Origin of the sequence: Aquimarina sp. BL5 (genome assembly GCF_003443675.1) — a bacterium.
Taxonomy (GTDB): domain Bacteria; phylum Bacteroidota; class Bacteroidia; order Flavobacteriales; family Flavobacteriaceae; genus Aquimarina.
Genome location: NZ_CP031963.1, coordinates 5,023,874 through 5,139,216, shown reverse-complemented (window position 1 = coordinate 5,139,216; position 115,343 = coordinate 5,023,874). Strand labels below are relative to the sequence as shown.

At 33.6% G+C, this 115,343-nt stretch carries 74 protein-coding genes, 1 other RNA gene and 1 pseudogene (2 of these 76 running past the window's edge); 28 read left to right on the top strand and 48 right to left on the bottom strand.

Features of this window, described 5'->3' with window-relative positions:
• Positions 1 to 1,418 carry the 5' portion of a M4 family metallopeptidase gene (locus D1818_RS21505; RefSeq protein ID WP_118461692.1) on the bottom strand. It extends 1,156 nt beyond the left edge of the window, so 1,418 of the gene's 2,574 nt are visible here — the first part of the coding sequence; it begins with the start codon at positions 1,416 to 1,418; its stop codon lies beyond the left edge, outside the window.
• A gap of 341 nt (positions 1,419 to 1,759) precedes the next feature.
• A complete protein-coding gene (locus D1818_RS21500; protein ID WP_240338270.1) occupies positions 1,760 to 2,020 on the bottom strand; it encodes a hypothetical protein in 261 nt (86 codons plus the stop codon).
• 323 nt (positions 2,021 to 2,343) lie between these two features.
• Here D1818_RS21500 and D1818_RS21495 point away from each other — a divergent pair, with 323 nt between their 5' ends.
• The 3 genes from D1818_RS21495 (at position 2,344) to D1818_RS21485 (ending at position 6,809) form a co-directional block, all read left to right on the top strand.
• Positions 2,344 to 4,605 carry a transglycosylase domain-containing protein gene (locus D1818_RS21495; RefSeq protein ID WP_233558588.1) on the top strand — a complete coding sequence of 754 codons (2,262 nt, stop codon included), beginning with the start codon at positions 2,344 to 2,346 and terminating at the stop codon, positions 4,603 to 4,605.
• Positions 4,606 to 4,677: 72 nt separating this feature from the next.
• Positions 4,678 to 5,604, top strand: coding sequence for an expansin EXLX1 family cellulose-binding protein (locus tag D1818_RS21490; protein WP_118461688.1), 927 nt, complete (start codon positions 4,678 to 4,680; stop codon positions 5,602 to 5,604).
• Between the two features lie 143 nt (positions 5,605 to 5,747).
• On the top strand, positions 5,748 to 6,809 hold the full coding sequence (locus D1818_RS21485) for a metallophosphoesterase (RefSeq protein ID WP_162897297.1): 1,062 nt from the start codon (positions 5,748 to 5,750) through the stop codon (positions 6,807 to 6,809).
• Between the two features lie 50 nt (positions 6,810 to 6,859).
• Here D1818_RS21485 and D1818_RS21480 read toward each other — a convergent pair whose 3' ends face one another.
• From D1818_RS21480 to D1818_RS21365, 24 genes and pseudogenes are all read right to left on the bottom strand, one after another.
• Positions 6,860 to 7,423, bottom strand: coding sequence for a phosphatase PAP2 family protein (locus D1818_RS21480; RefSeq protein WP_118461683.1), 564 nt, complete (start codon positions 7,421 to 7,423; stop codon positions 6,860 to 6,862).
• 46 nt (positions 7,424 to 7,469) lie between these two features.
• Entirely contained in the window at positions 7,470 to 7,697 is a 228-nt protein-coding gene (locus D1818_RS21475) for a hypothetical protein (protein ID WP_118461681.1), read from the bottom strand.
• A 119-nt stretch (positions 7,698 to 7,816) separates the two neighbouring features.
• On the bottom strand, positions 7,817 to 8,887 hold the full coding sequence (locus D1818_RS21470) for an OmpA family protein (RefSeq protein ID WP_118461679.1): 1,071 nt from the start codon (positions 8,885 to 8,887) through the stop codon (positions 7,817 to 7,819).
• 142 nt (positions 8,888 to 9,029) lie between these two features.
• Positions 9,030 to 10,421 carry an MATE family efflux transporter gene (locus D1818_RS21465; protein ID WP_118461677.1) on the bottom strand — a complete coding sequence of 464 codons (1,392 nt, stop codon included), beginning with the start codon at positions 10,419 to 10,421 and terminating at the stop codon, positions 9,030 to 9,032.
• A 413-nt stretch (positions 10,422 to 10,834) separates the two neighbouring features.
• Positions 10,835 to 13,006, bottom strand: a complete 2,172-nt coding sequence (locus D1818_RS21460; protein ID WP_120752498.1) for a glycoside hydrolase family 9 protein — start codon at positions 13,004 to 13,006, stop codon at positions 10,835 to 10,837.
• Positions 13,007 to 13,369: 363 nt separating this feature from the next.
• Positions 13,370 to 14,878 carry a carbohydrate-binding protein gene (locus D1818_RS21455; RefSeq protein WP_371682608.1) on the bottom strand — a complete coding sequence of 503 codons (1,509 nt, stop codon included), beginning with the start codon at positions 14,876 to 14,878 and terminating at the stop codon, positions 13,370 to 13,372.
• Between the two features lie 30 nt (positions 14,879 to 14,908).
• Positions 14,909 to 15,535, bottom strand: a pseudogene (locus tag D1818_RS25965) (family 16 glycosylhydrolase); the annotation flags it as partial.
• 324 nt (positions 15,536 to 15,859) lie between these two features.
• Positions 15,860 to 18,835 carry a carbohydrate-binding protein gene (locus D1818_RS21450; protein WP_118461673.1) on the bottom strand — a complete coding sequence of 992 codons (2,976 nt, stop codon included), beginning with the start codon at positions 18,833 to 18,835 and terminating at the stop codon, positions 15,860 to 15,862.
• A gap of 401 nt (positions 18,836 to 19,236) precedes the next feature.
• Positions 19,237 to 22,428, bottom strand: a complete 3,192-nt coding sequence (locus D1818_RS25520) for an RICIN domain-containing protein (protein ID WP_199726287.1) — start codon at positions 22,426 to 22,428, stop codon at positions 19,237 to 19,239.
• Between the two features lie 323 nt (positions 22,429 to 22,751).
• Entirely contained in the window at positions 22,752 to 26,156 is a 3,405-nt protein-coding gene (locus tag D1818_RS21435) for a PKD domain-containing protein (protein ID WP_118461671.1), read from the bottom strand.
• 202 nt (positions 26,157 to 26,358) lie between these two features.
• Complete coding sequence (locus D1818_RS21430) at positions 26,359 to 33,306, bottom strand: PKD domain-containing protein (protein ID WP_118461669.1); 6,948 nt, start codon at positions 33,304 to 33,306, stop codon at positions 26,359 to 26,361.
• 184 nt (positions 33,307 to 33,490) lie between these two features.
• Entirely contained in the window at positions 33,491 to 38,392 is a 4,902-nt protein-coding gene (locus D1818_RS21425; RefSeq protein WP_118461667.1) for a glycosyl hydrolase family 8, read from the bottom strand.
• Between the two features lie 39 nt (positions 38,393 to 38,431).
• Positions 38,432 to 40,816: a cellulase family glycosylhydrolase gene (locus D1818_RS21420; RefSeq protein ID WP_118461665.1), complete on the bottom strand. Its 2,385-nt coding sequence runs from the start codon at positions 40,814 to 40,816 to the stop codon at positions 38,432 to 38,434.
• A gap of 198 nt (positions 40,817 to 41,014) precedes the next feature.
• A complete protein-coding gene (locus tag D1818_RS21415; RefSeq protein ID WP_233558594.1) occupies positions 41,015 to 47,638 on the bottom strand; it encodes a glycoside hydrolase family 48 protein in 6,624 nt (2,207 codons plus the stop codon).
• Positions 47,639 to 48,934: 1,296 nt separating this feature from the next.
• Positions 48,935 to 50,296 (bottom strand): M20/M25/M40 family metallo-hydrolase, encoded by a 1,362-nt coding sequence (locus D1818_RS21410; protein WP_118461662.1) that lies wholly within the window; start codon positions 50,294 to 50,296, stop codon positions 48,935 to 48,937.
• A gap of 72 nt (positions 50,297 to 50,368) precedes the next feature.
• Positions 50,369 to 51,247, bottom strand: coding sequence for a PPK2 family polyphosphate kinase (locus D1818_RS21405; protein ID WP_118461660.1), 879 nt, complete (start codon positions 51,245 to 51,247; stop codon positions 50,369 to 50,371).
• A 233-nt stretch (positions 51,248 to 51,480) separates the two neighbouring features.
• Positions 51,481 to 52,002, bottom strand: coding sequence for a hypothetical protein (locus D1818_RS21400; RefSeq protein WP_118461658.1), 522 nt, complete (start codon positions 52,000 to 52,002; stop codon positions 51,481 to 51,483).
• Between the two features lie 48 nt (positions 52,003 to 52,050).
• On the bottom strand, positions 52,051 to 53,214 hold the full coding sequence (locus D1818_RS21395; protein WP_118461656.1) for a sigma-54 dependent transcriptional regulator: 1,164 nt from the start codon (positions 53,212 to 53,214) through the stop codon (positions 52,051 to 52,053).
• Positions 53,214 to 54,116, bottom strand: coding sequence for a hypothetical protein (locus D1818_RS21390; protein WP_118461654.1), 903 nt, complete (start codon positions 54,114 to 54,116; stop codon positions 53,214 to 53,216). Before D1818_RS21390 ends, D1818_RS21395 begins: the two co-directional genes overlap by 1 nt.
• A gap of 25 nt (positions 54,117 to 54,141) precedes the next feature.
• Positions 54,142 to 55,038: a mechanosensitive ion channel family protein gene (locus tag D1818_RS21385; protein ID WP_118461652.1), complete on the bottom strand. Its 897-nt coding sequence runs from the start codon at positions 55,036 to 55,038 to the stop codon at positions 54,142 to 54,144.
• 1 nt (position 55,039) lies between these two features.
• Entirely contained in the window at positions 55,040 to 56,341 is a 1,302-nt protein-coding gene (locus tag D1818_RS21380; RefSeq protein ID WP_118461650.1) for an ABC transporter permease, read from the bottom strand.
• Complete coding sequence (locus tag D1818_RS21375; protein WP_118461648.1) at positions 56,334 to 57,263, bottom strand: ABC transporter ATP-binding protein; 930 nt, start codon at positions 57,261 to 57,263, stop codon at positions 56,334 to 56,336. The genes D1818_RS21380 and D1818_RS21375 overlap by 8 nt, the downstream gene beginning before the upstream one ends.
• Positions 57,264 to 57,604: 341 nt before the next feature.
• On the bottom strand, positions 57,605 to 58,726 hold the full coding sequence (gene dnaJ / locus D1818_RS21370; protein ID WP_118461645.1) for a molecular chaperone DnaJ: 1,122 nt from the start codon (positions 58,724 to 58,726) through the stop codon (positions 57,605 to 57,607).
• 10 nt (positions 58,727 to 58,736) lie between these two features.
• Positions 58,737 to 59,279, bottom strand: coding sequence for a nucleotide exchange factor GrpE (locus D1818_RS21365; RefSeq protein WP_118461643.1), 543 nt, complete (start codon positions 59,277 to 59,279; stop codon positions 58,737 to 58,739).
• 162 nt (positions 59,280 to 59,441) lie between these two features.
• On the opposite strand from D1818_RS21365, the gene D1818_RS21360 reads away from it, so the two are divergent.
• Complete coding sequence (locus D1818_RS21360; protein ID WP_118461641.1) at positions 59,442 to 60,113, top strand: YceI family protein; 672 nt, start codon at positions 59,442 to 59,444, stop codon at positions 60,111 to 60,113.
• Positions 60,114 to 60,191: 78 nt separating this feature from the next.
• Here D1818_RS21360 and D1818_RS21355 read toward each other — a convergent pair whose 3' ends face one another.
• From D1818_RS21355 to D1818_RS21345, 3 genes are all read right to left on the bottom strand, one after another.
• On the bottom strand, positions 60,192 to 61,094 hold the full coding sequence (locus tag D1818_RS21355) for a TIGR01777 family oxidoreductase (RefSeq protein WP_118461639.1): 903 nt from the start codon (positions 61,092 to 61,094) through the stop codon (positions 60,192 to 60,194).
• Positions 61,095 to 61,201: 107 nt separating this feature from the next.
• Positions 61,202 to 61,888 carry a tRNA (5-methylaminomethyl-2-thiouridine)(34)-methyltransferase MnmD gene (gene mnmD, locus D1818_RS21350; protein WP_118461637.1) on the bottom strand — a complete coding sequence of 229 codons (687 nt, stop codon included), beginning with the start codon at positions 61,886 to 61,888 and terminating at the stop codon, positions 61,202 to 61,204.
• Positions 61,888 to 62,394, bottom strand: a complete 507-nt coding sequence (locus D1818_RS21345) for a DUF4920 domain-containing protein (protein WP_118461635.1) — start codon at positions 62,392 to 62,394, stop codon at positions 61,888 to 61,890. The genes mnmD and D1818_RS21345 overlap by 1 nt, the downstream gene beginning before the upstream one ends.
• A gap of 183 nt (positions 62,395 to 62,577) precedes the next feature.
• Between D1818_RS21345 and D1818_RS21340 the strand changes: the two genes are divergently transcribed.
• Entirely contained in the window at positions 62,578 to 63,645 is a 1,068-nt protein-coding gene (locus D1818_RS21340) for a branched-chain amino acid aminotransferase (RefSeq protein ID WP_118461633.1), read from the top strand.
• Between the two features lie 77 nt (positions 63,646 to 63,722).
• Here D1818_RS21340 and D1818_RS21335 read toward each other — a convergent pair whose 3' ends face one another.
• Positions 63,723 to 64,109, bottom strand: coding sequence for a nucleoside triphosphate pyrophosphohydrolase family protein (locus tag D1818_RS21335; protein WP_118461631.1), 387 nt, complete (start codon positions 64,107 to 64,109; stop codon positions 63,723 to 63,725).
• A gap of 44 nt (positions 64,110 to 64,153) precedes the next feature.
• Between D1818_RS21335 and D1818_RS25770 the strand changes: the two genes are divergently transcribed.
• Both D1818_RS25770 and D1818_RS25515 read left to right on the top strand, forming a co-directional pair.
• Complete coding sequence (locus D1818_RS25770) at positions 64,154 to 64,345, top strand: hypothetical protein (protein WP_118461629.1); 192 nt, start codon at positions 64,154 to 64,156, stop codon at positions 64,343 to 64,345.
• Positions 64,346 to 64,538: 193 nt separating this feature from the next.
• Positions 64,539 to 64,784 (top strand): hypothetical protein, encoded by a 246-nt coding sequence (locus D1818_RS25515; protein WP_120752536.1) that lies wholly within the window; start codon positions 64,539 to 64,541, stop codon positions 64,782 to 64,784.
• Positions 64,785 to 64,911: 127 nt separating this feature from the next.
• On the opposite strand, the gene D1818_RS21325 is transcribed toward D1818_RS25515, so the two are convergent.
• Entirely contained in the window at positions 64,912 to 65,745 is an 834-nt protein-coding gene (locus tag D1818_RS21325) for a caspase family protein (RefSeq protein ID WP_118461627.1), read from the bottom strand.
• 119 nt (positions 65,746 to 65,864) lie between these two features.
• Here D1818_RS21325 and D1818_RS21320 point away from each other — a divergent pair, with 119 nt between their 5' ends.
• The 3 genes from D1818_RS21320 to D1818_RS21310 are packed head-to-tail and all read left to right on the top strand — an operon-like array spanning position 65,865 to position 69,069.
• Entirely contained in the window at positions 65,865 to 66,527 is a 663-nt protein-coding gene (locus D1818_RS21320) for a hypothetical protein (protein WP_118461625.1), read from the top strand.
• Positions 66,527 to 68,446: a sensor histidine kinase gene (locus D1818_RS21315; RefSeq protein ID WP_118461623.1), complete on the top strand. Its 1,920-nt coding sequence runs from the start codon at positions 66,527 to 66,529 to the stop codon at positions 68,444 to 68,446. Before D1818_RS21320 ends, D1818_RS21315 begins: the two co-directional genes overlap by 1 nt.
• Positions 68,443 to 69,069 (top strand): response regulator transcription factor, encoded by a 627-nt coding sequence (locus D1818_RS21310; RefSeq protein WP_118461621.1) that lies wholly within the window; start codon positions 68,443 to 68,445, stop codon positions 69,067 to 69,069. The genes D1818_RS21315 and D1818_RS21310 overlap by 4 nt, the downstream gene beginning before the upstream one ends.
• Positions 69,070 to 69,079: 10 nt before the next feature.
• Here the strand turns inward: D1818_RS21310 and D1818_RS21305 are convergent, their stop codons facing one another.
• Together D1818_RS21305 and D1818_RS21300 are read right to left on the bottom strand one after the other, a co-directional pair.
• Positions 69,080 to 71,341, bottom strand: coding sequence for a HAMP domain-containing sensor histidine kinase (locus tag D1818_RS21305; RefSeq protein WP_118461619.1), 2,262 nt, complete (start codon positions 71,339 to 71,341; stop codon positions 69,080 to 69,082).
• A 184-nt stretch (positions 71,342 to 71,525) separates the two neighbouring features.
• A complete protein-coding gene (locus D1818_RS21300; protein ID WP_118461617.1) occupies positions 71,526 to 73,577 on the bottom strand; it encodes a dihydrofolate reductase in 2,052 nt (683 codons plus the stop codon).
• Between the two features lie 185 nt (positions 73,578 to 73,762).
• Here D1818_RS21300 and D1818_RS21295 point away from each other — a divergent pair, with 185 nt between their 5' ends.
• The 4 genes from D1818_RS21295 (at position 73,763) to D1818_RS21280 (ending at position 77,172) form a co-directional block, all read left to right on the top strand.
• The gene (locus D1818_RS21295; protein ID WP_118461615.1) at positions 73,763 to 74,797 is read left to right on the top strand and encodes a GyrI-like domain-containing protein; all 1,035 of its coding nucleotides are present in this window, start codon (positions 73,763 to 73,765) and stop codon (positions 74,795 to 74,797) included.
• Positions 74,798 to 74,843: 46 nt separating this feature from the next.
• Positions 74,844 to 75,209: a fluoride efflux transporter CrcB gene (gene crcB / locus D1818_RS21290; protein ID WP_118461613.1), complete on the top strand. Its 366-nt coding sequence runs from the start codon at positions 74,844 to 74,846 to the stop codon at positions 75,207 to 75,209.
• 170 nt (positions 75,210 to 75,379) lie between these two features.
• Complete coding sequence (locus D1818_RS21285; protein WP_118461611.1) at positions 75,380 to 75,718, top strand: P-II family nitrogen regulator; 339 nt, start codon at positions 75,380 to 75,382, stop codon at positions 75,716 to 75,718.
• Positions 75,719 to 76,041: 323 nt separating this feature from the next.
• Positions 76,042 to 77,172, top strand: coding sequence for a porin (locus D1818_RS21280; protein ID WP_118463993.1), 1,131 nt, complete (start codon positions 76,042 to 76,044; stop codon positions 77,170 to 77,172).
• Between the two features lie 72 nt (positions 77,173 to 77,244).
• Here D1818_RS21280 and D1818_RS21275 read toward each other — a convergent pair whose 3' ends face one another.
• Positions 77,245 to 77,859, bottom strand: coding sequence for a DUF1684 domain-containing protein (locus tag D1818_RS21275; protein ID WP_118461609.1), 615 nt, complete (start codon positions 77,857 to 77,859; stop codon positions 77,245 to 77,247).
• A gap of 126 nt (positions 77,860 to 77,985) precedes the next feature.
• Between D1818_RS21275 and D1818_RS21270 the strand changes: the two genes are divergently transcribed.
• Positions 77,986 to 79,215 (top strand): MFS transporter, encoded by a 1,230-nt coding sequence (locus D1818_RS21270; protein WP_118461606.1) that lies wholly within the window; start codon positions 77,986 to 77,988, stop codon positions 79,213 to 79,215.
• Between the two features lie 11 nt (positions 79,216 to 79,226).
• Entirely contained in the window at positions 79,227 to 79,967 is a 741-nt protein-coding gene (locus D1818_RS21265) for a DJ-1/PfpI family protein (RefSeq protein ID WP_118461604.1), read from the top strand.
• A gap of 954 nt (positions 79,968 to 80,921) precedes the next feature.
• On the opposite strand, the gene D1818_RS21260 is transcribed toward D1818_RS21265, so the two are convergent.
• From D1818_RS21260 to D1818_RS21240, 5 genes are all read right to left on the bottom strand, one after another.
• The gene (locus tag D1818_RS21260) at positions 80,922 to 82,343 is read right to left on the bottom strand and encodes a hypothetical protein (protein WP_162897295.1); all 1,422 of its coding nucleotides are present in this window, start codon (positions 82,341 to 82,343) and stop codon (positions 80,922 to 80,924) included.
• An 81-nt stretch (positions 82,344 to 82,424) separates the two neighbouring features.
• Positions 82,425 to 83,243, bottom strand: coding sequence for a mechanosensitive ion channel family protein (locus D1818_RS21255; RefSeq protein WP_118461600.1), 819 nt, complete (start codon positions 83,241 to 83,243; stop codon positions 82,425 to 82,427).
• 213 nt (positions 83,244 to 83,456) lie between these two features.
• Entirely contained in the window at positions 83,457 to 85,055 is a 1,599-nt protein-coding gene (locus D1818_RS21250) for a sodium:alanine symporter family protein (protein ID WP_118461598.1), read from the bottom strand.
• Between the two features lie 104 nt (positions 85,056 to 85,159).
• Positions 85,160 to 86,305, bottom strand: coding sequence for a hypothetical protein (locus D1818_RS21245; protein WP_118461596.1), 1,146 nt, complete (start codon positions 86,303 to 86,305; stop codon positions 85,160 to 85,162).
• A gap of 50 nt (positions 86,306 to 86,355) precedes the next feature.
• The gene (locus tag D1818_RS21240) at positions 86,356 to 86,796 is read right to left on the bottom strand and encodes an Lrp/AsnC family transcriptional regulator (RefSeq protein WP_370449430.1); all 441 of its coding nucleotides are present in this window, start codon (positions 86,794 to 86,796) and stop codon (positions 86,356 to 86,358) included.
• Between the two features lie 111 nt (positions 86,797 to 86,907).
• Here D1818_RS21240 and D1818_RS21235 point away from each other — a divergent pair, with 111 nt between their 5' ends.
• Positions 86,908 to 87,291: a hypothetical protein gene (locus tag D1818_RS21235; protein WP_118461592.1), complete on the top strand. Its 384-nt coding sequence runs from the start codon at positions 86,908 to 86,910 to the stop codon at positions 87,289 to 87,291.
• 132 nt (positions 87,292 to 87,423) lie between these two features.
• Here D1818_RS21235 and D1818_RS21230 read toward each other — a convergent pair whose 3' ends face one another.
• The 3 genes from D1818_RS21230 to D1818_RS21220 form a co-directional block, all read right to left on the bottom strand.
• A complete protein-coding gene (locus D1818_RS21230; protein WP_118461589.1) occupies positions 87,424 to 88,623 on the bottom strand; it encodes a hypothetical protein in 1,200 nt (399 codons plus the stop codon).
• 84 nt (positions 88,624 to 88,707) lie between these two features.
• Complete coding sequence (locus tag D1818_RS21225) at positions 88,708 to 90,036, bottom strand: amidohydrolase family protein (protein WP_118461587.1); 1,329 nt, start codon at positions 90,034 to 90,036, stop codon at positions 88,708 to 88,710.
• A gap of 111 nt (positions 90,037 to 90,147) precedes the next feature.
• A complete protein-coding gene (locus D1818_RS21220; protein WP_118461585.1) occupies positions 90,148 to 93,582 on the bottom strand; it encodes a methylmalonyl-CoA mutase family protein in 3,435 nt (1,144 codons plus the stop codon).
• 273 nt (positions 93,583 to 93,855) lie between these two features.
• On the opposite strand from D1818_RS21220, the gene D1818_RS21215 reads away from it, so the two are divergent.
• The 6 genes from D1818_RS21215 (at position 93,856) to D1818_RS25960 (ending at position 103,383) form a co-directional block, all read left to right on the top strand.
• A complete protein-coding gene (locus D1818_RS21215; RefSeq protein ID WP_118461583.1) occupies positions 93,856 to 96,468 on the top strand; it encodes a zinc-dependent metalloprotease in 2,613 nt (870 codons plus the stop codon).
• A gap of 207 nt (positions 96,469 to 96,675) precedes the next feature.
• Entirely contained in the window at positions 96,676 to 97,530 is an 855-nt protein-coding gene (gene purU / locus D1818_RS21210) for a formyltetrahydrofolate deformylase (RefSeq protein ID WP_118461581.1), read from the top strand.
• A gap of 111 nt (positions 97,531 to 97,641) precedes the next feature.
• Positions 97,642 to 98,361 carry a DUF4197 domain-containing protein gene (locus D1818_RS21205; RefSeq protein ID WP_118461579.1) on the top strand — a complete coding sequence of 240 codons (720 nt, stop codon included), beginning with the start codon at positions 97,642 to 97,644 and terminating at the stop codon, positions 98,359 to 98,361.
• Between the two features lie 276 nt (positions 98,362 to 98,637).
• Complete coding sequence (locus D1818_RS21200) at positions 98,638 to 101,652, top strand: TonB-dependent receptor (protein WP_118461577.1); 3,015 nt, start codon at positions 98,638 to 98,640, stop codon at positions 101,650 to 101,652.
• Positions 101,653 to 101,698: 46 nt separating this feature from the next.
• On the top strand, positions 101,699 to 103,063 hold the full coding sequence (locus D1818_RS21195) for a RagB/SusD family nutrient uptake outer membrane protein (RefSeq protein ID WP_118461575.1): 1,365 nt from the start codon (positions 101,699 to 101,701) through the stop codon (positions 103,061 to 103,063).
• Positions 103,064 to 103,209: 146 nt separating this feature from the next.
• Complete coding sequence (locus D1818_RS25960; protein WP_118461573.1) at positions 103,210 to 103,383, top strand: Lacal_2735 family protein; 174 nt, start codon at positions 103,210 to 103,212, stop codon at positions 103,381 to 103,383.
• Positions 103,384 to 103,389: 6 nt separating this feature from the next.
• Here D1818_RS25960 and D1818_RS21185 read toward each other — a convergent pair whose 3' ends face one another.
• The 4 genes from D1818_RS21185 to D1818_RS21170 form a co-directional block, all read right to left on the bottom strand.
• Positions 103,390 to 104,175, bottom strand: coding sequence for an alpha/beta fold hydrolase (locus D1818_RS21185; RefSeq protein WP_118461571.1), 786 nt, complete (start codon positions 104,173 to 104,175; stop codon positions 103,390 to 103,392).
• 87 nt (positions 104,176 to 104,262) lie between these two features.
• A complete protein-coding gene (locus D1818_RS21180) occupies positions 104,263 to 105,045 on the bottom strand; it encodes an ABC transporter substrate-binding protein (protein WP_118461569.1) in 783 nt (260 codons plus the stop codon).
• A gap of 351 nt (positions 105,046 to 105,396) precedes the next feature.
• Positions 105,397 to 106,218 carry an orotidine-5'-phosphate decarboxylase gene (gene pyrF, locus D1818_RS21175; protein WP_118461566.1) on the bottom strand — a complete coding sequence of 274 codons (822 nt, stop codon included), beginning with the start codon at positions 106,216 to 106,218 and terminating at the stop codon, positions 105,397 to 105,399.
• Between the two features lie 28 nt (positions 106,219 to 106,246).
• Positions 106,247 to 107,452 (bottom strand): NAD(P)-dependent oxidoreductase, encoded by a 1,206-nt coding sequence (locus D1818_RS21170; RefSeq protein ID WP_118463990.1) that lies wholly within the window; start codon positions 107,450 to 107,452, stop codon positions 106,247 to 106,249.
• Positions 107,453 to 107,603: 151 nt separating this feature from the next.
• Here D1818_RS21170 and ssrA point away from each other — a divergent pair.
• Positions 107,604 to 108,001, top strand: a transfer-messenger RNA (tmRNA) gene (ssrA, locus tag D1818_RS21165).
• A 272-nt stretch (positions 108,002 to 108,273) separates the two neighbouring features.
• Here ssrA and D1818_RS21160 read toward each other — a convergent pair.
• The gene (locus D1818_RS21160; RefSeq protein ID WP_162897294.1) at positions 108,274 to 109,191 is read right to left on the bottom strand and encodes a LamG-like jellyroll fold domain-containing protein; all 918 of its coding nucleotides are present in this window, start codon (positions 109,189 to 109,191) and stop codon (positions 108,274 to 108,276) included.
• A gap of 286 nt (positions 109,192 to 109,477) precedes the next feature.
• On the bottom strand, positions 109,478 to 109,834 hold the full coding sequence (locus tag D1818_RS21155; RefSeq protein WP_118461562.1) for a T9SS type A sorting domain-containing protein: 357 nt from the start codon (positions 109,832 to 109,834) through the stop codon (positions 109,478 to 109,480).
• Positions 109,835 to 110,588: 754 nt separating this feature from the next.
• On the opposite strand from D1818_RS21155, the gene D1818_RS21150 reads away from it, so the two are divergent.
• The 4 genes from D1818_RS21150 to D1818_RS21135 all read left to right on the top strand — a co-directional run.
• Positions 110,589 to 111,248 (top strand): response regulator transcription factor, encoded by a 660-nt coding sequence (locus tag D1818_RS21150; RefSeq protein WP_118461560.1) that lies wholly within the window; start codon positions 110,589 to 110,591, stop codon positions 111,246 to 111,248.
• 145 nt (positions 111,249 to 111,393) lie between these two features.
• On the top strand, positions 111,394 to 113,817 hold the full coding sequence (locus D1818_RS21145; RefSeq protein ID WP_118461558.1) for a peptidoglycan DD-metalloendopeptidase family protein: 2,424 nt from the start codon (positions 111,394 to 111,396) through the stop codon (positions 113,815 to 113,817).
• 126 nt (positions 113,818 to 113,943) lie between these two features.
• Entirely contained in the window at positions 113,944 to 114,819 is an 876-nt protein-coding gene (locus tag D1818_RS21140) for a PD40 domain-containing protein (protein WP_118463987.1), read from the top strand.
• Positions 114,820 to 114,823: 4 nt separating this feature from the next.
• Positions 114,824 to 115,343, top strand: partial view of an N-acetylmuramoyl-L-alanine amidase gene (locus D1818_RS21135; RefSeq protein ID WP_118461556.1) — the 5' portion only. Its footprint extends 1,289 nt past the window's final position; only the first 520 of its 1,809 coding nucleotides appear in the window; it begins with the start codon at positions 114,824 to 114,826; its stop codon lies off the right edge, out of view.

Below are 115,343 nucleotides of genomic sequence, written 5' to 3'. Positions count from 1 at the left end.
GCTCTCCAAAATATATGCGCAGCTTTTGTTAATCCAATAGCGTTAATTGTCTGTCCATTAAATGTACCTCCATCAACTAACAATGCATACATATGATTAGGGATACCAGAATTGATATGAACACCTCCACTATCTGCCGTACCACATAAATAATTGGAATCAATTACTTTTCCAGGGTCACCTTCACAATTAGGATTCCACATATCTCTAATCGCTCCTCCAAAAGCAGAAGCATCCTCTCCCATCATCCATCTTAGTGAAGTATCACAACCTGTACGAAGTGAAACATCTTCTCCTTCGTCTTGGTAGTCATTTAACAAATCAATAGTTTCTCCCCAGATATCAGAAAACGATTCATTAATCGCACCAGATTCATATGCATAAATTAGATTACTAGTATATTCTGTATACGCGTGTCCCCACTCATGCGCTACTACATCATCTGCTGCAGTACCTGTACAATAATTAGCTGACACTCCATTCCAATTTGCATTAGGACAACTTATATTCGGATTATTATTAATAGTTATCATCTGTGCATCTTGTCCATCATAAGAAAGATACCCAAAAGCATTTTTAAAAAAATTATAGGTATGTTCTGCTGCTGCTAATTCAGTTTGTTGCCACTGATCTAATATGCCAGGAAAAGCATCTCCCTCTTGCCAAACAAGATTGCTAGTATTTTCTTCATACAACACTCTATCAAGAGCATGTGCCATTCCGGTTATTTGTTCAACTATTTCACCTGTATGTGCATTTATAAAAACATACTCTCTTACATCATTATCATTTCTTACTTCTATATGATATACCAGATAAAGTGCTCCAGTATCCCCTTTGATCAAACCTTTTTGATAGATATAAAGTGTATTTTTATTTACTTTTAATTCTGCTCCCGATTTATTTAAACCTTGACTTCTTATAGCAGAAAGTGCAATTGAATTTGATTCGGATATACTTAAAGTGGGAGTTGTATTCAATTTAATATTAGGTACAACTTTTCCATTTATTGAAGTAATATTTTTATTTAAGTCAAAATGAAATCTTAACTCTCCTCCGTAAACAGGAATTCCATTATATTGTTGTTTTAAGATCACGTGGTCTAATCCATAATTATCTTTCTTCGTTTTCTCTATAACCAATGAATTTTCTACGGATTTAATATTATAAAGAGATTTAAAATCTTCCAAAAAATTTATTGTCTTCTGCTCAAGGGTTGCTCCCTTTACTTGCATAGTTTTCTCTGTAGGAAATCTTACAAATTCTGTTAATCCAGAATTCTCGTTAATGGTTAAGACGGCATTAGCTTGCTGTTTCAATTTTGCAATTGATTTTTGGGTGTTCTGTGCATTTACTAATACGGCACTAAATACCAAAACCATTGACAAAATAGTTTTTAAAGTAATTTTAAATTTCATATTTCGCTTGTTATAGTTGAGTTTAATTATATAAAGAAGTTAATTAACATACTCTATAAACAGGTAAAAATAGATAAACCCTAAAAACAATTTCGCAAACCTTCTTTTACTTAATGATTTTTGTTCCATTTCTATATGTGTGATGTCCTAAAGAGGCCTAAAGATTTTGGCAAAACTCTATTTAGAAAAGCATTACATGCTTATCCGCTTACATACAGTTATTAGTGAACAGAAGTACTGATTGATAGTGTATTAAAAAATACTATCATAAATAAAGTTAGAAGATAATTTTACGACATTTAGAAATGTACTCAGGCACATTTTTAAAACAGAAAAAGCTGTTAATCATCCAAATCTGCGTCTTCCGCTACTTGCTCATTTGTAACAGCAACTGGAACATCAGTATCTGAGGTATTATCATCATAATCTTGCATCACACCGGCAAGACGTTCACTTATTTTTACTAAGTAAATAGTATCCTCGGTTTTTACCTCTACTGCCTCAATACTGTCATTATGATGATTTTTAAAATAAATAATATCCCGATCTGAGTAGCCATCAGGAAATTTTTCTACTAATAGATTCAAAATATCTTTGTTCAATTTTTTGTAGTCAACAATTACTCTTTTCATAGTGCGGAGATTTAGTTGGTTACTTCACTAATAAATAGTAAAAAAGATTTTATTATATGTTATTTTATACAATACACTTTGAAGCCAATTTCTATGGTATGCCTCAAATAATTTTCTTTGATATTACGATACATTATTAACTACTACAATTTAAAATAAAAAAATCAAACTTTTAAGAAATAAACTTTAAAAAAAGTAATCGTTTTTCTGATACGCTATGAACATAAAAATTAAAAGTAAATTCTCAAATCATATCATAGCTATCCACTCAATAATCGGCCATTTTTTACGTTATGAGTAGTCATATAACTATGATGCATCAATTATTACAAAAAAGATGGATTAAGGGGCCATTAATCGCCTTCGGAAGCTTTTTTTTAGTTTTCATTATTTTTTATGGAAGTATTTATTTTGGTTTTTGGGGAAAAATTCCAAGCGAGAATGAATTAAGTTCTCTAAAGCAAGCTGAAGCAACCCAAGTGCTAGATAAAAATAGTCGTCTAATTGGCAAATACTTCGTTTACGACAGACAGCCTATAGTTTATGAAGATCTTCCGAAACACCTAATCGATGCCTTGATTGCCACAGAAGACGTACGTTTTTATGAACACGATGGTGTAGATAATGTAAGTTTGTTAAGAGTATTTTTTAAAACCATTTTATTTAGAGATAAATCTTCGGGAGGCGGAAGTACAATTACACTTCAGTTAGTAAAAAACATTTTTGGAAGAAAAGATTATGGAATTTTTAGTATTGTAGTTAATAAACTTAAAGAATCTATTATAGCCAAACGTATTGAAGATATATATAGCAAAGAAGAGGTTCTTACTCAATACTTCAACACTGTTCCATTTCCAGACAATACATATGGAATCGAGAGCGCTTCACAAAAGTTTTTTCGTAAATCTACTAAAGAACTGACATTATCAGAAGCCTGTACATTAATTGGTAGTTTAAAGGCTAATCATAGTTACAATCCCAGGCTTTTTCCAGAGCGTAGCCAGTTAAGAAGAGATGTTGTTTTGCAACAAATGACAAAATATAAATACATCACTCAAGATGTTGCAAATCGCATAATGAATCAAAACATTGTTCTGGATTATCAATATTTTAATCATGATCTTGGGTTAGCTCCTTACTTTAGAGAAGAAGTAAAAAAAGAACTTCATGAGATCTTAAAAAAATATAAAAAAGCGGATAGCAGCGCGTATGACATATACAAAGACGGATTAATCGTTCATACTACCTTAGATTATAAAATGCAATCATTGGCAGAAGAAGTAATGAAAGGTCATTTACAAAGTCTACAAAAAACATATGAAAAAGAGTATGGTAAAAAAGCTCCTTGGAACACAAATATAAATCTGATCGATAATACACTGAAACAATTACCGGTTTATCAAAAATATAAAGAACAAGGTCTTAGCCAAAAACAGATTATAGATTCTTTTTCGGTCAAAAGAGAGATGGAGCTATTCGAATGGGAAGGAAATATTACTAGAAAAGTCTCTACCAGAGATAGTTTACAACATTATCTAAAGTTCCTGAATGCTGGAATGATTGCTATTGACCCATCTAATGGAGCAGTTAGAGCATACTTGGGAGGTATTGATTATAGATATTTTAAATATGATCACGTATCCCAAAGTAAAAGACAAGTAGGTTCTACTTTTAAACCATTTGTATACACGGCTGCTATCGAAAACGGTATGAAACCTTGTACTTATTTTCCATTAAAAGAAGTTACTTATACCAACCTAAAAGATTGGACACCAAAAAACGGATCTGAAGAAAAAGATCCTTATCTAAATTACAACCTGGAAGCTGCTTTAAGTAATTCCGTAAATACAATTGCAGTAAAAGTTATAGGTGAAGTAGGTGTTACTAAGGTGCTTGATCAGATAAAAAAAATGGGGATCACAGAAGAACTTCCTGAGGAACCCTCGATAGCATTGGGAACAGCCGGGATCAAAATAAAAGAATTGGCAGGTGCTTATGCAAGTTATGTAAACAATTCTAAAGGAGTCCAACCTTTTTATATTAGTAGAATAGAAGATAAACAAGGTAATCTTATAGCTTCGTTCGAACCAAAAATTATTGAAGAACCCGCTTTTAGTGATTATACTAGACAGGTATTGTTAGAAATGATGAAATCCACAGTCGATAAAGGTACTGCAACTAGATTAAGAACCACCTATGGCCTTAAAAATGAGATCGCAGGAAAAACCGGTACTACCCAAGATAATAAAGACGGCTGGTTTGTGGGAATTACACCAAAACTCGTTACAGTAACTTGGGTTGGTAACGATAATTATGCTATTGGATTTAAAACCACAGCTCAGGGGCAAGGCGCTAATTCTGCCTTACCTATTTTTGGCAAGCTCTATCAAAAGATGAATGAAGACCCGAATTTTGATTCTTTTACTAAAAGTAGTTTTGAGAAAACTTCTGATAACGTTTTAGAGGATTTGGATTGTCAACCAGAAAAACGCGATAATTTCTTAAAAAGACTTTTCAGCAAAAAGAAAAAAAAGAAGAAATTTAAAAATAAGTAAAACTTAAAAAATGGAGTTAAGGACATTCTACTTAAGTCATTTTAAATATTAATAAAACCTGACTACATAAAAATGAAATCATACACCTACATCTTCTGCTTTTTATTAACTATTTATTTTACAAACACTTATGCACAAGAGTGTAATAATTCTGTACATACTGGCGAAGGTACATTTTATGATGGTGTAGCAGGAGGTACTTTTGGCAATTGTTCTTTACCAGTAGCAACAGGTGATTATATGCATTGTGCTTTAAACAATTTTGATTACGATGGCAGCAATGCTTGTGGGGCTTGTATCGAGGTAACTGGAGCAAAAGGAAGTGTTATTCTCAATGTAGTAGATCGTTGTCCAGAGTGTGCTTCTGGTGATGTAGATATGACAATGGAAGCTTTTGAAATGATTGCTGATGTTATCGATGGTAGAGTACCAATTTCGTGGAAGTTTGTACCCTGTGAAACAATATCTAATAATGAAACTATAAAAATTAATTTTAAAGAAGGATCTAGTGAATTCTGGACGGCTATCCAATTTAGAGAAATCAACCACGCAGTCTCTAAAATGGAATATCAACTACCCGATAACACTTGGAAAAACACAAACAGAGAGCTATTTAATTTTTTTATAGAAACTTCTGGAATTGCATCACCAATGAATCTAAGAGTAACTTCAATCTTAGGAGAAGAGCTAATTTTTGAAAACATCGTATTAAATCTAAACGAAGATTTTGATACTGGACTTCAATTCTCTACTCCTTCAGAATGTCAAGAAATACTTTCTATAGACAATATACCTCTTCCTACTAACATACTTTACCCCAATCCAACCTCCGAAATATTATATATTAAAAATAACTCTGCAAAATGGATTCTTAGTGATAGCGAAGGAAAAATCATAGATCAAGGAACTACAGATACTGTAGATATGTCTGCATTAAATCCTGGTATCTATTTTATAATTCAAAAAAATAGACAAACAGAAAAAATTATCAAACGATAATTTTTTCAAAAAAGTAATTTTAAAAAAAATCTCATTATCTTCTTCTCCATAAATTTCGAACCACGTATCTGTAAAGTATGAACAAACAAGGTTTTAAGATATTAAAATCATTTACCAAAATCATATTATTTGTCCTATGTCTAATGGATAATAATAATGTTTTTGCTCAGACTCTAGAAGAAGAGCTTGTTTACCAAGAAATAAATGATTGCCCTTATATTTTTTATAAAGGTGATAGTGTAGAAGTAAAATGGATTGTTAGGGGGAAACTAAATATGGAAACCTTTTCTAATACTAATTTTAAAAAACTAGAAGTTAAAACCTGTGAGGAATTCAAATCAAAATATGTAGAGATTAAGCCATCAATCATCATTGATGATGATCAAAAATTTCACTGCGTTCCCAAAATAGCTATACTAAGTGATATACATGGGCAACACGATTTATTTATAAATCTAATGAAAGCCAATAAAATCATCAATAAAAAAGGAGAATGGAGTTATGGAAACGGGCATTTTGTAATTGTCGGAGATATTTTTGACAGAGGAGATAAAGTCACGGAAAGTTTATGGTTTGTTTACAATTTAGAAAAGCAAGCAAAAAAAGCTGGTGGAAAAGTACATTTTCTTTTGGGAAATCATGAAGTTATGATTTTACAAGGAAACGATAAATACATACACAATAAGTACAAATGGGTTTCTGAACAAATGGGTGTAACCTATAAAGAATTGTTTGGAAAAGAAACACTTCTTGGTGAGTGGATTAGAACCAAACCCGTAGCAATAGCTATTAATGATATTGCTTTTGTCCATGCTGGGTTCTCCCCTGAATTTACCCAAAAAAAATATGATATTTCTAATGTAAACCAATTATTTCATCATTCTATTATTGATCATGATAAGGAAACAGTATTAAAAAATGATGACTTAAAATTTATGCTAAAAAAAAAGGGGCCTATTTGGTATAGAGGTTATTTTCGAGATAAAGATTTCACTAAAGAAAAGGCTCAAAAAATTTTACATGGAATCGGCATGAAACATATTGTCGTTGGTCATACCTCTATGAAAAGGGTATTATCACATTTTGATGGATTAATATACAGTGTTGATTCAAATTTAAAAAAAGGAGAATATGGAGAAATTTTGATTTGGGAAAATAATAAATTCTATAGAGGTACCTTAGATGGTAAACGAATCGAAATATAATAAACTCTGAATACTATTTAATTTTAAAATAAAAGCAACATACTCTAAAATCAAACATATTTTCTGATCAAAAAAGTATGTAGTTTATATGCTCCAACTCCCAAAAGAATTCCTATAGCCATACCTGTAATGATATCTCCAGGATAATGAACACCTATATAAATCCTACTATAGCTTACGACAACCGACCAAATTACCATCAATGGAAAAATGTATTTCAATCTTTTTTGCAATACTAATCCTGTAAAAAAAGCAATTCCCATTGTTGTAGATGCATGAGCGGAAAAATATCCATGTCGACCACATCGTTCCGCTATAAACCTAGTGAATTCTCCAACACCTTCAATTTGACAAGGTCTAGGACGCATAAACAGTACATTTTTAAACAAATTAGATAATTGATCTGATACCGTGATTAGTGCCGCTACCACAACAAGTGTCATAATGGTTCCTTTTAGTCCAAAATACTTATAAAAGAAATATAATAGAATCAGCACTAAAGGTGCTTGATTAATTTTTTCGGTCATAAATAACCAAAAACCATCCCAGAAGGGTGTTCCCAAATTGTTAAGATATAAAAACAGATCTTTATCTAATTGTATAAGTTCTTCCATAAGTACAAGTAGTTTATATTTCTATTTTTAAGTAAAATAATATCAATTAATCTTCATAACGTTCGATCTCCCGATCATAAAAATCATTTGCCGCCTGAAATAGGCTTTCAGCTTCGTTTTCTAATTCTTTTTCATCGCTTTTATCGAATTCTTCTAACCATTCTACTTCATCATTTTCTAGATTAATGATAAATCGAGGAAACTCAGTATGAATTACAAAAATGGCGTCTGGATAATCTGTATTATCTCCTAATAAGAATTTTGGAAAACTCATATATCATAAATTATGTAAAGCAAAGCTACGAAGTTTACATTCAAAGTAGCAAAAACAAAGAGAGGTAAATTTTAAATTAAAATTTACCTCTCTACTACATTTATCTTATTTCTTACTATTTATTCTATTATAATCTGAACTCTAGCATTAGATCCTAACTCCGTATTATCTATTCCTTCTCCCTCTTTAGGCTCTGTATTACTAATCCCAATATGTTCTATCAGAGTTTCATCAATTCCATTTTCTATCAAATATTCTCTAACAAAACCTGCTCTTGCAGCCGAAAGAATTTCATTTTCAAATTCAATTTCAGAATCATTAGCGTGTCCAACTATCTTGATACTATCAAATTTAAATACCTTAAGATATTGTAAGTAAGAATCCAGTACAGCTTTAATTTCTTCATACACTTCACTTTCGCCTATCAAATATTCAATATCAGAAAAGTCTAAAGCCATATTACAAATATTATCCACATCTACACCTTTCACATCTTGCATTTCTCTTAACTCTACATCATCTATGTAGTAGTATGCATCATTAAAAGATCCACCTTTTAATGATTTTCCATTAGGGTTATCCGAGAAATAACCTAGTGATATATATTTCTCTGTTCCTTTAGCTCTATACACCCCACAAACCTTAGTCCATTCTTTGGTATCGCAAATCATCTCTGATGATTCTATATGTAATTTATATTTAGACGTTTCCGTAAATCTTGGAACTCTGGCTGTAAAATATGATCCAATTGAAGAAGTACAAGAATTACTAACCCTTCCTTCTCCTAGAGATACATACATATGAAAGTAATAGTATTTCCCAGCTTTTAAAGGACTAACTAATTTAGCTACAATAGATTCTTTTGTATTATTGCTAGTCACATACAATCCCACTTTTGATTCTCCTGTTCTAGGCTCTTGTGGACCAAATTGTTTTAAAAAACCTGGAGCTTTATGATCAAATTTCACTTCACTTACTCCTGGGTGATGCGCATCTGGAGTATTTGTCAATGCTTTCCAATCAGCAATAACGCCAAAATTTCGCATTTCATGTTTAAGTTTTTTAACTGCTGCATTTGTGTTTTCAAAACTTGGATTTGGAATTAAATTCTGTGCCAAGGCGTTATCGTTAAGGCCTACAACAAAAATTACAATAAGCAAAAGGTAAAGGTTAGATTTTGGGCTATTCATCTCTTTTCTTTTCGGTTTTAGTTATATTCGAAATATAGTTAAATATTTCTTAATATGAAATATAGTTTGACAAGTAACAAAAACTAGTCCAAAAAAAGAAACGGAGTAAAACTATCTATATTGTAGCTATTAAAAAAGATTATCACAATGATTTTGCATTACCTTTTTTTAGCACCAAATCTTTACTCAAATAATTAAATCTAACGTAAAGTAATATCGCTGATGCTGTTAATCCTGCTAATAACCCAATCCAGATACCTGAACTCTTATATTCTGTATACAAACCTAGATAATAACTAATCGGAAAACCTATAACCCAATATGCAAAAAAAGTGATTACAGTAGGGATTTTTACATCCTGTAAACCTCTAAGTGCTCCAAGAACAACCACTTGTATACCATCAGATATCTGAAACAACGCAGCAATTATTAAAAGTTTAGCTGCAATACCGATTACCTCTGTATTATCCGCAAAATTCTCTACATCTTTAACATCCAAATAAATCTCAGGCAATAGATTATTAAAAATAACAAAACATAATGCAAATACAATTTCGATAAAAAACGTTAGTAAAAAAATTGAAAATGCAATTCTTCTTAATTCTTTATATTGCAACAGTCCTTTTTGATTCCCTACACGAACCATCGCCGCCACACTCAATCCCATAGCAACCATAAAGGTCATTGCCGATAGATTTAACGCTATTTGATTAGCTGCTTGTGGATTTTTACCTAAAATTCCTGAAATCCAAATAGCCGAAGTAAAAATTGCAACTTCAAAAAACATCTGTAATGCAGAAGGGAAACCTAATGTTACTATTTTTTTTAGCATACTACTCTGAAGAACGAAGAATTTAATCTGGGTAACGTACGCTTTTGACTTTTCTTTGTATTTAAGAAAAATCCATAAAAATAATACCATAACTAACCTAGACACTAATGTACCGACTGCAGCACCAACAATACCCATCTCAGGAAAACCGAATTTTCCGAAAATCAATAAATAATTTAAAACTACATTTACAATATTAGCAACCAGAGTTGCGTACATTGGATACCTTGTCATAGATAATCCATCCGAAAACTGTTTAAAAGCCTGAAAAACTATTAAAGGAATTAGGGAGACAGCAACTAAATCCAGGTAAGGAATTGCCAATTCTACAACCTCAACCGGTTGTTTCATTAAATACATTAGTGGTTTTGCGACTAATACTCCAAGGAACAAAATTACTCCTAATGTAGTACATAGAAACAATCCATGTTTAAATGCGGATTTACCCTTATTAAAATTATCCTCTCCGTCTGCCTCTGCTACAAGAGGTGTAATTGCTGTAGAAAATCCAATTCCTAATGACATGGCAATAAACATAAAGCTATTTCCTAAAGATACTGCAGCTAATTCTGCGGTACCCAACTGCCCAACCATAATGTTATCAATTAATCCCACAAAAGTATGTCCTAACATTCCCAGCATAACCGGTGCTGCCAATCTTAGATTATAATTAAATTCTTTTGTGTATTGTTGTAACATTATTTCTTTTTAGAGCTGCCAAAGATAAGGAGATTCCAGATTGTAATATTTAATCATTAACGCAACTTTATAGCACAAGAAAAGGCTGTTCTTATGGACAGCCTTTTCTATAGTTGAGTTCGTTTTACAATTTAGTTAGTTTTACTAAATTCTATCTATCAAAACGCTAAAGTAGTTCGCTAATTAGCCAACTTATGATTTAAAGTTATTATTTGAAGTCTCAAAACTAGAATACGCTACTATTAAAAAAGAATTCGTTTCATAATTTAATATGAAATACAGAATCTACATACAAAATTTTCATATCAAAAATGGTAGCAGAAATATCCTAAAACTTAAAAAAGCTGAACAATGATATCATCGTTCAGCTTTAATTTTTGTTATAGTTTTTATCGATTGTTTGCTACTAGTCTTTGCTATTTCTTTATAAATCTAGAAGTCAAACGCTTCCCTTCTTCCGTAATTACGTTAAGAAAATAAATCCCAGATGCAAAATCAGATGTATTGATAGTTACCCTTCCGGCAATGGTATTTGTTAACGATCTACTATAAATAGTATTACCTAAAATTCCGGAAACTACAATTTTTCCATTTTGCAATACTGAAGTATTCCCAGATAGATTTAATACATCTTCTGATGGATTTGGATATACTACAAGTCCAGATTTATTAAATTCATCTACAGATAACGAAGCTGAAGGTTCAATTCCCCAAACTAATACTCCATCTGCATAAATAGGGACTCTTTCTGATTCAATAAGAGTATTGCTTAAACCATCATAAGAAAAATCATTAAGAGGATCCCAGGCATTTTCCGGGGCATTATTCGGAACAGAAACTCTTACTTGAATCTCTTTCCTATGCTCTCCTTGACCACCAGGAAAAGGCATATTATTTTGATCAATAGCTACTTCAACATAATAAATATTATTCTCAGGATTCCAAGGTTGTAATCCTCCCGTAGCACTTCCATTACCTCTAGCTGTAATTTCATAATCATCAGGAGTATATCCTGCAGCTACTCCTTCAGTAATATCAATAAAATAGCGAGCTGTAAGACTACCAGGTATTCTCGCAGGCCAAGCTGATCTATTATTCAGCCAGATTGCTAATTCGGTAAATCTTCCGGACTCACTATTGATCTTTGTTTCATTTAAAAACTCAACCCCAGCTGTTTCTTCTTGTGGAAAATTGCTTAATTCTGTTCCTCCAAATTCCATTACCATTCTTGCTAATACTCCCTGATAACACGCATTGTAATCACAAGCCACTTCGTTTGCTTGAAAATCAGAACGATTTTCGACAAAAACATCATCAGGGCTTCCTGGTCCACCCATAAGAGCTCCCCACAAAGTATGCCTAGACTCTTCTGGAATACTCTCACTTCTCGTCCAACTAGAATGCTGCCCTCTATGGTGTGGTTTAGTTGGAGGATTTACCCCAAAACCAGTAACCAAACTTCTATTATTAGGGTTATCTCCCAATGCGTATTTAATTTGGTCCACTGCGAAATCATGGTATACTTGCTTATTAGGAGAATCGATATTATCACTATAGATCAAGGCTGTTAAAGCTGCATTCATGGAATGACGTAATGATCCCCATTGAGTTAGGTGCGCTTGACCTCCTGGAGAGTATGTCACTCCATTTCCATTGTCAACCCAAAATTGAAGATGTCTTTCTACGTTATCTATATAGTTTTGTTTACCTGTTATCTGAGCCAATAAAACCATATTCCCATATCTTTTATCATCCCAAACAAAGCTCCATAAATAATCTGGTTCAGAATAATTTGCTTCTGCTTTTTGAAGATATGTATTATCACCTGTTGCCTTATACAGCCATAATGCTCCCCAAGATAATTCATCTTCATATCCACCTGAAGAATATGTCCCTACAGCAGGAATTCCACCTTCTTCTGTATATTTTCCTTTATAAGTTTCACCAAATTCATATAAATCTTTAGCGTGTTGTAATAAGGTAGCGCTATAGGTAGGATCGCTATCTTTAAAAATAATACTAGCGGATGCTAATGCAGCTGCCGTTTCACAAACCACCTCTGTTCCTGGATGACTTGTATCTAATTTGAAAGATTCTCTTTGTCCATATTGAGGATGAACATCTATCATTTCTGCTGGCATCCAAAAACTATGATCCTGTCCTTTTTTAGAAACTTGAGCATAAAATTCGAACTTAGTAGGGTGACATTTAATAAAATAATCAGTTACCCATTTAATGTTTCGCTTAAAGTGTTCCGTCTGATTTACAGCATCATAACCGTCTTTGTATTCTAGAAAACCCCAGTTTAATGCAGTTACAGAAAATGCCATAGGAAAACCAAATTTGATATGATCTCCTGCGTCAAACCATCCTCCGGTTAAATCTAGTCCTACGTCTTGACCATCGTTTACACCTGCATCGTTTCGCCAGTTAATTCTATTCCAATCTGGAAGCTCTCCTGATTGTTGTGCCTCATAAAATAAGATTGATTTTTGTAATGCTTCTCCGTAATTGTGTTGTGCAATAATGTATTGCCCAAAGCATAATGTAAAAAACAATAAAAATAAGTTTTGTTGATTTTTTTTCATTTCAAAAGTGATTTGTGTTTACAATTTGTTAGTTAAATGTTCTTTGTTTGAATAATAGCCTTCAAACGAAAGGTATAAATTGATTATTGTAAAGTTTTTCATTTAATGTTACGTTGTTAAGATAGTGATAAGAACATCCTACTATTTCTTTATAAAAATTCCTACAAATGACCATAATATTTACACAGTAAGCTTATCGTAATTATAGCAATACTAAGTTTATTTCACATGTAGAAGCAAAAAATCAAATACTATCTTTTATCTTCAAATCAAAATATAATTCAAATCTCATTTATTTATTAAATGTAAAGAAAAGGCTGTCTTACTCAGACAGCCTTTTTCAAAGTTGAGTTTGTGGTTGAATTATTGTTTAATCATTTTTTTAGAAGTGATTATTTTATTCGATTTTCCTGCCTCTAAAACATTGATAATATAATATCCTGATGACAGACCACTTACATCTATAGCATTCTGATTCTCTGTTAGGGTAACTTCCTTCATTAATACTCCAGTAACATTAAATACCTTAACGATTTTACCTGTCATATCATTTCCAGAAAAACTAATTGTATTTACAACTGGATTAGGATACAACTTAATATCATTGGCATTCTCTACAATAGCATTAGCTCTATTAGTTGTATATGTAATAACCAACGTAGGCTTAGCAGCAGATCCATTTTCTTTGGATGCAAATGCAAAATCATTCCCTGAAAGTGCATCAATAATTAATGAAAGCCTATTTCCTGAAATTTGTGCTGTTTTCAATGGTATTGTTTTAGCACTACCTATTGGGAAATTAGAGTTTAACGTTCCTAATTGAATCCCTTTTATAGGCTTATTAGAATTAGATAAATTAGTTTCCGTCCAATTATCACTATTTCCTTTATGAACACTAACATTACCGTTTCCTGCATCAGAATACACCGTAAATTTAAAATCCGCTTTTGTTATGGTTCCATTGATTGAAGAAAGATCAAACATTAAATACCCTGAACGTTTGTCTTTTTCAATACGAAGCATATCAGAATTATACCGAGTAGCCCCTTGTAAATATGCATCTTGGATTGGAGATAGCGTAATGGTTTGCTCTACGGACTGAATCCTTGTCGTCACAACCTTATCTATGTTGTATAGATACCCAGAACCTCCTTTAAACGATAATCTAAGAGTTTTCTCTCCGGAAGACAGAGAAACAGTTGTAGAAAATTTCTTATAACTATGCCACTGTCCTGTAACTGGAATATCTATCGAGCCCACAACAGAACCTGATTCCAGAATATCTACTTTACCTCCTACACCATTACTAGAAGCATAAACATCTAAAGTATATTCGCTAGTTGCGTCAACAGTTACAATGTAATCTGTAGAATCTCCATTTTTAACATATCCTAAATTCTTACCAGAGTTCGTTCCTGGAGTATTTTCGATACGAACACTACCTGATTTTGACTCAAAATTTTCAGCTTCAAAAGATCCTGGAATACTAATAGTATCTACAGGTGGAACAGAGTCATCCTTAATAGTAATATTTACTGATTGTGATGTGGTAACTGCACCGTTATTATCTGTAGCCTTAGCCGTTATTACGTAATTACCAGGATTAGCTAGCGATGTAGAGGTTTCATATGGTAAAACCTGTTCGGTAGCTATCAAATTATTATTTACAAAAAATTCTACTTTAGAAATATTACCATCCGCATCGGATGCATCTGCAGTTAGAGAAAAACTTTGACCAACTTCATAACTAGCACCATTTGATGGAGCTGTAATTGCCACTGATGGAGGATTATTTGGATTATTATCGTCAACTAATTTATATGAACGAACCCAATCATAATAAGTAGTACGATTAGCTTGAGAATCATTCATACCATCTTGTCCTGCTTTTGGAGGATTCCAATCATATGTCTCCACTACCATTCGTAAATACATAGGAAGACTAAAGTCTGCAGCTGGAGTAATTTGGAACACAAATTTACCATCTAAATAGAATAATAACTCTTTTTCATTTTTCCACCAAACACCATAAGTATGATATCCTTGATATGCGAATTCACCTATTTCGGCTTTGTTCCCTCTAATACCAGTTGGCGTGCTATTACAACTTGTCCTTCTACTATGTGTATTAGCATTCAGTGTTCTCATGTTTTGGTTGATCCAAGGTTTCCCTCCTGTATTAGCTCCAACATTCTCTGTTACATCGAGTTCTGTTACTCTGGCATCACAACCTGTAAATTCATTTCTTTTATTGATCAACCAAAAAGTAGAAGACATAAAAGTTTTATTCGCTTTCATTCTGGTCTCATAATACCCAAATTTCTGTCTGGTTTTAGATCTTACAAGACCTCCATTATGAGTCCATCCGCCAAAAGCATTAGTTTTTTTAGAAGCTGAGATTTTAAGGTCCCCTCCTCCAACTGACACTGAGGATGTTTCGAATCTAGCAGGTCGTCTTCCTTCCCATTGAGGGTCATTTATAGCCCATTTAGAACTATTAAGAGACGAACCATTAAACTCATCCGACATTATATCTATCTTCTCCCACTTTTTTCCGGCAGGAGGAGTTGGTTGTGCAAAAACACTTATTGTTACAAAACATAACAACAAGGTTAAAAATGGATTTATATTATTTTTCATGATTAAAAACATATTTATTTTATCAATTCGAATAAAATCTAAAGAGTTTTAAGAAGAGAAATAATAACACAATTCTAGAAATGATCATTAATCATTTTCGGATTGTGTTATTATCTCCAAAGTTAATAGCAAACGATATCATTATCCATCGTTTATTATTCTTCTATACCCTAAAATTTCATTACCGATTTGATAATTATTAAAGGGATTTGTTTAACGTTTTAATACTTTCTTAGCAGAAAGAATATTATTCGTTTTACCAGCTTCTAAAATATTGACGATGTAAATTCCTGATGATAAATCACTAATATCAATCGTGTTTTGACTTTCTTGTAGCACTACTTCTTTAACAAGAACCCCAATAGTATTATACATTTTAATAGTCTTACCAGCAGTTTCGCCAGAAATATTAATTATATCAACTACCGGATTTGGATAGAAAGTAATATTATCATTTACATTATCAAGGCTAGCATTTCTATTAGTATCATAAGTAATCACTAATTGAGCTTGTGTAACCGATCCGTTTTCCTTAGATGCAAATGCAAAATCATTACCTGAAAGCGCATCTATAATTAACGAAAGTTTATTACCTGAAATCTGGGCTGTCTTTAATGGTATTGTTTTGGTACTTCCTACTGGGAAATTAGCATTTAATGATCCTAATTGAACACCTTTTCCTGGTTTATTGGAGTTAGATAAATTCGTCTCTGTCCAATTATTACTATTACCTTTACTAACGCTTACATTTCCATTTCCTGCATCAGAATATACCGTAAACTTAAGATCAGCTTGGGTAATAGTTCCATTGATAGAGGAAAGGTCAAACATTAAATATCCTGAACGCTTATTTTGTTCAATACGAAGCATATCAACATTATATCGTGTTGATCCTTGTAAATATGCATCATGTATTGGAGATAAAGTAGCTGTTTGTTCCACAGACTGAATCTTTGTTGCTACAACCTTATCAATATTATATAGGTATCCAGATCCTCCATTAAACGATAATCTAAGTACTTTCTCTCCTGATGATAAAGAAACGGTAGTAGAGTACTTCTTATAACTATGCCATTGTCCTGTTACAGGAATATCTATAGAACCAACAACAGTTCCAGATTCAACGATATCAACTTTTCCTCCTGCACCATTACTCGAAGCATAAACATCAAACGTATACTCACTGCTGGACTCCACGTTTACAGCATAATCAACGAAATCTCCATTTACAATAAACCCTAAGTTTTTACCAGCAGTAGTTCCAGGCGTATTTTCTATACGCACACTACCTGACTTTATCTCAAAGTTTTCTGCTTCAAAAGATCCTGGTATATCAATAGCATCTGTTGGCGGTACTGAATCATCTTTAATTGTGATATTTACAGATTGAGACGTAGTAACAGCTCCATTATTATCAGTTGCTTTGGCTGTTATCGCATAGTTACCTGGATTGGTAATTGTAGTAGAAGTGTCGTAAGGTGCTGCTTGCTCAGTAGCGGTCAAGTTATTATTGATAAAAAATTCAACCTTAGAAACGGTTCCATCAGTATCGGATGCATTTGCTACTAAAGGAATAGTCTGACCAATTTGGAAACTAGCTCCATTCGCAGGAGATGTTATTGAAACTTGTGGTGGTTTGTTTTCATCACCGCAATCTACTAAAACTTCATCAGGACCATTTCCTGTTGGTTTTGTATAACTTTTAGATAACACGAACTTATCGATTTCGAATCCATCTTCTCGCATAGAGAAAGAAATCGTATGAACACCAGCAGAAGGTACATTTATATATATTTTTTCTGCTTCTCCACAATGGTTTGCGTTCGTACGTTGTTTACTCTCCCAGGTCCATTGGTTTTTACCTGCACACCATTGCATTCTAGCTCCTGATGCTGGCCAATTCCCATCGATCCCTACGTGAATTCCATTATCCTCTGATCCGGTAGAATGTGCTCGTACCCAAACAAAGTATTTTCCTGGAGTCGTAAACTTCACCTTATAATTAATAATTGCTACTTGTCCTGGAGTATTACTAAAACTAACTCCATTTACAAGTGGATCACCGTGTGTAACTCTGGTATCCGGCAAAATTTCTAAATACCCTCCACTACTTGCACCAGAAGAATGATCAGGATCAGGATCAGGGCTTGGTGTAGCAGTATTACCATCCTGCGCGTACCACTTTCTATCATTTGTTTTAGATTGGCTATCAAAATGTTCTGCTTCTACTGCTACAACTCCGTTTTGTTCTAAAGCCACACATTGATCAGGATCAGGATTTGATCCTGTTGTGTTAACAACATATCTGTTCCAAAATTTGTCCACACTATCGGCTTTATTGCCAATATTAAATATCCACCAGTTTTCTACACAGTCTGAATAATCAAGTCCCCCATTTTTCATAAATGACCAATCGTAAGGAACTCCATTAGGATACCTAATTGCAATTACTCTTTCTGCTTCGGTCCATAATTGTTTTGCTTTATTATTTGGTGAACTTAATGCCTGATTTAACCATTTTTGGTCTCTACTTCTATATTCTGGAGTTCCCCATGGTCCGTGATCACCAAAACCACCAAAAGGAGCGTTACCATCATCAATATAAAAATAGGTTGTATTGTTTCTAACGAAATTTAATACCACGGGATTTGAAGCAGGTGAGTTCGACGTATTATCCGCAAGATTCTGATTCCATTCACTGTGTTGTACTACAATGACATTGTTTTTTACAACATTATTGTTTACACTTTTTTGTACTTCAATCACCCAATCACGAGTGATATTTGATTGACCTGCTTCTTGCACCCAAACTTTACCTCCACCGTTAAGAATAGGGATAACTTTGTTAGCGATTCTTTTTATAGAACCACTTCTATCTGCATCTGCATCGGTCCAGTTACCTGTACCAAATACCATTTCGAATAATTGATCAGAGTCAATAAATTGTCCTCCTTGTCTTCCATAAGCTCCTGCTACACCAAAAGCATTAACTCCATCGAGATCTGAATGCGCTAACATACTACCCAAAGCAGCTTGCGCATGAATGTCATCTGGATCAGGTTTACTATCAAATTGAGCAATTAAAATGTCTTTGTTCTTATTAAAGAAGGGTCGGTTTTGCGCTAACATGTTGGAAACAAATCCAAATATGCAAAAAGCGATTAAAATGTTGAGTTTAGTTAGTTTCATAATACGAATTGTTTTGTGTGTGTTTGGTTTTAAGAATTAATATGTGTGTTTACGTGTTCAACAGGATGTTTTTTCTAACTCTAAATTTTATGTTAAAAAAAACAAACAACTGTCTTTTCAATAATTTTAAAATGTAATAAATACATTTATTTTTTTCGAATTTACTATCCAATCAGCTTATTGCTTTTAATAAAACTATTAAGTGTCTTTAATCAAATAGAATTCGTTAAAATATATCTAGAATTCGAAAACGCTTAGATCAATTTATGATAGCCATTTCTGTCATTTTGTTGGATCAAATAGATTTCTTGGCCTAATACATTAACTATTGTTTTTCAGCCCTTAATCAACTGTTTATCTGTATTTTAATTATGCTACAAGAATGAGTCATAATGCTATATTTAGTCTTTAATAAATTGCACTTTGCTTTTGCCAAATACCGATAAAATATATACACCAGATGCTATATCTGAGATGATCAATGATTCGTTATTGGATGTTGATTTAGTTTGTTTAATAATTTTACCCATTAAATCATATATGATTAAAATATCGTTCGCTTCCACTCCCTGAATTGTAATAGAATTCGTTGATGGATTAGGATAAACAGATAAAGGGGCAGTAACTTTTTCATCTGGTTTTTCTCTATTACCCAATGAAATTATTTTCCATTTTTGATTCGCATTTGTATTATTATAGTCCCAAATAGTTGCATTCGCACCAACTACTCCTCCGGCTCTATCTAATGCTCTAGAAAGACAATGCATCGGTTTTACCCCATAAATATCATTACCATTCTTAACGATTTTCCATTTCTTATGAGAATCTACATCATCGGTCCAAGTGGCGACATTGGTTCCATTTTCACAACGAGCATAAGGAACTTCTAAATATCTGTTGTTTCCTAAATTTTTAATGGTATATGAATTATCACTAATATGCCTAATCTCCCATTTCTGATCATCAAAATTCGCTGGCTTATGCATTCTGGCACTATGACTTTCTAAAGCGCGAGCTAATAATCTTTCATTATTCTGAGGAGATTCTATATAATAAATACCATTTGGGATTAGCTGGGTAAAACGAGCACTTACCGTTACATTATTTATTTGATCTCGATCAATTGCATCTTGCCAAGAAGTATTTAAGGGACGGATATGTGCCTTGTAAACATACCCAGATCCTGGTTGTGGTAGACTAGGAAGGTTTACTGTAATCGTTTTTACACCTGTTCCTTTAAGAACAATCTCGTTTTGCTGAGCTATCCAATTGGTAGAAGACCAAAACTCAACTATAATTTCTCTATCTGTTGAAGCCTCATAATTAATATCAAATGAATACGAAGTTGCTTGTACAATAGTAGTTGGTGCATTGCTAAAGGAAACCTTATCCGCAAATGTTTGGTTAGCAACAGTTACATTATCCACCTGGTCTCTATCGATAGCTTCTTGCCAGGTAGTGCCCACTGGTCTTATATGTGCTTTGTAGATATATCCAGCACCTAGAGTTGGTGCAGATGCCAAATCAACCGTCACATTTGCTGTTCCTGTACCTGCATTCACGGTTACCATCTGCTGACCTAACCAACCTGTGGATGACCAAAATTCAACTACAATTTCTCTATTTGCCGAAGCACTATAATTCACTTTAAAATCATACGATGTTTGAGGTTGAATTGTTGTTGCCGCATTTACAAATGCTATCTCATCAGGAACAGTTGTATCATTACAGTCTTCACCTGGTAATCCGTAGCAACCGTTTCCTGTCGGACCCAAAACAGGATTCCAATTAACTCCAGGAACCCAATTTTCTCCTCCGAATTCATAAGCTCCAGCATCTGGTGCAGATCCAACGAATCCATCAGTTATGCCTGATATTCTTCTACCAGCGTTTACCGCAGGTGAGTTAGATTTTAATGTGAAGTTATTTCCGTTATAATTAGTAAAACCTGACTGTGTAATTACATTATTTTGTTTATCCGCATCTCTTTCGAAAGTACCTTCATCTTCCTGAGTAGAAGGGTCATCTTCCGTTCTAACATCAGCAATATTATTCCATACCTTAACATTAGAAAAAGCTGTTCCCGCCTTATGCCAAGCTCCCATCGCTCCTCCTTTAGTTTTCACTAAAGTATTATTGAAGATATCAATATCCTTACCATTCCAGTTGATTTGAACTCCAGTCCATTCTACATTCCAGACTACATTATGATGAACCGAAAATGCCTCTGCATCATTATCTAAATATATTCCTGCAGCTTTTCTTAATTTCCCTCTACCTTCACTATCATGAAACCAATTATGATGAATCTCCCCATGATGCGGACCACCTACTGTGTATAGTAAGGCACAATCATCATTAATTAAGTTTGACCTGTATACATCGTTATAGGCAAACTCACTTCTATTATTAAAAAATTGAATACCATCTCTTCCGGCTCTAAAAATTGTATTTCCTTTAAAAAGGGTATTTCTTCCTCCTCTTGCATTAATGGGCGCATCATAAGAACCGATATAATTAAAATCGTGAATTCTAGAATTAAGAATTCTATTTTTATCACCACTAACTTTAATACCATTAGCAGCACCGAAAGCTATTTCACAGCGTTCTATAGTATTATTATTCCCTTCCATTAAAACACTTTGTTTATTGGCTGAAAATCCTTTCTGAACTCCAAGTGTATGATTCCCATAAAAAGAGGAAACACCATAAATCACATTGTTGTTTGAATTTCTAGGCATATTGATGGATCCCCCAAAAACAGCGAGGTTTCTGATATGAATAAAACTTCTACCACTTAGATCTACTGTTGTTGTTCTTCTTCTCATTTGCACAACTCCATTAACTGGCGCCTGCCCACCAGGCATTTGTACAAATAATTCTTTTGTCTGCTTATTAAACCACCATTCGTTTTGATAATCTAAAGCCCCTTTTACTCCTTCCAAATAAAAATCCCCTTTATCTGCAGGTGCGTGAAAAGTTCTTATCCAAGCAGGGTTTTTATCTAATTTAAAATTCACTCTTCCTGATGAACTACTGTTGATAAATGCTTTCCAAGCAATCCATCCTGATCCAGGTTTATCTCCATAAAAGAAAACTGATCCTCCTGACCAATTTATATTAGGTATTTGTGAAGATGTTAAAAAAGCACCATTCACTACATTACTTCCACTACCTCCATCATTCCTGCGAGAATTTAAAGTAAAAGGATCTCCATCTTTATTATTAGGCCACCTAGCCAAATCCATAGCGGTATTGCCATTTAAGACAAAATTCTCTTGGCCTAAATCCCAATCTACTTTTATCTTGTAAATTGCTCCATTATCTCTCTGCCAACTACTTAAAGCCTGCATTGCTGAGATAATTACTTTTTCTCCATTTTTAGCAATATATGTTATCGGTTGACCAGCACGACCTGATCTAGCTGGTCTAACTATTTCTTCATAAGTTCCTTGTCCAATAATAACGACATCACCTGCTTGAGCTACCGCAGAAGCCTTAGCAATTGTCTTATATGGGCTTGATTCTGTTCCAGAATTGGAATCATTTCCGTTTTTTGCTACATAAATATTTTTCGCGTGTAAGGAAGACACAAGTATGAATAAAAGTATCCATATACATTTTCGAAAAAAGATTTTGAGAGTTTGATTGTTTTTCATTGCTAATTGTTGAGTTTGATTATAGCGCGAAAATAGTCTCATTGCCTATCTCTGCACTGATTTCTTTATTATTCGTAAGCATCCTAATAGAATCCGTTAGATTAGATAACCAATTTGGAATTTAATAATTGGTATATCTATTCCACTTACTCTTTTATTTAATTTATATCAAATAAAAAAAAGTCCTTCCTATCATATAGAAATGACATAGGTGATTGATTATCTATAACCACCCATGTCGATAGTCTGTTTTTCTATTATTTATTAACTACAATTTTTCTTCTAGAAATTATGTTTTGAACTACATCTTTAATCTCCAAAATATAGATCCCTTTGTCTAGGTTATCTAATGAAAATGTTATCATAGATTGTCTTGCTTTTGGATTAGCACTACGAATTACATTTCCCACAAGGTTTGTTAATTTCACTTCAGTTTTTTCCAGAACTTCAAAACCTGAGATATTAATATGGTTTTTAGCTGGATTCGGGTAAACTTTTACACTTTCTATCAAATCAATTGATCTTAAAGCAGCAGCAGGTTCTGCTCCCCAAACCAAGTTTCCTTCTACATACAAAGTCATTTCATTATTAAACTGATAATCGCTAAGCGATGACTTATAAGAATAGTCATCATTTTCATCAAAATTACTCCAATTTGCTTTGGCGAATCTTGTTTGTATAGGTCCTGAATTCTGCCCAGGAGTTAATGCTCCAGAAGCTGGATCAAATGAAACTTCTAGATAATCTATACCGTTTTGTTGACCAAAAACTCCATTGACAAATCCTATTCCTAATTGTGCCCAATCACACCAGAAGTTAAGGTTATTGTTATCTTCTGAAGTGAACCAATACCTGACAGTTATATCCTGATAAGAAACTGTGAGATCACTATTATTAGAGATTCTAAAATGAGGGTTAATCATATTATCAGTTGCGCTACCATTACCTCCATCTCTGTATTCTAATGATATATCAGAAACTGGGAGTATTTCTTGTACTTGAACGGTTATCTTATTCGTATCTACTCCTCCTTGTCCGTTATTTACCTCTAGTGTTACGATATAAGATCCAACCGTATCAAAAGTATGAACAACTGTTTGACCTATATCTGTTGTACCGTCTCCAAAATCCCAAGAGTAGCTTAATGAATTATTAGAAGGATCTACAGAACCGGAACCATCGAATGTAACCTCTAAAGGAGCTGGACCTGAGGTCACATCAGCTACTATATTTGCAACCGGGTTTCCATCAGAAATTATTATTTTTTTTGTTATTGAATCTTCAATTTTGCCATCGCCCACAGTAAGTTTTACATCGAATTCCCCGACCGTTTCAAATTGATACGCAACAATTACTCCTATTGCGGTATCGCCATTACCGAAATCCCAAGAATATGATAGTACATCATTGTTTACATCTGTCGATGATGAAGCATCAAAAGTGATAAGTACTGGTGCAATTCCGGTTTCGATATCACTTGTAAAATTAGCTACAGGAGCTACATTTGGATCTGTAATTGTAATTGTAATTGTTTCGGTATCTATATTTCCGTTTCCATCATTTACAGTTAGCGTAACATCAGCTTCTCCAAATTCTGTAAATTCATATGATGTTATTACATCCGTAGCAGTATCTCCATTTCCAAAATCCCAGCTATACGTGAGAATGTCTCCATTTGGGTCTGTTGATCCGGATCCATCGAATGTAACGGATAAAGGTCCGTCTCCAGTTATGGCAGATGCATTAATTACTGCTGTTGGAGTATCGACACTTGTTCCTGGCTCAATACCACTTACTAATTTTCCATTAAGATATAGAGCAACCCTTTCCCATTCTGCAAATTCTTTCTTGGTACCGTCATAAGAGTAATCATTTGTTTGATCTGTTTCGGACCAATTGCTATTGGCTATTTTAGGTTCCATTCTACCAGAACCCGCATTTCTTCCTAAAATTCCTGTTGCAGGATCAAATGTAATTTCTAGATAATGTTTATTCCCTTCCATATTAACAATTTGTCCATTAACGTTACTACTTCCTATCATTGCGTAGTCTATAAAGAAATTGAGAGGTAAATCAACTTCTGTCTCAAACCAATAACGAATGCTAAGATCTGAATATGCGACATCCTGTGATGAGTTATTGAAAAGTCTAAAGTGTGGTTTGATTACGTTAGTAAGTGCATCTGCAGAAGCATCTTTATACTCTAATGATAATACACCATTTCCTCCTATTTGAATATTCCTTGGTGTTGAATTTTTGGTTATTCCATTAATTCCAGTAGCTACGGAAGTAATCGTATAGTTTCCATCTGCCAACCCTGATACATCTAACTCATAGGGAGCTGTCGTATCTTCTCCAACCAATTCTCCATTACTAAAAAATTCTACTTTTTTAATAGTATTATTTTCATTTAGCAAATTCGCTTCTATGTGCACCATACTTCCTGTGACATAGGTATCTCCAGACTTAGGTGATAATAATGAAAGATATATGGCTTCTCCACCAGACATTTCTTCCATTCTCAAGGCATGTTCTTTGTAAATAGCTACTTCGACATCACCTTCGAATACCCCAAACTTATCTCTAGGTGTATTGTTATCAGGAAACCACCAGAAACCACTCGCGCCTATCTTATTTTCCTCGATAAAAGCGTACATTTCTTCCCACCATTCAAAACGTTCTTGGATCTCTACATTGAATTCTCCTATATACAAAGGTTTTTTTATAATGTTATGAGATTCATTCGCCCATTGTTCCATCAATTTCATAGTTTGCTCTAATGTGAAATTGGACCAACTTTCTCTAATATAAGGATGAGCAGAAGTAAAATCGACATATGGAGACTCATGGATTTTTATGAAGTCATTCCCTTCGTCTCCACCAAAATTATACTTTGTCCCGTGAGCCTCTAAGCCAGTTCCTAGTAAGTGATTGGGATCAATCGCTTTGATAAAAGCTCCCATATCATCAACCCAAGCTCTGAGAACATCAGAAGTTACGTCATCACCAAATCCCTGATACCTAGGTTCATTCATTAATTCCCACGCCAAAATCGTAGGATCATTTCTATATTCTACATTATCATAATGATTGACACGAGTAAGAAAATATTCTACATAATCTTTATATCCTTGTAAAGCAGATGCATTGGTAAAAAACTGTCCTTGATCGTGTTCTCCAGCTCCTTGTACATCAATACCTTCCCATTTAAGACGATCTTTTATACCTCCGTAATCATTCCAATAGTTTTCTAATGCAATGATCAATTTTATTCCGTTAGCTTCGGCCGATTTAATGATATAATCAAACAAGGAAAATTGAGCTTCACTATATACTCCTTTTTGAGGTTCAAAACCATGCCAGTCTTCATGACTAAATCCCCATAATCGTACAACTCTAATCCCATTGACATATAACCTTCGCATATGCTCATCGATACGGTCTTTGTCCATGAATTGTGTTTCGATATCTCCGCTAGAAGATCCATATGTAAAAAAATCATACACATTTGCTCCCGAAAAGTAATAAGGCCTGCCATCTAGCATGAATTTTTCTTCTTCTGCATATACAAATCCCATTGGAGCTGCTTTTTGTTTTTGAGCGAGTAATTGCATACCGAACAGTAAGCTCGCTATTAATAAAGTTTTAATGTTAGTTTTCATCTTTAAAAGAATTAGTTGTGTTGAATTTCGATTTAAGTTTAAATTGATTATTGTTATTCCAACTACTTCTTACTTGTGAATTCCCCAATTCTAACACCTTCTTTTTTTGGTGTTATAAAACTCTTTTTTTAAGTGTATTTTAGATTTTTATACTATAATCATTGTTGAATCTATTTTATTTATAGATCCAACAGTGATTTCTTTATTTAGTAATTAGTTTAATTACTGTTTTTTTATTGTTCTTAATCTGTATAAAGTACATTCCTAATTGTAGCATATTCATATCCAACTGTATTGTTTTTTGGCTTTTTTGAATATTTCTTGATAATAAGATCTTTCCATTTATATCTACAATCCTGATCAAACTTCCTTTTAAATCTTGGTTACTTTCTACAGTAAGGTAATCTGTAACAGGATTTGGAAATGCTTTCATCTTAATCAAATCATTCTCTATAAATGGATCTTTAAATAAGCTTTCGCAATTTGGAGTACTATTTTCATTACTGAAGTATATAGTGTATGCTCCGCTTTTAGAAACCAGTACTAAATTATTCCCATCCATAGTTACATCATAGGATCCATCAAAATTTGATATTCCCATTCCAGAAAAAGTAATCGTAGGCCCTACTTGGTTGAATGTCTGACCAACTATACTTGCTGTCAAGTCAATCCACCAACCGGGATTACCGTTATTGGTATTCATAGAGCATTGCCATAAACCATTATTTTGTAAATCCCAATTGATTGTAAAATTGGTCACATTACTCAAATCTGGACCTCCTTCTCCTAAAACATATGCATAATCATAGGATGCATTAGACAAAGTGGACAACGGAGTACTCATAGGAACTCCAAAACTACAGTTAGGTGTTCCTGTTGATTGACTAACAATTATTGTATTTGTTTGGTTATCGAATAAGTTTCCATCATTAACTGTTAGCGTAACTATATATTCTCCAACAGTGGTATATGTATGCTCGATATTCACTCCACTTCCTGAAGTGCCATCACCAAAATCCCATGCATATTCCAAATTGTCGCCATTAGCATCAGAAGATGCAGAAGCATCAAAATTCACTAATAGTGGTGCTATTCCCGAAGTTACAGACATAACGAAATTAGCTTCTGGAGCTATATTTCCTTCTAAAACTGTAATTGTAATAGAATCTGAAGTATTAGAAAGTATTCCATCGCTAATAGTCAGAGTGGCTGCATATGACCCCGATGACATATATGTATGCGAAGGATTATCCAAGTTACTAGTGTTTCCATCTCCAAAATCCCATATATATGTAATTGCCGAACCGGCTGGAAAACTTGATAATGAAGCATCAAAATTTACTAACAACGGAACATTCCCGGAAATAGGTGTTGCCGAAAAATCAGCAACCAAAATAGGTGTTGTATTTTCTACTGTAATTATTACAGATGCACTATCAGTCTTACCATTACTATCATCAACTGTCAGTATCACCTCGTAATTTCCTGGTGAAGAGAATGTATAGGAAGTTGTAACACCGATAGCGGAGTCTCCATTGCCAAAATCCCAGTTATATGTTAAAGAATCACCATCCGGATCACTCGAACCTGAAGCATCAAAATCAACGGATAATGGTGCTATTCCATCAGTAACATTTGTACTGATATTTGCAGTAGGTTTTCTATTAGATATCTCTCCTCCATCAGGTTCTAATCCCCAAACTAATTCTCCTTTATAATATAATGTAGTTAACACATGTGGTTTCAAAGAAGTTTTACCAGGATCATATGAATAATCATTACCCTGATTATGAGTCTGAAAACCTGAATGGTGTAACCTAGTTTGGATTTGACCAGACTTGTTATTGGCATTTAAATTTCCGGAAGATGCAGAGAAACCAATTTCTAGATAGCTATTTTCTAGATTGTTTTCGAAGACACCAACCGTTCCTACTACAGCGGAGTAATCTATATTGAAATTCATAGCGGCAGTATTCTCTGGAGTATACCAATACCTAATCTTAAAATCGCTTAACGCATGACTTTCTGATGATTCACTTACTATCTGAAATACGGGTTTCAATTCTGGCGTAGATACTCCAGAACTGTTATCTCTATATTCTAGGCTAAAATCTGTATTCGGAAGATTATTAAATCGTTCATCAACAGTTATTGTTATCTCCGCTGAATCTCCAGTAATTTCTCCACTTTCTGTAGCCAGAGACAAGACTATCGTATGTACACCTTCTGATAACCCAGAAATAGGTATTGGTGTTACCTCAAACATTGAACCTTGCTCTACGCCATCAACAAAATATTTCACATGCTGTCCACCAGGGGTAATATCCCATTTATAAGTAGAAAATTCTATTTCGAAATCAGGTCCTACTAATCCACCATCTGATGGTGATTGAATAATCGCAGTTGGATTTTCAGGTAATGGATCATTCGTTACAATAACAGTAATTGTTTCGCCTAAATCCGTTACAGAATTATCACTTCGCTCCATTTGTAATGATAATTCATGAGGTCCTTCTGATAGTGCTGTACCATCTGTAAACTCTCCTTCTGAAGCAATTAAACCTCTATCTTGTCCATCAATTTTGAATCTTAGTTTGTATTGCTGCGACGGTAATTCCCAACCTTCTGTTTCGAAATTTATTTTTAAAGGAGCGTTGACCAGCTCTCCATCTATAGGTGATTTAAAAAATAAATCTGGCAATGGACCTATTGGCGTATCCGAATCTCCACCATGAAGTGTCCATAATACTGCCGCATCGAACATATCCAACCCTTCATCCGTCAATAAATGCATAAACTGATCTCTAAGTGGAAATGCAACTCTTCTCGAAGGAATTGACAAACTTGCTTCGTATCCAAACAAAATTGGTAATGTTCCTGCTTTGGCGATTATAATTGCCTCCGCTGTGGGATTTCCAAAAGGTAGACTTTGGGTAATAGAATACAAAGCCGTATTTACTCCTGCACCTGCCGCCATAGGATGTGTGGGATCAGAAACTGTAACTGTAGAGAATCCATCTTGTGTGATACCATAGCCTGTATTCAATTCTCCAGAAGTCATTCTTAGTTTTCCATACATAAATGGATTCCAAGTCATTAATGGGATTTTTGCTGCTTCTAAATCATTACCCAATTCTCTAGGATCTACGGTAGAAGAAATTAATGCCATATCAAATGGATTAGCTGATTGAGGGCCTGTAGCTTCTTCATCAGAAAAGAGCGTAATGGTAAATCCTAATTTTTGTTCTAAACGAGATTTAATCCTTTGATCTTCTGACGTTAAGTTGTTTTTATCTCCAACAACAAACATCACCTTAATTGTGTTTTTGTATTTAATGGTAGCTTCTGGAGTAATAGAAGCTGTATTCCCATTATTGTAGAACACCTTTGCTGAAATTGAATAGGTCTTCCAAATTATAGGAGTCCAGGTTGACTCAAAAGGTGCAGCGGTTACCTCGTCAATTATACTATTGTCTACAAAATATTGAACTTTAGTAATACCTTCAATATTAGTTTCTACACTCAGTTTTATCGGATCTGCTTTATCTATATTCATACCATCTTCAGGCGAAGATATTTTTAGTATTTGTTGAGATTCCTGAGCTACTTCTGATCCATCAATCTGTTTAATATATGCCTCTAACTGTTTTATTTGATTAGCATTTAGAGAGGAAGTTGCTCCATGAGCATCATTCAGATTATGAACTGTAAATACTTCTGTTAGCGTTTTAGCAGTTCCATCATGTAAATAAGGTGCCGTTGCCCATACGTCTTTTAAGGTAGGGACATCTAAACCGACTAATTCTTTTTGTAGGCGATTTCCACTTGTAGCAGAAATGGTTCCAACATCATGTAGTTTTCCTGTTTTACTATCTGTAAAAGCTTCTCCGCTATGACAGGAGGCACATTTTAGATCTTCGAATAAAGATTTTCCTGCAACACCATCGGTTGTTAAACTTCCGTCATTATTACGATATGGACTTGGGCTAAAACTATTTAAAGATTCTATATAAGCTGCTAATGCATCCAGATCTGCCGATTTTCCTTTCTTAACATCTCCCAGAGTAAGTGCAGTAGTACCTTCATTAAAATCTGTATCACTCATAAAACCTTGTCCATTAAAATGAGAACGCATATCATTTTCAAAATCTTGTATTTCATCAAAATTAGCACTCCAGTGGACTCTTCCGTGACCAGTTCCTTCTCTACCGACCAGAGAAATGGTATTACGCAACCCTTCTCCTCGATCTGTAAAATCCCAAGTTCGACCATCCTGAGTTCCGTCTATATGACAGGTAGCACAACTGACGTATCCATCAGTTCCCATTTTTAAATCTGAAGCGTCATAAAATATTTGTTTCCCTTTTAGTATAACAGAACTTAATGTTTCATTACCAACTGTAGAAACAGTAGCTAGCTCTTCTAAAGTACTGCTACCAGTTTTGATCATATCTGCTGCATCAAAAACCGTTATACTACGATCCATAAAGTTTTTTACAAAAACACGATTTGTGGTTGGATCAATTGCTAGACCTTGAGGTGCTTTACCCACATCTTTTTTTAGTAACTCCAGCCCTTTTTTAGGATCAATCACTACGATTCTATTGTTTCCTTGCATGGTAACCAATAAATAATTACCAGTGGGAGTATATAATGCAGATGATGGCTGACCATGATTATCTATATCCAATCTTTTAGGAACATCTTCTTGACCATTTACAAGATTAATAGGAGAAATTGCTGTACGAACTACATTATCGAAAACCAATGGTTTTCCATCTCTGTTTAATCCTCTTAGAATATTATCTTTTTTGGCTACGGACCAAGCAGATTTATTATTAGGATGAATGGCTATACCTGATATATAATTTGGTAAGCCTCTTCCTTCATTTCCATTATCTTGTGTAAAATCATCTATAGGAAGTGAAATCGTAGTATTTATGATAAATGTATCTAGATTCACTTCCCAAATTTGACCTTCTTCATCCGGTGAAATGAATTTTGTAACTAATAGTTTAGCTCCATCACCACTGACGGCTAATGCGCGAGGAGTTGTTCCTATTTGCAACGTGCTTTTTATAGTATTAGTAACAGGAGATACTTCTAAGATTTTTCCTGACCCAAAAGCGGATATAAAACCACGACTGCCATCTGGTGTAAATACAACTCCATATGGATTAGATCCTCTATCTAAGGCTATTTTTGTTTCCAAAGAACCATCTTTCTTAATTATATATACCTCATCAGAGTCTCTACAAGTAATCCAAGCTTTCCCTCCAGAATCCAATGCTATGCTTACCGGGTCTTCACCCACAGTTACTTCTCTGATTACGGATAAGTCATCTGCGTTGACCATCGTAACAGAATTATTATCCGGATTGACAGACCATACTACTCTATTATCAGCATCTATAGCTATTGGGCTTGATTGAGTAGGTAAATCTGCCGATACAGATGTAACTACTACAATTGATTGGGAACCTACTACAAAACCACCATTATTATCAGATACTTGCGCTTGCACTAAATAATTCCCAGCTTCTGTATATGTATGAGAAGTATTTTTTCCTATCCACTCTGTTTTTGGAGAACCATCTCCAAAATCCCATCGATAAGTCAGCGGGTTTCCATCTGGGTCACTTGCATCTGCCGTAAAATCTATTACAGATCCAATGGTTACAGGAGAAGCAATACTTAAGTCTATTCCTGCAATTTTCGGTGATTGGTTAGAAGAATCGCCTCCGGTAGTAAAGTAAAAAACATACTCTTCCATTCCATTACCAACTGCGTCTTTTATACCTCCTTCTGTCAGTTTTACTTCATATGTTGTATTAGGTGAGAGATTCTCTTTTGGTGCGTAATTAATCACCTGATACGAAGTAGTTGTGACATCTCCTTCAATCGGTGATCCTCCCAAAGGACTTACTTGTATTGTTTCATCATTAATAGTAAGATCATCTAAAGTTTCATTTATTACAAAACCTATTGTAGATGTTACCGGTTGATTGATAGCTCCAGAAATAGGAAAGTGATGACCCATAGTTGGAGGTGTTTCATCCAGACCATCTTGATGCGCAAAAATCGAAGTTTTATCATCTCCACTAGCCACCAAAATATGACCAATTGGCATCCACTGATTGTCTATAAACTGTAAAGTTTCATCACTTGAAGGTGGAAAAAACTCTTGTTCAATTTCCATTGTTTCAAAATTGAATTTTACACCTCTATCAAACCTACCAGAAAATCCGTATTCATCCTGAAATATCATATAACGTCCTAACGTAACCTGATCAGAATGTAAACTAAACCCCAGTTTCACATCTGTAGGGTCACTAATATCAAATGCTACGAGTGCATTAGGACCTTCATTACCACTCATAAAAACTAGGTGATTTCTCCATAACTGAAAACCTGTACTATATTGTTCGTGAGGTATATCTCCTCCAAAAGATCCTAGAAATTTTATGTTTTCCGGATCTCCAAAATCAAATACATTAATATCTCCAGTTTGCGGTGCATAAAAAACGTAATTTCCGATTCTTACGACCACATCTGGCAAAGAAACAGTGGTAGGTATATCATCAACCTGGGCTCCTGTTCTCATATTAAACACTCTACTACCGTCTATAGTGTGAGGAAATGTTTCTAGATTATCATAATTAGATTGCCCATCTTGTACCGTATATAAAATATCAGAGGAAGTGATAGGTTTTCTTTCTAACATATTGGAAAGATCCAAATATTTATATCCCGTTCCTTCTACTTCTGGAACTGAATACTCACGATAAAATAAATCTCCTTCTAATTTCCACCATCTATGGCCATTATTAGCAGCTTCGCTAAACTGTACTCTTTTAGGAGCGGTTGGGTTAGATACATCCCAAACACCTGTTCCCGCTTGCCCGTTAATCATTAAATAATTGCGATGATATGTATTGATTCTATCTCCTTCAGGAAAATTGGCAAGAAAGGTTCCTGCTGGCCATGTTTGTGTGGTCATTACTGGCCCTTCTGTTCCATCATAGTTATCGATAACAGATGTAACGACTAATCCAAAGGAAATTGATATTGCAAAAGCATAAAATAAAGTAAGATGTACCTTTCTTATACGATCGTACCAAAAGCGTATCTTGTAAGGTGTTAGTTTCATAATAGGGCTGAGTTTGAGTTTAAATTTGAGTTTTTGATTGCGTCTATTTGTTTTCTTTTATCAAGAAAATTTTAGTTCAGATAAATCTTTAATGAAAGTAATAGAAAGAGTCTAGCCTTGTGGATACTCTTCTCTTTCTATTACTTAAGCTAGAAAATCATTTGATATACTATTTTCAAAAAAATTATCTTTTAATAATCTGTTTTATTTTAATTTGTTTATTATGATATAGTTTTACGAAGTACACACCAGATTTCAGGTCGATCATCTCAAGAGATACTTCATTCACTTTTGATTGTACTGAAACCGTTTTTATTGTTCTTCCTGTAATATCTATAATGCTAATTATAGCATCATTAAGAGGATTTTTTGTTTTTATAATTAATTGATCTGTCACAGGGTTTGGAAACACTTTGGCACCTGTTATATCATTAGCTCCTGATTCTCTTACCACATTCCCACAATCGGGTGCTGTCCCACTATTACTACAATAAATGGTATAATCGCCACTCGTAGAAACCAATACAAAATTTCCTGTATCCAAAGACACCCAATAGGTTCCGTCTAAATTTTGAATACCAGAAGCAGTAATTGTAATACTTGGTTGAGGCTGACCAAAATTTTGTGTAACTATAGGTAAGAAATCAATCCACCAACTTGGAGATCCATTTGTTGTACTCATGGATAATTGATAAAGTCCATTATTGTCAAGATTCCAGTTGATTCCAAAATCTTTGATATTATCTAGGTTTGGCCCTCCAGTTCCTAAGACGAATATGTTGGTAAATGTTTTACTTATATTGGGCAGTGGCTCAGCAAATGGAGTATCAAAATTACAGTCTCCTTCTCCAGTATCGACAGGGTTTCTAAATACCGATAAGGAGTTAGATAAATCAAAATCTCCCGTAAGAGCCGTTACATTGTTATTCACGGCTAAGCCTTGTATGCCATTTTCATAACTCAAGTGCCATATTAAGCAATTTCCAATACCAGCTTCATCAAAATCTACTGCCTCAATAGTAGCAGGTAGTCCCAAAATATTATTTTGATCGTCTGTAACTACCCATTGTGAGTTTGTACCTATATTATCCGTTAGTGTAACTCCAGACACCATATCCGAAATACCATCTCCCACGGTAAATGTGAAAGGTCCACCTGTAATTGTTCCTCCATTTACAACTGGATCAGGATCTGTACTTCCTCCATCACAATTAGGAGCAGTAACTGTTTTACTAAAATAAATCGTGAATCCTTTGGTTTTAGAAACAAGTACAAAGTTTCCATTATCTATAGTAACCCAGTATGCTCCGTCTAAATCTGGAAATCCAGAATTTGTAATAGTAATTTCTGGTTGCGCTGTATTTAGGTTTTGAGTTACATTAGGTAATAAATCATTCCACCAATTAGGAGCTCCGTCATTCGTACTTATAGAGAATTGATAGAGACCATTGTTATCTAGATCCCAATTAATTTCAAACTTTGTAATATTATCTAAGCTCGGTCCGCCAGTACCTAACACAAAAACATTTTCAAAAGAGGTATTCACCGATGGTAAAGGTGTAGCTATTGGTGTATCAAAAGTACAGCTTACATTTCCATCAGTTACTGTAACCGTTCTTGACACACTATCACTTTCTCCTGTAGCATTCATTACCGTAAGTGTAATTATATATGTCCCTACATCGTAAATATTTGAAGCTGCAACTGTTGTCGCAGATATTCCATTACCTAAATCCCACGCGTATGTTAATGTTCCGCCATTAGGATCCGTAGATGCTGATCCATCAAAAGTAACTTCTAATGGTGCTACTCCTCCATTAACGCTACTCGTGAATGAGGCTACTGGAGTTGTATTATTTGCAGTTGGTTTATAAATTTTATATGTTCCAGCTACATGCATATAGCTCATCATATACAATAACCCATCGTAATATCTAAACCTTCCTGATGGTGGATTTAATTCAAATAATTCATCGACAAAAGGCCATACTTTAGCATCTTCCAGTGCTAAACTACCTACTGCATTACAAGCAACTAAACCTGGGTTGTGGTCTGTATTTCTAGCTGTACCATCCAATGTCCATAAACCAGGATAGTTAGGTTTATCTTTAAAGAAATCTATTTGTCTATTGATAATCGGTTGAATATCAGCTTTATTTTTTTGGAACCAAGCAAAATCAAATCCCATATTCATTATATTCCTCCAAGCATCAAATTCAAAATTAGCATGGGTACCAACTTCTTTTGGTCTTCCATCAAATTCTGAATAATCCGGTATTAATCCAGTAATAGGATGTGCTGCTCTAGGTAATAAATACGTACGACTTGTAGTTGCCATATCGGTCCACAATGCATTATTGTTATCTGCATACATTGCCCAAATCTCATAGAATCCGGCAAGATGATATGACGGATCAGTGAACGTAGCTGAAGTTCCACAAGGCGTAAAAACAATCTGATTTTCTTTTAGATCTACAAGGTTTGTTGGACATTGACCACTATCCGCACTTGCTTTGTTTATCATATTGTCCAATATGTAATTTGCTTGTGCGCGATAATCAAAGATATCTGTTTCAGAATCGAATGCTCCTGTACCTGTTTCACTTCCCCATCGAGCATCCGCAAAAAATAATGCGGTTATAAAATACTCTTCTCCATCTGGAGCAGGGTTTGAATCAATCATTGAAAAATCAGTTGTACTTAGTTGCCAAGAAAATATTCCTTCCTTAGCCGTTCCTGGCTTATGCTGACTATACGTTTTTGCAAATTTCCAAAGCTTATCAAATGCTTCTTTTTTATCTAATTGAACACAAATCATCATTCCGTACGACATTCCTTCTGAACGAATATCTTCATTACCTGTATCTAAAATATAGGCCATATCTGTACCTACTTCGAAAAATAACTTTTCAGAATTAGGATCACCATTCACAAAATATTGATTCCAAATTTGGTCTAACTTATCTTGAACTTCAATTTCGTTTTTACCAGATTCTACAAACATATTACGATATATACCTGAGGTAAAAGAAGGTTGATCTGGAATAACTGGTGCTGGTCTGACATTTGGATCGTTTACGGAAATGATCTTTTCTGCACTCGACATATTACCATTACCATCATTCACTGTTAAGTTCACCGTGTACGATTGTATTTCAGTAAAAGTAACAGTGGGATTTTCCAGTGTTGATGTTTGTCCATTTCCAAAATCCCATGCATAGGTTAATACATCACCATCTGGATCTGAAGAAATCGAAGCATCAAAACGCACTTCTAAAGGAGCATTCCCAGATTCTGGGGTAGCGGTGAAAGAAGCTTCGGGAGGGTTATTTCCTGTTCCCCCATCAAGTGTAAAAGTCATGGTGGAGTAATTAAATGCACCTTCGTCCATAAATACTCTCATCACTTGCTCACCTGCACTTAATGTAACATTCGGAATTTTCTGCGGAATATAATTAGTCCATCCACCTGTGGTTGCTACATTCTGAATTCCTGTAACATCCACTCCATCAAACTCAATATGATATGCGCCATTAGATACAGCCGAAGCTACTAATACATCTATCGAATATGTTCCTGCTTGAGCCACGTTTACTGTATATTCGACCCATTCACCATCGGCGGTGAACCCAATATTCCCTCCATCTCCTTCTAACTCAGTATCAACGTCTTCTTCTGGCCTTACCCCATCTCCATCATTTCCTGGAGTTGTGTCGTGATAGGCTACTACTTCTCCTCCTAAATCAAAAGAAGTAGCATTAATTTTTCCTGGAATAGGTTGCGGTTGACCATTCACATATGGTACCTGAGGTGGCAGAGGAACATCTTCAAAAACAACTTCGATTGTATGATTCGCAGTAACATTAGAAAATGTAAAAGTTTCTAAATCACCTACTGAGGCTCCATCCACTAAAACATCTCCAATTTTGAACCCAATAGTTGATGCTATATCAAAAATCTGATTATCTCCTTCAGAAACAATAATATCGCCTGATGGCGAAATAGAACCACCAAGGTTCGTTGTAGCACTAATCGTATAGGTAACTCCGCAAGCAGCAATACCCGGATCTAGCATTGATGGTGGAATTATAGATGTGTTCTTAATAGAGTTTATATCCGTAAGGGACATCTCTTGAGCAAAATTAGTCGCCCAATTTCCATATTTCCCATCAGTTGTAATATCTAAATCACTATTAGGAGAGCCGCAATCATTATTATCTACAGCACCCCAAGACCAACTTAACCATCCGATTTTCTCTTCTTGCAACCTCTTCATCATTTCTACATATGGGAAGTTTTGTCCACACGCGATTGGCGAGGCCACTTTTTGCGGTCCTTCACCTATGATATAAGGAAGTTTCTTAGTTTTAGCATCTGCAATCATTAGATTTAGGCGATCTATTTTTGCTTGATCATCCCCATTTGTCCAATAGGTATGTACTGCAAAAATGATATTATGCAGCGGATCGAATTCTAGTAATTCGTTTCCTCCTTCTAAAAAATAACTTTCTCTATTACCATATCCTCCGCAATCAATCATTAGGGGGGTATCAATACCTGCATCTCTCAATTGTGTAATAGCATCTTTATAATAATTTACCCATTGCGCTGTTGATTCAGATCCATTTCCTACTTCATTACCTATATTTACTATTAACCACTTCTTGTACTTTTGAATAGTGGCCAGTATTGCAGGTCTTTTCCAATAGTCTAATAATAGTTGAAGCTTACTAAAATCACCTGTTGCGTCATGTAATTCGGCAACAGGTATCATTGAGTTTTTAATACTATTATTGATCAGTAGATCCAGCTCAGTCTCCGCGCCTTCAGTAGTCCAAACTAATCGTACTGCGTTAGATCCCGTTTTTGCTATTTCGGGTAAAATTTGTTCACCCGTTCGATCTTGCGACCAAACAAACATTTCGTTTACTCCACGCATTACAATTTCTTCACTACACGATGTGAAAATTTTGCCATTTTCAACACGAATTGTATTCTGTCCATATGCAGTATATTGTAATAAAATCAATAGTGCTATTGAACAGAAAGTAACGAACCTTATGGAATCTGTTTTTAGATTTTTCATTTATAAGCTAATTAAGATTATATACTATTTTCCAAAAAACTATCTTTTAATAATCTGTTCCGTTCTAACCTGCTTGTTATGATATAGTTTCACAAAGTATACACCAGATTTCAGATCAATCGTATTCAGTGATACCTCATTTACTTTGGATTGCACTGAAATTGTTTTTACGATTCTTCCAGTAATATCTATAATGCTAATTGTAGCATCATCAAGAGGATCTTTTGTTTTTATAATTAATTGATCTGTCACAGGATTTGGAAATACATCGATACTCGTTATTTCTTTAGTAACTGATTCTCTTAGCACATTTCCACAATCCGGCGCTACACCGCTATTACTAAAATAAATAGTGAAAGTGCTGTTTATAGATACTAATGCAAAGTTATCTCCATCTATAGTGACATTATAAGCTCCATCAAGGTTAGGAAACCCTGTACCGGACAACGTTACACTTGGTTGTGCAGCGTTAAAGTTTTGACTGGTAACATTAGTTTTAAGATCATTCCACCAGCTTGGCACACCATTATTGGTATTCATAGAAAATTGCCACAATCCATTATTTTGTAAATCCCAGTTAATTGTAAAATTAGTTACGTTACTTAGATCCGGACCTCCTGATCCTAGGACATAGATATTACTATAAGAAGCATTTGCAATGGTTGGTAATGCATTAGATAAAGGTGCTCCAAAAGTACAATCTCCTCCGTTATTAGGCTCTGTAATAATTATAGCAATAGTCGCTGTATCAGAAATCCCATCCACATTAGAAACTGTTAATACAACATCATAACTACCTGCATTAATGAACTCATGATTTATTGTCATTCCAGAACCTGCCGTTCCATCTCCAAAATCCCAACTATATGTTAACGTACTTCCATCGGATACCGTAGAACCAGAAGCGTCAAAATTAATAATAGCTGGTGCTATACCGCCAGTAACATCAGTAGAAATGTTTGCCGTTACTACTGGTATATTAGTATCTGGATCATTAACCGTGATAGTAAGAGTTTCCGTATCGCTAAACGTTCCATCGCTTACAGTTAATACTACTTGATACTCTCCGAAATCTGTAAATAAGTGAGAAATACTTTCTCCTGTAGCTGTTGTTCCATCTCCAAAATTCCAATTAAATGTTAGAGTATCACCATCTGGATCTGAAGAAGTTGATCCATCAAATGAAACAGTTAATGGTGCATCTCCAGAAATTATATTACTTGTAAATCTTGCTGTAGGAGGAAGATTTCCTGTTCCCCCTACAACATTTGGAATAAATGGTGCTAAATGGGGAGTTAATACATCTAATTTCCATTGATTAACATTTGTCCAGTCATCTTGTAAAATTCCACCAGTATCACCAGAGTTAGGATTCATACTCCAAAATGTCCAAGAGTAGATATCACCCATAAAACCTGTAAATTCTGTAAACCAGGTATAAGCGATTCCCCCAAAGGCATCCTGATCTTTTATACCGAATTCTCCTAAAAATATTGGAGAAGTACCTTCTTCGTATAGATAATGAAAGTTATCTGACCACAAACCGGGCATATTTTGTGGAAAATTGCTCGCCGTAAACCAATCCTGTTGCGATACTTCAGGTCCGTATTCATGAGCGGAATATACAAGCTTACTTGGATTAGATAATTGAACAGGATATTGCTTTGCTCCCATTAACTGTCCTCCCCACCAATAAGAATTTCCTTCAAACTCTCCAACGCCTTCTACTATGATCAAAACATTTGGATTTGCTTCAAGAACTGCATTTCCACAACGTTCCGCTGCCTTATTCCAATCCGTATCTGGATTGCTATCTCCCCAAGTAGATCCGTGTGGTTCATTATTCAAATCCATGGCTACTACAGCAGAATAGTTCTTATAACGATCAGCTATAAAAACCCAGTCGTTAATCCAGCGTTCTTCGGAATACTCAGGATTATACCAAACTGCTTCATTTAAAAAACCATCTGCTGCCCTAGAATGATTATCTAGTACTATCTTCATATCATTTTCCTGACACCAGCGTACAAAAATGTCTAGTAGTTCTATTGGCTTACTTACAGTCGTTTCTTCTTCATTCATTGGTGATATACCTGTATATGGATCTGTACCATATGAATTCACTGCGATGGTGGAAGATGGATTTAACATCTCATTACACCATGGAACTCTTATGGTATTAAAACCTAAATCTTTGATTTGTTGTAAAACACTTTTCATATCCCTTGACCAAATTCCATGAGGAGAATAGTTTTGTGTTTCAAAACCAAACCAATTTACACCTGTCAGGCGTACTTCATTTCCGGTTGTATCGTATAATTTGTTACCAGATACTGTTAGAAAATTTTGTTGCTGTGCTGTAATTTGTGTGATACTGCCAAAAAACAAGAACAGCATCATCAAATAATTTATAAATCGTTTCATTGTATGTATTTTTTTACTTTTTGAATTGTTATGATCTATTAAATCAAAAGTTTATTCAGAAATATGATCGAATGGAAAGTGTTATTAATCGATTTTCACGATTAAAAAAATAACGATCGTAAAGTTTTCTATCTGTTAAACTTGAAGGAGCTAAAAAAACAAGAGAGAGGTTATCAAACCTCTCTCTGTATTTTACAATTAATTTTTGATAATCTTATTTCTGAATTTCTCTCCAGTGGTTATATCAAAAACTTCTAGGATATACATGCCAGAAGGTAAACCATTTACAGAAATTCTGGTAGACTTTTGTTTATTCAACATTGGTTCTGCTCTAACCACATTTCCTGCAATATCTATTATTCTAATTCTGGTATTATTCATATTAAAATTAGTAGAAATAGTAACGTAATCTGACGCAGGATTTGGCGAAGCTGTTACTTTAAATAGATCTTCTGGAGCTTTTACACCAGGTTCTTGATCACCAAAAAAGAATCCAAATTCTGCATTTGCCAAAGCAACTTCTATCTGAGCCCAACTTCTATGGTAACGTTGTGTATACTCTTCTCCAGCATTGTACGCAGCCTCCAATCGGTCAAATTCAGGGTCATTTTTATAATCAGATCTTATATCAAGGAATGTTACTCCTGGTTTGATCGGATCTCCATTAGGCATTGTACCACTAAATCCACTAGGAATGAATACTTCTTCTTCAAAGATTCTTGTAAAATCTCCTCTGTCTTCTGGAGAAGAAACTCCTTTATCATCTCTGTAGGTATTCCACATTCTGTCTAATACCTCTTTAGCAAGATCACGAGCATCTGTATCTAGTGTAGCATGCTTTTGCGTTGCAGCAGCATAATAAATAAGTGCTTTTGCCATAGAAGCTGCAACACCAAGGTCTTTTCCATAATCTGTAACAACTACGCTAAGATTATTATTACTTCCCGGACTGTTCGGATCCCAAGCGTCTGGCTCACCAGTCCATTCCAAAGTTGCAGGAATTTCGAAATCGTCAGTTCCTATAAGTTTTACTTCGCTCTTAACCCAAGTAGCCCATTTATCCATTAGATTTTTTGCCATTGCATCATTGGTAATATAATAATACTCTGCTACTCTCTCCATGGACCAAGCTTGCCATCCGAACCAAGTACCACTTCCTGGATCTAGATATACTGGGTTCGTATTAAAAGCCATATCATAAAAGGTAGATTTACCAGCAGGATATGGACTATAATCGCCATTCCAACTATTAGTAGCTCCACCGGCAATAGCACCTTCTTTGGATTGTAACCAAGTATAGAATTCCATCTGTCTTTTTAGACTTTCTGTCCAATCTCTTTTTCCGTTTTGAGATTTTGGTTCAAACTCAGTTATTTCACTCATGGCATATGCTGCCATAGGATTTTGATACCCAAAGTGACAATGGCTAGAACTGATTCTAAAGGCCCATTGCGAAGCAGGATCTGCCGAACCACCCCAAGACATGTACCACGACATTAAGTAATGTGCACTGTCATATCCAGATCCCGCTCCACTGGTCGCACTTTGTACTCCCATAGGCTTAAAATATTTATCAAACATGGATAATCTTAAATAGTCACCCATTTTAGTAGCTTTATCTAAATCTAAGCTTCCTAGACTTGCTCCCTGTTCTTTTGCATAAACCTGAGCCCAATACATCGCCTGTACTGCTCTAGCATCAGCATCTGGAGCACTTGTGTATCTCCATTGTTTCGCATAATTCTGATCTTCAATAAATAATGGAAGAAAACCATCTGCTCCTCCCCATTCAAAACTTTCCCAAGATGGGTGAGGTACTGTTTCATAAACAGATTCTTGTTCTCCTCTTTGGAATGTATTTATGTAAGAAGGAGTACTTATTCCATCTCCTCGATTACCATATCCATAAAAATTATCATTATCTAGCAACCAATGCATCTGATAAATATCGGCTCCATATGCCGCTGTTAAATCAGATGAAACTGGATCTACCCCTACTGGTGCACTAAACTCTAAAGGTGCAGGATATTGATTTGGCAAAGCAAATTCGCTGGCATAAGCTGCCGGTGAAGAAGGGTTATAAGCCGCATTCGATGGTTGATCAGCTGCTGTAGGAATTATAAATTCTTCAATTTTATTCCATACATTATTAAGAGGAGCCCAATCTTGTGTGATTCTTCCATTCATAACTTCTAACCAAAGCCAATAAGAATATAATTCACTTGTAGACTCATGACCATGATCAGGAGCTTCTACTATTAATGTTTCCACAGAGTGATGTGGAGATCCGTCTGCACTAAAGTATCCGTTAGCAGGATCGTAAAACTCATTTCGCATTTCTATAAAGCGATTAATATATGCATTATCACCAGTTGGAGGATTAATAATAATATCCCCATCTGTAACTGTAATGGTAATAACCGCTTGATCAACTCCTCCATTTCCATCATCAACTGTTAAAGTTGTAGAATAAGTTCCTATAGAGGTGAATGTATTTTCTACCATTACTCCAGTAGCAGTATTTCCATCTCCAAAATCCCAACTATAAGTTAATGCATCTCCATCGGCATCTGTTGAAGCAACTGCATCAAAAGTCACTACTAATGGGGCTTCCCCTGAAATAGGAGTTGCAGAAATATCTGCTACCGGATCTGTATTTCCTCCTCCAGTATTACCACAATCAGGTTCTGTAGAAGTTAAACTGAAATAAAGTGTAAATCCTCCATTTTTAGAAACCATTACAAAATTATCTCCATCTACATTTACCCAATAAGCTCCATCTAATCCTGTAACCTGAGTACCTGACAATACAGCTTCAGGTTGAGGAGCATTAAAATTATGCGTTAAATTTCCGCTAAGATCAATATACCAATCAGGAGTTCCATTATTCGTATTGATTGCAAATTGATACAACCCATTGTTTTCTAAATTCCAATTGATAGAAAATTCGCGAATATTACTAGGATCTGGACCTCCAGTTCCTAACACAAATATGTTGCTATATCTATTATCTATAGATGGTAAAGCAGAAGTTATTGGTGTTTCAAAAGTACAATCACCTCCGCCATCAGTAACTGGATTTCTAACTACCGAAATTGAATTAGAGAAGTCGAAATCTCCTACTAATGCTGAAACATTATTGTTAGCTGTTAAACCTTGTAAACCATCTTCATAACTAAGATGCCATATTAAACAAGTACCAGTTCCTGCTCCATCAAAATCTACATCTTCTATATTAGCAGGTAACCCTAAAATATTATTTTGATCATCAGTTACTACCCATTGAGAGTTTGTCCCTGTATTTCCTGATAAAGTAATTCCAGAAACATTATCTGTGATGCCATCACCAACAGTAAATGCAAATGGGCCTCCAGAAATGCTACCTCCGTCTGGTCCTGGTTGATCAACTGGATTTCTAACTACGGTTATTGAATTAGAGAAGTCAAAATCTCCCGTTAAAGCTGAAACATTATTGTTTGCTGCTAATCCTTGTAATCCGTCTTCATAGCTTAAGTGCCAAATTAAACAAGTACCAGTTCCTGCTCCATCGAAATCTACATCCTCTATACTAGCAGGTAACCCTAAAATGTTATTTTGATCGTCTGTAACTACCCATTGAGAATTTGTTCCGGTATTTCCTGATAAAGTAATTCCAGAAACATTATCTGCAATACCATCGCCTACTGTAAAAGCAAATGGACCTCCAGAGATAGTACCACCATCAGTTATTATAGGATTAGAGATGCCTCCATCACAATCAGGAGCAGTAGCGGAAGTACTAAGATAAATAGTAAATCCGGCTGTTTTAGAAACCAAAACAAAATTACCTTCATCAATAGCTACATAATATGAACCATCAAGTCCTGAAAATCCAGAACCAGCAATTGTAATTTCTGGTTGAGAAGCATTAAAGTTTTGGGTTACATTTGGTAGGAAATCATTCCACCAGTTAGGAGTACCATTAGTGGTATTAACGGAGAATTGATATAACCCATTGTTAGCTAAATCCCAGTTTATATTAAATTTTGCAATATTATCTAAGTTAGGGCCTCCATCACCTAACACGAATATATTTTGAAATTCTTCATTGATAGAAGGTAATGCATTGTCTATTGGAGTTCCAAAAGCACAACTTACACTACCATCCGTAACACTAATCGTTTTTGTTTCAGAATCTGTATCTCCTGCAGCATTTGTTACAGTAAGAGTAACAGTAACCTGTCCTATTACCGTATATGTAGTAGATGTAGTCACTGTAGAAGCTGCTTCACCATTACCTAAATCCCAGCTATATGTAAGATTTCCTCCTGCCGGATCTGAAGATGTAGAAGCATCAAAGGTTACATCTAATGGAGCTACTCCAGAATCTGTACTCACTGTAAAAGAAGCAACAGGACTTCCATCGGTAACAGTAATTGTTACTGTTTTAGAATCTTCTTTACTTCCATCGCTTACCGTAAGTTTAGCGTCATACTCGCCTATTGCTGCATATTCATGAGTAATTGTCACTCCTGAACCAGTTTCACCATCACCAAAATCCCAAACATAGGTTAAAGAATCTCCATTCTCATCAGATGATGTAGATGCATCAAAACTTACCATTACAGGAGCAATCCCTGTGGTTGGTGTTGCAGAAAAATCTGCTATCGGTGCTATATTACCATCTAATACCGTAATTGTTTTTGTAAATTCTGAAGAAGTATTAGTTCCATCACTTACAGAAAGTGTCACTAAATAAGAACCAATTTCTGTATATGTAATTAACGGATCCGCAACAGATGATGTTTGCCCATTACCGAAATCCCAATTATAACTCAATGAATCACCATTAGGGTCTGAAGAAGCTGATGCATCAAATGATACTTCTAGTGGTGCAGTTCCTGATTCTGGAGTTGCAGTAAAAGAAGCGGTTGGCACTTCTCCTCCATTAGGTTCTCTACCTCCTACCAATATACCATCTGCATAAATAGGAACATTATCTGAAATTTTTAATGTATTATTTAATCCCTCATAAGAAAAGTCATTCGAAGCATCCCAGGCAGTAGCAGGCGCTCCTACAGGTAAAGACACTCTTAATTGAATTTCACTTCTATACTCACCTTGTCCTCCTGGAAAAGGCATATTAGCTTGATCTACTTCTATTTCTGCATAATAAATATTGCTAGAAGCATCCCATTCCTGTAAACTATTAATTGTAGTATTTCCTGCTCCTCTAGCTGTTAATTCATAGTCACCAGCACTAAATCCAGCTGCAACTCCTTCAGAAATATCTACAAAATAACGAGCTTTTAAATTATTCGGTACTCTAGCCGGCCATCCTGTTCTATTATTTAACCATATAGCTACTTCTGTAAAGCTAGATTGATCATTATTCAGTTTAACTTCGTTCGCAAACTCTAATCCGGGAGTTTCTGGTTGTGGAAAATTAGGCAATGATGATCCTCCGAATTCCATTACCATTCTCGCTAGTACTCCCTGATAACAGGCATTATAATCAGTTGCTACTTCATTTGCCTGAAAATCATCTCTATCTTCTTCAAAAGCATCATCCGGTTTAGCAGGACCTCCCATCAAGGCTCCCCACATCGTATGTCTTGATTCTACAGGATTTGCACTACTTCTAGACCAACTAGAATGTTGTCCTCTATGATGTGGTTTTGTAGGTGGGTTTACACCAAAACCAGTTACTAAACTTCTATTGTTTGGGTTATCACCTAACGCATAATTTACCTGGTTAATAGCAAAATTACGGTATTGAGTGCTTTTAGGTGTATTGACATTATCACTATAGATAAGAGCAGTAAGTGATGCATTCATTGCGTGACGTAAAGATCCCCATTGTGTTAAATGTGCTTGACCTCCTGGAGAGTAGTTGACTCCTCCATTTCCTTCTTGCCACCAATCTAAATGACGTTCGGCATCAGTCTTATATATATCCTTTCCTGTAATTATTGATAACAAAACCATATTCCCATAGGATTTATCTTCCCATACAAGACTCCATAAAAAATCTGGTTGTGTATATTCTGCTTCAGCTTTATCTAAATATTTTTGCTCTCCGGTAGCTTTATACAACCAAAGTGCACCCCAAGTAAGTTCATCCTGAAAGTTACCTGATGTATACGTTCCTACTGCTGGTATATTTCCTTCGGAAGTATACAGCCCTCTGTGATTATCACCAAATTCATATAATTCAATTGCATGACTTAGTAATGTAGCACTATAGGCCGGGTCACTATCTTTAAAAATAATACTAGCAGAAGCTAAAGCGGCTGCTGTTTCACAGGCCACATCTGTACCTGGATTACTAGTTGTCAATGCATAAGATTTACGTTGTCCATACATCGGATGCACATCAACCATCTCTGCCGGCATCCAAAAATTATGATCTTGTGATTTACTATCTGCTACTTGTGCATAAAAAACATTAGGAGAAGGATGACATTTAATAAAGTAATCTGTCACCCATTTAATATTCCTTTTAAAATGTTCGGTCTGATTTGCAGTGTCATAACCATCTTTATATTCTAGAAAACCCCAATTGAGGGCAGTTACAGAAAATGCCATTGGAAAACCAAATTTAACATGGTCTCCTGCATCGTTCCAACCACCGGTAAGATCAAGCCCTACATCTGCCCCGTCATTTACTCCAGAATCAGATCGCCAACTTATTCTGTTCCAATCTGGTAACTTTCCTGATTGTTGTGTTTCATAGAAAAGCAAAGACTTTTGTAAAGCTTCTCCATAATTGTATTGTGCCGATGATTTAGCACAAAATAAGCACCAAAACATCATCATGCTTATTTTAATTAAATTTCTCATTGTTAGTATAGTTTTAAGATTTGTGTTTTTTTTGAATTGTTTTGAATTATTTTAGGTTTTAGTTCATATGATTGTTTTAAGGTTAATCAAAAGATGAAAGTAATTCTAAGCGAACTAGCACAACCACTTTAATTATTAAGTGATGTCATTCTGATAGAATTCGTGTTAAACTCTTTAGTATTCGCTATGTAAATTGGTTGACCAATTTACATAAGTGTTATCATATCTTACTTTCTGGATTCGTTTTTTATTCTATTTCTCTTAGAATGGATACTTAAACGAGATAAAAAGCTTTCTATATCTCCAGTTTCCGTTTAAAATGTGCAGTTTGCTTTTCGTAAGATACCTTACTTAATATTGTTGGATTATTGTCTTTAGGGCAATTCATAGTTAGTTTAGTTTTAAGTTCATCTAATTTTAATAAAACCATATCTTACATAAATTGGGAAAATGCTAGATATGACGAAAGTTACGTTTATGTTTTTTTCGTTCATCGATATACTACTTTGGCTGAATCGGTTATTTAATCATTACAACGTTGTAGTACTATCTCTTAGAACGAAGAATAAAGTTATAACAACTTCGATGTAAAAATGCAGTAATCAACACCTTAACTACGTCTTAACAATTTCCATTTACAGTTTAACGACTTTAAACATTAACCCGAGAGGCTACCGTTTCACTGGATTAAAAGGAAACAGAATTCATGATTCTTAATTAAACCAAAAAAGAAAATTACTCCGATGTTAAGAAGATACTAAGAAAAAAAGGTGAAAAAAAAATTGAAAAATTCTTGATTTTATACAAAAAGAAAACTTTGTCAATGGTAAAACCATAAACTGATTTAACAAAAAATCATTTTATAAGAACATTTCTTACGAAAATTTTGTTAAAAAAGTTAAAAAATTAAACAAGAAACAACTTACATTATTTTTTCGTTTTTAGAAATTATCAGATAAAATGCGTAAAATTCCCTATAATTATAAACTATAATCATTGTTCATTTATTTTATAATTGTAAAGGATTTCATTATTATGTAAATAATATCAAGCTACAACAAAATATTACCACTATATCGTTTTAGTTCCTAAGTAGGCGTAGAATAAGGAAATATCAATCATTACAATTATGTTATTTCGTACTCATACTGTAGTAAAAGAAGAGAATTTTAGCCTTAGGTGTTATTCTTTTATAAATAATAATCTAGTATATAAGTAGTTATCAAAGTTATAATGTAAGTAGGATATAAAAAGATTTATAATTATTAACTGATTAGTATATGTACCTTACTTAGACTATTTAATTCCATATTTATCGAAAAGATATACTAGGCTAGTCATAGTAGCAGCGCCGAGCTCCAACTCACGTTTATTAATTGCATCAAAAGTATCATTCTTAGCGTGATGATAATCAAAATAGCGTTGAGAATCAGGACGTAATCCTGCCAGTACAATTCCATCTTTCTTTAGAGGGCCAATATCAGCTCCGCTACCTCCTTTAGAAAAATAGTGAATCAAATAAGGCTCAAAAAGTGGTTTCCAGCTTTGAATTTGAGTGAAGTTTTCATCACTACAATCAAAAGAAAAACCTCTAGGTGTAAAACCTCCCGCATCACTCTCTAAAGCAAAAACGTGATTTTCTCGTTTGTTTTTAGCTACTTCCGCATATTTTTTACCTCCTCGTAGTCCGTTTTCTTCATTCATAAATAAAACAACCCTAATGGATCTCTTTGGTTTATATCCTGTTTCTTTAAACAATCTAAGCACTTCCATAGATTGAACTACTCCTGCACCATCATCGTGTGAACCATCGCCTAAATCCCATGAATCGAGATGCCCTCCAACTACCATATATTCATCTGGAAATTCACTTCCGGTAATTTCACCTATGACATTAAAAGATTCTACATCTTTCCAGCTACGACAATTCATATTCATTAGAAACTTAATCTTTGGATTTAAAGTTAACATGGAATGCAATAATTCTGCACCATTTGTACTGATTGCAGCTGCTGGGATTTTCTCTAAATTAGTTAAATTTCCATAACTCATAGTTCCCGTATGTGGAAAATCGTCTAACCTTAAGTTCATAGAACGTACAATTACACCAACCGCTCCAAATTTAGCAGCTTCTGCTGCTCCGGAATATCTCTGATCCACACATCCACCATACGCCTCGAAAGTATTTATTAGATCCGCTTGCATAGGGCGATTGTAAAAGACAATTTTGCCTTCTATTTGACTGGTTCCTAATTTACGAAGGTCTTCTAAACCTTTTACTTCTACGATTTCTGCTTTCACTCCTCCAATTGGGGTAGGAACTGAACCTCCTAGTGCACAAATAGGCACATTGGTTGTTTCACCCGGCTCTGTCTCAATATAGGCAAACTCAGTTACTCCTCTAGTCCACTTTGGCACCATTACAGATTGTAGCCAAACTTTATCAATTCCGACCTCTTTTAATTCCTGCTCCGTCCATTCTACGGCTTTCTGAGCATTTAATGAGCCTGATAACCTAGCTCCAATCTGATTAGATAAATGATCTAACCAAGCATAACTTTTACCTTTTAATAATGAAGTATTGTAAAAATTTCTAATTGCTATAGAATCTTCTTTAGCATCATCCTTCTGACCAAAGGAGATAAAAGAAAAAAACATGAAGATAATAAGGATTACGTTTTTCACAGAAATATTTTTATAATATTATTTAATTACCAATACAGGTACTCTTTATTCGTTTTCTAACTGTTCTTTATACAATTCTATATTAGATTTTGTTTCCTTATCTAATTCTGGTTCTCTGATATCATCATAACCCTTTAGGGTATCGTATAGTGTTTTTGCCACGATATATCTGGCAACAGGTTTATTGTCTGCCGGAATTATATACCAAGGTGCATGTGGTAATGATGTTTTATTGATTGCATCTTGATAACAAGATTGATATTTATCCCACAGTTTTCTTTCTTTCAGATCTCCTGAAGAAAACTTCCAGTTTTTTTCTTTTTTTTCTAACCTACGAAGCAACCTATTCTTTTGCTCATCTTTAGACAAATGCAAATAAAACTTATAAATCAAAGTTCCGTTTTCTGCTATATGTTTTTCAAAATTTCTAATTTGTTCAAAACGTTTTTCCCAAAATACATCATCAATATCTTCAACTGAATTTACACTTGGAAGCTTTTCGCCCATAATATATTGTGGATGTACTCTTGTCACTAATACATTTTCATAATGTGTTCTATTAAAGACAGAAAATCTACCTCGCTGTGGCAATGCGATATAGTGTCTCCACAAATAATCATGCCCAAGCTCTAACTCAGTAGGTACTTTAAAACTATGAACTACAATACCTCTAGTATTAAAATCTTTGAACACCTCGCGAATAAGACTATCTTTTCCTGCGGTATCCATACCCTGCAAACAGATTAGAATTGCATATTTATCATGCGCATATATTGTATCCTGAAATTCACCTAATTTCTCTCGTACCTTTTCCAGTTCTTTTTCGACTTTTTTCTCAGTCTCTCCAAGATCATATGTAGTAGGAATCTTTGATAATTCTATCTGTTGAGAAACTCTGAAATCTTCGTGGTTTATTTTATTCATAGTATAATGCGTATTATCTCTGGTAAGATACTAAAGTTTTAGATTGGTGAAAAAAGAAATGTGCTAAGTAAGATTAAATACTCAAAGAATAATGTAAGGTCAATATTAATAAAAGCTCCTAAACCAAAAAAACTACTGTTGCTATTTTCTATATTTTGGAAAGGTATTGTCTTAGAAATTAATAAAAATGTAAAGAAACACTGTCTTTTTTAAACATTATCAGAATAGACCGTTTATCGTGCATCAAAATCATAGCTAAATCCTAAAAGGAATGTATCATATTGTCTCCCTAAACTTTTAATATTAAATTCAGCAAAAATATGAACAGGAACAGAAATCTGATGTAGCGCTCTTATTTTGATTTGAGCTCCGTGATTAAAATTGCCTGTTCTAAAAGCAATTAATGCATCATCTTCAATTTCCTCAAAAATACTTGAATCATTTCCTATATAACCAAATCCTGCAGTTATCGTTGTAGGATACCAATTAAACAAAATTAAGTTTACTCCTAGGGCAAGCTCATTATATCCCTCTACTTCTTCATCTGCTCCTATAGAAAACAGTCTATTATATTCTCCTATAAAAGTTGTGTAGCAATTGGAAGCATATTCGATTCTAGCCCCTAAACCAATCTCTTCAACAGTACCAAAACTCTTTATAGCTACTAAACCATAATTTATAGCACTTGGTTCATATTGCGCATTCGCTGTAAACGAAAGACAGCATGATATAATGACAAATAGTATTCTCTTCATTTTGGGGTAAACATATTTTAGAGATAGGTCGCAAGATAAGGATTCTTCTTACTTAGCCGCAAAAAGTTTAACATCCTCTTCGCTCACCTCTTTACCCCCAAGGATGATAAGACGTTCTACAACATTGCGCAATTCTCTAATATTACCAGTCCAATCATATTGCTGTAATTGTTTAACTGCTTTATCCGAAAATGTCTTTACTGGTGAACCTTGCTCACCGGATATTTTCTTTGTAAAATAATCTACCAATAGCGGAATATCTTCTCTTCGATCGTTTAAAGCTGGTACTTTAATCAAAATAACTGCAAGTCTATGGTACAAATCTTCTCTAAATTTGTTTTCCGCTATTTCTTTTTTAAGATCTTTATTAGTTGCAGCAACTACGCGAACATTCACCTTAATGTCCTTATCACTACCTACTCGTTGGATTTTATTCTCTTGTAATGCTCTTAATACTTTAGCCTGCGCAGAAAGACTCATATCCCCTATCTCATCCAGAAATATAGTACCTCCATTAGCCGCTTCAAACTTACCCGCACGATCTTTATTTGCTGATGTAAATGCTCCTTTTACGTGTCCAAACAGTTCACTTTCTATTAATTCTCCTGGAATCGCTGCACAGTTTACTTCTATCATCGGACCTTTAGAGCGATCACTTTTTTGATGTATCCAGTGAGCTACTAATTCTTTTCCTGTTCCATTTGGGCCTGTAATAAGTACTCTAGCATCTGTCGTAGACACTTTCTCTATAATATTTTTTATATCTGAAATCGCATCAGATTCACCAATCATCTCATAATTTTTAGAGACCTTCTTCTTCAGCATTTTGTTTTCTACTACAAGCTCTTTTCTGTCCAAAGCATTACGAACCGTGTTTAATAAACGATTAAGATCGGGTGGCTTGGAAATATAGTCAAAGGCTCCTAATCGCATAGTATTAACCGCTGTATCTAAATCCCCATGTCCAGAAATCATAACCATAGGTATTTCGGGCTTGATTTTTTTAGCAGCCTCTAATACTTCTACTCCATCCATTTTAGGCATTTTGATATCACATAAAACCAAGTCATAGTCTTCATTCTTGATTTTTTCAATTCCAACCAACCCATCCTCGGCCTCAAAAACTTCATACTTATCACTTTCTTCTGATAATATTTTAACCAGTACTCTTCTGATTGCTGCTTCGTCCTCTATAACTAATATTTTTGCCATTATAATTTTAATTTAATTCCACCCCTTAGATAAAATGTATTTCTATCATTGAGAACTAGAACATTTTCTTGATTTTCGTCTCTCAAACGGATTTCATTGCTTAATGTATATCCTGCGTACGTAAAGAACAATAAGTGTTCCGTAAAATAATATTCATATCCCAAAGCACTGTTAATAATCAACATGGATGCATTTTCTGCTACTTTAGTATCTCCGTTTTCATCAATAAACACTCTATTATTCTGTATATTACCATAAAAACGATCTAATCCTATAAACGCTTGTAAAGTATTAGTTTCGTTAAAAAAATACTTAATACTGGTTTTTGGTGTACCTATAGCATACGACCAGCTAGGATGAAACCTTTTAGAATAATTAATTATCGGCAACGGAAAATTAATACTTGCCGGAGAAGCATATCGCAGTCCTAAAACTAATCTTGCGGATTTAGGTGATGTCTTTTTTCCATAACTTTTTACAAAATATATAGATCCCGCATTTCTAAAATCATCTTTATCTACTCCCGAACCTTCCAAATTAGAGGAGAGCCTTGTACCAAGTTTAGCTCCAAATCTCCAATTATTTTTCATTTTGTATGTATATCCTAATTCAAAACCTATAGTATGGAAATCTTGTAAGCCTTCTTTATCAACAAAAATCACATCATCATTAAGCTGTAAATTATTCAATCTATATTGAAAAGATAAAACAAGATACGTACCGCGGTCATTCATTTTAATAGGGTAATTTCCTGAAAATCTAAAACCGCTATATACATTATCACTTTTTGACTGAGGTATATATACATATTCTACCCTTGCTAAATTCGTGTCCTGTGATCTAATTGTGGCAACAACACAACAGATCGAAATACAAATCATCAGCAGGTTCTTATTATTCATTTTTTATTATCTAGGGGCTTTAATACTATTCTTTTGGGTTTAAGATAGTGATTTCCCGTTGAGGGAATGGTATATTTATCTTATTCTCTCTAAACAAACGATCAATCTCAAATCTTATTTCACTTTTTGGAATCCCAGCCTGAAAACTATCGTTCATCGTAAAGACAAGCTTAAAGTTTAATGAACTATCGCCAAAATTAGTAAACAATACTAAAGGAGGAGGTTCTTTTAATATGTCCTTATGTGACAACGCTGCTTTGATTAATAAATCTTTAACTAATAAAGTATCACTACCATATGCTACACCAACTTCTATCGCCTCTCTTGTAACAGCACCATTCTGAGTCCAATTATATAAAGTAGAAGTAAGGTATTTATGATTAGGTATGATCAATACTTTATTATCTATCGTTACTGCCCGTGTAGTCCTTAATTTAATTTCTTCGACTCTACCTACTTTACCTTCTAACTCTATGATATCACCAACATGTACAGTTTGATCTATAAAAATAAATATCCCAGATATGATATCCTGTATTAACGTTTGTAGAGCTAAACCAACACCTACTAGTAACGCAGCGGATGCTGCAAAAATCGCAGTAATATGGAAACCAATACTATCCAGAGTAACCAAAACTATAACAATATAGACAAAGTATTTAGCGAAAGAAAATACAGAAACGAATTTCACCTTATCCTCTCTAGGAAGTTTTCTGGTAACAACTTTTCTTATGAATTTTAGAAATAAAGATGTAACAAAAAGAACAAAAATCACAAACAACAACAGCCCTACTGTAAGCACAATAGGTTCATTTTCGGGCCCTAAATGAAAGATTTCAAAGTCCAAAAACTTTTTGATGTTGCCCCAAACATCTTCCTGGATCACTTCTTTAACTTGTTCTGTAATCTCTTCTTGGATCATATTAATACTTTAACCACTTAAATAATTCTTTATAGCTAGGTTTTTTGCCATACATCAAGATACCAATTCTATATATTTTACCAGCAAACCATACCATAAAAATAATACTTCCTATAAGTAATACAATTGATATCAAAATCTCCCACCATGGCACTCCAAACGGTATCCGCATTAACATAACAATAGGAGACGTAAGAGGAACCATAGAAAACACTGTAGAAACAGTTCCATGTGGATTTTCTATCACAGCAAAAAAACCGACATAAATCCCTAACATTAATGGTAACAAAATAGGTAACATAAACTGTTGAGAATCTGTTTCACTGTCCACCGCTGCACCTATAGCTGCATATATAGAACTATATAAAAAGTATCCTCCGATAAAATACACAAAGAAAGAAAGCACTAAAGTTAGTAATGGAAGTTTTAGTATATCCTGAATTAGAAGTTGAATTTCTTCCTGATTATTTCCTTGCAACGCAATAGATGGATCTACTCCTACCGGTTGAGGATCCATTCCAAATAAAGATGTAGCTATCAAAAGAAGAACACCTCCTAAAAGTACCCAAATAAGAAACTGTAAAATTCCAGCAAAAGAAGTGCCTAGAATTTTACCCATCATTAACTGCATTGGTTTTACCGAAGAAATTATGATCTCTATAATACGATTTGTCTTTTCTTCTATTACGGATCGCATCACCATATTCCCATAAATAATAATAAACATCATCAATAAATATCCGGCGATCCCTCCAAATGCCATTTTTACATAATTAGACATTTTAGAAGTCTTCTCTCCAGAAAAGTTTTCTATCTGAATATTTATTCTTGCTTTAGAGTTTTCTATCGCTTCTAAATTGAGACCTTCGGCTTTATAGTTTTGGTTTGTTAGTTTATTCGCTATAATTCTCTCTAGGGTATTCAATACTGAAAAATTCGGTGATTCTTCTGCATAAAACTGAATAGATTCTGAAAGTTCTTTGTTTGTTGATTTCTTAGGTATATACAGTAATCCGTATAATTTTTTAGAAATCACAGAATCCTTTGCTACCTCTATATCATAATTGCTGTAATTAACATATTGCACCTCATCAGTATTCTTAAGATCTGAGATAAACAATTCTGTTTCATCAATAAAAGCAACTTTCTTAATTTCATCATTATTAATAGTAGTTAACCAGGTAATTAATGCGATCATTCCGACAACAATTAACGGGCTAAGAAACGTCATCACTACAAAAGTTCTGTTACGCACACGAGATATGAACTCTCTCTTTATGATTAATTGTAAATTACTACTCATTTTCTGTAATGGTTTTAATGAATATTTCGTTTACACTTGGTATTACCTCGTTAAATCGAACAACCTGCGCTCTTTCGGATAAATATCTAAGTAGATCATTAGAAGAAGCATCTTTATCCAATGATATTTTTAATTTTAGCTGATCTTCTATCGTTTTAAAATCTGCAGGTTCCGTTACAAACTTATTTTGCAGAGCTTCTTGTAATTCCCTATTGTTTTCTGACAACAATCCTACTTCGAATATATTTGCCTTGTATTCTTTTTTGATATCAGATACCTTTCCTTCTAATATTTTATTGGATTTATTGATCAAAGCCATGTGATCACATAATTCTTCTACACTTTCCATACGATGGGTAGAAAAAATTACGGTAGCACCTTCATCGCGTAATTGAAGAATTTCGTCTTTGATCACATTAGCATTGATAGGGTCAAACCCACTAAAAGGTTCATCAAAAATCAATAACTTAGGTTTATGCAATACGGTCACAATAAATTGCACCTTCTGAGCCATTCCCTTAGAGAGCTCTTGTATTTTTTTATCCCACCAATGTGATATATCAAATTTATCAAACCAATATTTAAGTCGCTCTTTAGCATCTCTTTTACTCAATCCTTTAAGTTGGGCAAGGTATAATGCCTGTTCTCCTACTTTCATAGATTTATACAAACCTCTTTCTTCCGGCAGATATCCAATATCTTTAATATGGTGTGATTGTAATGGTTCTCCATCCAGAAATACACTTCCTGTATCCGGAAGTGTGATTTGATTAATAATTCTTATCAAGGTTGTTTTACCAGCTCCATTAGGACCTAGTAATCCAAAAATACTTCCTTTTGGCACTTTAATAGAAACATTGTTTAGAGCTATAAAGTCTCCAAACCGTTTTGTTGCCTGTTGTACCTCCAAAAGATTGGTCATATATAAAAATGTGATTTATTCTGAAATTTAAAAACTATGCTAAGTAAGTCAAAATATTAATGAAATGAAATAAATAGCCTACTTAAACGGATTAACGGATGTTAAGAACATTTAATAGATACAATGATATAACAATCAATATCCAACGTATTCATACAATTTTAATCTTATAAAAAAACAAAACCCACCCTAAATACAAGTATTAAGGATGGGAAAAAAATTGCTATGAAAAAGAAAAATTATCACTAAATGCGCTAGTGATGTTTCAAATATACGAATTTTTATTAAACAAAATTCAGCATTTAAAAATGATTATATTTATAATAGTATCATTCTAATTTTTATGAAAACATGTCTTTTACTTTTTCAAAAAATGATTTGTCTTTACTATCTGGACTAGGTCTAAAGTGATCGTCCTGAGCCATTCTTTCAAAAAACTCTTTTTGTTCTTTATTTAATGTTTTAGGTGTCCATACATTTACATGTACTAAAAGATCTCCTTTCCCATAGCCATTAATACTAGGGATTCCTTTACCTCTTAGTCTAAGTATTTTACCGCTCTGTACTCCTTCTTCTATCTTAATGCGCACTTTACCAGATACGGTATCAATCTCTCTTGACGCACCTAAAGCTGCTTCAGAAAAACTAATATATAGATCATAATGCAAGTTATCTCCTTCACGCTGTAATTCTGGATGATCTTGTTCTTCTATCGCCACTAAAAGATCACCTGGAACACCATTACCTGGTGCTTCATTTCCTTTTCCAGAAACTTTAAGCTGCATACCATCTTCTACACCTGCTGGTATTTTTATACTTACGGTTTCCTCGGACACTTTTAAACCTTGATTATCTGCATCCGCAGGTTTTCTATCTATAATCTGCCCAGCTCCTCCACAAGTAGAACATGTAGTGGATGTCTGCATTCTTCCCAGAATAGTATTGGTAATTCGTGTCATCTGACCACTACCATTACAAGTCGAACACGTTTTATACGTAGTTCCGGGAGCCTGGATCTTACGCTTTACTTTGATTTTTTTCTCTACTCCATTAGCAATCTCTTCTAATGTAAGTTTTACACGAATACGCAGATTACTTCCTTTTACACGACGTTGTCTTCCGCCGCCGCCGCCGAAACCGCCACCAAAACCACCGCCACCAAAAATATCTCCAAACTGGCTAAATATGTCGTCCATATTCATTCCGCCACCGCCGAAACCGCCGCCGAAACCACCACCGCCTTCAAAAGCTTGATGTCCAAATTGATCGTATCGGGATTTTTTATCAGGATCACTTAATACTTCGTATGCCTCCGCTGCCTTCTTAAATTTCTCCTCTGCCGAAGCATCTCCCGGATTTTTATCTGGATGATACTCTATCGCTTTTTTACGATATGCTTTTTTAATTTCGGCTCCTGTGGCGTTTTTACTAAGGCCTAAAATATCATAAAAATCTTCTTTCATCTATTTAATCTTATTGTCCGGTTACCACCTTAGGAAAACGAATTACTTTATCTCCTAATTTATATCCTTTTTCTATAACATCTACAATCTTACCTTTTAACTCATCACTAGGTGCAGGAATCTGGGTTATTGCCTCATGATCATCCGCATTAAACACATCGCCTGCAGCTACTTCTACTTCAGACAACCCTTTAGTCTTTAATGTTTCTCTTAATTTGTTATGAATTAGCTCAACACCTTTCAACAAATCTTTATCTTCAGATTTTTCGATCTCTTTCATCGCACGATCAAAATCATCTAATACAGGCAACATAGATTGCATGACATCCTGACCTGCCGTCTTAAACAATTCTATTCTTTCCTTAGAAGTACGCTTTTTGTAATTCTCGAATTCTGCAAAAAGTCTTAAAAACTTATCTTTTTCCTTTTCTAAGTCTTCTTTTAGTTGTGTTTCGATATCCAATTCTTCTACTTCAGTTTCCTCTACAGTTTTGTCAAGTACCTCTTCTACTTGATCCTTTACATCTTCTGTATTTTTATTTTTCTTACTCATGTAACTAGTACCTTTTATAAGTTCTTTTTTTGAAGATGCAAAAGTACTGCCATTTTTGAATAAATGTCATAATGTCACAGGAATATTTTAGTATATATTTAAGAGTATTCATTTTCTAAAAAAATAATTTTGGATTTTTAAAAACTATAAACTAGAATTATTATGAAAACCAAATTGATAAACCTGTTTGCTATTAGTGCACTTATAGTAGCGGGAACCTCTTGTAAAGGAGAGAAAAAAAATGAAACTGAAGCAACCACGGCAGAAGAGGTAGTAGAAGCTCCTGCAGAAGCAATAACCTATATTGTGGATAACGCAGCTAGTACTATCGAATGGGTTGGTAAAAAACCAACAGAAAACCATACCGGAACTATTAACATTGCGAAAGGGAAAGTAAAAACCCAGGATGGAAAAATCCAAAGTGGATCTTTTGTAATTGACATGGCTTCTATTAATGTAACTGATCTAGAAGGTGATCAAAAAGCAGGCCTTGAGGGGCATCTTAAAGGAGAAGGAGAAGGTAAAGAAGATCATTTCTTTAATGTAGCTAAATTTCCTAATGCTTCTTTTGAAGTGACAGGAGTTTTAGAAAAAGAAGATAAAACATCTATCGAAGGTAACCTTACGATCAAAGGGATTAAGAAAAATATTTCTTTCCCAGCGACTTCTTCCGTAGAAGGAGACACAATGACTTTAAATAGTGAAGTATTTACAATTAATCGTACAGATTGGGGTGTAAACTATGGATCTAAATCTGTTTTCGAAAACTTAGGTGATAAGTTTATTATGGATGATATCGAATTAAAGATTAGCCTAAAAGCTAATAAATCTTAATTCAAAAAATCTATTATATAAAAAGGTCCGCATTATAGAATGTGGACCTTTTTTATATTTTATTATGTACTTATTCTATTAGACAAGATCTTCAATTGCTTGAGTAATATTGTCATACTTAAATCGAAAACCTGTTTCTAAAATTTTATCGCTACACACTCTCTGGCTACTAAACAACAATACATGCATTTCTCCAAGAACAAGCTTCATCATAAACTTCGGTACATTGGGCAATACTATTTTTTTATCTAAATGATCAGCAATAACGTGTGTCAATTTTTGATTAGAAACAGAATTAGGTGCCACTGCATTATACAAACCTGCTAATTCTTCCTCGACCACATACATAAACATTTTCGCCAGATCTTCTACATGAATCCAACTCTGCCATTGTTTTCCGCTACCAAAAACAGCTCCTATCCCTTGTTTTATAGGATTAGCTATTTTAGGAAATGCTCCACCTTTGTTAGAAAGCACTAATCCAATTCTCAGGAGGCTCACTTCAATATTTAGCGTTTTAAATTCTTCAACCGCAGTTTCCCATTTTTTAACCACTTCTCCTAAGAACCCGGGATCCTCCATAGAGGAATCTTCCATATAATAATTCTGAAAAGAATCTGGATAAATCCCAATGGCACTTGCAGATACGATATGTCGAACAGAATGTTTTACTTTTTTAAGTGATTCTAAAATAAGTGAAGCAGTATCAACACGGCTATCGATAATCTCTTGTTTATATTTCTTTGTCCAACGTTTGGCTACCGTAGCTCCAACAAGATTAATAATTACCTCTACATCTTCAAAACAGCTGGAATCCATTTCACCTACCGATGGGTTCCAGTAAAATCCTTTATAATTCTTTTCTGATGTAAGCTTACTTTTACTAGTTGTAAGGTAATGTACATCAATTTTTGATTGATGACATAGTCTAACAATTTCCTGACCAATAAGTCCAGTTGCCCCAGTAATTAAAACTTTCATTGTTGAGTTATTTCGTGCAAAATAACATCCGATTTTAACATAACCTACCCCTTTATTATAGGTTTAACAAATATTAAAATCATTAATTAAAGAAAACATAAACCCTGCTAATCCTTTGTAGCCCTTAGCATTTCTCTTTTACCAGGTGGACCAGGGAGTCTTTCTACTACAAAACCAACTTCTTGCATTGCACGTCTTACGCTACCTTTTGCAGAGTAGGTAACCAAAACCCCATTATTCATTAGCGCTTCATACATCTTTTTGAAAATATCTATGCTCCACAACTCTGGCTGCACTCTTGCGCCAAAAGCATCAAAATAAATTAAATCGAAGCAATTTTCATCCTTGATATCTGTAAAAAACTGTTTACGTTTCGTAAGAAGAAAAGAAGAAGATACTGCATTCTGATCTTCCCACGAAGATTCATGCATTTCGTCAAAAGCAGTCTGATAGTCTAGCGCTGATAATTGATCAACATAGTTCAAAAGCTTTACCTCCTCCAAAGGAACTGGATATGCTTCTACTCCAACATAATGAATCTTTTGCTGAATCTTCAAAGCTTCTAGATAGGTTATAAAAGCATTTAAACCTGTTCCAAAGCCTATCTCCAAAATATTCAATTCTGGAAATTCTCTGGAAGCTAAAATATGATCAAAACCACTTTTAATAAAAACGTGCTTCGCTTCATTAATCGCTCCGTGTATAGAGTGGTAATGTTCATCTAGCTCGGGAAAGTGAATAGTTGTAGAACCATCAGAAGTGGTGATAATCTCACGCTTTAAATTTTCTTTCATTATTGCTTTACTAAAACCCCATCTGCCATAAACGAATATGTTTTCTTAGGAGTAGTAATTGCAGCTATTTCATCCTCAGATTTTCCGGCATCCTGAGCCAAGTGACGTAATTCATCCACAGAGGTCTCAGAAACATATGCTTTTCCCTGAACAATGATTGTATCATTTTCAATATCTTTTGGAACAAAAAAACCATAGTCTTTAAACTTTACCATAGTTTCTTCTTCTTTATTCAGAGCAACTTTCATCCAGCAACCTTTAGCCTTGCAAACATCATTTACTGTACTTGAAAAAGCAATATTGATCGTATCACCTTCATTTAGATCCTTATACTTTTCTGCTATTGCATCCTTATAAAAGACTGCATCTGATGATACTTCTCCTCCAAAACTATCATATTCACTTAGCGCTATATCTTTAACTGAAAAAGATTCTTTTTCTTTCTGTACAGAATTACAACCTACTATACATGACAATCCCGCAAAAAACAGTGCTATTTTTTTCATAATACATTATTATTAATGATGTTTCGCAAAATTAAACATTTTTAAAATTCCTAATTTATCAGAAAAGGGTATTTTTGTTTAAAATATTAACTATTGTAAGCATCTTATAAATTTTAGGACATAATTATTAAAAGTGCAATAGTTGATAATAAAAAATTTCACAACCTTATAAATAACTATCGGATGAGAAATGCAGTTCCGCAAGAGATTGAAATCACCAAAGTACACGAATCCAAAATTGGACAAGTAGATTTTGAAAACTTAGCTTTTGGTAAAGTTTTTACAGATCATATGTTTATTTGTGATTATGTCAATGGCGAATGGCAAACACCAAAAATTGTCCCATACGGACCTCTTACACTCGATCCGTCTGCTCGAGTATTTCATTACGGACAAGCAGTTTTTGAAGGGATGAAAGCCTATAAAGATGACCAGGGAGATACTTTCTTATTTAGACCTGATGAAAACTTTAAAAGAATCAACAAGTCCGCAGAGCGTTTGGCAATGCCAGAATTTCCTGAAGAGTATTTTTTTGATGGATTAAATAATCTATTAAAATTAGATAATGAATGGATTAAATCAGGTTTTGGGAATTCTTTATATATAAGACCCTTTGTTATTGCTACACAGGCAAGTGTTTCTGCATCAGAAGCGGATGAATATCGTTTTATGATTATTTGTTCTCCTGCACAATCCTATTATAGTGGAGATGTTAGTGTATTGGTAGCAGAAAAGTTTAGTCGTTCGGCTAGTGGAGGTTTTGGATATGCAAAAGCGGCCGGTAATTATGCTGGTCAATTTTATCCAACTAAACTTGCCAAAGAGCAAGGATACCAACAAATCATCTGGACAGATTCTAACACCCATGAATATGTAGAAGAAGCTGGAACCATGAATGTTTTCTTTAGAATAAACGATACTTTATTAACGGCTCCCGTTAGTGATCGAATATTAGATGGGATTACTCGTAAAAGTTTGATTTCTTTAGCAGAAAGACAAGGATATAATGTAGAAGTAAGACCAATAAAAGTAAGCGAAATCGTAGATGCCTATAAAAATGGCAGTCTAAAAGAGATTTTTGGAGCAGGTACAGCAGCTGTTGTAAGCCCTGTAAAAGCTTTTGGGTATAAGGGAGAGCATTACGAACTAGAAAAACAAGAGAGTTCTTATGCATCTCATTTTAAGAAGGAACTTATGAATATTCAATATAATAAAGCTGAAGATGCTTTTGGATGGAGAGTGAAGGTTTAATTCCTTAATTAAGAATTACGAATTTAGAGAACTAAAAATGCCTCAAGATTTTTTCTTGAGGCATTTTTAATTTGTAATTATCGATCAAGAATTTCCTTGATATTAGGTTTAAAGTAATTTGGTCCTTTTAACACTTTACCATCTTCTCTATAAATAGGCTTCCCATTTTCTCCTAGTTTACTCATATTACTGCGTTGGATCTCTGTAAACACTTCTTCTATTTTATGCTGCATGCCATGTTCTATGATGGTTCCACATAAAATATATAACATATCACCTAACGCATCTGCAACCTCGACTAAATCATTATTCTGAGCCGCCTCTAGATATTCTTCATTTTCCTCTTTCATTAGGTTAAAGCGAAGCGTGTTTTTAGCTTCTCCCAGATCTGCAATAGGCTCATTTTTATATCCAATCTCAAATGCGGTATGGAATTCTTGTACAGCAGCAATTTTATCTTTCATGTATTTCTTCTAATAAGTTATCTTTGCCGTAAAAATAACAAAATATGTTTAGTACGGGTCAATTGATATTTGCAGGATGTTTTGTAGTAGCTTTTATCATTTTAATGATATTTAGCTACCGTAAAGATCTGAAACTACATCGCAAATATTACAAAGGCAGTATTTTTATTCTCATCGGTTTTATTATCTTTATTCTGTTGCTTTTTGTACTAAAAACGTATTTAAGGCCGGAGTAAACTAACTACACCCCTAGTTTTCAATCAAGTAATTGTTTTTTTAGTTACATCCTAAAGAATTGATCTTGGGTTTCTTTAGATATTTTCTTCATTTCTGCAGAAAGTATTTTATAGAAATCTTAGGTTTTTAGTAACGGATTTTTAATTAACTATAAACCATTCAATTCTGGACAGAAAAGTGACTCCTTTTGCAATGTTGCTTCTAGCGCTAATTATCTTAAGTCCTATTTTCATCTATCTAAATGTTACCAATGGAAATATCAGCGAACAAAGTTTTTGGTTTATCCGAGTTCTTACCATGATCTCTGCATCCACCATTAGCATTTCCTTACCGGGAACTATAAACATTGGTAAAGAATCAGATCAATTCGAAATACAAACGATGGCGCAGAAAGAACTACGATTACTGCTAGTGGTGCGATTCCAGTTTTTGTACTAGTGCATCTATTTAACCCTATTTCTTTCCAAGAAATATATTATTTCGAGATCACTGTTATTTACTAGGTTTCATTATCTTTAATAGGATGTTGCTCGTTTTAAACTAAGATTTAAAGTCTAAATAAGTTTTAAAGAAAAACATTTGTACCATTAAATTTTTCACCAATTATAAACGTAACTCTCTGTTCTCTTTGATCAGATAAAAGTTTATGATTGACTTTTGTTTCTAATTCTCTATAACTCAAAGACTCGTTTTCCATAAACACTTGATTTGCGAAATACGAAAACAATCCGTAGGTCCCTTGTTCAAATTTATCTTCATATGCCTTTTTTAATTTATTTTTTACGGCGCTTAGTAGACATACGTTGTCAAAATTTTTGATTGAAGGAAAAAAGTCTATTTCTTCTCGATTTATTTCCATTTCATAAACACCATCTAAATGTTCTTTTTCAATTTCAATTGATTTAGCTCGCAAAGTTTCTTCTCTATTATTAACAACTTCATTTTCGTTTGTATCGTAAGATGCACCATTTCCTTCAGCATAACAGCAGTCCAAGATTAAAATCAATTTAAAATCCTTTCCATAGACATGATCATTCAGAAACTGAATTATTTCATAATCCCCTAACAATCCGTTTTTACTGGAATAAAAATCTTTAGTGGAAAAAAACAAGCCTTCATATCTTCTGCCATTTCCATTTATCAATTTATTCAGACTAAACCCATGACCTGAAAACATCAACACTCCTACGTCTCCTCTTTTTAGATCTTGTAAAAATGTTTTGATTTCTCCTCGAAAATATTCCGGTTTAGCATCTATATAAATTTTCGAATCTGAATCAAAATTGAATTTATTTACTAGCAAATCCCTCCACAAGTTAATATCATTATGGCATCCGTTTAATTTAGTTACACCTATTTCGGCATTTTCAATTCCGAAAAAAATTGCTTTTTTACTCATGACTTAATTTTTGGCTAAATTAATTTTTCAATCAATTGTATAATATACCCTATATTGGGGATATTTTACTTCCTAACTATAGAATAAATTTGTAATGAATTAATATTAAAACTTTTATTATGGAATTAGAATTATGCACCACTCTCTCGTTTAATAGCGCATCAAAAAATCGATGGCAAACCGCTTATATAAGTCAATTATATGGAACACTATTTGTTGTGTATGTAAAAATAAATTATGATGAGGAGTTAAAAACTTTAAAAGAAGTAGAATTGCTTTTGAAAAATTACAAAGGCGGAATTAATTTGGGAATTAAGAATGTAAAGTATGTAGCCACTAGAAAAACCTCAGAAGTCACAGAACTTAATTTTTCAGTGATTCCTAAAATTATAAATATTATATCTATAAAACTTGATATACAAGCACTAAGCTCCGACACAAAAGAGTACGATAAAATAGAGAAAATTGATCTAGAATTAGATCAAACAGGCCCAACTTATTATTTAGAAATAAACAGGAAATTATTACCGATGAATGATAAAGATGGTGAATATAATAAGAATGGTGTATTTGACAGTGAATTTTACTATAAAGATGGTTTTAGACCTCCAGAAAAAATCAATAGAGAATATCACGACGCCATTAACATTAATCCTACTTATGATGTACAGGGAAGAAGAGTTGATGATAATGGTGAAATAATACCTAAAAATGATATACCAAACCTTCCAAAAGGACCTGGAGGTATTTGCCCAAAAAGTTATAGTTTGATTACCTTTTAATGGATAAACATTACTCCTATATTTTACTATTATGGTTTATAGCCGCTTTCAATCTGATGGCGGCTCAAACTGTTCTAAATAAAGATAAACAGTTAACATCTAATATTGTTCAACATCTTATCGACCTAGACTTTAAAATAGCTCAGCAAAAAACTGGTCTTATTAATGATTCTTTATTACGAAAAAAAATTCACAACCTTAATAACATTTTATATTTTCAAGGGCAAGGGGAGTTTGAAAGAAATTCTGATTCAAATACAAAAGCAATTAAACAACCAGTTACAGAAATTGTTCATCTTTTAGCTAAGGCCTATGATACACTTTATCATAGCCCCAATAAGTCCAGTCTCCTTAAAAATTTTATAATTCCTTATCAAAAAGCAAAAGAGCTAAATAATTATTCTTTACGCAAATTAACGCTCTTAGGAGTCTTAGAGTTTTACCATTATGAATTTTCCCAAACCAATGATCAATTTATAAAATATTTGACCGAATTTAAAGAACTAGCATCAAGCCCCGTTGAAAAAACTTGGGCCAACATTTATGAAATTTACTTCTCATCACAAAGTATTTTTAAAGATAAACGAAGTGCAATAGAGGCTCTTAGGAACTTGGAGAATCAAATTGAAAAACTTCCTGAAAATCATAAAATAAGACCTCTTTTTTTGTCTTTAAAGGCTGTTCAATTAGAATTTATCAATAAAGATGATGAAGCCGAAAAATATCACTTTCAAGCATTAAAGGAAAGTTCTAATTATCCATTTTTAAAGTATATCAAATTTAGGACATGTATAAGACTAGCTGATTTGTATCACAATAAAAAAGAATATCATAAAGGTTTAAAATATGCCACAGAAGCAAATAAATATATAGATATTTCAGATACTTTAAGAAGTAAAATTTATGTCTACAAATATGCATCTCTAAACAATAAAGGGTTGAAAAACTATCAAAAAGCATATGAGCAACTCGAAAAATCAAAAGAATTAGAATATCAACAAGATTTTAAAAAAAATACTTTAGAAAATTCCAAATTAGAGATACAATTACAAACATTAGAAAAAGAAAAAAAAATAGTTCAGCTTCTAAATGCCAACCTCAAAACAGAAGCGCAACGAATTAAAAATAGAAACTGGCTTATTGGATCTTGTTCGGCATTAGTCATTGGTCTTATTATCGGGATACTAGTTTATAAAAACACCAAACGCAAACAACGTATCGCAGAACAGGAAAGGGAGATAGAAATCCAAAAAACCGAAAAATTACTCAAAGAACAGGAGCTTGCGGCTATCGATGCTATGATCTCTGGGCAGGAAAAAGAACGACAACGATTGGCGAATGATTTGCACGATAATCTAGGTAGCACATTAGCAACCGTAAAATTACATTTTGACCACTTAAAAAATAATCGGGACAATCCCAAAATGGAGAATGTAGAGGAACTCTATAATAAAACCAATAACCTCCTTGATGAAGCATACCAAAAAGTACGAACCATAGCCCATGAAAAGAATAGTGGAGTTATGGCAAAACAGGGATTATTACCGGCGGTAAAAAATCTAGCAAAAAAAGCTTCCAACGGCGATGAATTACTAATCGAAGTACAGGATTATGGTTTAGATGAACGATTGGATAACGCCTTAGAGATCTCTATCTTTAGGATTATACAGGAACTGATCACAAATACCATTAAACACGCCAATGCGTCTGAAATCCATATCTCACTAACCAATCACGATTCGCTACTTAACATCATTGTAGAAGACAATGGAAAAGGGTTCGATGCCAAAATACTGCCAGAAAAAGATGGAATGGGATTAAAAAGTATTGAGAAACGCATAGAACATATGGAAGGAACTTTTGAGATTGACTCTACCATAGGAAAAGGAACGAATATCATCATAAATATACCCATATGATCACAGTAGCTATAGCCGAAGACCACCAATCTTTAATGGATGGAATACATTTATTACTAAAATATGAAGAAGATATTAGTATTGTCGGTATGGCTAATGATGGCGAAGAATTATTAGCCATTGTTAGAAGAAAGCAACCCAAAATAGTGCTTATGGATATTCGTATGCCGAAAATTGATGGTATTGCCGCCACCAAAATCATCAAAAAGGAATTACCACATACCAAGATTATTGCTTTTTCTATGTTTGATCAAGAAGATGCAGTAAGACAGATGATAACTGCCGGTGCTTCCGGTTATTTATTAAAAAACTCTCCGTTGGAAGAAGTACTCACAGCTATTCAGGAAGTAATGAAAGGAAATACCTATTTTGACGCTACTATTGATCCTTCTTTTTTCTCTGAAGATACCGAACAGCAGTCTAAAAAAACAGTTTTATCCAAAAGTGAAAGAGAAATACTAACCCTTATCGGTCAGGGAAAAACTTCTTCAGAAATTGCCGCCATTAGATTTAACTCTGTATCTACTATAGAGACACATCGTAAAAACATTATTCGTAAACTAGGGCTTCACGGAAAAGGAGAACTACTTCGTTATGCCATTGAAAAAAAATATGATTTTTAACGGCTAAGCATTAAGCTGATACTTGTTTTTCTTCTGAGGAAAGTGATGTATTCATCGTAATTACCTTTGGAAAACTTAGTTCAAATTTAGTTCCAATTCTCATCTCAGAAAACACCCCAATTGTACCTTGATTCATTTCTACAAAGCGATATACAAGATTAAGACCAATACCTGTGCCCTTTTCACCTCTTGTACCTTGGGTTTTACTTTTTTGTAGTTTAAAAAGATTATCTACTTGCTCTTCTGACATTCCTATCCCTGTATCCGAGATCTCATATATAAAGGAATCATCTTTTTCAAAAAACTTGATGGAAATAGTACCGTCTTCGGTATACTTTAAAGCGTTTCCTATAAGATTCCGGAAAATTATATAAAAAGCTCCTTTATCGAATACTGCTGTCATCCCTGATTCTCCAAAGATATTTATAGTGGTTTGTTTTTCTTCAGAAGAAGGTATAAAAGATTTCCTTATATCTTCTAACTCTTCCGAAATCATAATAGTTTCTTGCTTTAAAGAATACCCATTCATTTGTTCTAAAGACCAATTTAATAAGTTATCCAAAAGATGAGAAAGACTCAAAGAGTTTTCCTGTAACTTATGAGATAGTTCCGTTACCTTATCATAATCACCTTTATCTATGTGATGCTTTAATATTTTACCTCCTCTTTGAAATGGAACCAGCATATTTCGCATATCATGAGAAATTACTGAAAATAGTCTATCCTTAACGCTGTTAATAGAAGCTACTTCTTCATGACTTTTTTTCAATTTCTCGTGAGTATTATTAAGTTCTTTTTGTTGTTTTCTAATTTTAACATACGCCCAAAGACCAATTAATAAAAGTAATGTAGAAAACAGTGCAATTCCCGAATAGATATACTGTTTAGTTTCTGCTTCTTGAGTTTTAATTTTCTGTGCTTGAGATTCCTCATTGAGTTTTAATATCTCTATTTCCTTTTTTTGAGTTTCGTATTTTTTTTCTAAATCTGCAACATCAACTCTTACTTCTTTGTTGGTAATGGAATCATTTATTTCTTCAAACCTTTTGTTGTAACTAAGTGCTTGCTTATAATCCTTAATTCCTTCATAATACATCCTGTAAAAATTAGCAACATTTAGTTTATTTATAAGTGAGTTCCATTTTTTGCTTTGTATATCATACTCTCTTATATATGGATACATCTTATCATATTCCTTCTTTTTATCTTTGGTGATTATAAGACCAGACAAATTAGTAAGCAACGTAATCTCCTTAGCCCTTTTTGTTACATCTTTAGTATTTAAAATCTTATTTGATGCTAAAAAAGCTTTCTCTGCTTTATCATAATCTTCTATAATATTTAAGGCAGCATTTCCTTTATCTGAATATCCAATGGCAAGAGTAGAAAAGTCAGATGTTCTTTCTGAGATCGAAATTACAGAGTCTATAACTGCCAAAGCTTTTTCATCCCGCAACTCAATTAAAGATATACTCATTCTTGAATATGCTCTAGCCATCGATTTAGAATCATTCGTTTTTCTAGCACTTTCTACCGCAAGTTTCAGAGTTTCTGCAGCTTTTTCATATTCTTCTAAACGTTCGTAACAAACTCCTTTAGTAAAGTATGCAAAAGTTAATTCACTCTTATCATCTATGGTATCTAAAATAGCAATAGCTTCCTGAAGTGCTTCAACACCTTTATTATATTGAAATAAGGTAATATGGGATATCGCCTTATCGATATAACCCTGATGCAAAGATTTTGTTTTATTGACTTTTTTAGCCATAGCAATACCGCTATCACCATAGCGCAATGCTTTTTCATACTCTGCTTTATTTCTACTAATATTTGCCTTTGTATTAAAGTATCCTATCCATTCGTTACTACTAGGATGTTCATCTAATTTTTCTCTACATAAATTAAGCAACTCAAGAGATTCTTCTACTTTATTCTTATCTACTAAAAAACTTGCTTTCTTTACAGATACCTCAAGAAAAAACTCCGGATTATTTAATTTATTAGCAACTTTTGCTGCCTCATCTAAAGAAAAGATAATGGAGTCCAAAAGAAATTTACCTTGAAATAGTTGAGCTCTCTTTTTCCATAAATGATATTTACACGCTACGTCTGAGTTTTGCAAGTATATAAGAGATTCACTTAATTTTTCATCTACTGAGGAAAGTTCATCTATATGTTTTTTTATTTCCTCGCAATCTTTTTTTTGCTGCGCATAAAAATTTGAGAAAAACAATAAAAAACAAAAAACAGGGATAAAAGATGCTTTAAGCATAATTAATATAGTTAGTTATCTAACAAAAGTAGTTTTTAACTCATAGAGTTAACCAATTAGAAATATCAGATTTTTCCCACAAAGAACATGGTTTACAGAACACTAAGAGAATCGACAATTTTTCATAAAAAAACCAGAACTCTATTTCTAAAGTCCTGGCTCGATTATATTACTTTATTTCTCTTTAATTCACTTCAGGTAAGAATCCATATGCCTTGCTATATTCTAGCATTTGAGTTACAAAATCTGTAGGTTGTGTTACATTAATTTTAGTAATCTCTCCATTCTCATCTGTTTCAGGAACCAAAACAGGATTTACAAATCCACTATAAGGAGCAGATGTAAACTGTTCATTCCTTTTTAAAACTTCTGCGTGAATTGCCTGATCAACTTTCACTCCATATCCTTCTACTAATGCTTCAGCAGCTTTAAAATCTCCTTCAGATTTGATACGCTGCGTTTCACGTAATAAACGACCAAAGATTTCACGAAGCTTTGTGTAATCATTGATATTATAATATGTTTTTCCATCTCTGGTAACTTTCTCGATTACATTGTCTTTTTCTCCTTGCTCGAAAGCCCAGGCACTTACCCACTGACGATTACGCATATGCGCTTCTTCTACATCATCACCAAGGTTAAGACGAATTAACTGGGTCATCAATCCATTTCTGATGTACCCATCATAGGCAGCTTTTCCAACTTTTTCCCAGTCTTCTACCAAACCTAATTCTTGTAATTTTGGATCCATTAAGTAGTATAGTCCAACTAAATCTGCACGCCCTTCTTCCATTGTAGAAGCATAATTCTTTAGCGTTTCTTTAGTTTCTCCTACTCCAGGGTTTAATTGACCCGATGCATGCCCTACTACCTCGTGTAAAGCTGTATGCAACTTATCTCCTAATTGGCCATACTTTTTTTCTAATTCGTATTCTTCATCATCATGAACAAATTCTTTAAGACGACCAGAACTTCCTGCATTGTTATAAGCTCCAATAATATTACCTAATGATACTGACTTTGATCCTACAGCTGCTCTTATCCAGTTCGCATTCGGAAGATTCACTCCTATTGGCGTACTTGGAGATGCATCTCCAGCTTCTCCTGCAACAGTAACAACTTTATAAGTCACTCCTACTACACTGTCTTTTTTGTGTTCGTCCATTAACGGGGAATTGTCTTCAAACCATTGTGCATTTTCTGATAAAACTGCCATTTTCTTAGACATATCAAAATCTTTAATCTGCACGATTGTCTCATAAGACCCTCTATATCCGAGAGGATCATTATATACTTCTATAAAACTATTTATGTAATCAATATTTCCTTCTGTTGCTTTAGTCCAAGCTACATTATAATCATCCCAAGTTTTTAGATCACCTGTTTTATAATATTGTATTAATAATGTCAATGCATTTCCTTGAGCCTCATTTTCTGCAACGCCTTGTGCTTTTTCTAACCATTTGATAATCTCATCAATTGCTGCACCATATAACCCTCCTGATTTGTACACTCTTTCTTTAAGCTCTCCATTCTCCTTTACTAGTTGAGAATTTAAACCATAAGATAATGGTTTTTTAGGATCAGGAGATTTGATTTTACTATAAAAAGACTCAACATCTTTATTAGTTACGCCAGGTCCATAAAAATTAACTGCGGACAGCGCTACGTTATCAATACCTTTCGCCTGGTTTACTTTTTTAGCATCTTCCTCATTAAACATAATGTTGATAGCATCTTCAGATAACTCAGTTTTAGTTTCTGTTAAAAGTGTAGCCAAGTAATCTTTTGTAAATTCTGGTTTGATCTTATCATTACTATAATGGTGGTGAATCCCATTAGAGAACCATACTCTTTTAAGGTATGTATCAAAAGATTTCCAATCACTACTAGTTTTATCCCCGGCATATGAAGTATACACATTTTCTAACGCCTTACGAATCTGAAGATTATGTCGATAATTTTGATCCCACATAATATCTCTTCCACTTAAACCAGCTTGTGTAAGATAGTATACTAACTTTTGTTCTTTTAATGAGAGATTTTCCCATCCTGGAATTTGGTATCGCAGCACTTTAATATCCGCAAACTGCTCTACATTATAATCGAATTTTTCTTCTACTATTTCTTGTTTTGTCTCCTGTTGATTAATTTGATCCTGTATACTAGGATCCTTTTTACAAGCTATTAGCATCGCACTAATGGCTATAAAAAATATTATACGATTAAGTTTCATTTGTTTATGTTTATTGTTCTCAGCAAATGTAACGAAATAAAAAAAATCTATATTTTGAATTTCATTTCGTTTTAATCCTGTAAAATTCCAAAACCTAAATAGTCAAAGTCTTGAAAATCTTTAAACTAAAAAACCATCTCAAAAATTGACTATATTAGCTACAGAAAAAATCTAAACTAACTAACATGAAGATTATAAAATATTTATTTTTTCTTTTACTTATTATTGTTATCGGTGGTGCTGTTTATATAACCATTACAGATGGTAAATATCAAGCAGAAGAAAGTAGAGTAATTGATGCTCCTGATGAATTACTTTTTAACACAATCAATGAATATAAAACTTGGGAGAAATGGGGCCCTTGGATGGATGATTCTGATGATATGATCATGGAATATGCAAGTCAAACCAGTGGTGATGGCGCTTCGTATAGCTGGAAAAGTGAAACTCAAGGAGACGGAAGTATGAAGACAGTAAAAGCTGCACCATTTACTAGTATTGATCAAAAAATCACTTTCATTACTCCGATGGGAGAAAGTATTAGTAATGTATACTGGAAATTCGAGAAATTAGAAGGCAAAAAAACAAAGGTTACTTGGGGAATTAAAGGGGAACAATCTTTTATGGAAAAAGCATTCTGGATGACTCAAGACAGCACCTTATCTCAAAGCATCAAACCAATGTATCAAAAGGGTCTAGAAAAACTAGACATTTTTGTAAACGAAAAAATGAAAGAACATTCTGTAAGTGTAGACGGAATAACAGAGCATAGAGGCGGTTACTATATGTACAGTGCTACTGCATCTCCTATTGCTGATATTTCTCAAAAAATGGCACAAATGCTACCTGCAGTAATGGCATATGTAAGACAAAATAATCTACCTCAGACAGGAATGCCTTTAACCATTTATAATGAATTTAATGAGGAGCAAGGAACTGCTATTTATTCAACCGGAATTCCGGTTAGAGATGAAGTGATAACTCCTGCCGATAGTAATATACGTTGTGACTTTTTACCTAAACAAAAAGTGGTGAAAACAACATTAAAGGGAGATTATGCAAATCTAAAAGAAGCTTGGGAAGCAGGTTATAAATACATTAATGATAATGGTTTAGAACTTAGTGAAACATCTTCTGCTTTTGAAGTATATAGAGTAGATCCAGGTCTGCAACCCAATCCAGCTGAATGGATCACAGAAATATATATACCGATAAAGTAAAAGTTGAAAAAATTAGTTTTTCATCTAGTCGACAACTACATTCCAAATGAAACAGTTAATACTAGTCTTTATTGGAGGCGGTACTGGTAGCGTTGCCAGATTCCTTATCAGTAAGTATTTAAATAATGATACTAACGGAATTCCTTATGGAACCTTTACCGCTAATATTCTTGGAAGCTTTCTGATAGGCATTATTCTGGGATTGGCGCTTAAAAACAATGTCTTGTCTCAAAATGCTGTTTTATTGCTTGCTACAGGATTTTGTGGAGGATTTACCACCTTTTCTACTTTTGCTTATGAAAACCACATGCTTTTACGATCAGGTGATTTTGTAAGCTTTAGTATCTATACCATTAGTTCTTTCATTATAGGATTTCTTTTAGTATTTTTAGGAATGTGGATTGTAAAATAAAAGAAGTCATTAACCCGAGCTTGCCTAAGACAATTTAAAAATCAAAGTACTTAAAAACTTAACACCCGTCTATGTATTTAGGTTAAAATATTTTGACATTAATATTTGTTTTTTAGACAACCCTTTCATTTTATTAAACTTTTTCAACCTATTAAAACAACCAACATTAAATGAAAAAAATAGAAGCTATTATACGTAAATCAAGATTTAAAGCAGTTAAAGATGCATTGCATGAAATAGAAGTAAACTTCTTTACATATTGGGACGTTACAGGTGTAGGCAATGAAAAAAAAGGACAGGTATACAGAGGAATTAGCTACAGTACATCCGATATACAACGTAGATATCTTTCTATAGTCGTATCTGATGAATTCGAAGAAAAAACAGTACAAGCAATTATTGACGCAGCTAAGACAGGAGAAGTTGGGGATGGTAAAATTTTTGTGTCTGATGTACAGAATACCTTTAGAATACGAACTGGAGAGCACGGTAATCAGGCTGTGAACTAGGTTGAAATTATATCTATTAAAAAGCTTGCTCTATATGAGCAAGCTTTTTTTTTGAAATTTTTAACGTAATAAGCTACTTTTCTCTAACAATACTTTACACTTTTTACATACTTATTATATCTAAAACCTGTAAAGTATCAAAAAAGCACTTTCAAATTCTCAAAAAACAACTAAATAAACATTAATGTCTAATTTTTATGGGGTATAAAATTAAAAATACATAAAAATAATACTTCAAACCCTTTTTTTTATTGGGGTAAAAATGTTTTAACATAGTTTTACAGCTCCAATTAAAAACAAATTAATACCAATTAATGTTTATTATGAAAACAAAAACCGTAACAAAACTTTTTAAGAAAGCATGTCTTTTTTCTTTAGCGCTAATTAGCTTTACGTCAATCGCCCAAGAGGAAGAAGAAAAAAAATGGTTCGATAATTTTTCTATTAATGGATCTGTAGATGGATATTTTAGATATAATTTTGGAGCACAAAATGACAATTCTACAGCACCTACGACTTCTTTCGCTAATCAATCTGGATTTGCTTTAGGTATGGCAAATGTGATTCTCGGCTATGAAGGAGAAAAAGTAGGATTTGTAGCGGATCTCGTATATGGTCAAAGAGGTACAGATGCAACTTTTAATTCAGGAGTTTTTGATGCTGCTGGGAACAGAACTGGTGATGCAACTGCTAATATTATTAACCAATTATATGCATACTGGAATGTAACTGAAAATTTCAAACTTACTTTTGGTAACTTCAATACATATCTTGGATATGAAGTAATCTCTCCAACAGGAAACTTTAACTATTCTACTTCTTATATGTTCTCTTATGGACCTTTCTCTCATACAGGACTGAAGGCTGATTTTGCAATTAACGATAACTGGTCTGCAATGGTAGCAGTTATGAATCCAACAGATTATACAGAAAATAATCCATTCGACACGTATATTTTTGGAGCTCAGATAGGATATTCTGCTGATAACGGTAGTGCTTATCTTAACTTCAGATACGGAAACGAAGGAGAACCGGGAGAAGTAGGACCTACATTTCAAGCTGATTTAACTACAGGTTGGGATCTTGCAGAAAAATTTTATTTAGGAGTTAATGCAACATATTTAACCACAGAAGATCAAGGTGATGCTGATGCTTCCGGATTTTATGGAGTAGCATTATACCCACAATTTAAGGTTGATGAAAAATTCACTTTAGGATTGAGAGGAGAGTATTTTGCTGAATTTGAAGATGGTGCCGGAGCTTTAGTAACAGATGCTGATTCAGATGGTAGTGTTATTGCTGCGACCTTGACGGGAAGTTACGATATTGGAAATCTTACACTTAAACCTGAGTTAAGGTTAGATTCTGCATCGGAAGACACATTCCCGGATAATGATGGAGACTTCAAAAAAAGCCTTTCATCTTTTGTACTAGGTGCCATCTATAAGTTTTAATATATTAATTATAGTTTAATATATTGTTTGTTTATGCTAAAAGCGCTCTGAAGTTTTCAGAGCGCTTTTTTTTTATTTGTTTGCTTCGTGTTTATTATATTTTTTGACACCTACAGGAATCTCCAACTCTAAATGATTTTCTTCTGGAGGAATGGGGCAAGAATACCTAGCACTATAAGCGCAATATGGATTATATGCCGTATTAAAATCTATAAGAATTATATCATCTTCTGGGATTTTAAGATCTATAAAACGTCCTCCTCCGTAACTGGTTTCTCCGTTACTTAAATCGGTAAAAGGAAGAAAAAGATAATCCTCATATTCAGGTTGCGTTTTTAACCCTTGACTTTGATATATATTCAATATCCATTTTTTCTCCTGGAGTACGAAATGAGCTTCGCCATATTTTACATATATAGGCTCTCTATTAGTAGTAGTTTTCATTATAAAAGGAGTCTCATATGGCGTGCGGATAAACTTAGCCAAAACACTATATGAAGTATCAATATCAAAAAAGTCCAACTCCTTGAATGTTTTAAAATCTTTTGGTGTCAACGGCGATTTCTCTTCAGAAGCAAACTCTTTATTAAGCTCTTCCTGAAATGCCAATATTTTTTTAATGGTTGTAGAATCCTGAGCCCCTATATGACTAAAGAATAGCAATAGTAAAAAAGATAATCTGTACACTGTCCCCTATTTTTTGCAAAAATACAAACCATTAATAATAAACACGTTAATATTCTCTAAATTTGTATCTAGTTTTTCGACAAAAAGTTACTTTTACCGGTTATTAATAAACCAACCATCAATATATTGAAGAAACTTTTACTAAATTATATAGATACTTTTTCTGGTTTATCAAAAGAAGTTTGGTGGTTAGCACTTATCACATTAATTAATAGGATGGGTGCTATGGTAATTCCTTTTTTATCATTATATCTCTCTGATGATTTATGCTTTTCATTTGGTCAGATAGGATGGGTAATGACAAGTTATGGTTTAGGTTCTTTATTAGGTGCTTGGATTGGTGGTAAATTAAGTGATCAAATTGGGTACTATAAAGTAATTTTAGGATCCCTCATATTAACAGGTATTTCATTTTTTATCGTGCAATATTTTTCCAGTTTCTGGAGTATCTGCATCAGTTTTTTTGTTCTTATCGCGATCGCAGATGCTGCGCGTCCGGCATTTTTCGTTGCATTAAGTGCTTATAGCAAACCTGAAAACAAAACACGATCGTTAACTTTTATAAGATTAGCCATAAACCTAGGATTCTCCATGGGTCCGGCTTTAGGAGGTATAATAATTGCTACTGTAGGTTATTCTGGATTATTTTGGATAGATGGGATTACCTGTATTATTGCCGGTTTTATTATGATTAAAACATTACATCCTAAAAAAGCTAGAATATTAGATAAAGAAGTTGTAGTAGACAACCCCACTCCTGCTCACAGCGATGGTGTTTATATTCTTTTTCTTGTGGCATTAACTTTATTCGGATTCATATTTGTGCAGTACTTCTCCACGATTCCTTTATATTATAAAGAAGTACACTTTTTATCTGAAAGAAATATAGGTCTGATTCTGGCATTAAATGGAACTCTAATTTTTATTTTCGAAATGCCTTTAATCGCATATCTAGAGTCTACTTCATTTTCCAAAATTGGTAGTGTAATTAGCGGATTTATTCTTACTGGGATTAGTTTTATATTACTCTTAGTTAGTCCCTGGGTAGGCATCGTAGTTATTGGTATGATCATAGCCACAGTAGGAGAAATGATTTCATTTCCTTTCGGAAATGCATTCGCCTTGGATAGATCTAAGAGAGGAAGACAAGGCGCTTATATGGGCATGTATAGTATGTCTTTTTCTCTAGCTCATATATTCGGACATAACTCAGGAATGCAATTTATTAATCAATATGGTTACAATAATACCTGGTTATTAATGGCTGGAATCGCAGTAATTGGGACATTTTTGTTGTTTATTGTAAAACTTAAAGTAAATAGAGAAGATACTAAGCATACACTAAAACATGTTTAAGAAACACTATTATGAAACATATATTATACATTATTCTATCTATAATAATTATTGGTTGTCAAGAAAAAAATCAAGAAAAACCAATTGAAACAGTCGAAACCAAAAAGACTTTCCCTAAACTAGAACCTAACCGTTATAATGTAGCTTTCCTTATAATGGATGGTACCTATAACACAGAGTTTACTGCACCTTTTGATATTTTTCAGCATACACAGTATCGTAAAAACATTAAGCAAATGAATGTTTTTACGGTAGCAAATACTGATGCTCCTATTACAACTTTTGAAGGTGTGAAGATCATACCTGATTATAATTATTTAAAAGATTCTTTGCCAAAAATTGATATTCTGGTTGTACCCTCTGCAGAACACCATCTAGATAGTGACTTAGAAGATACAGCCATGATTGATTTTGTAAAAAAAGTAGATCAAACCGCTACCTATATGACCTCACATTGTGATGGGGCTTTTGTATTAGCTAAAGCCGGAATACTAAATAATGTGGTTTCTACGACCTTTCCGAGTGATATAGATAAAATGCGTGAAACATTTCCGGATCTAGATATTAGAAAAGATGTTTTATTCGTTCATGACGGAAAATACATTACTTCTGCTGGTGGCGCAAAAAGTTTTGAAGCAGCCTTATATTTATGTGAACATCTCTATGGAGCAGAAATTGCTAGATCATTAGCTGGGGGACTTGTAATTGACTGGAAATTAGAAGAAGTTCCTCATTTAGTAATTTCGAAATAAACAAGAAACTGGTGGAAAATATAAAAGCGCTCTTTTTACAGAACGCTTTCATCAATTTTAGGGCAAATTACGTACTCTCTTTAGCTTCCAGATTTGGGGTCTTTCAGACTAATGTCCTCACACCTAATAGACCCTGACGTATTCCAAACTAAAATTTTAAATCCGTACCGTCATACAGTTTAAAATGTTAATTCTGGACATACATCATAGTATTTTTAAGTTAATGTAAATATATTGTAAAAAAATTGTTAATACAAAAAAAAATAGCGATAAAAAACATAAATATTCGACAAAATACACAAAAACCTCTATTTTTTCACTTTTTACAACATCCGGAAAGAGGTTACTACCTTAGTTTTCTTTACAAATTTCCTTATTAAACCTGAGTTCTACATAAGAATATTTACGTCAGTAAGAGTGATCCGCCTCAAGCAAATTATACTTCGACAGGCTCAGCAGAACTATCGATGACAAGTAAATTTTCGATCAAAAGCCTAATTTCGATACTCTCCAAAGGTTAGCAAGCTAATTTTTCTTCGTTTCACTATGAAAAACCATTCAATTTGACTGCTTTTCGAGCCCTGTCCTTATATCGAACTTAGGTTATCTAACATAATAACAAAAGGCATAAAAAAAGAAAAGCAACCTTATACAAAGGTCGCTTTCTGTTATCGGGCAAATTATGTACTCTCTTTAGTTTTTAGATTTGGGGTCTTTAGACTAATGTCCTCACACTTAATTTATCCCAATGTGCATTCCAAATTAAAATTTCAAATCCATATCGTCATATTTCTTGATATGTTAATTTGTACAATACACATTATATATATTTTACGTGTTATAAAGATATGTTAATTTTCAAACGAAAACCGTAATCAATTAAAAAGTTATTAACAAAACAACGATTAAGTGTTTATTAATATCGACTAAATACACAATTCTGTCATTAAATAATTAGTCAACCATGAAATATTTTGAAGTTTTCAAGTACTTTTTGATGACATTATTATATTCTTTAGATATCCTCAGTGCTAGGGTTCCTTCTATGTTATAAAGCGATTCTAGTTCTTTATATCCATTCTGAAGCATTTTTTCTAAATAAAAAAGTGCAGTTGCATTATCTTGATCTATAGCGCTTAGGGAAATAATTTTTCGATAGGATTCAAAATCGTTTTTATCAACTATAGTACTTAAGATATTTACAAATATTTTTCTGTCTAGCACATTTTTTTCTTTAACTGTATTCTTTTTATAATCTATTAGTACGTACTTTAGGAAATCTTTTGTTCTTAACACCATATTACTTGCATACTTTTCCTTGCTTTTTCCTAGTTTATCAAGTTCGCTCATTTTATACTGCCACCAACCTAGGTTGTCATATTGATTAAATTCTATATCTTCTTCTAATGAGAAAATAAATGTCTCTCGTAATAATTTTTCTTTATTATAATATTTAGACCTAAGTCTTTTCTCCTTTTTGTAGCTATCGATCTTTCTTATTACCTTTTGTTCTTCTTTAAGTTGATCAACATCAAAAAATAAACGGTATTTATTTCTCATTCTGGTTAACTCATCATAGGCTTTTAGATATTTACCTTGTGTTTTCAATAAAGCTATCTCTTCAAAGTCCTTTTTAAAAATATCCTTAACCCAAATAGAATCTGTTTGTATTTTACCTTTTAACATATCCTGTAATGTAAAAGAGATCAATGCTTTTACCATTAAATCTTCTGAAGGAAGTTCTTCATTTCCCCGATACGTATAAATATCAGAAATTATCGCTCGTCTTCTTAAGTACTTTTTCGTGTTGAAAAAATCTTGATACCTAAAATTTTTATCACCTACCATTCCGATATAAGAAAAATCCCTTCGCGCTTGTATAGATTCATTATAGTAACAACTATTTCCTACTGCTATTACACCATTAAATTCTTTATACACGAGCGGCAACAAACTATTTAAAGGCCCATCATTACCCACCCCTACGACATAAACTCTTCTTTTTTGAATTGGGAAAAGACTAAAAATATGTTCCATAAAAAAGGCAACATATTTTGACTTATCGTTAATACTTGATTTCTTAGAAAAATTGGTTACTACTATTACATACCCTAATTCCTCCGCAGCCTTACTAAAAAGATTCGTTATAGCATTGGTACTGTTATTGGAATCAAATCCGAAAAGTATTGGCCAACTTTTAGTAAGATCAAAAGTTTTGGGTAGGTATATACTATAATAACTTCCTTCACTAGAAGGTACAGTAAGAGAATCAATTACTTCTCCTTTTTTTAGTTTTAATCTGCTTTGACCATACATAATTGCACCTGAGTACAAGAACAGACAAAACATAATAGTTTTAATAGAATAGGATTTCACGTTATAATGTTTTTATAAAACTAGAAAGCCACAAAAAAAATGCCACTTGTTTTATTGGCTATAAAAAGTTCTGAATTTAAATTAAACTCCAATACTTCCTAACTCTACACCTTCTGAGTATGCTACTTTGATATTATGTTCACTGAAGGCTCTTTTGATCTCCTGATGTGCAACAAAGGTCACTTCCCAAAAATCATCAGGTTTTACATAAGGCCTTACTGCGATTAATACGCTATGCGAATCAAAATTTTCTATCCCTATCTCAGGAATAGGAGTATCTAGTATTTTCTCTATGGGCTTTAATGTATCTTCTATAATCTTTTTCACTTTAGGAAAATCTTCACTATAGGGCATGGTTACAATAATTTCCAATCGTATAACCCCTTCTCTGGAATAATTTGTTACCACATCATCTGTGATTTTAGAATTGGGAATAATCAGCACCTTACTTCCAGGTGTTTTCACAGTAGTGTTAAAAATTCCAATCTCCTTTACTTTCCCAAATTTTTCATCTACTTCTATCCAATCTTCTAATTGATATGGTTTTAGAAACATAATCAATATACCTGATGCAAAATTACCTAAACTTCCCTGGAGCGAAAGTCCTACGGCAAAACTAATCGCCGCCAAAATCGCTACGAAACCGGATAGGTCGGCACCCAAAATAGAAATGACAATAAAAAGAATGGCTATTTTTAATAATACAGATATAATTGAAGAAAGAAACGGTCGCATCGTATCTGATATATTCATGCGTTTCAATGCCGCTTCTATCCACTTAAGTATTCTCTTAATAATTTTGAATCCTATCCAAAATACTAATGCGGCTCCAATAATCCTGGGTGCAAAAAACACAATCTTATCGATAGCGATCTCCAGGTATTCATATATTCTCTCCATACTTCTTATAATTACACCTAAAAATAGGAAAAGAAATTCAGTCTTAATCGATATTCATAAAAAAACGCTCGGAGTTATACTCGAGCGTTTTTCTTATCTTTTTTCCCGTACTATCTTTAGTTCTTTGAACCAATGTCCTCACACAAGATTTTGATAAATTCTATACACTTAAATAATATCAAATCTTATGCCAAAAACTGCAAAATAACTATTTCATAAAATTTTATTCATAGAGATAGCTTGTTTATACTTCTTAAGTTCTTTAGCTACTCTAGGAGCCATTAAAAACAACCCTATCATATTAGGAACTAACATCGAAAAGATCATGGCATCAGAAAAATCAGTTACTGCCGTTAAACTTGCTGCAGAACCAATAATTACACAGATACAGAAGATACTTTTGTAGATATACTCCACATATTTTTTCCTTCCGAATAAATAGGACCAAGCTTGATACCCATAATATGACCAGGAAATCATAGATGAAAAAGCAAAAAGAATCACTGCTAAGCTTAAGATATACGGAAACCACGAGATACCACTTTCTAATGCACTGGCAGTTAGCAACACTCCTTGTTCATCAGAAATTTCTGTTCCTACCTGAATTTGCCCTGTAATAATCAATACAATAGCTGTCATTGTACAAATCACTACTGTATCAATAAAAGGCTCTAGCAATGCCACTAACCCTTCGCTTGCTGCGTATTTGGTTTTAACAGCTGAATGTGCAATGGAAGCTGATCCAATTCCGGCTTCATTAGAAAAAGCTGCTCTTCTAAATCCCTGAATCATAACTCCAATCATTCCCCCCGTTATTCCTTCTGCACTAAAAGCCCCATTTATAATAGCATAAATCGCATCAGGAATTACTTTATAATTAATAGCTATTACCGTAATAACTGCCAATATATACACCACTACCATAGAAGGCACAATTTTATCGGTAACTTTAGCTATTTTTTTAATACCACCTATGATTACTATCCCCACAAAAATTGCCATTATTAATCCAAACAGCCATCCTTTTCCATAGATAAAACTATTTTCAGCACCGGTTACATGTTCAAATAATTTAAATGCCTGATTAGCCTGAAACATATTGCCACCTCCAAAGGATCCACCTACACACATAATTGCAAAAATCACAGCTAACACTTTTCCTAATGTAGTTAATCCTTTTTCTTTCAGACCTTTACTCAAATAATACATCGGACCACCGTACACCGTTCCGTTTTCGTCAATTTCCCTGTAAGCAACACCCAATGTACATTCTACAAACTTGGATGCCATACCTAAAAGTCCAACTAGAATCATCCAAAATGTTGCTCCAGCACCACCAATGGACAATGCAATAGCAACACCCGCTACATTTCCTAAGCCCACTGTAGCTGATAATGCTGCTGTTAAGGCTTGAAAATGACTTACTTCCCCATCTTTACCTTCTACTCTAACAGTATCAGGCTGATCTCCTTCTATGGTACGAACCGATTCGGAAACCTCTAAAGTATTCGATGTTTCCAGATCATCATATTTACCTCTAACAATGTTTATCGAGGTCCAAAAATTTCTAAAATTAATCCCTTTGAAATAAATAGTGAAATAAGAAGCTCCAAATAGCAAAACAATCAATACCCAAGGAATACCTACCTGAGAAGTTATAGGGATTTCTGCAAAAATTGCATCTACAAACCAATCTGTAGCATTCTTAAATCCATCATTAATTCGTTCATCTAATGATTCTGTACGTACTTCTTGTGCTGTGGCGTATGTGTACGCAAAAAGTGAGACACACATGGTCATGATTTTCTTCATCTGTTTTTAAGTCTTATTATTTCAGACGAAGATTGAATAAAAGAGAATCTTACAAAAGGTTACGTAATGATGAATTTAGAAAATTAGAATGATTAAGTATATACTTAATCAGTGTTTTCATCAATGATGCTTGCATATTTAAGTAATTGGTTTGCTTTTGCGAATGCTATCAATTGTTCCTTACCATCTGCACCACTAATCTTTAGGACTTTTTTAATTTGATAAATATGAGTTTGAAATCCATCCAAGCTAATATTCATCTCCTCCGCAATTTCGGTATATGACTTATTAACACCACAGACTCCGAGATTTCCTAATACTTCTTTTTGTCTATCAGACAGTATTACCCTTGTTGATTCTTCTAGAGAGTTAATTTTTAAATCACTTTCTCTTAAACGTTTTTGTAAAGAAGCAATGGTATCTAAATGACTTTCATTTGCCAATTCCAGTTTTCCTTGCTGACTTAGCAGCTGCTCTTTTTCTTTAGTTAGAATTTCTAATTCGGTCTGTTTCACCTCCTTTTCCGAAAGGAATTTCCAACTATATAATAAAATAGAGAACAATAAAATGAACAAAAACTTGAAAGATAATCCAGTAATTACACCTAATAAACTCCAAAATTCTTGATCAATAAACGCTATCGCTCTGTCCTGCGGTATAATTCTATGTGTTACTGCGATAACTATAAGTACAAATAATATGAAACAAGGAAACACCATAAACTTCATATTTCGGTTTGCAAAGGCTTTATTAAGCTCATTTAATAAGGCAAACGCTACAATTAATGAAATTGGAATATCTATAAGCCAAATAAAATTATTACTGATTTCTGTATTACTATAAGAAGTGACTATAAAGACAAAAGCAATCATCATAAGTACTCCGCTAAAAAGAGTGACAAACTCTTTCTCTGAAAATCGCTGTACCAATCTAACTATAATATTTCGTTCTTTTTGATGCTCGATCGAGGGTAATGAAAGTAATATACTAAGAGAATTTGCCAAAGAGATTAATACTCCTAAATAAATAACAACTTTATGAGTAGTTCTAATTTCGATTAACTGAACTAACAAAATGTTAATGAGAGCGCCCAATCCCCATAAAAAAATTGCAAAACCAAACCATTTAATACCACTTATTGATATTGAAGATTGGTTTTTAATTTTTTCATTATAGTAAATTCTGTGAATTACAAAAGCAGTAATCAAGCATACGATTGCGGTAACATAATATTCTAAGGTAACGTACATAATATTCTAAAGATAGTATATATTTTATTTGTGGAATTATCTATATTACTTTAGTCTTTCCTATTTAGAATCGGATTGTTTTCTACTACATTAGATAAAATAATATGAGTTTTAGCTTCTCCATAGGTTATCAATCTATCGATAAAACCCTGAAGATGCACCTGATCTTCTAAAACTACTTCCATAATTATATTTTCATTACCTGTAATTCGATAACAATTAAGTACTTCGCTAAACTCAGATATTTTGGATAAAAACGGTTTTAGACGTCCCATAAAAGCTCGCAAAGTAATAATTGCCTTTAGCTGATATCCGGTTTTAGCATACGATACCTTTGTTGTATATCCTTCTATAATGCCATAATCTTCCATTTTTTTTATTCGCTCTGCAACAGCGGGTGAACTTAATCCAACGTTCCTACCTATTTCTGCATTGGTCAACCTTGCATTTTTCTGCAATAAGTGAAGTATTTTCCAGTTTGTGATGTCCATTATGATTTAAATCAAAAAACTTATTTTACTTTATTTTCTAAAGCAAATTACTCATTCTACTTTAAAGTAAAAAGCAATATCTCCCTAAATACTCTTAATTTTGGTTTAACAATGGAATCGAGCCCTAAAAATATAAGACTTTATAAAAAAGCTCTAGAAATACTCATATTATCCAAGAGTATTTCTAAATATCTTGTTCATGATTTGGCTCCATTAGAAAAAAACGGAAGCGAAAATCAATTTATTTACTTTACCGGAGATATTGTAAAAGATTCTGATTCCTTAGTGCCTGAAATTATTAAAGCAGAGAATCAGGCTTTTCAAGATGATCGCTTAAAACATGCCATTTCTCTTGAAAGTCTGACAAACAAACTTTATAAAAATTGCGAAAGATTAGAGCGTTCAGAAAGTAATGGTAAAGATTTTGTTAGACTACTGCGTAAAGAACTAAAAAAGTTCAAAAGACTCCAGCATAACTGGATGATGTCTTTATGAAAAAAAAAACTTCTCTAAGAACAAATCATTTATATCTTTTACAAGATTTGAAATAGAAAAACTAGCCATTATCTGCAAATTGAAGGCTTCATTTTGATCCAAATAGCTTTTAATAATTAGATGATGTATGAATTAATCTTCTGACTCTAAAAATTCTTTCTCTTTTGCAGTTAATACAATAGCATTAGAATTAATCACATTAGACGGTATCATTTTATAAATTGGTTGCTCTAAATCTACTATACCATTATTGCCAAATCTTCTCTTTTTAGTTTCTTTAAGAACGAAAAGATTGTTTTTAAAATTTGTGTTATAGTTTTTATCATCTAATGATAGCACTACATTAGCTTCAATTCCTAACTTACTTAGACTATATTTTTTATCAATTTTCTTTGTGAAATTGTACGAAATAACCTGACTTTTGGTCTCATATTGATATTCTTTATTGGAAAAACTTGAAGTCTTTTTCTTTATATCATTACGCAATTCAATCTCTTTTATAAATTCGATAACTGCTTTCGTTTTTTTATCGAAAACAAACTTACCTTTTGTTCGATTAGCTATTGCATTAACATTTTTCCAATCTGTTGTAAAAGAAACTATAATCACATCTGGTGACGATACTTCTACCGTTTCTTCTATCATTCCTGAATATTTCAAAAATCCAGCTATAGCGGCATCTAAATATGTATTTAACAATAAACTTTTAGTAATTATATTTCCGCTTGATTCTGGATTAGATTCTCCTTTATCATTAATATCAAAGGCCATAGGAACATTCTTATTTTGGCTAACGGTTCCTAACTTAAGCTTTATATTTTTTTCTAGTTTTCTATTATTAAAACCTGCATCTTTTGTCCAAATTTTAAGGTCAGAAAGAATTAAACGATGTATCTTATTATCTACCAATAACGTTTCTTTAAAAGAACATTCTTTTTCTGTCGGGTAGTTCACATAAAGGTCATAATAGTTATCCAATACATACTGCAATGCTTTTTTTAAGTTAAATGAATTAACAACGACTTCATCCAACTGCACATCATCTGGTTTTAAGACAACCGTACTTAATAATTCTATTTCTTTTGGAGGTATCGTCAAATCTTGGTAATTCAAGTGAGAAATGGTCAATACCTCTTCTCTAAGAATAATATTTGCTACACCATCAGCATTTGTATAACTTCCTTCTTCTAGATTACCGTATAATAAATGAACTCCTTCTATAGGTTCATTTGTAAGCTCATCAACAATGATAATTTGTTTTGTCTGAGATATTCCAAAAGTACTGATTAGAAAAACTAAAAAGAGTATTAGATTATTTTTGTTAAGATCCATGAAATGTTGTTTTTTTTGATACTATAGCATTTATCAAAAATCTTGCCTAATCCCATAAACCCCCATAAGTATTCACCACTGACCTTATTTATATCTTTTACCGTGCTTAATCACTACATCTACATCTTGCAATAAATTGATATGCCTCATAACATCTCCTTTTACTGCAATAATATCAGCATATTTACCTTCGGTTATAGTACCTACCTTATCTGAAACTCCCATCCAAACAGATGGCCAATAGGTAGCTGCTTTTATAGCATACATAGGATCAATTCCAAATTCATTTACCCACACATCTAATTCATTCCAAGTGGATTGACTATGAAATTTCATAGGAATACCACTATCCGTACCTATCATCAATACAACTCCGGCATCCATTAATTGTTTGATTTTAGTTTCTAATGTAGGTTTTCGCAAAGGTGTTAACTGAAAATAAGGTAAACGGTCTTTGTGGATAAAGCTATTTTTTATATCTGCTACTATCGTATCGTGCAATCCTCGATGCCACGAATCATTATCCAAATGCTCTCCATTATCTCTTACATATTCATAATTATATAAGCCTTCTACGGTTGGACACCAGAACAAAGGACCAAGATTCATCTGTGCTGTTCGTTCTTTTATAGCCTTCATTACATCATCAGGATATCTAGGAGCAGATGACAAACCTGTATGTTCAAAACAATCAACATTAACTTGAAGTCCTGCTCTTATCTCTTCTGGACGATGTCCGTGAGCAACAACCTTCAGATTATATTTATGCGCAGTATCTACTACGGCTTTCAATTCTGCAGTAGTCATTTGATCCTGATCAATTAGTTTTACGCAATCTACACCTGCATCCGCCAATTTCTTTATTTTCTTTTTCGCATCCTCTACTCCATTAATTCCCCAACGAAAAGCTTCAGTTCCAGGATACGGTTTCTTTTGAATAAACGGTCCTGAGACATATAATGTAGCTCCTGGAAGTTCTCCTTTATTAATACGATCTCTAACAGAAATACTTTCTTTTAATGGACCTCCAAGATCTCTGGCACTAGTAACTCCTGCCATTAATAATTGTTCTGCAGAAGAAGGCATAATAACATTTTCTAATAAAGGTGGATATGTTTTATCCCAATAAGTATAATCTGCATGACCATTAATCATCGTATGTACGTGCATATCCCAAAGTCCCGGCAATACAGACATTCCTTCTGTAGAAATCACCTCTGCATTCTCAGGTACTTTTAAGGTGGATATAGTACCTATAGCTTTTATTTTATCATTCTCTATAATAACGACACTATTTTTTATAGGAGTAGCGCCAAAACCGTCAATTAATGTTCCTCCAACTAATGCTTTTAATGAGTTTTGTTGCGCAAAGGTACTACCGCAAATAAGCAGTGTAATGAGTAATTTTTTCATGATGAGTTGTGTTTCTCTAAAGATAGAAAAACTAACCTAAAAGAAAAATCCCGCTTTGATGCGGGATTTTATAAGTTTTTGATATTATTAAAATTGAAAAAAAATCTTCAATTACATATTTCTACGATACTGCCCACCAACTTCGAACAATGAAGAAGTAATCTGACCTAAAGAGCATTTTTTGCATACTTCCATTAATGCTTCAAAAATATTTTGATTCGTAATTGCTCTTTCTTGTAAATCTCTTAACAACTCAGAAGTTTCGTTTGCATTTCCTTTCTGTAATTCATTAAGCATCGTAATTTGATACTGTTTTTCTTCTTCCGTAGCTCGTATTACTTCTCCTGGTGTCACCGTTGGCGAACCTTTAGAACTTAAGAATGTATTTACACCGATGATCGGAAACTCTCCGTTGTGTTTTAAGGTTTCGTAATACAAACTTTCCTCTTGTATTTTACTACGTTGGTACATGGTTTCCATCGCTCCTAACACACCGCCTCGTTCTGTAATTCTATCAAATTCCGTTAATACGGCTTCTTCAACTAAATCAGTTAATTCTTCAATAATAAAAGATCCTTGAATTGGGTTTTCGTTTTTAGCTAATCCTAATTCTTTATTGATAATCAACTGTATAGCCATCGCCCTGCGCACAGATTCTTCTGTTGGTGTAGTAATAGCCTCATCGTAAGCATTCGTGTGCAACGAATTACAATTATCATAGATTGCATATAAAGCTTGAAGTGTCGTACGAATATCGTTAAAGTCAATTTCTTGAGCATGTAGAGAACGACCAGAGGTTTGGATATGATATTTAAGCATCTGGGCTCTGGCATTTGCTCCATATTTATTCTTTAAGGCTTTCGCCCAAATTTTACGCGCTACTCTACCAATAACAGCATATTCAGGATCGATACCATTAGAGAAAAAGAAGGACAAGTTTGGACCAAACTTATTAATATCCATTCCTCTACTTAGATAATACTCTACATAGGTAAATCCGTTAGCCAATGTTAGTGCTAACTGAGTGATCGGATTGGCACCTGCTTCGGCAATATGATATCCAGAAATAGAAACCGAATAAAAGTTACGTACTTGTTTTTCGATAAAATACTCCTGTACATCTCCCATCAATCGCAATGCAAACTCGGTAGAGAATATACATGTATTCTGAGCCTGATCTTCTTTAAGGATGTCCGCCTGTACAGTACCACGAACCGTATTTAATGTTGTTTTTTTGATTTCTGCATATACGTCTGCAGGCAATACCTGATCCCCTGTAACACCTAATAGCATTAATCCTAATCCGTCATTACCTTCAGGAAGTTCTCCCTGATATGCCGGACGTGCAACTCCTTTTTCTTTATATATTTTCTCTATTTTAGAAGCTACTTCCTTTTCTAAATCATTTTCTTTTATATACTTTTCGCAGTTTTGATCAATGGCAGCATTCATAAAGAATCCTAATAACATAGGAGCGGGACCATTAATGGTCATACTCACGGATGTCATCGCGTGCGTTAGATCAAAACCGGAATATAGTTTCTTTGCATCATCCAAACAACAAATCGAAACTCCAGCATTCCCTATTTTACCATAAATATCTGGTCTATGATCAGGATCATTTCCATAAAGCGTAACTGAATCAAAGGCCGTTGATAAACGTTTTGCAGGCATTCCTAAACTCACATAATGAAAACGTCTATTAGTCCTTTCCGGTCCGCCTTCTCCAGCGAACATACGTGTTGGATCTTCTCCTGTTCGTTTAAAAGGATAAAGCCCAGATGCAAAAGGGAACTCACCAGGAACATTTTCTTGTAAACACCATTTTAAGATATCCCCCCAAGCTTTATATTTTGGTAATGCCACTTTAGGAATCTGACTATGCGATAAAGATTCAGTATGTGTTTCTATTTTAATTTCTTTATCCCTAACCTTAAAAGAATAAATGGGATCTTTATATTTCTGTACTTTTACTGCCCAACCCGTTATTGTTTCCCAATTATGAGGATCTAGATTTAATTTTACTCGATCAAATTCAGCAAGTAATAGCTTTAGAAAATCCTTATTCTCATCATTCTTAACTTTCCTAAGTCCATCTTCTTCAATACCATGCTTAGATAAGTCTACAAAATCTAAATTCGCAACGCTACAAATGGTTTTATAAATTCCATATAGTTTTTGTGCTACTTCTACCTGCGCATCAGCAGTTTTATCGTACGCTCTATTATTTTCTGAAATTTCAGACAAGTATCGTGTCCTACTTGGTGGAATTACAAATATCTTTTCAGACATTTCTTTAGAGATATGGAAATCAGATTTTAGATCCGCTCCTGTTCTCTCTACCACTTTATCCATGATCGCTTTATAAAGCGTATTCATTCCTGGATCGTTAAATTGCGAAGCTATGGTTCCGTACACGGGTAAATCATCTTGCGGAATATCCCATAACTGATGGTTACGCATATATTGCTTTTTCACATCTCTTAGAGCATCCAGAGAACCCCTTTTATCAAATTTATTGATCGCTACTAAATCTGCAAAATCAAGCATATCAATCTTCTCTAACTGAGTAGCCGCTCCAAATTCTGGAGTCATTACATATAAGGAAGTATCACTATGTTCTAAGATCTCAGTATCCGATTGCCCTATACCTGAAGTTTCTAGTATAATAATATCAAACTCTGCTGCCTTCAAAACTTCAATAGCCTCTGCAACATATTTAGACAATGCTAAATTAGATTGTCTGGTAGCCAGCGAACGCATATATACTCTAGGTGAATTAATAGCATTCATACGAATACGATCTCCTAACAAAGCTCCACCTGTTTTACGTTTGGATGGATCTACGGAGATCAATCCTATGGTTTTATTAGGAAAATCAATTAAAAATCGGCGTACCAACTCATCTACCAAAGAAGATTTTCCTGCTCCACCAGTACCTGTAATACCTAAAACTGGTGTTTTTGATGTTTTATTTTTTTCGTGAATTTGATCTAACGTGTCTTTTGCAATATCAGGAAAATTCTCGGCAGCAGAAATAACACGAGCAATAGCTCCAATTTCTTTATCCGCTAAATGATCCGCCTCTCCATTAAGATTGTCTCCAATAGGAAAATCCGATTGTTTAACCAAATCATTAATCATTCCTTGTAATCCCAAAGATCTTCCATCATCAGGAGAATAGATACGGGTGATTCCGTAATCCATTAAATCCTTAATCTCTTCTGGTAGGATTACTCCTCCTCCTCCACCGAATATTTTAATATGTGTTGCTCCTTTTTCTTTAAGCAAATCATACATATATTTAAAATATTCATTATGACCTCCTTGATACGAAGTCATTGCAATAGCATTAGCATCTTCCTGAATGGCACAATTAACAACTTCTTCTACACTTCTATCATGACCTAAATGTATTACTTCTACCCCTGTAGATTGAATAATACGACGCATAATATTAATAGCTGCATCGTGCCCATCAAATAATGATGCTGCAGTCACAATTCTAACTTTATTTTTTGGCTTATAAGGTGCTATTTGTTCCATTGACAATAAAAGGTGTTTTTAGAGCTGCTAATTTACGAAATACGCAGCAAAAACGATTATTTTTTTAGAATTATATAATTTACTTAACCTAATTAGATATTTCATTATTCATAGTTCAAATTTAACATTTATTCTTTTCTAAATCTTGTAACAAGACACAATTACGTTGTACGAATTACTATTAATAATATGTTAACACAATTGTTAAACACTTTTATACTATATATGGAAAATGATATCTTCCGCAATTATTGAAAACAAAAACATTTAAAAATGAAAATTACATCATCAAAAAACAAGTTGTTTTTCTTATCGCTTGTATTCGTTTTGGGAGTAGGGATCCAAAACATGGAAGCGCAACGTAAGAAAAAGAAAAAATCAAAAAAGGGAGAAACAGAACAAGTGGATGCTCCTAAAAAAGATTCCAAAGAAAAATCTATTGAAGATCTTACTAAAAAAAGCGAAAAAATCGAAGGTTTATTCGCTATGTACAGGGACACCATCGATGGCACTACCAAAATGGTTATTAAAAAGGACCAGATTGGAAAGGAATTTATTTATTTCAGTCAGATTTCTGATGGAGTATTAGAAGCAGGAGCGTTTAGGGGAGCGTATATGAATAATAAAGTTTTTAAAATCGAAAAACATTACAACAAAATTGAGTTTATTACTCAAAACGTTTCTTATTACTTCGATAAAGACAATGCATTATCTAAAGCCTCTAATGCCAATATTAGTGAAGGAATCATGGCAAGTTTAAAAATCGAAGCACTTGATGAAGAAAAAGGATTGTATTTAATCAAATCAGATGATCTTTTTCTTAAAGAAACTTTTGAGCAAATTAAAGCGCCTAACTTTCCTGGACAATCGCCTTTTGCTTTTAAGTTAGGTTCTCTTAGTAAAGAGAAAACTAAAATTAAGACAATTAAAAATTATCCAGAAAATCTGAATATTAATAGTCACTATGTATATTCTAAATCCAATATCCTTAATGGAGGTTCTGAAGCTGTAACTGACGGTAGAAATGTTACAATTAAGGTGGAACATAGTCTGATAGCAATGCCTGAAAATGATTATCAACCAAGATTTGATGATCCAAGAATTGGTTACTTCTTTACACAAGTGACTGATATGACTTCTACAAGTCCAACTCCTTATCGAGATTTAGTACATCGATGGAATTTAGTAAAGAAAGATCCAAGTCAAGCAATTTCGGAACCTGTACAACCGATAGTATGGTGGATGGAAAACACAACTCCTACAGAGTTTAGAGAAACCATTAAAGAAGCTGTATTAGAATGGAACAAAGCATTCGAAAAAGCTGGTTTTAAAAATGCAATGGTTGTAAAACTACAACCAGATGATGCTACTTGGGATGCTGGAGATATCAGATATAATGTTTTACGTTGGACTTCTTCGCCAAGACCTCCCTTCGGTGGATACGGACCAAGTTTTGTAAACCCTAGAACAGGCGAAATTTTGGGTGCAGATATTATGTTAGAGTATGTATTTCATACCAACCGTGTAAAAGATGACAGATTGTTTAATCTTACTGCTAATGATCAATTAGAAGCGGATAATTACCCAACAGTGATCAAAGACAAACACTTATACTGTTCATATGGTCAGGTAATGCAAGAAAATTCTTTATTCGGACAAGCTGCTCTTACCGCTTATGGAGCAAATGACAACGAAATGAAAGGCATGAAAAGGGAAGCTATGAAGGAGCTTATTATGCACGAAGTGGGGCATACATTAGGACTAAACCACAATATGAAAGCAAGTCAGTTGTTCTCTCCTGAAGAATTAAACAACCCCGAATTTATCAAAGACAAATGCCTTACAGGATCTGTGATGGATTATACTGCAATTAATGTCACAAATGATAAATTAAATCAAGGACATTATTTCTCTACAACTGTAGGACCTTATGATAAGTGGGCTATACAATATGGATATACACCTGTAATCTCTAAAAAAGATCTAGAAAAAATCGCTAGTCAATCTAATAAACCAGAATTGATTTTTGGTAATGATGCAGATGATATGCGTGCTCCTGGAAAGGCAATAGACCCGAGAGTAATGATTGGTGATATGTCTAACGACCAAATTACATATTCTATCAATAGAATGGAATTAGTAAATAATATGATGGGGGAAATCAAACTGAAATTTAGTAAAAAAGGAGAATCTTATCAGGAGTTAAGACAAGCCTATTATATCTTAAGAAATCAGTATGCTCAGGCAGGAAATGTGATTTCTAGATTTATAGGTGGAGTTTACGTGGACAGAAGTATGGTAGGACAAGATGCGAATGCTAAACCTTTCACACCTGTTAGCTACGAAGATCAAAAAAGAGCTATGAATGCTTTAAAAAAGTATGTGTTTTCTCCAGATGCATATAAAGCTCCTAATGACCTATACAACTATATTGCAATGCAACGAAGAGGATATAATTTCTTTGGAGGCCCAGAAGATCCTAAGATTCATGATCTTGTGCTTGGATTCCAAAAAAGGGTACTTGATCATATTTTACACCCTAATACTTTGCAAAGAATTACAGATTCTGAGTTATATGGTAATAAGTACAAATTATCAGAGTTTATGTCTGATCTTAACAATGCTATTTTTCAGGCTGATGCTGCAGGTTCTGTAAATGTTTTTAGACAAAACCTTCAATTAGAATATACAAATAGATTGATCAATATAGTAGCTAAGTCAAACCCTAAAGGACCAAAATATACATATGCTTCTAAATCTATGGCTTTGTATAATCTAAAAAGAATAAGATCTATGGTTTCTAATGGCACAGGAAACAAATTATCTAAAGCGCATAAGGATCATTTAAGAACATTGATAAACAATGTGATCGAAGATATTAAATAACTCCCATTAAGTATTAAATTCGTAAAGGCTGATTATTAATAAAATCAGCCTTTATTTTTTATAAATAATTTAGAAAAATCGAGCTTACGCTTTAGATTATTTAAAAACGAACAATCCATTTCATCTTTGTAAGAAATTATTACAATATTTACCTTCTTATATAGTAAGTTTATATCCAGAAGGTAGAACCCAAAATCTGATTAACCTATGAAAAAAACAACGGTACTCATCAACTGTTTGGATAAAAAAGGAATCATAGCCACGGTGACCAATTTTATTTTAGCTAAAAAAGGAAACACTGTGTATATCGAACAGCACGTGGATAGAGAGTTAGGTGAATTTTTTATGAGGTTAGAATGCGAGTTTGACCAAGACGAAGAAAAACTAGCACTGTTTAAAGAATCTTTTAACAAAGTCGTTGCCGATAATTATAATATGCATTGGGAAATGTATAATGCTGAAAAAAAGGCAAGAATGGCGCTTTTTGTTTCTAAGTATGATCATTGTTTATACGACATCCTAGGTAGACATGCTTCAGGAGAACTTCAGGTGAAAATTCCAATTATTATTAGTAATCATCTGGATTTAAAATCGATTGCGGATAATTTTAATATTCCATTTAAGCACATACCTGTCAATAAATCTAATAAAGAAAGTGCCGAAGCCGAACAAATAGCATTATTGAAAGAACATAACATAGATTTCATCGTTTTAGCAAGGTATATGCAAATTCTTTCTGAAAATTTTGTGGATCAGTTTCCTAATAAAATTATCAACATCCATCATTCGTTCTTGCCAGCTTTTCCAGGTGCAAAACCATATCATTCTGCATATGAGCGAGGTGTAAAAATAATTGGTGCAACCAGTCATTATGTTACTTCTGACCTTGATGAAGGACCGATCATAGAACAAGAAATTGTACGTGTTTCTCATATTCATAATGTACATGATTTTATTCTGAAAGGCCGTGACCTGGAAAAAATAGTACTATCTAGAGCCATAAAGCATCATGTAGAAAGAAAAGTATTAGTCTATAATAATAAAACAGTTATTTTTTCATAATTAAAATACATCTTCTCTATTTTTACAGGAAATGATTAAGATAGATAGTATGAAAAAAATTAACTTTGAATTCATATTAAATCATTATCATCTCAAATCTAATAAGAAATTATGAAAAGAATTTTTTTAGTACTAGTTATATTTCAACTATCAAGTTGCGCAGAACTTCAACAAGTAATTGAGAGTCTTCCTCAGGAAACGACTGGGACAATAGGACTTAGTAATATTGATATTGGTAATGGTCTTAGACAAGCATTAGATAAAGGGATCGATAAACAAGTAACAAAACTTACTCAAAAAGATGGTTTTTTTAGAAATGAATTGGTAAAAATTGTATTACCAGATGAATTACGTAAAGTAGATAAGTCATTAAGAGATATCGGGCTTGATAATCTAGCGGATGAAGGACTTAAAGTTCTTAATAGAGCAGCTGAAGATGCAGTAAAAGAAGCTACACCCATTTTTGTAAATGCAGTAAAGCAAATAACATTTAATGACGCTAAACAGATCTTACTAGGTAATAATAATGCAGCAACAGAGTATCTACAAGGAACTACCAAGACAGCTCTTTATTCTAAATTTAATCCAGTTATTAAAAACTCGTTATCTAAGGTAGGGGCTGATCGTGTTTGGTCAAATATCATTAATAAATACAACGCTATTCCTTTTACCAGCAACGTTAATCCAGATCTTACTGACTATGTAACTAGTGAGGCTTTAAATGGAGTATATACTATGATCGCAGTAGAAGAAGGAGAAATTAGGACTAAACTTAGTTCTAGAACCACTGATTTATTACGCAAGGTTTTTGCCCTACAGGACGGGAAATAATACACGAAAGAATAAACGTACAGCGCCTACTTTTTATCGAATCAAATACTAATTTTAACGATTTTTTAATTTTTCACATAAACTCACACTTTTATCTGTTTTGCTATTAGAATAACAAACAATTTCCATATTCACTAAGAATAAGGAAATTTGCCTCTTGAATAAGTTTCGATATTCTCAATAAAAACCTATCATTTCTAATAGGTTATTCTGATGTAGGGGTGTTTTTCTTACGGGATTAACGTAATTTTGCGCCCGATTTAAAAAACGCCCTCAATGAAAAACTTAATCAAACTTAGCATAGCTATGCTTATGCTTCTATGCTCTGGAGTTATTGAAGCTCAAGAGAAAACAATAACAGGTACGGTTATTGACCAATCAGGAATCCCACTTCCGGGAACAAACATTCTGGTAAAAAACACCAATAATGGAGTTCAAACAGATTTTGACGGAAACTATTCTATCGAAGCTAACTCTGGCGATACTTTAATATTTTCTTACGTTGGTTTTGAAACAAAAGAAATTGTTATTACCGGATCAACAGTAATAAATATTACACTGAAAGACAATGTTGAAGGTCTAGACCAAATAGTCTTGATTGGATATGGTAGTTCTTCTAAAAAAGAAATAACTGCTAGTATATCTAGTATTCGAGCTAATGATATAGCAGATATCAATACTCCTGGTATTCAGTCATTAATGACTAGTAAAGTAACTGGAGTACAAATTACCCAACTTTCTGGAAGAGTAGAATCTGGAATTAAAGTTAGGATTAGAGGTATTTCTACCATTGGAGCATCTCAGGAACCCTTGTACGTATTAGATGGAGTGCCCTTAATTAATGACGACGAATCTATAAACAACTCCCCTATCAATCCATTAATTGGTCTTAACCCTAACGATATTGATTCTATCGATTTTCTGAAAGATGCTTCTTCAGCGGCTATCTATGGTGCCAGAGGAACAAATGGTGTTATTATCATCACCACAAAAAAGGGAAAAGCAGGAAAAACAAAGGTTACTTTAAACACAGCATCGGGATGGAACTTTGCTACGAATAAAAGAGAATTTTTGAACTCTGAAGAATATGTAGAACTTTATACGGAGGCTGTACTAAACAGTGGTCTTTCTTTAACTGAGATCGAAACACAATTTGATCAATTATCATTAGGTCGTGATTGGAGAAATAATGAAGTAGATACCGATTGGCAGGACTTAGCATTAGTAGAAGGTATTACTCAAGATATAGACCTATCCGCATCTGGAGGAGGTGAAAAAATAAAATACTTCCTTTCTACTTCGTATAACAAAACTGAAGGTATCATCTTAGGAAATGAGTTAGATCGCTACACTTTAAGAGGTAAAGTAGATGCTGATATTACAGAAAAATCTACAGTTGGGGTAAATATTAATCTATCTAAGGTAACCATCGATCGATTATCTAATGATAATGCTTTTATCTCTCCGCTTCAATCTATAGCTCAATCTCCATTAACACCAGCGTTATTAGAAGACGGAACAGCTAATGTAGATGGTAATTCAACGTTGTTTCAAAACTTTCTTGGACAAGAACAAACAGGAAGATTTGTTACAGATATTTGGAGAACTACAGCAAACATTTATGGTGATTTTTATTTAAATGATTATCTACAATATAAATCTGAAATTGGATATGATGCTAATAACCAAAATGCTGAAAGATTCTCAGGAAGTTTAACCGAATTCGCATCTGCAGGAGGCGTTGGTACAGTTAGTAATGCTATTACAGAACGTTACATTTTTACCAATTACCTAAGTTATAAGCGAACTTTTGGAGAATCTGTAGACTTTTCAGCCACTCTGGGTGGAAGTTTTGAGGAAACTAATCGTAAAAGTCAATTTACTATTGGACAAGGATTTCCATCAGATGATTTACAAACATTAGACAATGCAGTTTTAATCACAAATGGAGGATCTAATAAAACTAAGTATAACTTTTTATCATACTTTGCGAGGTCACGTTTTTCTATAGCAGAAAAATACCTTTTCAACCTAAGTATTCGTCGTGATGGTTCTTCTAGATTCGGTGAAGATTCACAATTTGGTTGGTTCCCAGCAGCATCAGCAGCTTGGGTAGTTAGTAATGAAAGATTTTTAGTTAATTCTAATTTCCTAAACAAGTTTAAACTAAGAGGTAGTTGGGGTATTACAGGAAATGCAGAAATAGGAAACTTTGCTAGCAAAGATCTTTATGGAGTAACAACCTATGATGAACGACTTGGAGTATCACCAATTCAATTAGGAGATAACGAATTACGTTGGGAAAAAACTACTCAATATGACTTAGGAGTAGATTTTGGGTTATTCAACAATACTATTTCAGGAGAATTCGATTATTATAACAAAACCACTAATGACTTGTTATTTAACCAACCGCTACCTGGTACATCTGGTTTTACATCAGTTGTTAGAAATATAGGTGAAATAGTAAATAAAGGATTTGAATTAAGTATTAATGCAAGAATTATTTCTAAACCATCACTTACCTGGAATGTAGGAGCATTATTTACTAAAAACGACAATGAAATCACTGATCTTCCAAGTGGAGATATTATAGATGGTGTGAATATTATAAGAAAAGGTGAAGCGGTTTCTTCTTTTTACCTATATGAATATGCAGGTGTTGATTCAGCTAATGGAGATGCGTTATTCTATACCAATACCGTAAACGCAGACGGTTCATTAGATAAAACATTAACGAATAGTATTTCTAAAGCTAACAGAATTGTTACTGGAGACCCTTTTCCTGATTATCAAATTGGATTTACAAATACTTTAAAAATAAAAGGCTTAGATTTTCAATTCATTTTTCAAGGAGAGTTTGGAGCTTCAATTTTTGATCAAGCAGGTAAATTTACTTCCGGAAATGGTAAATTCTTTGACAATCAAACTGTAGATCAACTAGATAGATGGCAAAATCCTGGAGATATAACGGATGTGCCTCAAGCAAGGTTAAATCAAGAGAATGGTCAAGCAGATTCTACCCGTTACCTAGAAGAAGCAGATTTTATAAGACTAAGAAATATTACTTTAGGATACACAATCAACCCTACGTACTCTAAAAAGTTTTATATGGAAAAAGTAAGATTTTATTTTAGCGGTCTTAACCTATTAACGATTACTGATTATGAAGGATACGATCCAGAATCTACAGCAGATTTTAATGGGAATTCTGGAGTGAGAACTGGTACTTCCTTTTACTCGGCTCCTCCTGCAAAAACATATACACTAGGAATAAATATTGAATTCTAAAAATTCGATTTTTAAAATTTAATATTAAAATCTTAAAGTAAAAAAAATGAAAACATATATAAAAATAATAATAGTATTCACTCTTTCGATAATCTCCGTAAGTTGTGAGAATCAGTTAGACATTGACCCAAATCAAGCATTAACTACTGAGGATGCTTTTGATACACCAGCAAAAGTGACTAACATCCTTGTTGGAGCATATGCTCAAGCTGGACAAGCGGCAAGTTATGGTGGTCAGATTTATACAATCGCGGAACTATTAGCTAACGATCAAGAACTGAAATGGAATGGTACATTTTCTGATCCTGGTGAGTTTAACACTAAGGTGATTAACACAAATAACACCTTCGTGGCTAATTTATGGTTAAACGGATATAACATCAGTAATCAAGCAAACATAGTTCTTGATAATCTAGACGTTTTTGAAAACCTTGATAGTAAAAACTCTGTAGAAGGTCAAGCCAAATTTTTAAGAGCTCTTACTTATTTTGATTTATTACGTTTTTTCTCTAAACATAATAATAATAGAATCAATGATGGAGAGCCTGGTGTTCCTATTATCAGAACTCCAGTAATTACATTAGATGATGTCACTTATCCATCTAGAAATACGATTGGTGAAGTGTATGATTTTATTATCAATGATTTAGAAGATGCAATTGTACTATTACCTGACACCAATGGTGTTTTTGCTTCTAGCAACGCAGCCAAAGCTTTATTGGCTAGAATACAATTACAAATTGGTAATTATGAAGCTGCAAGAGACTTATCTAATGAAGTAATACAATCGGGAAGATTCTTATTAACAAGTTCACTTGATGATGCCTACAACAATGATGATAACTCTACGGAAGATATTTTTGCTTGGCAAGTAACAGATTCAGATGGAGCTAACAGTATGAATACATTTTGGGCTACCGACAGATTCGGAGGAAGACCAGGAAACCCTGATATATCGATCGAAGACGCTTTTTTCGGGATTTTTGATGATTTTAATGATTCGAGAGCGGGTTATTTTTATATCGATAACGAAACAGGATCCGGTATTGCATCATTCAAATGGATTTTTGGTAATGCAAACATCCCATTCCTCAGGTTGCCAGAAATGCATCTTATCCGTGCTGAGTCTAATTTTATTCTAGGTACAGCAATAGGAACAGATCCTATAAACGATGTTAATACAGTGCGATTTAGATCGAATGCTTTTCTATTAACTGATTTAACATATGTAGATATCATTTTGGAGAGATTAAAAGAATTAGCTTTTGAGGGACATAAACTACACGATTTTAAAAGATTAGAAATCCCTATTGCGACTTTACCTTTTGATGATAGTAGATTAGTCCTACCAATTCCACAAAGAGAAATAAACGTAAATCCGAACCTTTTACCACAAAACGACGGATACTAGAAAATAATATCATTTAATTAAAAACTATAAAAGGGTAGTATGAGAAAATCATACTACCCTTTTTAGTATACTATTAGATAACCTTAACTACCTCTTAAGAATCTAATTAAATTACATCTAATACTTTTGTACAAAAAGAACGTAAAATGTTTTATTGGTCTAAAGACAAAACTGATCTTCAAAAACTACAAAAGCGATATTGCAGATTAATGAAAAGTGCGTATAATCTTGCTATTAAGAATAAAGAAAAAAGCGATCTTTTACACGAGGAAGCAAATAAAATTTTGACCGAAATTAAAAAAATAGAACATTGTTCTTAAACGTCTTTAAACGGAAAATTCATTTAAAAACGAAAGTGATTCTTTATTAAAAACTTCTGGCTGTTCTACATTAACTACATGCCCTGAATTCTTAACTACGAAAAGATTGGAAAACTCATGGATGGATACTATTTTTTCTATAGATGGTAAAAACAAATAATCTTCTTCTCCCATAACGTATAGTGTCGGTATCTTAATATCCTTATCTCTAAAAAAACGTAATAGAGGATTAATTTCTGACGTTAGCCTAAACCATCTAATAAACTCTTTTTGATATAGTTTTTTAGCCTCATTAGCAAATAGTAGCCTAGACTGTTTATGGTTCTTTTTTGGCATAATAATAAAAGCGAAAAGCTTATATAGAAACATATATGGAACTACTGACTTAAAAACAACACCTAACTTCATCAATACTTGAGATCTTAGGTTTAATTTCATAATAGCACCACCCATAATCATACTTTGCACTCTTGTTGGATGTTTCTCTGCTAAATTTCTGATTAATATTGTACCAAGTGAAATTCCTACAAAATGGGATTTAGCGATATTTTCTTTATCAATCACCTCGACAATATCGTCGGTAATAAAGTCAAATGTATATTTAAAATTAAATGCATCCTTAAAAGCTAGTTTAGATTTCCCATGACCTCGGAGATCTAGTAACAGCACATTATAATGCCTTCTAAATTCCCTAACCTGTTTAAACCAAATAGAAGAACTACCTCCTGCTCCGTGAACAAAAGTTACCCAGTTAGTATTCTCTGGATGGCGATATATCGAGTAGTTAAGCATAACGTATCTTGCTGTGTAAAGATACTAACTTATTGTTCGCCAGATGTAGCGTTAACAGTAATTAATGTATTGTTCAACATATTTATTCTAATGAAGCGTTCGAAAATACCTAAAAGCTTGCGCTAGTCTTGATCCATACCAAGAAAAATACTCTCCATCTACTAAAATTACCTTCGTATCCGGAAGCATTTTTAATACTTCATTCTTATGCTCTTCAGAAAAAGGAAACGGTTCTGATGATAACAAGACAAGATCAAGATCTTTTAACTTTGATAATTGTTCTTCGGAAATTTCTGGATAACGATTCTGAGTTCCAAACATATTTATAAATCCATTGACCTCTAACAAATGGTGAATAAATGTTCCTTTACCTGTTACCATCCAGGGCTTACGCCAAATAAAATAAGCTATTTTTTTTTGCGGTTTATCCTTTACAAATTCTAAAAAACTCTTCAACTCTGATCTAATTTCAGAAATTAGTATTGCAGCCTGGTCAGCCTTCTTAAAAATCTCGCCATATTGATCAATCAATTCTAAAGACTCTTCTACAGTACTTATATCTGAAACGTGAACCGGATACTGTTTTTCTAATATTTCTACAATCTCTTTTGTGTTTTCCTCTTTATTACACAAAATAATATCAGGATTCAATTCACGAATTTTATCCAAATGAATATTCTTAGTTCCTCCTACTATCTTCTTTTCTTTTCTTATTGCATCCGGATGCACACAAAATTTAGTTACACCAACTATAGCATCAGACAAACCTAAAGTAACCAGAAGTTCAGTCTGTGAAGGAACCAACGATACAATCCTCATAGGAGTTACTGACACTTTTATCGCTCTACCTAATTGATCTGTATACATCATACTTTTTTCCTTAACCTACTTATCAAGTTCTGCGTTAATCATAAATAAATCATAAACCGCTAATAATTAAGCATTTAAAATTAGGAGCTCCTACAAAAAATACTTATCTTGTAGGAAAAAATATTAATTTTAAAATCTTGGGGCTATGGATTCAGTATTACTTAACATTATTTTCTATGGGTTTTTATCACTTGTTGTATTTTTTATCACATATGGACTTGTGGGATACGCAAAACAAGTATTTAGAGCCAATAGACGTTAATTTTTTAAATCCTCATAAACGAAAGTTATTTTCTCGAAGTTGTTGATTTAAAAGAAAAAGGAAATTGAGTATACATTCAGTTTCCTTTTTTATTTTTTATCCTCTAATATTTCTTCCATTTGTTGCTGAAGCTCTTTGGCTTTTTCTCCAGCAACTATATCAAAATCTAATCCGTTTGAAGCATATATAATTCCTCTGGATGAATTGATTAATAATCCAATCTGATCATTAATTCCATATTTACATACATCTTGTAGATTTCCTCCTTGAGCGCCGACTCCAGGCACCAGTAAAAAACTATCCGGAATAATCTTTCTGATATCTGCCAGATATTCTGCTTTAGTAGCTCCTACTACATACATTAAGTTCTCAGAATTCTTCCAGCCTTTAGAGGTTTCTAATACCTGTTTATATAATTCTCTTCCATCAACATTTTTAGTTTGGAAATCAAAAGCACCTTGATTAGAAGTAAGTGCTAACATAATAGTATGTTTTTCCTGGAATTCTAAAAACGGTTCTATAGAATCCTTACCCATATAAGGAGCCACGGTTATCGAATCAAACTCCAGATCTTCAAAAAAAGCTTTGGCATACATTGCGCTTGTATTACCAATATCTCCTCGTTTTGCATCCGCAATTGTAAAAACTTCTGGGTAATTGGTATTTAAATACTGGATCGTTTTTTCTAAGGATTTCCATCCTTTTAGTCCATACGCTTCATAAAAAGCAATATTAGGTTTATACCCCACCGCTAGATGGTGCGTAGCATCAATGATTTTTTTATTGAACTCAAAAATTGGATCTTCCTCTTTTAATAAATGCTTAGGGATTTTAGTTAAATCCACATCCAAACCTACACATAAAAAGGATTTCTTTTTCCATATTTGATCAACAAGTTCCTGAGTCGTCATTTTCTAATATAATTTGTATTGTACAAAACTATTCTTTTCCATCCACATAATCCTGCAAATAGGCATATCTAGTTGTTAATTTACCATCTTGTGTCATTCTTGCACGTTCTAAAACTCCATCTACATCATTATTAAAAAATGCAGGGATCACGTGTTCTAAAAACATATCTCCAAAACCTTCGCTTGCATCCTTAGGTAATTCACAAGGCAAATTATCTACCGCCATTACTACTACTGCCTCCGGATCTTTAAAATCTACTTCTTCCTCTCTACCCGGATGATACCCATAAATAGGATCCGCAATAGTAGAGGGTCTAATTGTTGTTGCAACAGGACCATCAATATCACAAGAAACATCTGCTACCACACTAATATTGAAGTCCGCCGATTTTGCATCTTCTCTGGTATAAATAAAAGGCGCTCCATCTCCAAAAAAGTGACCTGCAATATACATATCACTGACTTTGGCAAATTTCATAAAATCACTATTATATTCTTGTGGATTAATATAAAAATCTTTTTTATCAATCACTCGACCGTCTTTTCGTTTATTATAATCCAAAACATCAATCTGCGTATAGACTGGTTCATTAAAGGTTGTCGTTAGATAATCATCAACAGAGACTTCTTTGATCTTCATAGCATCCAAAATTTCTTTAGCACCACTACCTACCTTACCTTTTCCAGTAAGCACGATCTTCTTATTTGGTAAATTGATCTTGGATAACTCTAATTCTAATGTCTTTTGATCAGGCAAGCTTTCCGCTTTCGGAAGCTGAAAACTATCATTTTTAAGACCTAGCGCTCTAAAACCATTATATGCACCAACGATACCGGCATATCGACCAAAACCTATAAGCCTAAATCCTTTTTCATTAATAATCACCTCGTGATCATAAAATTCGATGTTTTTATCCAGAATCGCATTAAGCAACTTTCTATTATAAGGTTGTTTTTTAATAGTATGCGAAAAGAAAAAGTATTTTTTATTCGGAATCAAAGCATCAATTGGAACTTCTTTTACTCCTAACAAAACATCACAATCAGAAAGATCATTCGTAATTTCGAAACCTTCGGTCGTATAATCCGCATCACTAAAAACTCTAATATCAGAACTTTCTATCTTAAAAGAAGCCTCTGGAAATTTAGACACAGTGTCACTAAGACCATTTGGTGAGAATACTACCCGACGATCTGGCGGGTTTTTACGCTCTTTGATAATTCCGAATGTAATCATATAGTTTTGGTATATATTTTGTTTATGTAAAAGCGCGGCTAAGATATGACAAATATGATTATCTTTGCCATCCATTTTGAGTGAAGAGTTCAGTTTTTTATATGTTTTAATAATATAAATTTGCAATTCTTCATTCGTAATTAATACTGGGGTCGACTGGTTTTGACAGCGAGATTAATAGAGTGGTAAGCACGTCGAGCGCTGGGATATAGCTCGTAAATATCATATTTCACCTTTTTTAAACGGCGAGAATAACTACGCCCTAGCTGCATAATCTGAATTTTAGTAGGATAATGCCTCGGTCTACAAGGTAGACAAGCAGGATACTCTTCAAAAGCCTTGGTTTATGGCGTTTGGTTTTGAGTATCGTAAAAGTAAACCTAGAAACTATAGGATCTTGATATAGTTTTGAAATTAATTGAGAATAAGGGGTGCGTTGGCGGTTTTTGGCCGGCAATCCCACGAAAATCTAAACAAAAACTAAGCGTGTAGAAAGCTATTGTATTACTTGTTTGGACGAGGGTTCGAATCCCTCCGACTCCACTTTAATCCCGCCAATTAGCGGGATTTTTTTATCTAGAGGATTACGGCCAATTAATCAAACCTTTTTCTTCCCTAAATCATCATCTTTCCTATAACCCACTATTAAGCGAAATTAAAACAATTCCTAATATAAATAGAATTGACCCAGAAATAAACAAATAATATTGAATTGGCCAATGAATGCACCATTATGAATAGTATTCTGAAGAAAAACAAGAATATTCCAACTACTAAAGCAAAAGTTTTACTTACGGTCATTGGTTTACTAAACCTTCTTATTTTTTAATAAATAATTTATTTTGAAATTCATTGTTATCATATTTTATCGATATTATATAAGTACCTGTTTGTAAATCCGAAATTCTTAGATCACCTTTATTATCGTTTATGGAAAGTTCCTTTAATAGTATACCATTTATCGAACTAAAAGAAATACTCTTAACCAAACCACGAGATTCAAAATTTATGATATCTCCCGCCGGAGAAGGAAATAAGATAAAATCAGTATCTAGCCTCACCACATCTGTTATCCCAAGAGTAGAAGATTCATTAAAAAGCTCAGTAATTTCATTTTCTGATAAAACTCTGTTATAAATTCTTATATCATCTAAATCCCCATTAAAAAAGAATTTAGGATTCTGTTGGTCATTACTGGCTCCAATAAGAAGAGGTTCATTATCATATCCAATAGAAATATTAACTGATGATTCTTCTTCCAAAACGGAATTCACAAATATTTTTTGGGTATTATTATCATCATCAAAAACATACACAACATGGTCCCAATTTTGGGTATCAGGAATGAAACCAGAGGAAATAAACGGTCCGAAACCGGTTTGGTTACCTATAGTACCCCATATTTGACTATTTTGAAACCATACTTCGTATGAGTCTAAATCATTAGATACCAAATGTTTATCTAGTAAAAGTTGTAGACCACCGGAACTATCAAACCTACACCAAATAGAAATAGTAAAATTAACTGGTTGTATTGATGCATCATCGATTATGGAAATATAATCGTTGCCATCAAAATTATATGCACTATTAGAAACACCAAACCTATCATTGGTCAAAGTGGCTCCATTTACTGTACCATTATTAGTATTAGAACTTTCGTCACTTGCATTTCCATTAAAAGGAAAGTATGCCATTAGGCCATTATCTAGATCTACTTGCGCTTCAGTTCTCATTGTATATAAAACGGAACTAATGAACAATATAAAAAATAAGATCCGTTGATTAATAATTGTTTTAATTATCATATTTATTGATTTAATTAGTTACTTGTATTCTATTCTACATAGTCATCATAAAACAAAACAACCCCATATCCAATTATTCTGGACATGGGGTAGCCTTATTTGTTTCTAAAATAATAAATTTTATTAAAAAAATCTATTTTCTCCCTCAAATAAAATTCATATACAACTAAATAACAATCTATTAAACAAAAAAAACTTCCGAATTACAGTAAAATCATCTAATATCTACACCATCATTACCTTTATAGAATCTTTTGACCTTCATATGGTTACCAACGTGTACTTTGATTAGGTATAGTCCTTCATCCAGTAAAGCGAGATCAATCTCTCTATCGAGATGTAATTTTTTCTGAATTCTGATGAAGCCAGATTTATCAATAATCTTAATTAACATGGGTTCCTTTACATCGGATAATATAGTAATAGACTGTTCCGTAGATGTGGCATCGAGTTCAAAAGAAAATGTTTTATCGTTTGTAAAAGCTAATACATCAACTTCAGTGTAACCTAGATTGGAATACAAGGAAGTTAAACCAACAAAAAACAATATAATAAGTAATACTTTTTTCATAATTTCTATTTTACATTAAGATACTAACAAACAATATATTACGGTGTTAAAAGTTCCCCAAAAAGTACTAAAACTGTACGTTTTTAGAAAAGTTTATATATTGTTTATGGCTTTACGATCGTGTTTTTAGATATCGAATTTGTAAAGAAGTAAATACACTACTCCTCTTAAAAAAAGCATATATTCTCAAATAAATCATACACTAAACAAAACTATTTCACTTAAAAAAGTTTGATTTTAAGAATTATTAAATTAAAAATACAAGTATAAATACATTAAAACAATCTTGTAATCCCTTTTATCCGCATAAAAACATAAACACACAAAGTAAGTTAAACCCTACTTTATTATGGATGATGATTATAAATTATCACTATTAAAAACCTACTAAAACACTAGACCATTTGCTTTTCTTGAATGATTTGATATATACGTAACACATTATTAAACAATATTCTGATGATTTTATCTTCAGCTAAAAAAGACTACATCACATCGAAAAGCCCAAAACAAATATCAAGAGAAGAGAAATTAGATTTAACTTTATAAGGTTCACACATAAACTTAACACGAATGAAAAACTCAAACCACACCCAAGGCTTTTTCTACACAGTTTCTATCCCGATTTCTTTTTGGCAAAAACATCCGTCTCAGTAGCTTCATAATAGCAACGCAAAATTAAACCATCTCGACAATACATTCTACCGACCTAACCAAGATGATTGTTGATGTTTCATAACAAATCCCTAAAACTATGAAAGAATACAGTGTTGTTGTCGCTTATGATGACCCCTTAAAAAGATTAGGAATCAAAGCGATGTTAGAAGCTCCCAAAGACCTAAAGTTTACATTATATGATGATAGCAGTGATTTAGAAAATCTACGAAAAGTGATTGTAAATAATCAACCAGACTTTATTATAATTGATGCTACTTTAAATTCTAATGATTCTGGAATTGAATTAGCAAAATACACAAAGTTACACGCTACTAGAACTAAGATCGTTATTATGGCTTTTACCTTAGAAGAATGGTTAATCAAAGAACTTAAAGACTTAGAAATTAAATGGATTCTTTATAAAGCCGATACAGTAGAAAACATTATGAAATGTGCAGGAAGAGCATTCCAGAACGAACCCTATATCAGTAGAGTATTCAGAGAATCCTGGTGGAAAGAAAAGGCGAATCCAATTCTAGGGGTTTCAGATAAGTCATATGATCAATTATCTAAAACAGAGGTGAAAATACTTAACGAAGTGGCCTTAGGAAAAACCAATAAAGAAATAGCCTTTGATCTTTTTAAAAGTGAAAAAACTATAAAAAATCATCGGCAAAATATTTGCAAAAAACTACAAATTACAGGTAGCAATGCACTCTTTAAATATACAATGAAACTAAAAGACGTATATCATTGACCTGAAGGAGTAGTATTAAAAATGAGTACATGTGCCCATGTTTTTCATAAATAGAGTTTCTAATTTTCGAGTTTGAAAAGAATAATTCTAATAACCAATCAAACTTCTTAGGATTATAAAATGAACTACACACAAACTCATCATTATGAAAAACACTACACTAAAAGTTTTATTCGCTTTATTACTGTGCGTATCCTTCTCCAGTGCTCAGGAACTTATTATAAAAAAAGACGACAAATTATACACTCAGAATTTAAAAAATCAAAATACTACCTTATTAGATCAAAAAAAAGCTTCGTTGCAGATCACAACCGGCATTGATAATATCGTACAACAAGTCCAGAACATCTCAAATAAAGTAAGTACAACTCCTAATTTTGATTTTTTTCAAGGTCTGCAGAGTCCCTATGATTCAGATATATGGATTTACCTGGAAAGGGAACAAATCGGAGGTGCTTTCAACTTACAGAAAGTTAATCTAAAAAATAATAAGCAAACTACTTTACAAAGTAAAGCGAATGAAAACCGAAAAGATATCGTTCTAAAACCTATTGCTTGGACAAAAAATCCCAATCAAATTTTTGTAGAGGCCTTATACTTGGATGCAGCAGAAGAACATGAAGGGATTTTTATCTATGATTTACAAACGAAAAATATTCAGGAGCTTGTAATTCCATTTCAATATACTAAAACCCCGCTACTTTCACCTCAGCGTGATCGCTTTATATTTTCTGGATCCACTCAAAAAAAACTAGATCGATTACATGGTGTTTCAGATATTATTTATGAATATAAAATCGAAACGAAACAAAGTAAAACTATTATTGCTTCAGAAGGAAACCATATTCAGATCCTAGGTTGGAATAGTATTTCTACAATCAATAAAAACATATCCATTAACCAGAAATCCGCATTATCATACTATCTACCATGGGATTTTGGAAAAGAAAACTGTGTATCCAGACATGGAACTCCTGGCCCTACTGAATCGCATACTCCTGTCGGTCAATGCGGTTTTTTTACACCTGGCGGCCATCACGGATATAGTGCCATAGATTTTGCTACTACTCAGTCAAGAGATGATAATGTGCGCGCATCAGCCGCAGGAACCGTATCTTTTTCTGCCATTAGCGGAAGTCTATCTAGTGGTTATGGTAGACTAGTTATCATAAGACATAGCGATGGTACACGCACCTATTATGCACACAATAAAACCCTGTTAGTTAGCCAAGGGCAATCAGTGCAAAAAGGACAGGTAATTGCCTTAGAGGGCACAACAGGAGGATCTACTGGAGATCATATACATTTTGAGTGGAGGGCCGCAGGAGGAAACTCTCCTACTTCTGGATCTTTTGTAGACGCAGGACAACCAAGGCAAAATTACATTTATCGTTCTCAAAATACTTTTGGATCCCAGGCTGATACACAAGCTCCTACAACTTCTATTACTGCTATAGGCGGAAACACTCAGCCTGGAGACTTTACTGCTAACTTTTCTGACAATGATAATGTAGGAGTTACGCGTAAGTTCTATCAGGTATTAGAAAAGTATGGCAGTAATTGGTATGCTAATCGTGGTAATGGATTCTTCAATGACAATTTCAATATTTTTTATTCAGGATATGTAAAAGGTGCTGGTAATTGGGTGATTAATAACGGCCATCTCAGGCAGTCCAACACTTCTTCTGACAACACAAAACTAAACACTTTCTTATCTCAAAACTCCGGACTTCCTTATTTATATGAATTCTCTGCAAAAATACTATCTACTAATGGCCCACGAAAATTTGGGATTCATATCATGGCGGACAATCCCGATCAGAGTCAACGAGGAAACTCCTATCTGATATGGTTTAGTGGAGAGGATAACAAGGTAAGAGTATATGAAACTGTAAATAATCAGCTAAACTTCAGAGCTATTGATGATGTCTCTTTGGATAATAAATGGGCAAACTATAAGATTACATACAGTCCGGGTTTTGGAGTAATAGAGGTATTTAAGAATAATAAATCCATTCTTAAATGGACGGATTCTTCTACGATCAAAAATGGCAGCACCATTTCTCTTAGAACAAACAAAACAAGTATGGAATTTGACGATCTTAAAGTCTATAAATTCAGAGCTGATAACACAATGACAATCTCAGCAGGATCAGCTGTTACTAAGGATATTAGAAGAAGAAATGGAAAAATCAAGAGTTTAGTAAGGGATGCTGCTAGTAATTGGTCATCTCCTGGTAATCTGGATGTCACTATCAGTTCGCTTACGCGTCAAAATACAAACCTACAAGATGATACTTATGTAAATCATTCTGTAGAAATATATCCTAATCCAACAAATGGAAAAAACATCACGCTTAGTTATCAATCAACAGCAGGTTCCCATACAGCTATATCCATCATAGATATAACAGGTAGAACATTAAAATCATTCCGAGAGCATACTAAAGAATCTGAAAATCACACAATAGATCTCAGTAACTACTTCGCTGCAATTAAAAATGGCCAGTATTTTATTAAAGTGAGCAGTGATATTGGTTCTAAAACGATTCCAGTTATCAAAAATTAAGTTTGCAAATGTGTGTGTAAAAGGGTTCCAAGGTTTTTTGGTTAACAACTATGATAAGACAACTTATCGGAGCCCTTTTCCTTACAAATCAATATCAGAACATTAACATAAAAACACAAACATCATATGAAAACTACAAAACAAATAGTCTGCATACTCATATGCTTGCTAATTAATCAACTCGCACAGACTCAGATCATATCCAATAGTACTCCTATAACAGAAAATGGAGAATATAGCACACCAGTCTGGTCTCCTAAAGGAGATAAAATATTAATTACGAATCATCATAATAGTGAGTTATTGATCGTTGATCTCAAAAATAAAAATAAAATTCAATCAATAAAAAGTGGAGATGGAATTGGATATCTGGCTAATTGGTCTGATGATGGAAAAAAAATAATTTTTAGAGAAAAACCCTTGCAAGGATATTTTGCAGATGTAAAAGTAAAGAGCATCGATATCACAACCAAAAATGAAAAATTTGAAAATGATATTCATCCTGACAATACTAAATTTGAACCTAAAACAAAATCTGGAGAAAAACTTTCAGTATATATAAATCTGGAGACTACAAAACTCGAAGTTAAAAAAGGTACAAATGGAAAACCACAGACAATTACCAAAGAAGAAGGGCAGTTTTATCATCCATTAATATCACCAAATGGCAAGATGGTTGCAGTACACGAAGGAGCGTCTATATACATTTATGATCTTACTGGAAACGAGAACAGAAAATATGCAGGAAACGGATTAGTAACTGCGTGGCTTTCTGACAGCAGTGCTATAATTACATTTGAAGACAAAAGTAATGACGGACATACGATAACTTCTTCTGATTTATTCCTAACCTATATACAATCGCTTAAAAAAACACAGTTGACTTTTTCTGAAGACATCATTGAAATGTATGCCGATATTTCTCCTAATGGAAAGAAAATAGCCTATGCTGATGAAAAATCCGGGAAAATTTTTATTGCCGATTTTAACTTAAATAAATAAACACATGAAAACTATATATAATATTATCCCAATCTTAATGGTATCCTTCTTCTTCAATACTATAGATTGTATCGGACAGGTAATAGTAGTCGATCCAGGACATGGATATGCTGCCGACGGAAGTAATCCAGACGGACGAACGGATACTGAACACGCTACAGCATTGTCAGTAGGATTAAAACTTCGCGATAAAATAGAGAGTAGCTGTAATGGATGGAGTGTGCGATTAACGAGAACAATTCGTAATAGTAATCCAAGTCTTGCTCAAAGACGTGCGTTATCTAACAGTCTTAGAGCAGATCGTTTTATCAGTATTCATTGTAATGCTGGTGGAGGCACAGGAACCGAAACCTTTTGGTGTAACCGCAGTAATTCTCGTGATGCAGATAACAGTAGATTCTCTAGGGAGATTCAGAACAGAATGGTCGAAAAAGGACAATGGAGAGATCGAAGATCAGTAGAAGATGCTTCGTTTATATTTCACTTAGGAGTATTAGTTAGCAATAATGCAATTGGTGTACTAA

What these genes read in the sequence shown, in the direction of transcription:
- D1818_RS21410 (WP_118461662.1), bottom strand. Translation starts at nt 50,296, where the DNA reads ATGTTTTTTTCTTTTATCTCCTTTGGTCAGAAGGATGATGCTAAAGAA.
- D1818_RS21495 (WP_233558588.1), top strand. Translation starts at nt 2,344, where the DNA reads ATGAGTAGTCATATAACTATGATGCATCAATTATTACAAAAAAGATGG.
- D1818_RS21400 (WP_118461658.1), bottom strand. Translation starts at nt 52,002, where the DNA reads ATGAAGAGAATACTATTTGTCATTATATCATGCTGTCTTTCGTTTACA.
- D1818_RS21405 (WP_118461660.1), bottom strand. Translation starts at nt 51,247, where the DNA reads ATGAATAAAATAAACCACGAAGATTTCAGAGTTTCTCAACAGATAGAA.
- D1818_RS21305 (WP_118461619.1), bottom strand. Translation starts at nt 71,341, where the DNA reads ATGCTTAAAGCATCTTTTATCCCTGTTTTTTGTTTTTTATTGTTTTTC.
- purU (WP_118461581.1), top strand. Translation starts at nt 96,676, where the DNA reads ATGAAAAAAACAACGGTACTCATCAACTGTTTGGATAAAAAAGGAATC.
- D1818_RS21415 (WP_233558594.1), bottom strand. Translation starts at nt 47,638, where the DNA reads ATGAGAAATTTAATTAAAATAAGCATGATGATGTTTTGGTGCTTATTT.
- D1818_RS21390 (WP_118461654.1), bottom strand. Translation starts at nt 54,116, where the DNA reads ATGAATAATAAGAACCTGCTGATGATTTGTATTTCGATCTGTTGTGTT.
- D1818_RS21325 (WP_118461627.1), bottom strand. Translation starts at nt 65,745, where the DNA reads ATGAGTAAAAAAGCAATTTTTTTCGGAATTGAAAATGCCGAAATAGGT.
- D1818_RS21420 (WP_118461665.1), bottom strand. Translation starts at nt 40,816, where the DNA reads ATGAAACGATTTATAAATTATTTGATGATGCTGTTCTTGTTTTTTGGC.
- D1818_RS21470 (WP_118461679.1), bottom strand. Translation starts at nt 8,887, where the DNA reads ATGAATAGCCCAAAATCTAACCTTTACCTTTTGCTTATTGTAATTTTT.
- D1818_RS21235 (WP_118461592.1), top strand. Translation starts at nt 86,908, where the DNA reads ATGGAATCGAGCCCTAAAAATATAAGACTTTATAAAAAAGCTCTAGAA.
- D1818_RS21250 (WP_118461598.1), bottom strand. Translation starts at nt 85,055, where the DNA reads ATGAAGAAAATCATGACCATGTGTGTCTCACTTTTTGCGTACACATAC.
- D1818_RS25515 (WP_120752536.1), top strand. Translation starts at nt 64,539, where the DNA reads ATGTTGCTTCTAGCGCTAATTATCTTAAGTCCTATTTTCATCTATCTA.
- D1818_RS21285 (WP_118461611.1), top strand. Translation starts at nt 75,380, where the DNA reads ATGAAAAAAATAGAAGCTATTATACGTAAATCAAGATTTAAAGCAGTT.
- D1818_RS21215 (WP_118461583.1), top strand. Translation starts at nt 93,856, where the DNA reads ATGAAAATTACATCATCAAAAAACAAGTTGTTTTTCTTATCGCTTGTA.
- D1818_RS21205 (WP_118461579.1), top strand. Translation starts at nt 97,642, where the DNA reads ATGAAAAGAATTTTTTTAGTACTAGTTATATTTCAACTATCAAGTTGC.
- mnmD (WP_118461637.1), bottom strand. Translation starts at nt 61,888, where the DNA reads ATGAAAGAAAATTTAAAGCGTGAGATTATCACCACTTCTGATGGTTCT.
- D1818_RS21225 (WP_118461587.1), bottom strand. Translation starts at nt 90,036, where the DNA reads ATGAAAAAATTACTCATTACACTGCTTATTTGCGGTAGTACCTTTGCG.
- D1818_RS21385 (WP_118461652.1), bottom strand. Translation starts at nt 55,038, where the DNA reads ATGATCCAAGAAGAGATTACAGAACAAGTTAAAGAAGTGATCCAGGAA.
- D1818_RS21140 (WP_118463987.1), top strand. Translation starts at nt 113,944, where the DNA reads ATGAAAACTACAAAACAAATAGTCTGCATACTCATATGCTTGCTAATT.
- D1818_RS21160 (WP_162897294.1), bottom strand. Translation starts at nt 109,191, where the DNA reads ATGAGAACTGAAGCGCAAGTAGATCTAGATAATGGCCTAATGGCATAC.
- D1818_RS21295 (WP_118461615.1), top strand. Translation starts at nt 73,763, where the DNA reads ATGAAGATTATAAAATATTTATTTTTTCTTTTACTTATTATTGTTATC.
- D1818_RS21340 (WP_118461633.1), top strand. Translation starts at nt 62,578, where the DNA reads ATGAGAAATGCAGTTCCGCAAGAGATTGAAATCACCAAAGTACACGAA.
- D1818_RS21300 (WP_118461617.1), bottom strand. Translation starts at nt 73,577, where the DNA reads ATGAAACTTAATCGTATAATATTTTTTATAGCCATTAGTGCGATGCTA.
- D1818_RS21380 (WP_118461650.1), bottom strand. Translation starts at nt 56,341, where the DNA reads ATGAGTAGTAATTTACAATTAATCATAAAGAGAGAGTTCATATCTCGT.
- D1818_RS25770 (WP_118461629.1), top strand. Translation starts at nt 64,154, where the DNA reads ATGTTTAGTACGGGTCAATTGATATTTGCAGGATGTTTTGTAGTAGCT.
- D1818_RS21485 (WP_162897297.1), top strand. Translation starts at nt 5,748, where the DNA reads ATGGATAATAATAATGTTTTTGCTCAGACTCTAGAAGAAGAGCTTGTT.
- D1818_RS21365 (WP_118461643.1), bottom strand. Translation starts at nt 59,279, where the DNA reads ATGAGTAAGAAAAATAAAAATACAGAAGATGTAAAGGATCAAGTAGAA.
- D1818_RS21230 (WP_118461589.1), bottom strand. Translation starts at nt 88,623, where the DNA reads ATGGATCTTAACAAAAATAATCTAATACTCTTTTTAGTTTTTCTAATC.
- pyrF (WP_118461566.1), bottom strand. Translation starts at nt 106,218, where the DNA reads ATGACGACTCAGGAACTTGTTGATCAAATATGGAAAAAGAAATCCTTT.
- D1818_RS21155 (WP_118461562.1), bottom strand. Translation starts at nt 109,834, where the DNA reads ATGAAAAAAGTATTACTTATTATATTGTTTTTTGTTGGTTTAACTTCC.
- D1818_RS21280 (WP_118463993.1), top strand. Translation starts at nt 76,042, where the DNA reads ATGAAAACAAAAACCGTAACAAAACTTTTTAAGAAAGCATGTCTTTTT.
- D1818_RS21320 (WP_118461625.1), top strand. Translation starts at nt 65,865, where the DNA reads ATGGAATTAGAATTATGCACCACTCTCTCGTTTAATAGCGCATCAAAA.
- D1818_RS21360 (WP_118461641.1), top strand. Translation starts at nt 59,442, where the DNA reads ATGAAAACCAAATTGATAAACCTGTTTGCTATTAGTGCACTTATAGTA.
- D1818_RS21315 (WP_118461623.1), top strand. Translation starts at nt 66,527, where the DNA reads ATGGATAAACATTACTCCTATATTTTACTATTATGGTTTATAGCCGCT.
- D1818_RS21195 (WP_118461575.1), top strand. Translation starts at nt 101,699, where the DNA reads ATGAAAACATATATAAAAATAATAATAGTATTCACTCTTTCGATAATC.
- D1818_RS21255 (WP_118461600.1), bottom strand. Translation starts at nt 83,243, where the DNA reads ATGGAGAGAATATATGAATACCTGGAGATCGCTATCGATAAGATTGTG.
- D1818_RS21355 (WP_118461639.1), bottom strand. Translation starts at nt 61,094, where the DNA reads ATGAAAGTTTTAATTACTGGGGCAACTGGACTTATTGGTCAGGAAATT.
- D1818_RS21430 (WP_118461669.1), bottom strand. Translation starts at nt 33,306, where the DNA reads ATGAAACTAACACCTTACAAGATACGCTTTTGGTACGATCGTATAAGA.
- D1818_RS21475 (WP_118461681.1), bottom strand. Translation starts at nt 7,697, where the DNA reads ATGAGTTTTCCAAAATTCTTATTAGGAGATAATACAGATTATCCAGAC.
- D1818_RS21265 (WP_118461604.1), top strand. Translation starts at nt 79,227, where the DNA reads ATGAAACATATATTATACATTATTCTATCTATAATAATTATTGGTTGT.
- D1818_RS21220 (WP_118461585.1), bottom strand. Translation starts at nt 93,582, where the DNA reads ATGGAACAAATAGCACCTTATAAGCCAAAAAATAAAGTTAGAATTGTG.
- D1818_RS21200 (WP_118461577.1), top strand. Translation starts at nt 98,638, where the DNA reads ATGAAAAACTTAATCAAACTTAGCATAGCTATGCTTATGCTTCTATGC.
- D1818_RS21460 (WP_120752498.1), bottom strand. Translation starts at nt 13,006, where the DNA reads ATGAAAAAAAATCAACAAAACTTATTTTTATTGTTTTTTACATTATGC.
- D1818_RS21180 (WP_118461569.1), bottom strand. Translation starts at nt 105,045, where the DNA reads ATGATGTATACAGATCAATTAGGTAGAGCGATAAAAGTGTCAGTAACT.
- D1818_RS21490 (WP_118461688.1), top strand. Translation starts at nt 4,678, where the DNA reads ATGAAATCATACACCTACATCTTCTGCTTTTTATTAACTATTTATTTT.
- D1818_RS21450 (WP_118461673.1), bottom strand. Translation starts at nt 18,835, where the DNA reads ATGAAACTAACTAAACTCAACATTTTAATCGCTTTTTGCATATTTGGA.
- D1818_RS21150 (WP_118461560.1), top strand. Translation starts at nt 110,589, where the DNA reads ATGAAAGAATACAGTGTTGTTGTCGCTTATGATGACCCCTTAAAAAGA.
- D1818_RS21455 (WP_371682608.1), bottom strand. Translation starts at nt 14,878, where the DNA reads ATGAATGATTCTCAAGCTAATCGTACTACTTATTATGATTGGGTTCGT.
- crcB (WP_118461613.1), top strand. Translation starts at nt 74,844, where the DNA reads ATGAAACAGTTAATACTAGTCTTTATTGGAGGCGGTACTGGTAGCGTT.
- D1818_RS21395 (WP_118461656.1), bottom strand. Translation starts at nt 53,214, where the DNA reads ATGGCAAAAATATTAGTTATAGAGGACGAAGCAGCAATCAGAAGAGTA.
- D1818_RS21480 (WP_118461683.1), bottom strand. Translation starts at nt 7,423, where the DNA reads ATGGAAGAACTTATACAATTAGATAAAGATCTGTTTTTATATCTTAAC.
- D1818_RS21375 (WP_118461648.1), bottom strand. Translation starts at nt 57,263, where the DNA reads ATGACCAATCTTTTGGAGGTACAACAGGCAACAAAACGGTTTGGAGAC.
- D1818_RS21240 (WP_370449430.1), bottom strand. Translation starts at nt 86,796, where the DNA reads ATGGACATCACAAACTGGAAAATACTTCACTTATTGCAGAAAAATGCA.
- D1818_RS21145 (WP_118461558.1), top strand. Translation starts at nt 111,394, where the DNA reads ATGAAAAACACTACACTAAAAGTTTTATTCGCTTTATTACTGTGCGTA.
- D1818_RS21310 (WP_118461621.1), top strand. Translation starts at nt 68,443, where the DNA reads ATGATCACAGTAGCTATAGCCGAAGACCACCAATCTTTAATGGATGGA.
- D1818_RS21345 (WP_118461635.1), bottom strand. Translation starts at nt 62,394, where the DNA reads ATGAAAAAAATAGCACTGTTTTTTGCGGGATTGTCATGTATAGTAGGT.
- dnaJ (WP_118461645.1), bottom strand. Translation starts at nt 58,726, where the DNA reads ATGAAAGAAGATTTTTATGATATTTTAGGCCTTAGTAAAAACGCCACA.
- D1818_RS25960 (WP_118461573.1), top strand. Translation starts at nt 103,210, where the DNA reads ATGTTTTATTGGTCTAAAGACAAAACTGATCTTCAAAAACTACAAAAG.
- D1818_RS21435 (WP_118461671.1), bottom strand. Translation starts at nt 26,156, where the DNA reads ATGAAAACTAACATTAAAACTTTATTAATAGCGAGCTTACTGTTCGGT.
- D1818_RS21425 (WP_118461667.1), bottom strand. Translation starts at nt 38,392, where the DNA reads ATGAAAAATCTAAAAACAGATTCCATAAGGTTCGTTACTTTCTGTTCA.
- D1818_RS21185 (WP_118461571.1), bottom strand. Translation starts at nt 104,175, where the DNA reads ATGCTTAACTACTCGATATATCGCCATCCAGAGAATACTAACTGGGTA.
- D1818_RS21335 (WP_118461631.1), bottom strand. Translation starts at nt 64,109, where the DNA reads ATGAAAGATAAAATTGCTGCTGTACAAGAATTCCATACCGCATTTGAG.
- D1818_RS21245 (WP_118461596.1), bottom strand. Translation starts at nt 86,305, where the DNA reads ATGTACGTTACCTTAGAATATTATGTTACCGCAATCGTATGCTTGATT.